The organism is Flavivirga amylovorans (assembly GCF_030540875.1).
Taxonomy (GTDB): domain Bacteria; phylum Bacteroidota; class Bacteroidia; order Flavobacteriales; family Flavobacteriaceae; genus Flavivirga; species Flavivirga amylovorans.
The window spans coordinates 749,081-864,423 of the sequence record NZ_JAUOEM010000001.1; the positions used below are offsets into that span (position 1 = coordinate 749,081).

Here is a 115,343-nt window from a genome sequence, read left to right on the forward strand (position 1 = left end):
ATTAGTTTAAACAATTCAAACGACTCAAACTTATAGATAAGTAAGGGGTCTTTTTGTTCGTGTACTGCTAATTGCACAGATTGTTTTAACTCATCCATTTTACGTAAATGCGTTTTCCAGGCGTCATCTATAATGGCAAGTGTGATATTTTTCTCAAAATCAGTTATTAATTGCTTACCGTTGGTTTCGTAAGCTTTTTCAAGATCGGTAACAACGTTTAAACTTTTAATACCATCTGTAAATGGAACAACAATACGTTTAAATTTATCACGCTGTGTTTCATATACATTTTTTATTACAGGGAATGCAATGTCTGCATTGCGAGCCATTTTTTCTTTGTAATGCTTGAAAGCAGCTTTGTATATTTTAGATGTTATTTCTTGAGTGGAAAGGCTGCCAAACTCTCCTTCGGAAACTGGAGAATTCATTGAGAAATAACGAATTAATTCAAACTCGAAATTTTTAAAATCGTTAGCTCCTTTGTTTGTTTCTGCAATGCCTTCAGAAGTATCAAAAATCATATTTGCTAAGTCTACACGAAGACGTTCTCCAAATAATGCATGGTAACGACGTTTATAAACTACTTCACGCTGAGCGTTCATGACATCATCATACTCTAATAAGCGTTTACGAACACCAAATTGATTTTCTTCAACTTTTTTCTGAGCACGTTCAATGGATTTCGAGATCATAGAATGTTGAATCACTTCCCCTTCTTTCAGTCCCATTTTATCCATCATTTTCGCAATACGTTCGCTACCAAATAAGCGCATTAGGTTATCTTCTAGCGATACGTAAAATTGCGAACTTCCTGGATCTCCCTGACGACCTGCACGACCACGTAACTGTCTGTCTACACGACGTGAATCATGACGTTCGGTTCCAACTATGGCTAAACCACCTGCAGCTTTAACTTCGTCTGATAATTTAATATCTGTACCACGACCCGCCATATTGGTGGCGATAGTTACCTGTCCAGATTTACCAGCTTGATCAACAATATCCGCCTCTTTTTTATGTTGTTTAGCATTTAATACATTGTGCGATATTTTACGAATGCTTAACATTTTGCCAAGTAGCTCACTAATTTCCACAGAGGTTGTACCAATTAAAACTGGACGACCTGCCTGAGATAGTTTGGTAACATCATCAATAACCGCATTATATTTTTCACGTTTTGTTTTGTAAACTAAATCTTCTTTATCGTCTCTGGCTATTGGTCTGTTAGTAGGAATTTCAACAACATCTAATTTATAGATTTCCCAGAATTCACCAGCTTCTGTAACAGCAGTACCCGTCATACCAGATAATTTTCGGTACATTCTAAAATAATTCTGAAGTGTTACAGTAGCGAAGGTTTGAGTGGCATCTTCAATTTTTACATTTTCTTTGGCTTCAATTGCTTGGTGTAACCCGTCACTATAACGGCGACCATCCATAATACGACCCGTTTGTTCATCAACAATCATAACCTTATTCTCCATGACCACATATTGGGTGTCTTTTTCAAACAAAGCGTATGCTTTTAAAAGCTGATTAAGTGTATGAATACGTTCTGATTTTACACCAAAATCTTTAAACAAGTCTTCTTTTAAATTTGCTTCTTCTTCAGCAGAAAGGTTTTGTTTTTCAATTTTAGCAATTTCAAGGCCTATTTCAGGTAAGATAAAAAAGTCTGGATTATCTTTTCCGGAGATATATTCGATCCCTTTATCGGTCAATTCAATTTGATTGTTTTTTTCTTCAATAACATAGTACAATTCGGCATCAACCTTTGGCATTTCTCGGTTGTTGTCTTGCATGTAAAAGTTCTCAGTTTTTTGAAGTAGTTGTTTTACACCTTCTTCACTTAAAAACTTAATAAGTGCTTTGTTTTTTGGAATACCACGGTATGCTCTAAGCAGTTGAAAACCACCTTCTTTTGTGTCGCCGGCTTTGATTAATTTCTTTGCTTCTGCTAAAACACCTGTTAAATATTTACGTTGTACGCTTACAATATCGTCTACTTTAGGTTTTAACTCTGTAAATTCATGACGTTCACCCTGAGGTATTGGTCCAGAAATAATCAATGGTGTACGGGCATCATCTACTAAAACGGAATCTACCTCATCTACAATGGCATAGTTATGTGGACGTTGTACTAAATCATCTGGTGAATGTGCCATATTATCACGTAAATAATCGAACCCAAATTCGTTATTGGTTCCATACGTAATATCTGCGTTGTAGGCTTTTCTACGCTCGTCAGAATTTGGTTGGTGATAATCAATACAATCAACGCTTAAACCATGAAACTCAAAAATTGGTGCCATCCATGCACTATCACGTTTTGCTAAATAATCGTTTACCGTAACTAAGTGAACGCCATTTCCAGCAAGCGCATTTAAATATACAGGAAGTGTTGCTACTAATGTTTTACCTTCACCGGTTTGCATTTCTGCAATTTTACCTTGGTGCATGGCGATACCACCAATAAGTTGTACATCATAATGAATCATGTCCCAAGTGATGGGCTTTCCAGCAGCATCCCAAGAATTCGCCCAAATGGCTTTATCATTATCTAAAGTGATATACTCTTTTGTTCCAGATAATTCTCTATCGAACGTATTTGCAGTAACAGTAATATTTGTATTGTTTGCAAAACGTTTGGCTGTTTCTTTTACGACAGCAAAAGCTTCGGGCAAAATATCATTTAAAACTGCTTCAGATGCATTGTAAGCATCATCTTTTAGCTTATCAATATCTTGATAAATATCTTCTCGTCTGTCTATGTCTTCGGTATTTTCTGCTTCTTCAAGAAGGTTTGCCATTTGCTCATTGATACTTTTAGTAGCTTCGGCAATTTTTTCTTTAAATTCAACTGTTTTGTCACGTAATTCATCATGAGACAAGGCTTCTAAGGCTGCTTCAAAGGTTTTAACTTGATTTACAATAGGGTAGATGGCTTTTACGTCTTGTTTGGACTTGTCGCCAACAAATACTTTTAGTACAGAATTTAAAAAACTCATGTTTTTATATTTTAATTTTTACTCAGATATTATTCTATGAGTAGTAATTTTTGTTATGTTTGACTTAATTGCTTTTGTAAAGCATTCAAAGATACATTTTGTTATGTTGTTTTATAAATATTAAGACAAAAAAAAAGCCTCAAATCGAGACTTTTTAACTATATCTTTATGCTTATTTATTAATATTCATCCTCGTTCCAGAGGTAATCTTCATCAGTTGGGTAATCAGACCAGATTTCTTCAATTGAATCGTATGAATCTCCTTCATCTTCTATTGATTGTAAATTTTCAACAACTTCTAACGGTGCACCCGTTCGAATAGCGTAATCTATCAATTCGTCTTTTGTTGCTGGCCAAGGCGCATCACTTAAATAAGATGCTAATTCTAATGTCCAATACATTCTCTATTGTGTTTAATTTTTTGCAAAAATAATTTTTTAGTTTAAACAGACAAGAAAAAAATGAATTATTTAATCATTAATTTTTAAGAACGTATCTTTTTTTAATCTAAACAGGTGAAATTATTGTTGCTTTGTTAATATTATGCAAGCTATTTTTATTTAAGATTCTTTTTCAGGAATCCATTTAATTTCATTTGCTTGTAAATCGTAAGACAACTTTCGTGCCAATACAAAAAGATAGTCAGAAAGGCGGTTTAAGTACATTAATGCACTAGGTTCAATGTCCTCAATATCATTAAGAGCCGTTGCCAAACGTTCGGCTCTACGGCATACACAGCGTGCTATGTGACAGAATGACACCGTTTGATGCCCACCAGGAAGTACAAAATGTGTCATTGGGGGAAGCTCAGTATTCATTATATCCATTTCTTTTTCCAGGCGTTCAATGTTTTCAGTAGAAATTTTAGGAATATTTAAGCGCTCTTTTCCATTTTTTAAAATGGCTTTTTCAGGATCGGTTGCTAAAATAGCTCCAACTGTAAAAAGTCTATCTTGAATATGAATTAATAAATCTTTGTATTGTTGATTAATTTCTTGATCACGAATTAAGCCTAAGTGTGAGTTTAGCTCGTCAATTGTTCCATAACTTTCAATACGAATATGGTGTTTTGGTACACGAGTACCACCAAATAATGCTGTCGTGCCTTTATCTCCTGTTTTGGTATAGATTTTCATATTTTCAAAGTTAGAAGTTAAAAATTAAAAGTTAAAAGTTTTTTTCTACGAATTCATTTGTACTGAGAAAGTCTATTCTGTAACCCTGATTAAATAATCAACAGTCTTTTGTTTAAAAAAATCTCAGGGTTTAAAAAATCTGAGATTTTTTTTAGCTTAAATTCTAATATTAAAATGTTCCTTAACCTGTTCTTTTCTGAAAAATACAAATCCCCAGAAAAATGTATCGATTGTTACCGTGACTTTAGGATGTTGTTTTATGCTTTCCCATGCTTCGGTCATTCCTTTAGACCAATAAATATCATCAAAAATAAATATAGAGTCATTATTTATAGTCTGTAAAAGCATTTCGAAATATTCTAAAGTGGCTTCTTTTTGGTGATTACCATCAAAAAAGATAAGATCATAGTTGTTGGATGGTAATTGATTTATGACATCACTAAAATCTCCAATTTTTGAATCAATGTTATTTAAACGATGTTTTTGAAACATTGCTTTTGAGAATTCCGAAATATTTGGACAACCTTCAACAGTCGTAATTTTAACTTCTTGATTAGCTAAACTAATTGCATGCGTTGAAATTCCAAGAGATGTGCCTAATTCTAATATAGTTTTAGGGTTAGAATAATTTACTAATCGGTATAAGAGCTTTGCTCTTTTATTTGTTGATCCCGCATTTTTGGCTATTGATGAAATATTACGTTTTCGTTGTTCCATCACTTGTGAACCAGCTCCTAAATCGGTGACTTCAATACTTTCTCTATTTTTTAGAAGGTCTTTTTTGTAGTTTATAATGTGTTTGTAAGCATCATAACTAGTTTTATCATAAAAGCACTTAGTAACCAAATTATAAACAAAAGGGGAATGCACACCATGTTGATTGGTAGACCTTATTAAGAATTTTATGTATTGAATGATTTGATACATTTCAGTATTCAGTATTCAGTGTTTGGTTGTCTTGTAAATTATAAACACATAGTTTCTTTACATCTCATCTTTGTGAAAAATTAAATTAACCTTCTAGTTTAGACGACAATTCAAACCAGCGTTCTTCTTTTGTTTCAATAGTATCTATGATTTTTTGTAATTCATCAGATAGCTTGTTAATATCGTCTTGTGTAAGTTCTGGATTGTTAAATTTGTTTTCTAACTCTTTCTTATCAAATGCTAAAGAATTTAATTTGCTTTCAATATTTTTAAGTTCTTTTTCTTCATTGTAAGATAATTTATTAGAATCATTTTTTTTCCAAGCATTTTTGTCTTTTTTATCTTCTTGTACATTTGAAATTGCAGGTTGGCTATCTTCATAAACTCTATAGTCGGTGTAATTTCCAGGGAAATCTTCTATAATACCTTCACCTCTAAATACGAATAGATGATCAATAACCTTATCCATAAAATAACGGTCGTGAGATACTACAATAACACATCCAGGGAAATCCAATAAGAAACTTTCAAGAACATTAAGTGTTACAATATCTAAATCGTTTGTAGGTTCATCAAGAATTAAGAAGTTAGGGTTTTGGATTAAAACAGTACATAGATATAGACGTTTACGTTCGCCACCGCTTAATTTTTCAACAAAATCATATTGTTTTTTTCTGCTGAATAAAAAACGTTCCAGAAGTTGTTGTGCACTAATTTGTCGACCTTTTTTTAATGGGATATAGTCTCCAAATTCTCGAATCACATCAATAACTTTTTGTTCGGGTTTTATAGTGATACCGCTTTGAGTGTAATATCCAAATTTAACCGTATCGCCTTTAACGACTTTACCAGAGTCTGGTTGTGTAGTCTGAGTTAATATATTTAAAAATGTGGTTTTGCCAGTACCATTTTTTCCAATGATGCCAGCACGTTCACCTTTTTGAAAGGTATACTCAAACTTATCAAGTATGGTTTTGTCTTTAAATGCCTTTGAAACTTTATGAAACTCTAAAATTTTGCTACCAAGACGTTCCATGTTTAATTCGAGCTGAACTTCGTGGTCATTTCTTCGTTGATGGGCACGATGTTTTATATCTTGAAAATCGTCTATTCGCGACTTCGATTTCGTGGTTCTGGCTTTAGGCTGGCGTCGCATCCAAGCAAGTTCTTTCTTGAATAGCTGTTTTGCTTTACCGACTTCAACAGACTCTTGCTCGATTCTTGCTTCTCGTTTTTCTAAATAATACGAGTAGTTACCTTTGTAACTATATAGCTTTCCTTCGTCTAATTCAATGATCTCATTACAAACACGTTCTAAAAAATAACGGTCGTGCGTTACCATAAACAGGGTAATGTTTTCTTTGGCAAAAAACGCTTCCAACCACTCAATCATTTCTAAATCTAAATGATTGGTAGGCTCATCAAGAATTAATAAATCAGGTTTGTTTATTAAGGCGTTGGCCAAAGCGAGTCTTTTCTTTTGTCCACCAGAAAGTACACTCACTTTTTGATTTAAATCGTTTAGTTTTAATTTGAAAAGTATCTGTTTGTAAAGTGTTTCAAAATCCCAGGCTTGGTGTTGCTCCATTTGCTCAAAAGCAGCTTGATATGCTTCTGTATCTTCAGGGTTTAAAAGGGTTTTTTCATAATTAGAAATGACTTTTAAAATGGCGTTGTCACTTGCGAAAATGGTTTCTTCAATAGTTAAATTATTGTCAAATTTTGGGTCTTGTGATAAAAATGAAACTGCAATGCCTTTTCTGTAGATTACAGAACCAGAGTCGGCTTCATCATCACCCGAAATTATATTTAAAATTGACGTTTTGCCAGTTCCATTTTTTGCTACAAAAGCAATTTTTTGATCTTTGTGTACACTAAAAGAAATGTCTTCAAAAAGCGTTAACTCTCCGTAGGATTTTGATATGTTATCTACTGTTAAATAATTCAAAGGATATTTTTTTACAAATAACGTATAAAAAACTAAAAAATAAGACATAAGTTTTGTTGTTCAAGACGAAAACTTATATTTGTGATAAATCAATTTACCTTTATGAAGAAATGCTTTTTTGTTGCTATAATGATTGTAAATATGGTATTTGTATCTTGTATACCCTATAAAGATACTATTTATCTTCAGAATAAAAGTAAAGCAACAGATTCTACTCAAATTATTGTTGAAAAACAAAAACCTTATCGTGTTCAGATTAATGATATATTGAATATTAGAATAAAGGCTGCTAAACAGGAAACAGTAACTATTTTTAACCCTATTGGTCAAGGAGGAGATTTGAACGCAAGTAGTTTAGAACGTGCTTATTTTGATGGTTTCACAGTAGATTTGCATGGGAATATATTGATGCCGAAATTAGGTGAGATTAATGTTTTAGGTTTTACTACAAATGAAATTAAAGGGATCATTGAAAAAAAATTATTAGAAAAAGAATATAAAGCAGCAAACGATATTTTTGTAACAGTAAAGCTTACAGGTTTGCAATACACAACAACTGGTGAAATAGGAAATACGGGTACTAAAACCATTTTTAAAGACCGTGTAAATATTTTTGAAGCTATTGCTAATTCTGGAGATATCCCTGATACTGGAGATAAGAAGGATGTTCTAATTATCAGGCAATTTCCTCAGGGACAAAAAATATTTCATTTAGATTTAACAGATATTAGTGTTATGAATTCTCCCTATTATTACATTCAACCTAATGATATGATTTATGTAAAACCATTAAAGCAAAAATCTTGGGGAACAGGTACGACAGTTTTACAAAATTTGGGAGCTATAGCTACCGTTTTATCGTTTATTACAACTACAATTTTATTGGTAGATAGAATATAACTTATGCCTTACGACGAGATAGAAGATATTAATAGTACAGAAACAACGGCTCCAGGCGTTAGTTTTGATATTAAAGGGTTTTTATTTAAAGTTCTTAAGTTCTGGAAATTGTTTGTATTATGTATTGGCGTAGGCTTAATAGTAGCATATTCAATAAATGTTAGAAAGCAAAATGTTTACAGATTAAGTTCTCTTATGTCTGTTGAGAATGATCAGAATCCTTTTTTTGCTGCAAATACTAGTATCTCTTTTAACTGGGGAGGTGTTTCTGGTAAAGTAGGTAAAATTATGATTGCTATAGGAACTAGAAGCCATAATGAAAAAGTGGTAGACTCTTTGGGATTTTATGTACAGTATTTAAAACAAGGAGAATACAGAAAGGTTGATATTTATAAAAAAGCGCCTTTTTATATAAAAATAGATAAGGCTAAACCTCATGTTATAGCTAGACCTATTAGTATTAAGTTTTTAAGTGATTCACAATTTGAATTAAATATTGATTTTCCATCGGATAAAGTAAAAGGACAAAATTATAGTGATAAATCGATGTCGAACATTTCGGTACCTGTAGGCTCATATAGTAAAGTTTTTAACATAGGAGAATATGTAGAACTTCCTTTTACATCATTTACTTTATATACTAGACCAGATGCTAATATTGTTGAAGATTCACAATATTTTGCTCAGTTTTTAAATTTTGATAGTGTTGTAAATAGGTATAAAGGGGCTGTTTCTGTAAGACCTTATTCAAAAACATCGTCATCTATATTAACTCTATCTCTTAAGGGCTATAATAAAGGCAAAATTGTCGATTATTTAAATGCTACTACTGCAATTTTAGGTCAAACAGATTTGGAACGTAAAAATTTGTATGCTACTAATACCATAAAGTTTATAGACAGTAGTTTAAGTATTGTAGGAGATACTTTGAAAGCTGCAAATTATACTATGAATGCTTTCAGAAAGAAAAATAAGGTTTTTGATGTTAGTGAAGAGTTGGAAGAAGTGTCAGGAAAACTTAGTGAATTAGATTTAAATAAAGAAGCTAATGAGTCCAAATTACAATATTTAGACATTCTTGAGAATTACTTACGAACAAAAACAGATTATACAAAAATAGCTGCGCCAACATCAGTAGGTATTGAAGAAAATAATATTTCTGCAAGCGTGTCTAAAATAACGGCTCTATCTATTGAACGTCAAGAGTTAGAGCAACTTGTTCAGGAAGGATCATCTTCTCTTAAAGAATTAGACGGCAGTATTGATGCAGAAAAGAATGTGTTATTGGAAACTATCGCCTCTACAAAACGAACCATAAATATACAGCAACAAATTATTCAAACTAATAAGTTAAACTTAGAAAAGCGTTTAAGCAAATTACCGGAGGATCAACAAGAATTTCTTAAAATACAGAGAAAGTTAACCTTAAGTCAAGAGTCTTACGATGTGTTTATGGCCAAAAGAAGTGAAGCTGCTATAATTAAGGCTGCCAATGTATCTGATGTATTAGTAATTGAAAAAGCTAAGGATATAGGAAATGGACCTATTGGTCCTAACAGGAACCTTAATTATATGATGGCTTTTATGATTGGTTTTTTTTGTCCCTTAGTTTTAGTCTTTGTTTTGTTTTTATTAGATAATACGATACATGGTACAGATGAGGTTGAAAGACTATCTAAAATTCCTATTCTGGGCCTTATTGGTAAATATGAACACGATAATAATTTAGTTGTTTTTGACAAACCAAAGTCGGCAGTAGCTGAAGCTTTCAGGTCTGTCAGATCAAGCTTACAGTTTTTTTATAAAAAGTTGGATAAAAAAGGCGGACGTACCATCATGCTAACCTCTTCGGTTAGTGGAGAAGGTAAAACGTTTTGCTCTATTAATATAGCAAGTGCTTATGCTTTGTCTGGTAAAAAAACCATATTATTAGGGTTAGATTTACGTAAACCAAAGATTTTTGGTGATTTTGATATAGATAATAACATTGGTGTTGTTAATTATTTAATAGGAGATAAAACGCTTGAAGAAGTAACTTTTAAAAGTCATATTGATAATTTAAATGTTATTACTTCAGGACCAATTCCGCCTAACCCGTCAGAATTGTTAATGAGTGATGCAATGCATGATCTTATTGCGGATTTAAGAAATGAATATGATATGATTGTACTTGATTCTCCCCCGCTAGGTTTAGTAACCGATGCTTTGATATTATCACAGTATGCAGATGCTACATTATTTATAATAAGGCTTAATTATACTAAAAAAGGTATGCTGGAACTGGTTAATGCAAAGCATAAATCTGGAGAATTAAGGAATATTAGTTATATACTAAACTTCTATAAAGCTAGTCATAACTATGGTTACGGATATGGATATGGTTACGGATATGGATATGGTACTTATGGTAATGCTTACCATGAATCGTATAAGGATAAAAGCTTTACAGATAAAATAAAAGAAAGACTAAAGAATATAAAGCTCTTTAAAAAGTAATGTATTATTAAAGCGCGTTAAATAAATTAACTTCAATAAAAAATAAGCTGTGAAACAAGAACAGTGGCTGTATACAATCTCACCCAAAAAAAGTTTAATACATTTAAATTTTAGAGAAATATGGAGATATAGAGACTTACTATTTTTATTTGTAAAAAGGGATGTTATTACACTTTACAAGCAAACTGTATTAGGTCCTTTATGGTATTTTATTCAACCTTTATTTACCTCAATTATATTTACCTTAATATTTAATGATATTGCGGATATTAAAGTGGGAAACGGAATGCCTGCTTTTCTTTTTAATTTAGCAGGTATAACCTCTTGGAACTATTTTAGTGAATGCATTAAAGGAACGAGTGATACTTTTAAAAAAAACCAAAATATATTTGGTAAAGTGTACTTTCCAAGAGTGATTATGCCTATGTCTACGATTGTGTCAAACTTGATTAAGCTCGGCATTCAGTTATTGGTTTTTATTGCTTTTTATATTTATTTTGTCTTTTTTACAGATAAAGGATCGGCTTGCTCTCCTCAAATCTCTTTGCTTTTTTTACCTGTTTTAATTGTTCTGATGGGCTTTTTAGGTTTGGGGCTGGGGATGATTATATCTTCTATGACGACAAAATACAGAGACCTGACTTTTTTAGTAGGTTTTGGAGTTCAATTACTTATGTATGCTTCGGCAGTTATGTATCCAATGGAGCTTATTGAGCAGAAAGTAGCAAATGGTAGCATTCCTAAATTTGCAGGTATATTTATTGAATATAACCCTATGGCTACGATTATTGAGTTATTCAGGTATATGACTTTAGGAACTGGAACATTTAATATAAGCGAATTTATTTATACAGGAGTCATATGTATAGTCGTTTTCTTTATAGGTTTAATCGTTTTTAATAAAACAGAAAAAACATTTATTGATACTATTTAGTAGCTTATGAAAATTAGACTTTTTTGGTGGCAGGAAAAACGTGAAAACGGAAAAGAAAATTATGGTGATTTAATGTCTAAATACCTTGTTGAGAAAATTTCTAACAAAAAAGTCATCACAGTTACACACCCATCTAAGCGATTGTATAGACGTATATTTAAGCACTATTTGGCTATAGGTAGTATTATTTCTTCTGCCAATAAAAATTCTGTAGTGTGGGGGAGCGGTATTATAAAAAAAGAAGACAATATAAGAGATGCAAAGTTTTTAGCTGTCAGAGGCCCAAAAACCAGAGCTAGAATTTTAGAGAAAGGGTTTAATTGCCCAGAATGCTACGGAGATCCTGCTTTATTATTACCAGACTATTTTAACCCTAGTATAGAGAAAAAATATAAAATTGGTATCATACCGCATTATGTCGATTATAAAGATGTAAAAGCTGCGTTTTCAAATAATTCGTCTGTAAAGGTTATTGATTTATTAACTTATAGTGTAGAGGAAACGACTATCGAAATTTTAGAGTGTGAAAATATAATTTCGTCTTCATTACATGGAGTAATAGTTGCACAAGCATATAAAATTCCAGTTTTGTGGTTAAGGTTTTCAGATAAATTATCTGGAGATAATGTCAAATTTTATGATTATTATGAATCTGTTGGTGTACCATTTGAGGATACTATTTTAATAGAACCTAATAATCTTAATGAATCCTTAATTGAAACATTATTAAAAGAGCATAAAGATGTTTTATTAGCTGATGGTTTTCGTTTAGATCAACGTAAAAAAGATTTAATGGAATCCTGCCCTTTTTAAATTATAACTATGGGGAATGATATTATTTTAAAAGCCGAAAATGTTTCTAAACAATACCGTTTAGGATTGATAGGTACAGGAACAATCAGTCACGATTTAAACCGTTGGTGGAGTAGATTAAGGGGGAAGGAAGACCCTTATTTAAAAGTAGGAGATGTTAATGACAGAAGTACAAAAGGTAGTTCTGATTATGTTTGGGCTTTGCAGGATATCAATTTTGAAGTAAAAAGAGGAGAGGTTTTAGGCATTATTGGGAAAAATGGAGCAGGAAAGTCTACACTTTTAAAAATTTTGTCAAAAGTTACCGGACCAACAACCGGAGAAATTAAAACCAAAGGGCGTATTGCTTCTTTACTAGAGGTGGGTACAGGTTTTCATCCGGAAATGACAGGAAGAGAAAATATCTATTTGAATGGTGCTATTTTAGGAATGACAAAAGCTGAGATAAGCTCTAAAATTGATGAGATTATTGATTTTTCTGGGTGTCAACGCTATATAGATACTCCTGTAAAACGTTATTCTTCTGGGATGACAGTACGTTTAGCTTTTGCTGTAGCCGCTTTTTTAGAACCTGAAATTTTGGTCATTGATGAAGTGTTAGCTGTTGGAGATGCTGAATTTCAAAAAAAAGCTATAGGAAAGATGCAGGACATTAGTAAAGGAGAGGGAAGGACTGTTTTATTTGTGAGTCATAATATGGCAGCTATTGAAACTTTATGCACCAGAGTCATTGTTTTAAAAGATGGTTGTGTTTTTACTGAAGGGAACCCAACTCAAGCCATTAATGAATATTTAAATAGTAGTGTTTATTCTATGCGTTCAGTGGATTTTAAAGATGCTGAAGCAGGAGAAAAAGGGAATGAATTTATAGAGCTGATAGAAGCAAGTGTTGATAATGCTTCATTGGATAACAAAGAAGCCGTTTTAGATGTTACTTCTGCAATCAATGTTCGTTTTAAGTTTAAAAATTTAACAAAAAGCGAAACCATTTCTATTGGATATGATTTAAAAACCATAAAAGGTGATATTGTTTTTGGAAGTGGGAATAAATTTCCTTGTAATATTAATAAGGAGACCGAATTGATATGTCATATACCTGCGAATTTTTTAAATGATGATATCTATCAAATACATGTATATTTTCATTCAAACGACATGCAGGCTTTGTATTCAAATTCAGAGCTACTTACATTTGAAGTTAAAGACGTTAAAAGAGAATCAAACTATTTAGGTAAGGTTAACGGTATTATAAGACCAAAATTAGAGTGGACTATTAATCATTAAGTGATAATTAAAAATAGTATAATTACTTTTTATGAAAACTAAAGTATTGTTTTTAGTATCAGATTTCTATCATGGTGGAGCACAGCGTGAAATGTTTGAATTGGATAGTGTTATTGATAAGAGTTCTATTGATGTCAACATATTGTGTTTATCTCAGTTAAATAGTTCGGAGTACTTTACAGATTTTTTTTATGAAAAACACTTGGGTATAAAAACGACTGTTTTTTTTTTAGAAGATATTATACCAAATAGTAAGAGCGGGTTATTAAAAAAAATAGCAAATAGAATACAAGGGAATAAAAATAATTTGAAAAAGAGAAAAGCTTTAGAAACTTTTCTTAATGGATTTACTCGTGTGTTTTTTATGGGAGAATATGTTTTTCAAAGTATAGCGTCTATTTTATCACAAAACTATTTTGAAAAAGTAATTATATTTATAATGTCTGCCAGGTTTCAAGGAGAACATTATAGAAACCTTCCTAAAGATGTTAAGTATTTGTTTATTTCTGGATTTGATAAACAAGAAGAAGTTGATTATGAGTTTGAAGGTTTTACTAATTACAATCATATCCCATTACTACTAAGTTTAAGAGTAAGTGAAGCGTTTAACAATTGGAAATTTGAGTCGCATAATAAAGTTAAAAAGATTGGGATTTTTACCAGATTAAATAAATCAAAGCCTCTGGATCCTTTTTTTTATGCATTACATATTTTGTTAAATGAACTGCCCAATGTTGAATTACATATTTTTGGAGCTGGCGACTATAAAAAAGCAGGTTACGATAGGTATATAAGTCACTTACAATTATCTAAAAAGATATTTTTCAAAGGCCACCAGAAAGATATAAAAGCATCAATTAATAAGGAAAGATTAGATTTAGTTTGGTTTCAAGGATATAACAATAAACCAGCTGGCTATGCTGCATTAGATATTTGTTTAACTGGTATTCCTCTATTATTATGGGATTTTTATGCAGGAATAAATATAAAGATTAACCAAACAGAAGAAGTGTTTCCTCATTTTAAAGATTTATCGTTGTTTGTTGAAGCCAGTAAAAAAGTTTTACAAAATGAAGAGTTTGCAAATGCTGTTTCAGAAAAACAATTCAAATACGTTATTGATAAGAGGGATATAGAACAAAATATAAACGCAATAAAACACTTATTTAATTAAAAATGATTAACGATTTTATAAATACCACATTTGCTAGTTCGAATTTAGATGATTATATTATTCGTACTGCCATTTTTAAAGCAATAGTGGAAAATATTCACTTATTTGAAGGCGATTTATTAGATATTGGATGTGGTAAAATGCCTTATAAAGAATATATTTTAAAGCACTCGCAAACTAAAAGCTATGCAGGACTTGATATCGAGACGGCATTGCAGTATGATAGTATTGTGAAACCAGATTACACTTGGGATGCTATTAAAATGCCTTTTGAAGATAATTCGTTTCATTCCGCCTTTGGAACAGAAGTTTTAGAGCATTGCCATGAACCAGAAGTGATTTTAAAAGAGACCTATCGTGTTTTAAAAACAGGTGGATCTTTCTTTTTTACAGTACCATTTTTATGGCCTTTACATGAAGTTCCAAACGATGCGTGTAGATATACACCGTTTTCTTTAGAACGACACTTAAAAAATAGTGGATTTAAAGATATTCAAATTAAAGCCACTGGTGGCTGGCATGCGGCTATGGCACAAATGCTTGCATTATGGATTAAAAGAGGCCCTATTTCACGCAAAAAAAGGAAATGGCTTATTTTTATTTTTAAACCTATAATTAAGGTTTTAATTAAAAAAAGTAAAGCCGAAAAAGTAGTTTTTAAAGAAGGACAAATGATAACTGGCTTATATGGATTTGCAAAAAAATAGAATAGCAATAATTTCACCTTTAAAGAATTCGTATTCTGAGACCTTTATCCAAGAGCAAAAAAATGGATTAAAAGGTGAGGTGTTTTATTATTACGACGGTACATTACCCAAATATTTAGAAAACTACGGATTATTATTAACGCCTTATATTTCAATAGTTAATAAGCTAAAACGATTATTAGGTTTCAATAAATTTACAGCAAAAGAGACAGCTTTTTTAAAATCGTTAAAAAGGAATAAAATACAAGCCGTTTTAGCACAATATGGTCCAACAGGACATAAAATTCTTAATATCTGCAAGTCTTTAAAATTACCATTAATAGTTCATTTTCATGGCTATGATGCTAGCGTTAAAAGTATTATTGAAGAACATAATAATTATAAAGAGCTGTTTAAGTATGCTTCCAAAGTTATAGTAGTTTCTCAACAAATGCATAGAAACCTCATTACTTTGGGGTGTGATGTAGAAAAAGTTGTCTATAACCCTTGTACGCCGCATGACATTTTTTTTGAAATAGAACCAAAATTCACAAAAAAACAATTTATTTCTGTAGGAAGGTTTACTAATAAAAAAGCACCATATTATACTATTTTAGCTTTTAAAAAAGTAGTGGAGTTACATTCTGATGCTCAGTTGATTATGGCAGGGGATGGTGGTTTGCTTAATACTTGTAAAAACTTAGTTTTATTGTATGGCTTGCAGAATAATGTGCAATTTGTAGGCATAATTAATAGAGACGAATATATTGATTTATTAAAAGAATCTTTAGCGTTTGTTCAACATTCTATTATTGCTGCTGATGGCGATAGTGAAGGTACACCAGTTGCAATTTTAGAAGCTAGTGCAGCAGGGTTGCCTGTTGTTTCAACAATTCACGCGGGCATTCCAGATGTTATTGAACATGGGGAAACAGGATTATTATCTAATGAACACGATGTAAATACGATGTATGAAAACATGTTAAAACTAATAACTAATTTAATTTTAGTAAAACAACTGGGAGCATCTGGAAAAGCTAAAATTAAAGCACAATTTAATTTAGATAAACATTTGGAGGTTTTGCAAAAAACTATTGAATCGGCTTAATTAAGTGTAGGCTATTGACTATCATTTGTTATATTAGCTAAATACCCTAAACTTGTTTGAATTAATGGATTCATTGGTGTCTATAATCATTCCCGCTTACAATCGATCGCAATTAATTAGCGAAACTTTAGATAGTATTTTGGCACAAACCTATACCAATTGGGAATGCATCATCGTTGATGATGGTTCTACTGATAATACTACAAACATAGTTAAAGAATACTCAATTAAAGATTCTAGATTTTCAATTAAAAACAGACCTTCAGGAAAACAAAAAGGTGCCAATGCTTGCAGAAATTATGGACACAAACTAAGTAAAGGTGATTATGTTTTATTTTTAGATTCGGATGATATTTTAAAAAACACCTGTTTAGAAAATCGATTACATGTTTTCAAAACATCAAAAAGTATAGATTTTGTTATAGCTAATTCGTCTTATATTAAAGATAATGTTTTTTATAACAAGCCAATTTGTGAGTTTCCAAGTGATTTTAGTTCAGAAAAATATTTAAATCTTTTTTTAAGTTATAAATTTCCTTGGACTATAATGAGTGTGCTTTGGAAAAAAGAAACCATTCAAGATTTTGAGTTTGATGAAAATTTAATGAGATTACAAGATATAGATTATCACATAAAAATATTATTGGCAAAACCTTATAATTGTTATAGAATAAATAAAATTGATAATTATTATCGTTTAAATGATAAAAAATCTTTCAGTGAAAAAACCGTGAACTTAAATTTGATATCATTAATTGAGTTTAACCAAACTCAATTAAATCAACTAGATTTAGAAAAACATAAAAAATATTTGACACAATTTAACTGTAAAATAGTCTTGCAGTTTCTTACTCCTAATTTTAATAAAAATAGAATAATTTCTAATCGTGTTTTGTTTTGTTTGTTTAATTCTAAAATTTATAATTTTAAACAAAAAACATATATATTACTGTTAATGTTTTTTTTGAATACCAATTTATTTAATTTAAGGAGAATTGGGATGAATAAGTTTAGAAGTCATTTTAGAGTAGTTATGAATTTAGTATATTAATAAATGAATAATAAACCGTTAATTTCTGTAGTAATACCTTGTTATAATCAAGCTCATTTTTTAACAGAAACTTTAGAGTCTGTTCTGAATCAAACTCTTAATAATTGGGAGTGTATTATTGTAAATGATGGTAGTCCAGATAATACTGATGAGGTTTCGGAAAAATGGGTAAAAAAAGATAAACGATTCAAGTATATATATAAAGACAATGGAGGTTTGCCTAGTGCTAGAAACGCAGGGATTGCAATAAGTGATAGTGAATATATACTACCATTGGATTCAGATGATAAAATTCATCCTTCATTTTTAGAAAAAATAATTCAAGCATTTAATAATAACCCAAGTTTAGAATTAGTTTGTTCAAGAATTCAGTTGTTTGGTGTGAAAAATGAAGAATTGATTTTGCCAAATTATAATTATAATCAACTATTGCTGCAAAATTGTTTTGGACATTGTTCGGCTTTTAAAAAACGCACATGGAAAGCAATAAATGGCTATGATGAAAACTTGAAGTCTTTTGAAGATTGGGAATTTTGGATTAGATTATTAAAAAATAATGGTAAGGTTTATAAAATACCTGAGCTTTTGTTTATATATAGAAAGCATGAATCTAACTCACTTTCCAATAGATTTTATACAGATGGTGAATTTTATTTTTCACTTTATAACTATGTTTATAAGAAGCATATAGATTTGTATATAAATACATTTCCAAACTTTATATTTGTTTATAAAGATTATTTAAAGTTTAAAGCCTTTAACGAAAAAGTGAAAAGAAATATACTTTTTAAAATTTATAATCAATTTAAAAAAATGCTAAAGAAATAGCTTATAAGGTTATATATGCGAGTAGGAGAAAATGTATCAAGAGATAAGTTAATTGAAAAAAGATCTGGTAATCATAGAGTTATTATGCCTTTGTATATTCCTCATGAAACAGATTATTATAAAGATTCATTTTCGATTTTTAAAATGTGCTTGTTGTCTGTAAATAAAACAGCAAGTTCTAATGTGGTTATTTCTGTTGTGAGTAATGGCAGTAGTGAATCAGTTAATAAAAAACTGTTAGCGCTTTATGAGCAGGGCTTAATAAATGAACTTATTATTGAAACAGATGAAATAGGCAAAATAAACTGTATTTTGAAAGTTTTAAGAACTTCAGACGAGCGCTTTTTAACAATTACTGATGCTGATGTTTTATTTTTAAATAATTGGGAAAATGAAGTCATGAAAATATTTGAAGCATTTCCTAAGGCTTCGGCAGTAAGCCCTATGCCAGTTTTTAGAACGCAAAACCATTATACATCTAATATTATTTTTGATTATTTCTTTTCAAAAAAGATAAGGTTTTCTGAAGTGAAAAATGCGGAAGCATTAACTAGGTTTGCTAAAAGTATTGGGTGGGAGTGGTTAGATGAAAAATGGAAAGATGTTATTATGACTGTTGATGCTTCAAATAGTGATTTAAAAGCAGTTGTAGGTTGTAACCATTGTACTGTTACTTATAAGAGAGAAATTTTTAAAAGCATTCCAGATAAAAATTCAAAATATAAATTAGGTGGAGACAGTGAAGGCTTGTATTTAGACCAACCTTCAATGTATTATGACGGATACAGATTGGCAACTTATAATAATTATGCCTACCATTTAGGAAATAAAATAGAGCCATGGATGTTAGAATTATTTGATGGTTTAAAGGAAAATAATAAAAAAGAATTCTTATTTAAGGCTCCAATTTTAAAAAAGTCTAAATTCAAGCATGCTTTGAAAAATGTATTTTTTAAAAAAATAATTGCTCGAAAAAAAATAAGAAAGGCCTATTATTTAAGAAAAGGTTTAAGTTCTGATAAAGTAAATAACTTTGTTTAATACTAGTTTTAATGAAACTCTATAAATACTATTATAATAAAATTGCCGATTTAAAACGTAGGGTGGTTACAAATAAAAACACCAAACAAAATAAATCAGACGTAGATAGATGGAAGCAAAAAAAATGGCTTTTTGAAGATTGGAATGAACGTACAGAAATCATGTCGCGGTGGATTCAACCACATGATAATGTTTTGGAGTTTGGAGCAGCAAAATTAGCTTTAAAACAATTTTTACCTAAGGGGGTAGTTTATACACCATCAGATATTGTAGATAGAGGAGAAGGTACTATTGTTTGTGATTTAAATCAGACGATTCCAGACTTTAAGCTTCAAGATGTGATCTTTTTTAGCGGTGTTTTAGAGTATATTTATGACTTACCAGGTTTAATATCTAAGTTATCGTCGAAAACGAACAGATTTATAATATCATACGGTACATTTGATAAATTCAATAGTTTAAAGAATCGAAAAATTAACGGTTGGGTTAATGCTTACACAAATGATGAGATTTTGGATATCTTTCAAAAAAATAATTTCAAATTGATTGAAATAGATGAATGGAGAAATCAAACAATTTATGTTTTTGATAAGATAAAAAGTTAATGTTTTCAATAATATATCCATATCGCAATAGAGATATTCAAAGAGTAAAAAACTCTTTGGAGTCTCTGGAAAAGCAAACCAGTAAAAATTTCGAGGTTTATTTTGTGAACTATGGTTCTGATAAAATATACACTAAACAGGTTGAAGATTTACTTGTTAAGTACAGCTCTGTAAAATATAGTTACTTATATACTGAGCAACAACCCTGGAATAAATCTAAAGCTATTAATAGCGTATTGAAAAGTTTAGAATCTGGATATTTTTTTGTTGCAGATATTGATATGATTTTTCATTTAAACTTTATTAAAAAGGCTTTAAAATTATTAAGGAATAATGAGGCCTATTATTTTCAAGTAGGTTTTTTAAGTGAAGAAGAATCAAGAACAACTAAAAACTTTAAAGATTATACAATAAAGTTTAAAAGTAATGAGAAAGCAACAGGCTTAACTTTGTGTTCTGTAGAATCAGCTAAAGCAATTGGAGGTTTTGATGAGTTTTATCATTTTTGGGGTTCAGAAGATACAGATTTTCATATAAGACTGAAAAATGCAGGAGGACATGTTAATTTCTATAATAAAGAAGTCTTGATGTTGCATCAATGGCATGAAACTTACAGAAATAAGGAAGTTAAAACGTTGAGTAAATCGTTGCAGGTATCTGGAATAGTACAGTTTAATCATTTTTATTTAAAAAAGGCTGCTCAAGAAAAAAGAACAGTTATCAATAATGAAAATTTCGGAAAAACACAATCCAAAAAAGATTACGAAAAATTAGTTGAGCATAAAAAAAATAATATCAAACTAATAAGCAATAAGCAGGTTGAAATTGATTATTTTCTTTTTAAGGAATTACCATGTTTAGAACCAGGATTACATACTTTTAAAATATATGAAGCTGTTGAGAAGTCTTTAAAATCGGTGATTAAAAGGAAATTAAAAAAGAGCAATACTAAGTATTATTCACTAAAAACCATTAACGATAAATTGTTATTTCATATCATAAATTTTTATAGTAATTATCATTACAATTATAGTATTTCAGAAGATTTGAAAAGCATTAGATTAGTCATCAATAAATTATAAGAACTAAGGATGGTATCAGTTGTAATTAGAAATAAAAATCAGGATAACGCACTTACGTTTTTATTAAAAAACCTCACGGAAAGATATCAAAACGATATTTCAGAAATTATTGTTATTGATAATTTGTCAACAGATAGAAGCGAAGAAGTAAGCAAATCATTTGGAGCCAGGTTTGTCACCATAAGGGATTTTAGTTATGGTGGTAGTGCTAATTTAGCGGCACACGAAGCTTCTAATGATATTGTTGTAATTTTTAGTGCGCACTCATATCCGGTAAGCCACGATTTTTTTAAACTTATTGTAGAAAAATTTAAAGGGAGAGAGGACTTGGCAGGACTCAGATGTTTGCATAGTCCAAACGATTATAGAAATTTTATAGGTAAAGTGTCATCGCAAACAGATCCAAATAGGTCAGGTTTGATTTTTTCTGGTTCTGCATTTAATAAAAAAGTTTGGAAACAGCATCCTTTTAGGGCTGATGTTGCAACTTTTGAAGACAAAGAATGGTCTAAAAGAGTGATTGAAAACGGTTTCAAAATAGAGTTTGTAGAGTCTATTTTTAGTTACGAAATAAAAAGAACCAGGAAACAAAAATTCTTTAGGTTTAAAAGTGATGTTATTGGTAATTATCAGTTATGGCATCAAGATGTAAATATTGCAAGTGCATTTAAAGGCTTTCTAATGTCTTCATATAAATTAATAACGCATTTTTTTATTGATCTGTGGTACATTATAAAGAGGTTTTTATTTACCATTAAGTTTATTTCTAATAAGCCTGAAAAGTTTTAAAAAATATGGTTTTTATTGATAAGGTTAAGACGTTAAAACATCTTGAGATTAAAAATCGAAAAATGGCTGTTTTGGGAACAATCGGTCTCCTCTTTATAATAATAGTATATCAGTTTTATTTCATTTTTTTTGGTTTAGATACTCAAGATTCATTTTTCCATATAACAAGAATGGTTTATAATGATCCGTATGCTTTAGCTTTTCTTTCGTATAAATTTGGTTATTTATGGAGTTTGATATTTGGAAAGCATATTCTAAGCTTTAGAATTCTTAATATGCTATTGTATATTTTTATGCTTTTATCTCCTATTTATTTAATAAAAGAAGCATGGAAGAAGTTATACCTTTACGTTTTATTGATTGTCGTTAACGTTTTTTTTACATTAATGAATTGGAACATATTAGGATATGACTCTTTTTCTTTTTTATCAATAATAATAGTAACGATATTAACTATAAACTATTTAAAGAAGTGTAATTATAAAAATCTATTATTATTAGGTATATCTATAGCTTTCAGTATAGCTTTTAGATTTCCGAATATTGTACTATTACCTATCATTTTTCTAATCATAGCTTACCAGAGTTTTTATTTTAAAAACACAAATTTTATAAAGCATATCTCAGTTTTCCTGTTAAGTACTGCAATAGTTTACGGTTTGTTAGTCTTGTTATCTTATAACTCTTTTATATTATTTAAAGAGGCATTTATTAAAGCTTTATCGGATACGGGTGAGCAACATGGGGTCTCTAAATTGATTAATACATATGTATACCATCTGGGAAAAATTTTAAGAAATACTTTTGTAATAATAGCCTTTTATGCTTTGTGTATTTATTTGAAACCAAAAAAGTATAATGTATGGTTTTATGCTTTATCTATGTTATCTGGACTTTACCTTTTTTACGAATATATTTATGGTTCGAGCTATAATGATAGAGTATCTCTTTTTATGGGAGCATTAATATTTTCTATTAGTATAATACATTTATTTTATTCTTATAAGAGAGAAAAAAAAATACCACTAAATACTATTGTAATCTTAACATTAATCTCGTTATTGTTTGTTCCTTCGATGGGATCTAAGTCAGGGTTGAAGTATAGCGGTATATTTGTAGTTTTCCTTCCATTCCTATATAATATTGTTGAATTTAAAGCTAAGTCATTTTTTATAATAATATTATGTTTTTTGGCCCCATTAGCAGTTAAAGAACGGTTTAGTATCAAGTTTATGGATAAGAATCATAGTCAACTTACTACATGTTATAAATTACCATACATCAATGGTATATTATCAACAAAAACTAGAGTAGATTTGTCTGAATCAATAGCATCAGATTATAAGAAATACAAGAAGCTTGAAAGCGAAGTTGTGTTTTATGGGTTGAATAGTTATATGTATAATTATATTTTTAAAGAACAAAAAATACCTTTTAAAACTTATAGAATGGATTTAGACCACGAAGAGGAAATTAGTTTAGCTCTATCTATGTTGAAAGATGAAACTAAACCAATCTTTTTTATTATTTCACCTCAAGTAAGCTTAGATAAAGTGTCTACTTTCGAAAAAGAGATTATTGAAAGGAATTATAAAAGAGAAGGGAAATCTGGATATTCCATTTTATTTCCTAATTAGATAATTATATGGTGGCTTTTACTTTTCATCCTGTTTTAAAGTATTTCATCCGAAAAAAAGTGTATTTTAGCGATAACTAAGAACAAGTTATGTTATAATGAAAATGAAGAAAATTGGTTTTATTCCATTAAGAAAAGGCTCTAAAGGTATTTCTAATAAAAATAAGAGAAAGATGGTAGGGAGGCCTTTATTTACCTGGGTTTTAGGAGAAGCTGTTTTTTCTGATTTGGACGAAGTATATGTTTATACCGATGATCAAGATATTATTGATTTTATAAAAAAAGAGTATCACTGGACCCCAAAAGTAAAAGCACTTTTAAGAAGTGAAGAAAGTGCTGGAGATAAAGTATCTACTGAATTTGCTATGTTGGAATTTTGTGAATCTATAAATTATGGTTTTGATGTATTTTGTTTATTACAAGCAACATCACCATTTACAAAAAGAGAAGATATTAATTCATGTTTAAATAAACTTAATAGTAACTATGACTCTGTATTAACGGTAGTAAATACACATCGGTTTTTATGGAATGAAGATGGAACTCCTATAAATTATAATCCTTTAGATAGACCGCGTCGTCAAGACTTTGAAGGATTATTGGTTGAGAATGGAGCTGTTTATACTACAACTAAACCTGCATTAAAAAAGAATAAAAATAGATTAGGAGATAACATTGCTATTGTAAAAATGGCAGATGAATCTTTAATGGAAATTGATACCGAGTCTGATTGGGTAGCGGTTGAAAGTTTGTTGATAGAAAGACAAAAACGAGCGAAGGAATCACAAAAAATAACGCATGTAGTGTTAGATGTCGATGGGGTTTTTACAGATGGAACAATCACCTATACTAAAGATGGAGAACATACTAAAAGCTTTGATATGCGTGATGGTATGGGACTTGAGATTTTAAGACAATTTAATGTTGAAGTCATGATAATGACATCAGAAGATTCACAACTTGTAACTAAAAGGATGCAAAAACTAAAAATTGAGAATGTATTTTTAGGAGTTAAAGACAAGTATACATTACTTAATAATATTATATTAAAAGAAGGTATTACGCTAAGCAATGTTGCTTATGTAGGTGACGATGTTAACGATTTAACTAATATATGTAGTGTTGGTTGGTCTTTAGCCCCTAACAATGCTACAGATGTAGTAAAGCAACATGCGGATATCGTATTATCTAAAAATTCCGGAGCAGGTGCTATACGGGAAGCGTGTCAGTTTATAATGAATTATAATAAAAGATTTTAACCGAGCCTCAAGTTTTATGAATGTATACAAAAAGCCCTATATAATAGCTGAAATAGGTTGTAATCACAAAGGTGATATCGAAATTGCTAAAGAACTTATTAAAGTAGCTAAAATATTTTGCAACGTTGATGCTATTAAATTTCAAAAGCGAAATAATAAAGAACTATTAACTAAAGAGCAGTATAGTCAACCACATCCAAACCCTGTAAACTCTTATGGAGATACTTATGGGGCTCATAGGGAATACTTAGAGTTTAATAAGAATCAACATCAGGAATTAAAATCTTATTGTGAGGATATTGGAATAACGTATTCAACTTCTGTTTGGGATTTAACTTCTGCGAAAGAAATAACATCTTTGAATCCAGATTTTATTAAAATTCCATCAGCATGTAATAATAACATTACCATGCTGGAATGGTTATGTGAAAACTATCATGGGGAATTGCATATCTCTACAGGTATGACTACTAAAGATGAGATAGATGGTTTAGTAAGTTTTTTTAAAAAAAATAATAGAAGTAAAGATTTGGTACTTTATAATTGCACTTCTGGTTACCCAGTCCCTTTTGAAGATGTCTGTTTATTAGACATTAACTTATTGATAGATAAATATAAAGATGATGTTAAATCTATTGGTTTTTCTGGTCACCATTTAGGTATTGCTGTAGATGTTGCTGCTTATACTTTGGGTGCAAATATTATAGAAAGGCATTATACCATAGATCGTACCTGGAAAGGAACAGACCATGCTGCTTCTTTAGAGCCTATGGGATTACGTAAATTATCCAGAGATGTTAATGCTGTATTTAAAGCATTACAGTTTAAACAGCAAGATATACTACCCATTGAGCAAGTACAACGAGACAAATTAAAGAACCAAAAAGTTTAATTTTAAGATTAAAAATGAATAAAAAAGTTTTCGTTTTTTTTCCTGATGGTGTCGGTTTGAGAAACTTTGCCTTCACAGATTTTAAAACTATAGGAGAAAAAATGGGTTTCGATATTACGTATTGGAACAATACCGTTTTTTCATTGAAAGAGAATTTAGGTTTTAATGAAGTTAAGATAGAAGATCAGACAAGCCACCCATTACTCCCTATTTATTCAAGAGCAAGAAAACGCGCAGAGTTAAATGTATCAAGAGATAAATTTAAAGATGATGTATATCCAACTTATAAATTTCCATTTAATAACAGAGGTTTAAAAAATAAAATTAAAAGCCTTTATATAAAATACTTAATAGGTATATATTCTTCTGAAAAAGGAATTGTTAAACTTAGAAAGAAAATTAATAAGTTAGAACGTTCAACATCAAAATACAATTATTGTAAAGCTCAGTTAGAAGCGCATAAGCCAGATTTAGTATTCTGTACTACACAACGAGCAACACAGTCTATTAGCGCATTATTAGCAGCTAAAGATTTAGGCATTCCAACCGTAGCTTTTGTTTATTCATGGGATAATGTACCAAAAGCCATGCAAGTTGTAGAAACCGATTACTATTTTGTATGGAGTAACCTTATGAAAGGAGAGGTATTAAAATATTATCCATTTGTTAAAGAAGAGCAAGTTATTGTTACTGGTACGCCTCAATTTGAACCTCATTATAATGATACATTATTACAAACGAGAGAAGCCTTTTTTAAAGAGTATAACTTGGATATTAATAAAAAGTATATTTGTTATTCTGGTGATGACGAAACTACGTCTCCTTTAGATCAGCATTATTTAGAAGATTTAGCAAACACTGTTAGAAGTTTAAATGCAGAAGGTGAGAATTTAGGGATTATTTACAGGAAATGCCCTGTAGATTTTACTAATAGATATAATGCTATTATTGATGCGAATAAAGACATTATTGAGGTTTTAGATCCTATTTGGAGTCAGGTAGGTAAGCAGTGGAATCAGGTTTTGCCTACCAAAGAAGATTTTAAAATGCTATATAATGTTTGTGAACATAGCGAGTTTGTGACTAATGTATGCTCGTCCACCGTGTTTGATTTTGTTGCACACAATAAGGCCTGTATTTACTATAATTATGAGCAACCACAATTAAAAAAAGGTATTCGAGATATAGGGCAAAACTATAAATATGTTCATTTTAGAAGTATGCCAAGTAAAGAAGCAGCAGTATTCTGTGAAGATAAAAACCATTTGAAAGATTTGGTAAAGCAAATTTTAGATGGAGAATTGTCAAATGTAGAAGTATGTAAAAAATGGTATAAAATTGTAGCTGGTAAAGTACCAACAAAAGCGTCTCAGCATATATGGGAAGCGATAGAGCTTATTTTAAAAAATAAAATTTAATGAGACTTTTAGGATTTGTAGATAGACTTTATAATAAGAAGATATCTTCTAAAGGTTTAGCCATCTTTAGGATTTGTTTTGCATTAAACCTTTTTTTTGAAGTCAATAGAATATTTAGATACAGACATCTGTATTTTGACCCTATTCCATATTTAAATGAATCCTATATAGATTATACTGTCCCATTTCTTATCTGGATGGGAGTCTTATTGTTTTTAGTGTTTGGCCTTTTTACAAGGCTAATGACCGTTTTTAATTATCTATTTGTTTTCTGGATTTTTAATACGGTAGGTGTTTATGAATATCATATGGATTATACCTATTTGGGTGCCTCCTTTGTCATGATTTTCACTCCACTATCCAGATCAATATCTATAGACAATTTGAGGAGAAAATTAAAGTATTCAAGTCTAACAAAATTATATAAACCAGTAGAGACTACATCGGTCTTGAATTATTTTATACTGATTTTTGTTGGTGTTGCTTTAGTGTATTTTGGATCGGTTTTTTATAAATTTAAATCATTAGCATGGATGAGCGGTCTGGGAATTTGGTTACCCGCATCAATACCCCAAGTCACAATTTTTAATGATCAATGGATATTAAATCAAGAGTATTTTATAAAATTTATAGGATACTTTGTGTTGATTTTTGAAATTATTTTTCCGTTTGTGTTTTTCATAAAAAAACTAAGACCATATTTTTTATTTATAGGAGTAGCACTGCATATAGGTATTTTCTTTGAGTTCCCGATACCTTATTTTGCTTTAGGGTATATAGCTATTTACTTGTTAATGATTTCTGTTGGTTTGTGGCAAATTATCATGAAAAAAGTACAATATAAAAAACCAAGGCTACAACTTTTTTATAATTCAGAATGTCAGTTTTGCCTACGTGTAAAAATTTGCATATCACATTTCGATGTTTTCAAGGCTATAGAGTTTATACCTATACAGGAGCATACTTCAAAAGAAATTTTATCTAATACCTTTTATGTTGTAAATAATAAAGGAGAACAGTTTGTGGGAAATGCTGCGTATAAAAAAGTAATTGTTTTAATCCCATTTTTCTACCCCATAGCTTTATTAGCTTATTTGCCAGGTACTTTTAAATTAATAAAGTTTTTATTCGGATTAGTATTTGGTATCACTAAAAGTAAAAAATCTGTTAAACTTTCAAATAATTTAGAAAACAATAAAAAGAAGATTTCGGATAATGATATTCTATTTAAAAAAATCAGTTATAAAAGTTTTAAGATAAAAACAGCCAAGATACTTTTTATAGCACTGCTTTTCTTTCAATTTAATGTAGTCTTTAATTTTCCTTTTAGCGAAAATATAGTTAAAAGTGCAGTTAAAATTAATCCTTCTTTAGAAAAACCAATTAAGAAATTAAAAAATTACAAGAACATATTAAATAAAAATGTTAAAAGATTTTTTGGTATTACTGGACATGGTGTTTTTGTTGATTCACATTATATAGGTTTTGATAAAATTTTTAATATTTCATATAAAGGAGAATTTTTGCCATTATATGATGAGCAAGGTATGCCGGGATATTATTTAAAAGGTGGAATATGGGCTAATTATAATTTTAGGGTAAATAAACCTTATGTTTTAGATAACCCTGAAAAATTAAAAGAAGGCTTGATTAGATATGCGTCCTTTTGGGCACATAAAAATGAAGTTAATTTAAATACAGCAGAATTCAGTATTCACATGAAGAAGATAAATTTAACCTTTGAATGGGAAGAGAATTTTTTAAAAGAAAATTTAAGCAACCCTTGGGAAGAAGTTGGTACAATGACATGGAAAGATAAAAAAGCAATTGTTACATTAAAGCATATAGATTAATGACTAAAAAGCCACATATTATAATTGGCTCAAATAGTTTTTTAGGTAGAGCGCTATCTGAAAAGCTTGCCATGAGTGGTATGGAAGTGCTTGGTGTTTACCATAAGAATACAAATAATTTATACGAGGGAATAAAACATATATGGATTGATGATTTAAAAAACCTAAAGGATAATTTTGATGTAGTTTATATTATAAGTGCATTTATTCCCAATACTACATCTTTTAGTGTTGATGATAAATTGGAAGCTGTTAATGTCAATCTCGTAGATGATTTATGCAAACAATTCAAAAAGGCTAAAATAGTACTTTGTTCCAGTGTTTCAGTATACAAGCATACTTCTGAATTAATCACAGAGAAAAGTGTTTTAGAACCTCAATCTAAGTATGCTGAATCCAAGCTTAAAGGAGAAACGATTGTAAGGATGCATAATAAGTACGCTATTGTTAGGATTTCCTCTATTTATGGAGTTAATATGAAAATAAAAACGTTCGTACCATTGGTTATAAAAAATGCGATTATAAAAAAAGCGATCACATTGTTTGGGGATGGTAAGAGAAAGCAAAATTATATTCACGTAAATGATGTTGCTAATTACTTATATTCGGCAGCAAAATATAAAGAGAACGATGTTTTTTTAGCAACATCTCAAGGTGAATTATCTAATTTAGAAGTGGTTAATTTTATAAAAATGTACTTACCAAATATTAAAATTAGTTTTGAAGGAATAGATAAGTCAAAATCATATCTTTATGACAATAGTTTTACTAATGAAACTTTAAAAATGACGCCTGAAAAGATATTTAAAACTGAAGTGTTAAATTGTATTGAATGGATAAAAAGAATGTATTAGTTACAGGTATTGGAGGTAATGTAGGGCAAGGCATTATAAGAAATATCAGAGCGTCACAATTTGATATAAAGGTAGTTGGTACGAATATCGAAACTTTTTCTGCGGGTAATCATTTATGTGATGTTTTTTATGAGGTTCCTTATGCTTATGACGAAAATTATATAAGTACTATTAAATTAATTGTAAAGAAAGAAGCTATAGATTTAATTCTACCAGCTACAGATTTTGAGGTTTATTACCTTGCAAAATATAAAAATGATATTACTTGCGATATAGCTGTATCAGAGGAAGAAACAGCGTCATATTATTTAGATAAATATAATACTTATTTACATTTAAATACATATAAAATTCCTTTTGCTAGTTCATTTTTACCCAGTGAATACGATAAGAGGTTTCAAAATATTATATTAAAACCAAGGAAAGGAAGAGGCTCTCGTGGCATTCAAATAAATCCAAAAGACTGTAAGGATTGTTCAGATGAAGATTATATGATACAAGAACTTCACAAAGGTGTTGAAATTACTACGGCTTTTTATGTAACCAAATTACAGGAGTTGCATGGGTTTATAACTTTTGAACGCATTTTAGAAAATGGAACAACAACACATTGTAAGGTTATTACAGCTTATGATGAAAAAATAAAAAAACTACTTGAGGGAATCATTTCTGTGTCAGAAATAAAAGGTTCTGCAAATGTTCAATCCATTGTCACAAAAGAAGGAAAGATTATTCCATTTGAAATAAATTGTCGTATTTCAGGAACCAATTCAATACGTTCCAATTTTGGTTTTAAAGATATTGAATATACACTTGAAGAATGGTTATATCAAAAGCCTCCTTCAAAACCAGAGATAAAGAAGGGGGTAGCTACCAGAGTTTTAATGGATGTTATTTATACTGATGCAACCGACTTTAACAATGTACAAGATAACTCGGCAAAACACCATATATTTTGATGAGTACGATTAAATACATATTATTTGATGCAGCAAATACTTTAATTCATAAACCAAGTTTATGGCTAAATTATATTCAAGCTCTAAAAGATTTTGGTTATAATGTCTCAGAAAAGGAATTAAAAAAAAGGCACAAATTATTATCAGAATATATTAAATTTCCAGACATTACATCACAGGATTTCTATAATACATTTAATAAAGAACTCATTAATGCTTTTGGAATAATCGATACTCCAGAATTATTAAATAATATATTTAATACTTGTAAATATTTACCATGGGAAGCTTTTAACGATGTAAAGTATATCTCTAATTTTAGTTCCTGTAAATATGGTGTATTGTCAAACTTTAATTCAGGCTTAAGAAGTATACTAAAAGAAAAAATAGAAGATATAAATTTTGAACATGTTATTATTTCCGAAGAAGAAAAAGTAGCGAAACCGAATATTGAATTTTATAAGATAGCTTTGAAAAAAATAGGGTTAAAAGCTAGTGAAATATTATTTATAGGAGATTCGTTAAAACTGGATATTAAGCCGGCATTAGAGGTAGGGTTTAAGGTGCATTTAATTGATAGAGATTGCATTTATACTAGTTCTAAATATAGAATAGAATCATTTAAAGATATACGTATTTAATAATAAAGCTATGGTGAATAAAAAACTGTCATTTGTAGTTCCGGTTTATTTTGAAGAAGAAGTTATTTCCAGATTTATTATGGAAATGACAGAAGAACTGAAAAACCTTTCGATTAGCTATGAAATAGTTTTTATAGATGATGGGAGTACAGATAATACCGTTTCAATTATTAAACAAGAAGCTTTAAATAACTCTAACATAAAACTTGTTGAATTATCATATAATCATGGTAAGCAGGCAGCTTTAACGGCGGGGATAACACATGCTACGGGAGATTATTTATTATACATGGATCCTGATTTACAAGATCCACCTACAGAGATAGGACGTTTTATCACTGAAATAGAGAAAGGGTACGATTTGGTTTTTGGAATTAGAAAAGAAAAAAAAGATTCCTTTATAAATAAAATGTTTTCAAAAATATTTTGGGGAACATTAAGAAAGTTCACAGGATTGAAATTACCCGAAGGCCTAGCCGTTATGCGTATTTTTAATCGTAGGTTTGCAGATAAATTTTTAGAATATAAAGAACAGAATAGATTTATTGAAGGTATTTTTATGCATATAGGGATGAAACAATCTGCTATAGAAATTGATCAACGGGAACGTTATGCAGGAACCAGTAAGTTTAACTTTAGAAAAAAAATGGAATTGGCTTTTAATGCCATTTTTGATTTCTCTGAATTACCTTTAAGATTGGCAGTAAAACTAGGAGTGACTTTTATACTAATAGGCATTGTAATGCTTACGATTATTGTATTTCTAAAATTATATTTAATCGATTTTCAATCGGGTTGGCCATCTATAATTAGTGCATTAATTATAGCGACAGGAGTGCAGTTGTTCTTTATCGGTATTGCAGCATTATATATTGGAAAAATATATAAAGAATCTAAAGGCAGACCCTTATTTTCAATTAAAGAACTTACAAACCTAAATGATAGATAAGGTATGAAAAAACTAGCGATTATAGGTGCGGGAGATTTAGGGCAACAAATAGCTTATCACGTTGCTCAGGACAATCAATTTGAAGTTGTAGGTTTTTTTGATGATTTTGCTGCGCAAGGTACTATAGTAAAACAGATTAAAGTTTTAGGTAAACTTAAAGATGTTGGAAATTATTTTGCGAATAAAGTATTTGATGAAGTAATTATTGGAATTGGATATAAACACTTGGCTTTTAGAGAAGATTTATACAATTCTTTAAAAAACACTATTCCTTTTGCCACATTTATACATTCATCTTGTTATGTAGATGCTTCATGCTCTATAGGAAAAGGGGTTTGTATATTTCCAGGAACCGTTATTGATCAACAAGTAACTATAAAAGACGATGTTTTTATTAATGTAAGTTGTACCATTGCACATGATTCTACAATAGATAGGCATACATTTTTGTCACCTAGGGTTGCAATTGCAGGGTTTGTAAATATTGGTAAACGTTGTAGCATAGGTGTGAATTCAACTGTGATAGATAATATTAATATAGCTGATGATGTGCAGATAGGTGGTGGTACAGTGGTCATTAAGCAAATAGAAAAATCAGGATTATATGTAGGTAATCCATCAAGATTTATAAGATGATACCATTTAATAAACCATATCTAACAGGTAAAGAAACCCAATATATCGAAGAGGCAGTGAAGCTTGGTAAAATATCTGGTAACGGTGATTTTACTAAGAGATGCCAAAGTTATTTTGAGAGCACTTTTGGTTTTAAAAAAGCATTACTCACTACTTCTTGTACAGATGCTTTGGAAATGTGTGCTATGTTAGCCAATATAGAACAAGGCGACGAAGTTATTATACCCAGTTTTACATTTGTTTCTACAGCACTGGCTTTTATCCGTCAAGGAGCAATTGTAACTTTTGCTGATTCTTATTCTGACAATCCAAACATTGATGCGACTAAAATAGAAGCCTTAATTACCTCAAAAACAAAGGCTATTGTTGTTGTACATTATGCTGGCGTTTCATGTGATATGGATACAATTATGGATATTGCTATGCGACATAATCTACTAGTAATTGAAGATGCAGCGCAAGCTATTTGTTCTAAATATAAAGGAAAAGCTTTAGGATCAATTGGTCATATGGCAGCTTTTTCATTTCATGAAACAAAAAATATTATTTCTGGAGAAGGAGGTTTGTTGGCAATTAATGATGAACATTTTGTTAACAGAGCAGAAATTATCTGGGAAAAAGGGACTAATAGAGCAGAGTTTTTTAGAGGAGAAGTAAATAAATATGGATGGGTAGATACTGGGTCTTCATTTTTACCTTCAGAAATTATTTCAGCGTTTCTATGGGCACAAATAGAAAATATAAATGATATCCAGAATAAAAGGTTGGCTCATTGGGAGTATTATCACAAAGGCTTAAATGATTGGGCAAAAAACAATCAAATTAAAATAATGCCAATTCCTGAAACAGAAACAAATAATGCACATATGTTTTATTTGATTTGTAAATCTGAAGAGCAGCGTAAAGCATTAATAACTCATTTGAAGGATAGAGAAATATACGCTGTTTTTCATTATTTGAGTCTACATGCAAGTGATTATTATAAAGAAAAACATGACGGAAGAGTATTGCCAAACAGTGATAAGTTTACAAATCAATTATTAAGATTACCCATGTTTTATGAATTAAATCCAGAACATATTGTAAAAAACGTAATTACATTTAATGGATAGATTGGAATATGCTTTTAAGCGAATTTTTATAGTAGGCATTCTTTTTTATGTTGTCTGTACTGCAATATATATAATTAATATTCCGGTAGGGAGAGGAGATGAACAACTTTTTATCAATGATTTAAGTTTAATTGATACCGATGGATGGTTAGTTGCTATAAAGAAAAGTATCTCCATACCTTATATGCTTTTAGCATATCCGTTAACCTTAGTTTTTAAAAAACATATAGCTCTAAGACTCGTTAGTTTACTAGTAACTATAATGGTTGGTATTTATTTTTGGAAGCGTAATAAGCCATCTTTCTTTTTCTTTGCAGCCATTTTATTTTACTTATGCACCACGATTTTCTTTTTTTATGGTACTAACGATGCGTTATATTCCATGTCATTGATAATTTTTTTTAATGAGGTTTTTCAGCTATATAAAAATAACACTTTTAATAGCAATGTAGCATTTGTAGCCTTGGCTACTGCTTTTTTTACAAGGGCATTGACTATCATATATTTTCCTATAATACTACTAGCCTTTTTTATAATATTTAAGCATAAGAATAAAATAAAATTAAAGTTTTTATACCCTTTATTATTTGTTTTTGCTTTATTGTGTTTTAACCTTCCTTCTCTAAAGGAAAAAGGAACACTATCCTACGATTTAAAAGCTCCACCAGAGTCTGTTAATGTTAATTGGGCACAAAGGCAGTACCTAGCTCAGTTACTTGTTAATAAAGGTGATTTAAAAAAAGGAAAGCATCCAACATGGCTGGATACGCAAACTTATGTAGATATCAATGGAGAAGAGTCTTTACCTAAGAGTATTTTAGAAAGCCTTGTATTTGATTTAAGTCTTACTATAAATGAGTTTTTTAAAGATGTTTCATTTGCTACACTATCTTCATTTAGGCAGTTAGGATTTATACTTGTCCTTATTATTTTTCTGCCTTTAGTAAGATTAATTAAAAAAAGAAGCATAGATTATAATATGTTTATTCCGGTATCAGTGATAATTATGCTATTTGTTTTTTCTTTAATTATTATTTCTAATGTAGAATTAAGATGGCTAGCACCAGTTTTTATGATGGCATTCGTTTGGTATTTTGATTTAGAAGAAAGTAGAGCTATATCAAGGAAATTTATTACTATTAACTATTTAGTTTTTATAGCACTTACTTTTTATGGAGGTCTAAAAATGTTTAATAAAATTTTATAAATGAAAGTAGGTTATATTACATCAGAATACCCTCATACTAAAATAAAACATGCAGCCGGCATAGGTACAAGTATTAAAAACCTCGCAATTGCCTTGGTTGATAAAGGTATTGATGTTACAGTTTTTGTTTATCACCAGAATAAAAATGACATATTTGTAGATGAAGGTGTAGAAATTCACTTAATTAAAACAGAACGGTTTAAAATAGCAACCTGGTTTTTTTATAGAAAGCGTATTCAGAAATATATAAACAACATTGTAAAAAAGAAGCACATACAAATTTTAGAAGCTCCGGATTGGACAGGAATAACAGCTTTTATGAAATTTAAGATTCCTTTGGTTATAAGGTTTCATGGTAGTGATGCTTACTTCTGTAAGATAGAAGGAAGAAAGCAAAAATTCAAAAATTTTATTTTTGAAAAATCAGGCTTAAAAAAAGCAAAGGCGTATGTTGCTCCAACTGCCTATGCTGGAAGAGAAACACAGAAAATATTTGGACTGAATAATAACAAAATAAAAACGATACATTACGGGTTACAGTTAAAACATTTTGTTAATAAAAACCCTGATATTTATAATGAAAATACCGTGTTATATATCGGGACGATAATAAGAAAGAAAGGAGTTTTAGAATTAGCAGAAGTATTTAATAAAGTAGTAGAATTCAATCCAAATGCTAAGCTTATTTTAATAGGTAGTGATGCTCCCGATATTAAGACAGATAGTACTTCAACATACAACCTTATGGAAAATCTTTTTTCTGAGAAAGCAAAGAAACAGAGTAGTTATTTAGGGAAAATACCATATGCTGAAGTTCAAGAACATATAAAAAATACCCATGTATGTACATTTCCATCTTTTGCTGAAACCTTAGGTATGGTAACAATAGAATCAATGGCTATGCAAAAACCTGTAGTAAATACAAGTATAGGTTGGGCTCAAGAATTAATAGATGATGAGATAAATGGGTTTTTAGTACATCCATCAAAGATTGATGATTATGCTACTCGTATTATTGAATTGTTTAATGATAAGAGTAAATGTATTGAAATAGGGAGAGCTGCAAGAAAAAAGGTAGAACAACTTTTTGATATTGAAAAAAACGCTGATATAAATATAGAATATTATAAAAGTATTATAGAAAAATGATCCTGCTAGTACATAAGGATAATCGGGTTATAGAAATTATTGATTTAAAAACTGATAAATCAATAGATTTTACAAACTCAAACCCTGTAGAAGCATTATTTCATGTTGCGAAAAACAACATTGAAAGCATACTTATTTGGTGTCATAAATCATTAAAAGAAAACTTAAATATTAATGGGATAGAAACATCATTTCATCTCAAAAATATGATGCTATCTTATTCTACAGAACAGTATGTACCAGAGCAAATAGGGTATATAGAAGATTCCCCGTTTTTAAAAGTAAATAAAAGAGTAAAATACCCGACATGGCTTATGAGTAATCAAGTAGGGGTAATTCACGCATCTCAATTACTAAAATTTGAAAATAAAATAAATTATAATAATTCGTTCGATTTTTTTCTGAATTCGATAGCAAAAACAGGAATGCCACAAGGTTTGTTTTGTTATTCCGAACCCAAACTCCTAAATGATTTAAATCTTTTAACGGAATCTGGAAAAGCTTCAAAGTTTGAATTATTTAAGTTTGCAAGATTGCATTATAAAGGTGTATGGAGTTTTTTGTTATTTCTAAACCTTATCGTCTACGAACGAAAGTTTCCGCTTTTTTCTTTTTTTAAAAATGTTTTCAGTAATCAAAAAAAAATAAAATTAGAATTTGAGCAAGAACCTCTATCTTTAAATAAAACCAACCTAGGTATTTCCATAGATGTTATTATACCTACCGTAGGAAGAAAAGAATATTTGCATGATGTGTTAATAGACTTATCGAATCAAACAAAACTACCGGAAAAAGTAATTATTGTAGAACAGAATGAAGATATTAATAGCAAAACAGAATTAGATTTTATAGCCAATAATATATGGCCTTTTATGATTATACATAAGTTTATTCATAAAATGGGAGCATGTAATGCACGTAATCTGGCATTAAAAGAAGTGACCGCTGATTATTTGTATTTAGCAGACGATGATAATAAGTTTAAAAATAATTTACTTGAAGATGTAATAACCAAAATGACGTATTATGACTTAGATGTTATAACTATGAGCTATCTTCAGGAAAATGAAGTTGAAATTCATAACAAGCCTTTACAGTGGAGTACTTTTGGAGCAGGAAGTAGTGTTATGGCTTCAAAATTTTTAGAACAGATTAAATTTAATTTAGCTTTAGAATTTGGCTATGGAGAAGATGCAGATTTTGGAATGCAATTGAGAAACTCTGGTGCAGACGTAATCTATTTTCCTGATATTAAGATTAAACATTTAAAAGCACCCATAGGAGGATTTAGAACACCATTTAAGCACCCTTGGTTTAAAGAAGAAGTACAACCAAAACCATCACCCACCGTGATGTTGAATAGAATGAACAATTCTACAAAGCATCAGTTATTAGGTTATAAAACAAAACTTTTTCTTAAATATTATAAATCTCAGAATATTAAAAACCCTATAAGGTATTTTAAGCTTTTTAAGAAACAATGGCAGTTTAGTCAGTTTTGGGCAAATACTTTAAAAGAACAACATAAATGATACGTTTTTCATTAATAGTTTGTACATATATGCGACCAAGACCATTATTGGATTTATTAAATTCAGTAAAAATACAATCTGTTTACCCTACAGAAGTATTAATAGTTGATGGGTCTGTAAACGATGAAACCGATAAACTTTTGCATGAAAACAAGTTTGAGAATTTAAAATATTTTAAAGTTGAAGAAAAAAATCGAGGTTTAACAAAACAACGTAATTATGGAATTAACTTAGCCTCAGAGACTTCAGAAATTATTTGTTTTTTGGATGATGATATTGTACTGAAAGATAATTACTTTGAAAACCTATTAAAAACTTATGAAATACAGAAAGATGCTTTAGCTGTTGGAGGGTACATTGATAACAATAATACTTGGAAAAAAGAATCTGTTGAAAAAAGTAAAAATAATTTTTATTTCGATGGGTGGATGCGCAGTGAGCCATCTAGGTTTAAATTGAGACGATTATTTGGTTTACAGCCAGATAAGATTCCAGGTTTTTTACCAACATTTGCTCATGGAAGATCTGTCGGTTTTCTTCCACCATCTGGAAAGATTTATGAAGTTGAACAAATTATGGGAGGAGTTTCATCTTATAAAAAGGAAGTCTTTGATTCTTTGAAATTTTCAACTTACTTTGATGGTTATGGTTTGTATGAAGATGCCGATTTTAGTTTGCGTCTTTCAGAAATCGGGAAGTTGTATGTTAATACATCGGCTCAATTATATCATTATCATGATGATTCAGGCAGACCGAATAAGTATAAATATGGAAAAATGGTTGTTAGAAATGGTTGGTATGTATGGCGAGTTAAATATCCTAAACCAACCTTTAAAATGCGTTTTAAATGGAACGCTACAGTTTTTTTACTTATAGCTATTAGATTTGCAAATGTTTTTACAAGCAATAAGAACAAGCGTAAAGAAGCCTTTACAGAAAGTTTGGGCAGAGTGGTCGGTTGGTATTCTTTAATCTTTAACAAGCCTAGGGTAAAGAAATGAGGTTTTTAATCATATCGCATTCTAAACATAAACAGAGAAGGGATACTTTTTATGGGTATACACCTTATGTTCGTGAAATGAATTTATGGTTAAAACACGTTGATGAAGTTGAGATTGTTGCTCCGAAAATTAATGATACAATTTCTAATATAGATACAGCTTATCAACATAATAACTTAACTTTTAATCAAGTTTCTTTTATTGAATTTACATCATTTAAAAAAACGATTATTTCTTTATTAAGTCTGCCGAGAATAATCTTTACACTATTTAGAGCTATTAAAAACGCCGATCATATTCATTTACGTTGTCCTGGTAATATTGGATTGCTAGGTTGTTTAGTCCAAGTTTTTTTTCCTCAGAAAATAAAAACAGCGAAATATGCTGGTAACTGGGATCCAAAAAGTAAACAACCTATAAGTTACCGTATTCAAAAATGGATTTTAAGTAGCAGATTGCTTACCAGAAACATTCAGGTACTTGTATATGGAGATTGGAAAAACCAAACAAAAAACATAAAACCGTTTTTTACAGCGAGCTTTTATAATTCTGAAATAGAGCTTCCGACAGAACGACATTATGATGATAAACTAAATTTTGTTTTCATAGGGAGCTTAGTTAAAGGAAAAAGACCTTTATTGGCTATTAAAATTATTGAAAAACTAAGTAAAGAATCAAAACAAGTTTCTTTGGAGCTTTATGGTGATGGTATTTTAAAAGCAGAATTAGAACATTACATTGCAAGAAAAAAGTTAGAGCGTATAATAACTATAAAAGGAAATAAGAAAAAGGATGAGATAAAAAACGCTTTAAAAAGCGCTCATTTTTTATTACTTCCATCAAAATCTGAAGGATGGCCAAAGGCCGTTGCAGAAGCTATGTTTTTTGGAGTGATACCAATAACAACAAAAATCTCTTGTTTACCTTTTATGTTAGATACAGAGAAACGTGGTATTTTAATAGAACCTGTTATAAATAATGCAGTTGATAATATTAATACGTATTTAGAAGATAAAAACAGATTAAAACTAATATCTGAATCTGCAAGTAATTGGTCTCACAATTATACTTTAGATACTTTTGAAGCCGAGATTGTTAAATTATTAAAACACTCATGAGGATATTACAGTTAATAGATTCTTTAGATTCGGGAGGAGCAGAGCGTATGGCTATAAACTATGCTAATATGTTATCAAAAGATATGACTGCTTTTATATGTGTAACTAGGTTTGAAGGTTTATTAAAAGATGCAATTAATAATGATGTCAACTATATGTTTTTGAATAAAAAACATACTTTAGATTTTAAGGCGATTAAACGATTGCATAATTATATTAAGCAAAACAAAATTGATGTTGTTCATGCGCATTCCACATCCTTTTTTTTAGCAACAATAATAAAAATATTGAATCCTAAAACAAAATTGGTATGGCATGATCATTATGGTAGTAGCGAGTTTTTGAAAATTAGAAAGTTTAGAATCTTAAAATTTTGTTCTTATAAATTCAATGCTATTATAAGCGTAAATCAAATACTGAAAGCTTGGGCAGAACAACATTTAAAATGCAAAAACGTGTCATTTTTAAATAATTTTATATCTGAGAATACTAAAGAAAAAAAGGAGACAACTTTAAAAGGAGAAGAAGGAAAACGAATAGTATGTTTGGCAAATCTTAGAAGTCAGAAGAATCATTTAATGTTATTGGATGCTTTTAAGGAAGTCAATAAAATTAATGAAAAATGGACTTTACATTTAATAGGCAAAGATCAAGGAGATGATTATTCTGTGAAATTAAACGAAAGAATAAATAATTTAAAACTAAGAGAGAATGTTTTTATTTATGGAAGTAAAAGCGATATTTATAATATATTAAACCATTGTGATATCGGTGTTTTGTCCTCACAATCTGAAGGTTTACCTCTAGCACTATTGGAATACGGTTTGGCCAAATTACCTGTTGTTGCTACTAATGTAGGAGATTGTGGTAAAGTTATAACACAGTCATCGGAAGGATTTTTAGTAAATTCGGGAGACTCTAAAGCTTTTTCTAAAGCATTATTAAACTATATTGATAACAAGCCATTAAGAATTGAAAATGGAGAAGGACTATATAAAAATGTTATTTCAAATTTTAGTGAGAATAAAATCAAAAATCAATTAATAGCAATTTATACGGCTTAGAATGTTGAAAGGATACTATTATATAAATCAAATTATACTACATGTTGGTATAGGTTTAGGTGTGTATTTTTTTAAACCAGCTTCAAAAGTACTTTTTTTAATTGTTTTAGGAATATGTGCTTTTAGTATTATTAAAGCCCCTCCAAGAAAAAGATATGTTTATGTTTTAAGTGCATGTGCTTATATTGTTGGTTCTGAAGTTTTTTTCAGAATGACGAGCGGTAATTTTTTACATGAGGCATCTAAATATTTAGTTGTTGTTTTTTTACTTATAGGTATGTTAATTGGTGATGGAGTTAATAAAAAAGGATACGCATATATAATTTATTTGATTTTTTTAATTCCGGGAATTATTGTCGCATCTTCAAGTTTAAATTACGATACAAATTTGCGTACAGCCATAGCTTTTAATCTAAGTGGACCTGTATGTTTAGGAATAACTGCGTTGTATTGTTATGGAAGGAAAATTTCAATAAAATCTCTTCAAGAAGTATTGATGTATGCATTGTTGCCAATTATTAGTACTACTACATATTTGTTTTTATACTCACCAACCATTAAAGATACGTTATCTGGTACACAATCAAACTTTGAAGCTTCTGGTGGCTATGGCCCCAATCAAGTATCTACGATTTTAGGATTAGGTGTGTTTTTATTAGCAGGGAGGTTGTTTTTACAGTCTAAGGCATTATTTATTAAAGTTATAAACATTGGAGTTTTGGCTTTTATGACTTATAGGGCCATAGTAACTTTTAGCCGAGGAGGTGTATTTGTTGCTTTTTTAATAATATTGGCATTTATTATTACATTTTATTTTAAAGCTTCATCAAGAAGTAGAAGAAGAATTTTTGGTTCAACATTTGTTTTAGGTATAGGTGTTATTTTAACATGGTTTGTAAGCTCAGCCAGTACATATGGTTTAATAGATAAACGCTATAATAATGAAGATGCATTAGGAAGAACAAAAGACGATATTACTACAGGAAGAGCAGGTTTGTTAACTAATGAATTGAATGAGTTTTTTGAAAACCCTTTTTTTGGTGTTGGTGTTGGAAAACTTAAAGAATTAAGGCTTGAAAAAGAAGGAATTAATGCTGCTTCACATAACGAAATGAGCAGAATTATAGCAGAGCATGGAATATTTGGTTTTGTTGCTTTTTTAATATTATTATTAACGCCATTACTATTAAGGTTTCGAAACAAAAAAAACATATATTTCTATTCATTTTATCTATTTTGGTTTTTAACAATAAACCATTCGTCTATGCGTATTGCTGCTCCAGCTTTCATTTATGGGCTTTGTTTATTAAATGTATATTATGACAAACCTTCTTTACATAGGAAACAAGTTATCAAACAAAGGAAAGAATAAAACTTCAATTGAAACTTTAGGAAAGTTATTGGAAATTGAAGGGTTTTCCGTTAAAACATCATCGAATAAATCAAACAAATTACTTAGAATGTTTGATATGATATATTATGTCATAAAACTCAGGAATCAAACGGATTTTGTGCTAATTGATGTCTATAGTACATTTAATTTTTATTATGCGCTGGTAGTGAGTCAATTATGTCGCTTTTTTAAGTTAAACTACATACCCATTTTACGTGGTGGAAATTTGCCTGAACGGTTAAAAAAATCTCCTAAATTATCAAAAGCTATATTTAATCATGCTTATAAAAATGTAGCACCATCAAAATATATTAAGTCAAACTTTGAAGGTTTAGGATATCATAATATAGTTTGCATTCCAAACACAATAGAGCTTAATAATTACATTTTTAAAGAAAGATCTTTTGACAAAATTAAGCTGTTATGGGTACGCTCATTTTCAAAAATATATAATCCTTTGTTAGCAATTAAGGTTTTAAAAGGCTTAAAGGATATTAATATAGATGCAGAACTGTGTATGGTTGGTCCAGATAGTGATGGAAGTATGCAAGAAGCCATAGATTATGCAAATGAGTTAAAAGTAGAAGTGACTTTTACTGGAAAACTATCAAAAAAAGAATGGATAGAACGATCTAAGTATTATAATATTTTTATTAATACTACTAACTTTGATAATATGCCTGTTAGTGTTATTGAGGCTATGGCATTAGGTTTACCTGTTGTCTCAACTAATGTAGGAGGGATGCCTTTTCTTATAGAAGATGAAATAACGGGTATTTTAGTAGAGCCGAATTCAGAAAAAGTGTTTGTTGAAGCAATTCAAAGGTTGACAAAAAATTCATCAAAAAAATCAAATTTAATAGCTCTAAATGCCAGAAAAAAAGCAGAGCAATTAGATTGGAATATTGTTAAAAACCAATGGAATAAAGTATTGAAATAAATTTTTGCTTGCTATGAATATTATTATCTTTATCGTTTGTCATTTTATTTGAAAAGATGTCTAACCGGAGTATTCATTTTAATATTTCAGAACGTAAAATTTTGCTACGTATCTTCGATATTGTTTCAATATTGGTTGTGCTGTATTTTGTTAGTAATACATTTGATTTTGATTATTTTACTATAACAAAAGAAAACTGGACATGGACTCTTATACTTGTTTTATATATATCCATATTTGGAACTATTTTTGAGCTTTATGATCTACAGAAATCTAGTAAAATTGAAAAAACTTTTGCTAGTATAGTTGCCACGGTCTCAATTACTGCACTATTTTATTTTTTGACACCATTTTTCACGCCTTTATTACCAGATAACCGTTTGCAAATTTTATATTTTTATTGCGCAATATTCGTAGCATTATTTTTGTGGAGGCTAGCGTATGTGTCTTTTATTGTTTCTCCTAGGTTTTATAAGAAGGTATTGATTATTGGAGAAACCTCAAATATTGAAACTATTGTAGAGGCTTTTAATAATTCGGATCCTAGTTATAAAATTAAGGGCTTTATTAATTGTGATATAAATAGTTTTGAATCTATTAAGTTTAATGCCGTTGCTGAGTATAAACCAAGTCAAATACGTGAAGTAATTAAGGACGAAAATATATCGGAAATTGTTGTAGCAAGTTATAATTCAGAATCCATTACTCCAGAAATTTATTACTCGCTTATTTCGCTTTTAGAAGAAGGGTTTTCAATAAAAGAATATACACAGGTATATGAAGATTTAGCACAGCGTATACCAGTACAATTTGTAGGAAAAGACTTTTATAAATATTTTCCATTTAGTAGAAGTAATCAAAACAAACTATACCTGTTCTTTCGTCGATTTTTTGATATTATTATTTCTATAATTGGAATTTTAATAGGAGCCATGTTTTTACCACTTATTTTATTTGGGAATATTATAGCTAATCGAGGACCACTTTTTTATACTCAAGATAGGATAGGAAAAAACGGTAAACCTTTTAAGATTTTGAAGTATAGAACGATGATTAAAAATGCTGAAAAAACTGGAGCAGTTTGGGCTCAAAAAGGAGATGCAAGAATTACATTCTTTGGTAAGTTTTTAAGGCACTCTAGATTAGACGAGATGCCTCAATTTTTTAACATATTAAAGGGCGATATGAGTATAATTGGTCCCAGACCAGAACGTCCATTTTTCGTTAAAGAACTATCGCAATTATTGCCTTTTTACGAAACGCGACATATTATTAAACCAGGTCTTACAGGTTGGGCGCAGGTTAAAACCAGATACGGATCTTCGGTTGACGATAGTTTACTGAAACTACAATACGATTTGTATTATATTAAACACAAAAGTTTTTTCCTGGATATAAATATTTTGGTAAAAACTATAAGTACTATGATTTTCTTTAGAGGGCAGTAGTCATTCAGTCATCAGTTTACAGTAGCAGTATTCAGTCTTTTACTTATCTTAATATAGATATAAAAATAAATTTTGAGATAAATAACTATCCGTTATTGTAGTAAGAAATTAAATAAATATATCTAATAAATAGTGCTATTAATAAGGGAATTAATCCAATAGCAAATACCTGTATACCAATTACCCAATGCAGTGTTAATAGGCATAATAGAATTATTAAAAATTTCAAATATTTAATAAACCAACCACTTACTTTTTTTCTAAATAATTGTCGAATAACAAAAATATTAAGAGCACAGGCCCAAAGCAAATTATAATTTTGGTGAGTCCCTTTATGATCGGTTGCAAACCAAAGCAACAACAATAATATTCCTATGATTCCTGTAATGCTAAAAAGGGTAGCGTCTAACCAGATACTCTGTTTATTTTTTTTGTAATCCTTATAAGTTATCAAAAGAATGAATCCCCCTATAATACCTAAAATAAATAGGGGACTTGTAAAAAAGGTATTTGGTTTTGGTGTTTCTTTTTTAGAATATAAAACACGACTTTCTTTTACTAATGGGGTATCATTATTTTTTATCAATGCAGAACCAAAAAACTTATAGATGTTCTCAGGTAAGAACATATGTTCTTCTGCTGTAGCTTTTTTATCTATTACTGAACCTAGACAGATATCTATACCCAAACTTCCCCAAGAATTTCTATTGAGATTATTTTGAATTAAGGTTCTAAAAGTAGCTTCTTCATGTCCTTCAGGAGTATTAAAAACGATACTATTATTAAGACTTGCGTTGGCAACGTCTTTAATCTTTGTAGCACAATTGTCAAAAAAGAAATCGTATAAATAACCTCTGTTCTCTGGTTTATAATTATTTACTAAAAAGTCGTAAAGTCTTTGCTTTTCCTCTTGTGAAAGATTTAGGACTTGTTCTTTAACATTTCTATTTTGTTTGACATAAAAGCTTAAAAAATCATAGTAATTGCTGGTACCTAATGAATAGTTTAATTTACCTCTGGCAAAATTTAAATAAAAATTTGGCGCTTCGAAATCAAAGCGACCATAATCAAACGTTTTATCCAGATTATTTAAAGGGTCTTTTATTCTGAAAGCATTATGCCCAAAAGAATCATTTAAAGAGGCGCCAGGTCCAATGGTTAAAACACTAATACTAGCTTCTGGTGATAATGTATTTTTCTGGGCTAAGCTTGTATTAATTGCAGTAAATAAAAAAAGTAATAAAAAAAGTAATGTTTTATGCATCTAAACAAATATTGAAGTGGTTTGACCTTTTTGATTGAAGCGAAAAATAGTGATTTTATTACCAAATGAAGACTTTTTTGAACTGTATAGATTCGCTACGGAGTAATAAAAAGACAAAATGTGAGGATAAAAGAACATTTTGTAGCCAATTATAAAAAGTTTAAACCACTTCATTATCTAAAAATACTAAAATCCAGTTTTAAAGAAAATACATTTGAATATAAAGCAACACTTTGGTCTCCAATATCGGTAAAGGCATAGTCTATTTGAACACCATTATATTTAAAACCAACACCAAAACTAGGCTGAAAGCTTAATTGTTCAGTATTATCAATTTGTAATTCATTTTGAAAATTTCCCATACCAGCACGTAAATACACCATATTTATATAGCTAAATTCGAAACCTAAAGCTGGATTTACACTAGCAAAAGACGATGAAATAATATCATTGTTTTCTTCAAAGCGAACATTTAAATTCACTGCTGTCAGCAATGTGTAATCATAGTGAAAATCGATTAACTTTGAAATACCAATCTGTAATTTCGGAATGGTAATCTCTGTAGTTTCTGGTAGTTCCTGATTTTGACCTGCTACTGCGTTTTGAATCTTAGCAAATTCATCTTCATCAATAGCCCAAGCGTTAAAAGTAGTCGTAATATCACGAGCCATAACACCAAACTTCCAGTTATTATTGGTCTCAAACTGTACACCTAAATCTAAACCAAACCCCCAAGAGGAAGCAAAATCACCAATAACACGTCGTATCACTTTGGCATTCACTCCATATTTTAAACCTTGTACAGGAAGGTGCCTAGCATACGAAAATGTTAGCCCATAATCTGCAGTAGAAAATAAACTAATTCTATCGTAATTTATATTGCCCTGTTCATCGATAAGCTGAGTGGTGTTTAAAATATCATCAACAGCAAAGCGAATCAATGATATCCCTACTGCACTTTCTTTATCTATAGGCATAGCATAAGCGACATAATCATAATTGGCAATATTAGCAAAGTAACTAGAGTGCATTAAAGCGAGTTGGTTATCTTCAATTTGTAATAACCCAGCAGGATTCCAATAGCCTGAATTAACATCGGCAGAATGAGACGTTACAGCACTACTCATACCTAATGCAGCGGCATCCACACCAATATTCATAAACTCGTTAGAGTACTTTCTAACAGTTTGACTAAATATTGATACGGACATTGTACAAAACAATGCAGTTATGTAAGTCTTCAATCTCAATTTTTTTACAAAGATGCACATAATACCAATTTAATCATAAAATATCAGATTTAAACTTCCTCATTTTTCATTTTATTTATTTACTCATTATTCTCATTACATGAGCAATGCGAATTAATTATGGAATAGAGTAATGGAAAGTGGTAATATATACTTCATTTCATAGTTAAATTATTATAATTTGCTATTCTATTAAACTTGAAATTATAATAGATATTGTTTAATACTTGCTTTACACAAAAATTGTTTGCTATTTTTACCAAAACAATTTTTGTAGCATGAAATTGTTATGATAGCTATTTCTATTAATATTTTACGATTACATATTTTTATTAAATAGCAATAAGAATTTATATATGAAGAGACATATTCCTAATGCACTAACACTTTTAAACTTATTTTGTGGAAGTATTGCTGTTATTTTTGTGATTAATAATAATTTTATTGCTGCCTCATTGTTTGTTTTTTTAGGCATATTTTTTGATTTTTTTGATGGTTTTGCAGCTAGAAAACTAAACGTTCAAAGTGAATTAGGTTTACAGTTAGATTCTCTTGCAGATATGGTAACTAGTGGGCTAGTGCCAGGAATTATCATGTATAAGTTATTATCGTTAACTGTAAAAACTTCGGATAGTTTAAATAATAATTGGCCTTCTAATAGAGATTGGTTAGATTTTAATTTACCAGTATTTCCTCTTTTGGGATTATTTATAACATTAGCTTCTGCTTATCGTTTAGCAAATTTTAATTTAGATATTGAACAACAAACCTATTTTAAAGGGTTGCCAACACCAGCAAACACCTTGTTGATAGTTTCACTACCATTAATAATGGAATTTCAAAATAGTGATTTTATAAATGCTATTATTCTTAATAAATGGTTTCTGGTTGGATTGACACTTTTAAGTTGTTACATATTAAATGCCAATATTAAACTATTTGCTTTAAAGTTTAAAGACTGGAGCTTTAAGACAAATGCAACGCGATATATTTTTATTATACTTTGTATTGTGTTATTAATTGTATTGCAATTTGCTGCGATACCTGTTATTATTTTACTTTATATATTTATGTCACTCATAGACAATTTAACTTCCAAATAATTAAGAATGGCATCAGGATTTTTTGCATTATTAGATGATATAGCAGCTTTAATGGACGATGTTGTTGTGATGAGTAAGATTTCTACAAAAAAAACCGCTGGTATTTTAGGGGATGATTTAGCAGTAAATGCTGAAAAAGCTACGGGTTTTGTCTCTTCTAGGGAGTTACCAGTTCTGTGGGCAATTACTAAAGGCTCAGCACTTAACAAATTAATTATTTTACCAATTGCCTTTTTATTAAGTGCTTTTGCGCCTTGGGCTGTTACTTTGGCATTAGTATTAGGAGGTGTTTATCTAGCTTTTGAAGGAGCAGAAAAAATATATGAATTTTTTGTACCTCATAAGCATACTAAAGAGACTGTTGATAATTCAAACATATCAAAGGAAGACCAATTAGCTCTCGAAAAGAAGAAAATAAAATCAGCCGTTTTTACTGATTTTATTTTATCAGTTGAGATCGTAATCATCGCTTTAGGAACTGTTTTAGGAAGGCCAATTTTATTTCAGGTATTGGTTGTGTCAATTGTAGCTTTAATTGCAACGATTGGTGTTTACGGGATTGTGGCTCTTATTGTTAGAATGGATGATTTGGGATACAAGCTCGTTAGTTTTAGCAGTAAAGAAAAAAGTATTTCAAAATTTATAGGAAACTTTTTAATTAGAGCACTTCCAATAGTTATTAAAAGCTTATCCGTAATTGGTACTATCGCCTTAATTTTGGTTGCTGGAGGCATATTTGTCCATAATATCGAGTTTTTCCATCACTTTTTAGAGGTGCTACCATCTTTTGTGAAAGATTTTATAGTTGGTTTATTGGTTGGCTTTGCCGCTCTTTTGTTTGTTAAGTTATTTAAAGTAGTTAAGAGGAAATTGTTCAAGGATAAAGAAGTAGAAATATAATAGTAAATGAAGAAAGTTAAAGCGTTTAATTATTTTCTTCCGATTTTTTATTTTTAGGAGTGCGTTTAGCTTTTTTTAAACTTTCGTTAAGCATCCACTCAATTTGGCCATTTGTGCTGCGGAATTCATCCGCAGCCCATTTTTCAATAGCTTTAAGCATATCTTCATTTATTCGTAATGCAAAAGCCTTTTTCTTAGCCATTTTAGTAATTAATTATTTTGATAAATTTAAAATACGAAGATGCAAATGTATTGTTTATTGATTTAAAGTACCAGTATTTAAAACGGGAGAGGCATCTTTATCGCCGCAAAGTATAACCATAAGGTTACTTACCATAGCGGCTTTTCGCTCTTCGTCTAAATCTACAATGTTCTTCTTTCCTAATTCTTCAAGTGCCATTTCAACCATACTCACAGCGCCTTCTACAATTTTATGTCTTGCAGCCACTATGGCTGTTGCTTGCTGACGTTTTAACATCGCATTTGCAATTTCTTGAGCATAAGCTAAGTAACCAATTCTAGCTTCTAATACTTCAATACCAGCAATAGACAAGCGTTCATCAATTTCTTTTTCTAACGTTTCGCTTACTTCATTAACGCTGGAACGTAATGTAATATCTTCAGTATGCCCTTCATCTGCAAAATTATCGTAAGGATACATACTAGCCAGTTTACGAACTGCCGCATCTGTTTGTACACGAACAAAGTTTTCATAGTTATCTACATCAAAAGCTGCTTTATAAGTGTCTTGAACACGCCAAACTAAAATAGTACTAATCATAATAGGGTTACCAAGTTTGTCATTTACCTTTAAACGCTCACTATCAAAGTTACTTGCTCGTAATGATATCTTCTTTTTTGTATAAAAAGGATTTACCCAATAGAAACCATTTTTATTAATAGTACCTACATATTTTCCGAAAAGCAATAATACCCTCGAGTTATTTGGCTGTACCATTATAAAACCAGGCGCAATAAAAATTGCAATGATTATTGATATAATAAAAATGAAGTTTTCGGTTATAACAAGAGTAAAAATACCTCCTATAAGCATTATTAAAAAAGTAAGTAGCATAAGATAACCGTTAGCGGGTGTAATGATTTTTTCTTCTTTCATGATTTATATTTTAATTTAAAATGATACTATTTTGATATCATAAAGATATGATTAAATTTTTAATATTTCAAAATGTGTAGTGTTATTTTTTATAAGATTGTTTATTAAATTATGTTGTTATAAGTTAAAAGGTTTATAAATAGGTGAGGGAAAGCAAAAATAAAGACAAAGTTGAACTTAGAAAGAAATCAGTTTCTTTGAATGGAAGATAAACTTAATAATAAAAGATCAGTCTAAAGATTGGATCTATCTACTTGAATAAAAACACAGAAGTGGTTTAATGTTTATGCTATTTATATGGATTCCTGCTTTCGCAGAAATGACAAGTGGTGGTGTCTTCATTTGAAAAACAAAACAAGGAGTGAGAAGCAAGTAAGTTAATACTTGTAGTACCATTCATTTTGTAATGTTTGTCATTCCTGCGAAAGCAGGAATCCACTAGTCAAATAAAAAGTGTGATATTTATTTATATATAAATGGCTTAGTGCCTAATCTCTGATCTTCTTCTTACGAAGCTCAAAATTTTGACCTAAATAGACCTTACGAACCATTTCATCGTTAGCAAGCTCTTCTGGTTTTCCAGCTTTAAGAATACTACCTTCAAACATTAAATACGTTCTATCGGTAATAGCAAGCGTTTCTTGTACGTTATGGTCGGTAATCAAAATCCCAATATTCTTTTTGGTAAGTTGTGCTACAATACGTTGTATGTCTTCAACAGCCACAGGATCTACACCTGCAAATGGTTCATCTAATAAAATAAAACTAGGGTCGGTAGCCAAGGCACGTGCAATTTCTGTACGACGGCGCTCTCCTCCAGATAATAAATCACCTCTACTTTTCCGAATATGGCCTAAACCAAACTCTTCAATAAGGGATTCCATTTTATGCTGTTGTTCCTTCTTACTAAGTTTCGTAAGCTGTAAAACACTTAAAATATTATCTTCAATACTTAATTTTCTAAAAACTGAAGCTTCTTGTGCCAAGTAACCAATACCATTTTGTGCACGTTTGTACATCGGGTATTTTGTGATTTCAGTATTATCCAAAAATATATGACCGCCATTAGGTTTTATTAAGCCAACAATCATATAAAAAGAGGTTGTTTTTCCTGCTCCATTAGGCCCTAAAAGACCAACAATTTCACCTTGATTAACCTCAAGAGAAACATCTTTAACCACTTTCCGTCCACTGTAGGACTTCATCAAATTTTCGGCTTTTAAAATCATAAGTTATATACTGAACGCTAAAAATAGTAAAATCATATACACTATTATAGCAGATGTTCTAATTTTATCTTGTTTGTTATTTTGCTAGGAGTCCGACGGGAGTAAAATTTATTTAGCTTTGACCTTCTAAGGCGTCCCAAAATTCATAGGCACGACGTAAATGAGGAATAACAATAGTGCCACCAACTAAGGTTGCTATGCTTAAAGCTTCAACAACCTCTTCCTTTTTTAAACCAATTTTATGACTAGTTTCCATGTGATATTTTACACAATCGTCACAACGTAAAACAGCCGAAGCAACTAAACCTAAAAGCTCTTTAGTCTTAACATCCAAAGCTCCTTCTGTAAAAGCATTAGTATCTAAATTAAAGATGCGTTTTATTACTTTGTTATTATCTGCTAAAATCTTATCGTTCATTTTAGAACGATATTCATTAAATTCATTAACTATGTCGGACATGTCTTTTTTCTTTTCTTTTTTGATTTCTAATAACAACTTTAGAAATATAAATACTCACTTGGTATAAAATTATAATTGGAATAGCGACAATTACTTGACTGGCAATATCTGGAGGCGTAATAATTGCTGATAAGATTAATACAATTACTAGCGCATACTTCCTGTATTTTTTTAAGAATTCTGGTGTTACCAACCCTATTTTGGTTAAGAAATAAATAATAATCGGCAATTCGAAAATTAAGCCAGAAGCTAGTGCAGAAGATCTAACTAATGCAATATATGAGCTAATATCAATTTGATTGTCAACCATTGTAGAGATACTATAGTTTGCTAAAAAATTAATAGACAAAGGCGTTACAATATAGTAACCGAATAATACTCCTAAAAAGAATAAAAATGATGAAATTACAATAAACCCTCTGGAATGTTTACGTTCATTAGAATGCAATCCAGGGCTAATAAATTTCCATAATTGATAAATAACGTAAGGAAAGGAGATGATAAACCCTCCTAAAATAGCTGTCCATATATCGGCCGAAAATTGTCCAGCCATCGTTCTATTTTGTATAATTAAAGGTATTTTTTCATTACAGAAAGTAGTATCTACATTTATAAAATTAGCTGTTCTGCATAAAAAATCATAAGTCGGAAAACTCATGTTTAATGGCGCAAAAATAATAGCGTCAAACACAAATCTGCTGAAAATAAAAGCTAAAGTAGCAACTATTACAACTGCTAAGCAAATTCTAATTAAATGCCACCTTAAATCTTCAAGATGATCTAAAAAAGACATCTCATTTATATCCTTTTTTGCCATTATATAATACCTTCTTTTATTAAATCATGTAAATGAATGACTCCGGCATAGTTACCATTTTCTTCGACAAGCAATTGTGAAATACCATTAGTCTCCATAACTTCTAAAGCTTCAATAGCCATTGCTTCAGCATTAATACGTTTTGGGTTAGCACTCATGATATCATTTGCAGTTAATGATGAAAAATCATCAACTTTACTCAACATTCTACGTAAATCACCATCAGTAATAATACCAGCAATTTTATCGTTTTCTACAACAGCAGTAACACCCAGCATTTTTTCGGTAATCTCTATAATAATCTCTTTTATGTTTGTAGATGGAATTACTTTAGGCTTTTCGTTTACCGATGATATATCATGAACACGTAAATATAATTTTTTCCCTAAGGCGCCGCCTGGATGATATTTTGCAAAATCATTACTGGAAAAACCACGTAATTCTAATAAGCAAACTGCAAGTGCATCACCAATAACTAACTGTGCCGTAGTGCTTGTAGTTGGTGCTAAATTATTTGGACAAGCTTCTTTTTCAACATATGCATTTAGAATATAGTCTGCTTGTTGCCCTAAAAAGGAATCTTTATTTCCCGTTATAGCAATCATTTTATTCTTTGCACTTTTTATTAAGGGGACTAAAACTTTAATTTCGGGAGTATTTCCACTTTTAGAAATACAAATAACGACATCATCTTTAAGAATAAGCCCCAAATCTCCATGAATAGCATCGGCTGCATGCATAAAAACGGACGGTGTTCCGGTAGAGTTTAATGTGGCAACAATTTTATTAGCAATAATGGCGCTTTTTCCAATTCCCGTAATAATTACTCGACCTTTGGAATTATAAATAAGTTGTACTGCATCAGAAAAATCGTCAGTTATTAAATTAGCTAGGTTGGAAATAGCTTGACTTTCTGTTTTTATTGTTAATTTTGCGGTTTGTGTAATAGAATCTTTACTATTCAAAATTTATATTTTTTTTAGTTGATGCTTTTAAAGATTTTATTATCTTTAATGATAATCAAATTAAATTTTGTTGTACTTTGGATTTTCGTTACAAAACTAACGAAAAAAAATATGAGGGGATCTCTAATATGCTATTAAATTAATCATTCAAATTTTAATGTTATAGTGTGTGATAATAAGTAAATAAATTTTTATACAGTTCATGTTATTAACCAAAAGTGATCTGCATTCTGCTCTTAAAAAATATTTTGGATTTAATCAATTCAAGGGCTTGCAGGAAGATGTAGTCGAAAGTATTTTATCAAAAAATCATACGTTTGTAATCATGCCAACTGGTGGTGGAAAGTCACTATGTTACCAGTTGCCTGCATTAATGCAAGAAGGAACTGCTATTGTGGTATCGCCATTAATAGCATTAATGAAAAATCAAGTAGATGCCATTCGTGGAATTTCTAATGAAGAGGGCGTAGCTCATGTGTTAAATTCTTCATTGAATAAAACTGAAGTTAGGCGTGTTAAAGAAGATATAGTTAATGGTGTTACTAAATTATTATATGTCGCACCAGAATCTTTAACCAAAGAGGAAAACGTTGAGTTTTTGCGGTCTGTAAAAATATCTTTTATGGCTATTGATGAGGCGCACTGTATTAGTGAATGGGGACACGATTTTAGACCAGAATATAGGAATTTACGACATATTATTGGTAGGATAGGAGATGGTATTCCCATTATTGGCTTGACGGCAACTGCCACCCCTAAAGTTCAAGAAGATATTATAAAGAATTTAGGTATTAATAATGCAAAAACATTTAAAGCTTCTTTTAACAGACCTAATTTATATTATGAGGTTAGACCAAAAACAAAGAATGTTGATGCAGATATTATTAGATTCGTAAAACAAAATGAGGGTAAATCCGGTATTGTATACTGTTTAAGTAGAAAACGAGTAGAAGAACTAGCTCAAGTACTTCAAGTAAATGGTATAAAAGCAGTACCGTACCATGCCGGATTAGATGCGAAATCAAGATCTAGTTATCAAGATAAATTCTTAATGGAAGATGTCGATGTGGTTGTTGCTACTATTGCTTTTGGTATGGGAATAGATAAACCAGATGTACGTTTTGTAATTCATCATGACATTCCTAAAAGTATAGAAAGTTATTATCAGGAAACCGGTAGAGCAGGACGTGATGGAGGTGAAGGACATTGTTTAGCCTATTATGCATATAAAGACATTGAAAAATTAGAAAAATTCATGTCTGGTAAGCCTGTTGCAGAACAAGAAATTGGACATGCATTATTGCAAGAGGTGGTTGCTTTTGCAGAAACATCAATCTCTAGGAGAAAATTTATTTTACATTATTTTGGAGAAGAGTTTGATAATGAGACTGGTGAAGGTGGCGATATGGATGATAATGTTAGGCACCCCAAAAAGAAACATGAAGCAAAAGAAGATGCTATAATATTATTAGAAACGATAGAGAAAACGAACGAAAAATATAAATCTAAAGATTTAGTAAACGTTATTGTTGGTAAAGAGAATGCTTTAATTAATTCTCATAAAACCAATGAGCAACCATTTTTTGGACAAGGTAAAGCTAAAGATAACAAATATTGGATGGCACTGTTAAGACAAGTGTTGGTAGCAGGATATCTTAAAAAAGATATTGAAACTTATGGGGTTATTAAATTAAGCGAAGTTGGTAGATCTTTTATAAAGAAACCAGTGTCGTTTATGATGACTGAAGATCACATCTTTGAAGGAGAACAAGAAGATGGAACTATTATTACAGCGACAAAAAGTGGTGGAGCGGTAGCAGATGAATTATTAATGGGAATGCTTAAAGATTTGCGTAAAAAGAATGCAAAAAAGTTAGGAGTACCACCATTTGTTATTTTTCAAGATCCTTCGCTTGAGGATATGGCTTTAAAATACCCAATAAACTTAGCAGAACTTGCAAATGTACATGGTGTTGGTGAAGGAAAAGCTAAAAAATATGGTAAAGATTTTGTAGAATTGATTTCAAAATATGTTGAGGAAAATGATATAGTACGTCCAGATGATTTAGTTGTAAAGTCTACAGGAACTAACTCTGCAAATAAGCTATACATCATTCAAAATATAGATAGAAAATTACCTTTGGATGATATCGCATCGTCAAAAGGGATGTCTATGGAAGATTTTATTAAAGAAATGGAAGTTATTGTTTATTCTGGTACTAAATTAAATATCAGTTATTGGATTGATGATATTTTAGATGAAGATCAGCAAGAAGAAATCCATGACTACTTTATGGAATCAGAATCTGATAATATTGATGGAGCTGTCGAGGAGTTTGATGGTGACTATGAAGATGAAGAGTTACGTTTATATCGTATTAAATTTATTAGCGAAGTAGCTAATTAAAAGACTTACCCATAACAGAAGATTCGAAGTATTGTTTGTTCCAATCTTTTTCACTTCGTTAAAAACCATATTTTGTAATGGATGTCCGATTTTATAATTTAAAAAATCATGTAACGCATAAATACGTTTCAACTCAGAAATGTTAGAGTTTTTTATGTATTTAGAAGGCGAATGTTTTTAGCAATTTTGCATATCCAACAGGAAGATCATCAGAAAGTGCAATAAAAACACATTATTTTTATCATTTAATTTTGCTGTCATAACTTTAATAGAAAATGACGTATCAAAATAATCAATCAAGGTTTGATTATCTTTAAAAAACGTACCAAAAGCCTCTCTAAAGGTAACTCTAGCCAATAAAGTTAAGGACGTAACATCTTGAATAGTAGCCCTTCTTACAACAATATGCTTCATGGAAATTATTTGAATATTCTCTGAATATATTGTTTTTTTGAGAAATACTTTATATGACAATCATCGTACTTCTCACTTTGTTTTCTATCTTTGCACTTTCTTAAAAATTAGAACAATGCAAGACGGTTTATACGCAAAATTTAATACAACAAAAGGAGAGATCCTTGTTGCTTTAGAATATCAAAAAACACCAGGAACAGTAGGTAATTTTGTTGCTTTGGCAGAAGGTAATCTTGAAAACAAAGTAAAACCTCAGGGGACACCTTATTATGATGGTTTAAAATTCCATAGAGTAATTCCAGATTTTATGATTCAAGGTGGGTGTCCACAAGGTTCAGGTTCTGGAAATCCAGGGTATCAATTTGATGATGAGTTTCATCCAGATTTAAAACATGACACACCTGGAGTTTTGTCTATGGCGAATGCTGGACCGGGTACTAACGGAAGTCAGTTTTTTATCACCCATGTTGAAACACCATGGTTAGATAATAATCATACCGTTTTTGGTAAAGTAACAGAAGGTCAAAATGTTGTTGACGCTATAGCTCAAGGGGATTCTATTGATAGCCTAGAAATAATTCGTGTAGGTAATGATGCTGAAGCTTATAATGCTATTGAGGCTTTTAGAACCTTTGAAGGCTCTAGAGAAAAAAGATTGGCAGAAGCAAAACAAGCAGCAGAAGCAGAATTAGATAAAATTGCAACGGGTTTTAAAAAAACAGAGAGTGGTTTACGATATCAAATAATTCAAGAAGGAAGCGGAGTAAATGCTGAGACAGGTAAAACAGTATCTGTTCATTATAAAGGACAATTGTCTGATGGCACTGTTTTCGATTCTTCATACAAACGTAACCAACCCATTGATTTTCCTTTAGGAGTAGGTCAAGTTATTCCAGGTTGGGATGAAGGTGTTAGCTTATTAAAAGTAGGAGATAAGGCACGTTTTGTAATACCTAGTCATTTAGGATATGGAAGTAGAGGTGCAGGAGGTGTGATACCACCAGACGCTACTCTTATTTTTGATGTTGAGTTGATGGATGTGAAATAATCTATATATAAGATATAGACTTTGAAAAAACACCTGCTTTGTAGGTGTTTTTTTATACAATAATTAGACTTTAATCTATGTAATTATTGATTTCAACTTATGGAGTATGTATTTATTTTGTTCATCGATTATTTTCATTTTTAAAGATTTATAAAGATATTTTTGCGCTATGGTTAGCGTTAAGGATACAAGTTTATATTCAGAAGTCATTAAGGAATTTAATTATTCCTTTGGTACTATGTTTGTCTTTAAAGAATACGTAGTTTCTGAAATTAATGAGGGTGTTGTCCTTAATTGGGAAGATCATGCAAAAATTTTCACTAATGATATAGCAAATTTTTTAGGAACTAAAGGCGTAAATACGATTCTTATTTCTAATAGAATTAACTCTTATTCTACTATTGCATCCGACTGGTTGAAATTTTTTAAAAATAGCTATAGCTTAAAAGCTTATCTAATTGTTTCAGATGAAAAAACGGCAAGGTTGGGTATCATGACTGAAAATTTATTTTTTAATAAAAAAATAAAAAAATTCAATTCGTTGTATGAAGCTGTCAATTATGTAAAGAGTGGTTTAATAGAAATTAAATAACAATTTATACATTTGTTCTTATGACAGAACAACAATTAGAAAAATTTAAATACCCGATAGGAAAGTTTGAATGCCCGACAAATGTTACTAAACAAGATATTGAAAGTTGGATTTCCATATTAGAACATTTTCCAAATCGCTTAGAAAACCTTGTTAAAGACTTAACAGATGATCAATTAGACACAGTCTATAGACCTGGTGGGTGGACTGTAAGACAGGTAATACATCATGTGTCTGATAGCCATCACCATGCTTATACCAGATTTAAATGGGCATTAACAGAAGATAAACCACTTATAAAAGCTTATTTCGAAGAACGCTGGGCAGAACTCATAGATTCTAAAACAGCTCCAATAGATATGTCTATACATCACATAAAAGCAGTTCATTTTAAACTTGTTTATTTATTGAAGACACTATCTCAAGAAGATTTAAATGCCAGTTTTTTGCATCCGGAAACAAACTCTGAAGTGTTATTAAGCTATAACATCGGGAATTATGCCTGGCATAGTAGTCATCATTATGCACATATAGAGCATGTGTTGAAACGTAACAATTGGATTTGAAATAAGCAATGATTAGGTCTTTTAATGTAAGTGATACGAAGGAACTTTTAGATATTTACAATTATTATGTGTTAAATTCTATAGTTACTTTTGATGACGAAGCTTTGTCTTTAGAGGCTTTTGAAGATAAAATTACGCGTATTAATGCTGATTATCCATTCATTGTTTTTGAAGATGAAGAGAATAATGAGATTTTAGGATATGCATATGGAAGCAAATGGCGCCCTAAGCCTGCTTATAAACATACAGTAGAATCTACAGTATATGTAAAGCACGGTGTGTTAGGAAAACAAATAGGAACTAAATTATATAGAGAGCTATTATCTCAATTAAAAGAACAAAACTATCATATTGTCCTTGGAGGTTTAACATTACCAAATGATGCAAGTGTTAAGTTGCATGAGAAATTTGGCTTTAATCAAGTGGCGCATTTTAAAGAGGTGGGGTTAAAATTTGGAAAGTGGCTTGATGTTGGCTTTTGGCAGTTACGCTTTTAATTACTTTTCCATTTAATATTGCAGCCAATACTTGGTTTTTGTAGGGTCGTATTATCTTTATTTTCGATTAGGCAATTTAAAGCATGCCTTAAATCTTTACCAGTAACGGGTATCCCATTTCCTGGGCGAGAGTCATCCAATTGTCCTCTGTACGTTAATTTAAGATCAGCGTTGAAAATATAAAAATCGGGAGTACATGCTGCGTCATAGGCCTTTGCGATATCTTGTGTTTCATCATATAAATATGAAAACGGATAGTTTTCATTTTTTGCATGAATAGCCATATTTTTTGGACTGTCTTGAGGGTAGTTAATAACATCGTTACTGGAAATAGCAATAAAGCTAATACCCTTTTTGGAGTATGAATTTGCAATGGAAACCATTTCTTGGTTTACATGAATAACAAAAGGGCAATGATTGCAAATAAACATAATTACAGTAGCTTGACTTCCTTTTAATTGATTAAGTGATACATTATTTCCAGATACAGTATCAAATAGATTAAAATCTGGAGCTTGAGTTCCTAAAGGAAGCATGTTAGAAGGAGTTCTGGCCATGATAATTTATGTTTTCTCAAAGTTCGTTATTTTTTTCTATTTGATACATCTAAAGAAAAATATTATTCCAATTTGTTAGTAACCATTTTAAAGTTCATTTGGTAATTTGTATTTTTAAAAAATGAATGATACCATAACTTTTGAAGATTTTACTAAAGTAGACTTACGAGTAGGAACCATTATTGAAGTTAATGATTTTCCTGAAGCAAGAAACCCTGCATACCAACTTACTATAGATTTTGGAGATTTAGGAATTAAAAAATCGTCTGCACAAATCACGACGCTTTATAAAAAAGAAGATTTACAACAAAGGCAGATAGTGGCCGTTGTAAATTTCCCTAAAAAACAAATCGCTAAATTTATGAGTGAATGTTTAGTATTAGGTGCCGTTAATGGTAAAGACGTGATGCTCTTGCACCCAGAAAATAAAGTGAAAAATGGAACGCAGGTTGCTTAATTAGCTTATTATGTTATTCAAAAGGAGGAAAAACAGCAGAATCATTTAAAAATCAAACATAAAAAAACCGCTTCAAGTTGAAACGGTTTTTATAATAAAACAGTTGTTTAATTATATATCATCAAAATCTACATCAGTAAAACTTTCAGCAGGTTTGTGTGTATCGCCATCATCTGTAGAAGTTTCTTCTGTTTTTTCAACTTCATAACTCTTTTTAAAGTCTTTTTGATGACGTTCGCTAATCACTTCATCACCTTTCTTTTCTATAATATAATCAGTCATTTCAGCTAATATATCTTTGAATTCAGAAAAGTCTTCTTTGTAAATATATATTTTGTGTTTTTTGTAATGAAACGAACCATCATCGTTTGTGAATTTCTTACTTTCAGTAATAGTCAAGTAATAATCGTCCGCTTTAGTAGCTCTTACGTCAAAGAAGTAGGTACGTCTTCCTGCTCTTAATACTTTCGAAAAAATCTCTTCTCTCTCCATCATATCATTATTATTCATAGTGTATAGAAATTTATTTTAATTATCGTTAAATTGGTTATCAAAAATCTAAAAAAAAGAGATACTAACCAACAAATAATGAAGTTTCTTTTTTAAATATTGTCTTTTATTGCATTAAATTAAAAAATAATAACGCCTTATTTTGATTGGATATTAGTAAGTTTAATGTTAGTTTGAAGTCGTTTCGCTCAATTGTTTTAAGTAGAGATGTTTATAGTAACCATCTATATTTATAAGCGTTTCATGCGTGCCTTCTTGCACAATTTTACCATCATCTAGTACAATGATTTTATCTGCATTTTTAGCAGATGAAACTCTATGACTTACAATGATTGTTGTTTTTCCTTTCGAAATTTTATTAAGATTCTTTAGTATTTTTTCTTCAGTCTCTGTATCAACAGCAGACAGACAGTCATCGAAAAGTAATATTTTTGGTGATTTTATAATAGCTCTCGCAATAGATACACGCTGCTTTTGTCCGCCAGAAAGTGTAATGCCTCGTTCGCCCAATACAGTATCATAACCATTATTAAATTTGATAATATTTTTATGTACCTGCGCATTTTTTGCAGCTTCAATAACATCATCTTCGGTAGCATCTTCTTTTCCGAACTTAATATTATTCCTTATAGAATCGGAGAATAAGAAGGCGTCCTGTGGTACATAACCAATATGATCTCTTAAATTATTTAAATTAAGGTCTTTAATTTTTGTGTCATTTATAATAATATCCCCGTCATTTATATCATAAAGCCTACCTATTAAATCTAAAATTGTAGATTTTCCAGCCCCTGTTTTACCTATAATAGCTAGTGTCTCTCCTGATTTAATATCAAAGCTAATGTCTTTTAATGCTTGAATATTAGTATCATCATAAGTAAAAGAAACATTATTAAAACGAATATCACCAGTAATCTCTGTATTTGTGTTTACGGTGTTTTTAATTTCTGGCTCGATTTTTAAAAACTCATTAATTCGTTTTTGTGATGCAGCAGCTTGTTGTACTATAGAAGTAACCCAACCTACAGTTGCCACTGGCCATGTAAGCATATTTACATAAATAATAAATTCTGCAATAATTCCTATACTTTCAATTTCACCATTAATATATTGCATGCCTCCAATATAAATTACAAGTAAGTTACTTGTACCAATAAGTAAAATCATCATTGGAAAAAACCAAGCTTGTACTTTTGCTAAACTGATTTGTTTTTCTCTACTTTCAAAAGTAAGCGACTTAAAATTTGTCGATGTTTGTGGCTCTATACCATAGGCTTTAATCACAGAAATACCACTAAAAGACTCTTGAGTGAACGTTGAAAGTTTAGATAAATACTCTTGAACTATGGTGCTACGCTTGTGTATTTCTTTACTTAACTTATATATTATAACAGAAAGAATTGGTAATGGTAAAACGGTATATAGCGTTAATTTAGGAGACGCATTAATCATATAGATAATAACAACAACAAACAAAGCAAACGTATTGATACTATACATGATGGCAGGTCCTGCATACATACGTACCCTACCTACATCTTCGGTAATACGGTTCATTAAATCTCCCGTTCTATTGTTTTTATAAAAATTTAAAGAGAGTTTTTGATATTGATCATAAATCTCATTCTTTAAATCGAATTCAATATAACGTGATACATTAATAATGGTTTGGCGCATGAAAAAAGTAAGGATACCGCCTATTATAGCTGCTCCAATAATATAAAGAATGGCTTCTAATAGCTCTGCTTTAAAAACGTCTTCGGTAATCACTCCTTTTAAAGCTTTTTCAACCACAACAAAAATCTGTTTTACATAGCGTGGCGTGAAGAGTAGAAAAATTCTAGCTACAACAGTAATTACCATACCTATTAAAAGGTGGGCTTTATATTTTAAGAAGTATTTATTTAAATGTTGTAATTCTTTCATTTACCTTGTAGTAATCGGACAGCAAATATAATGTATTAATGATAATAAAATGGATGTATTAGCAATGGGTAATTGTTAAATATAGTTTAAAATATTATTCGAATAATTAAAAGAAAATATGAAGTTACTTCTCAAAATAGTATTATTTTTGCAGCGGAAAAACAGTGAAACACTGCTATATTTTTTAATTTAAGTTCTTTGTAATTATGCTAAATAGAAGACATATTCGGGTAAAAGTAATGCAAACTCTTTATGCCTTTAAGGGAGGAGAAAGTGACGATTTTACTAAAGATCAAAAATTCTTACTGTTTAGTATAGATAATATGTACAACTTGTACCTCTTATTGATCTCGTTATTGCTTGAAGTCCAAAAAAGAGCAGAAGACGATTTACAAAAAAAGCGAAAAAAGCATTTAGCTACTAAGGAAGACAAAGATCCTAATAAGAAATTTGTTAATAATCAATTGCTTAAACTTTTAGGTGATAGCTTAAGATTAAAAGACCAGTTAGATGCTCATAAAATAACCAATTGGGAATTAGATGGAGAGTATGTAGATGTTATTTTTAAAGCAATTACTAAAAGTGATCTGTATAAAGATTATATGGAAACTAGAGTGTCTGACTTTAAAGAGGATAAAGGTTTTATTGTTGATGTGTTTAAAGATATTATTGCTCCTAACGATAAACTTTATGAGTATTTAGAAGATAAAAACTTAACTTGGTTAGATGATTTGCCAACGGTAAATACGACCATTTTAAAGCTATTAAGAAAAGTTAAAGTAACTTCTACAGAAAATCATTTTACGCCTAAATTATATAAGGATTCTGAAGATCAGAAATTTGCAGTTGATTTATTCAAAAAAACACTTTTAAATAAATCTGTAATTAATAAAGAAATAGAAGCTAAAACCAAAAATTGGGACTCAGACCGTATTGCTAATGTAGATTACGTATTACTACAAATGGCTATTAGTGAGTTACATCATTTTCCATCTATACCAGTTAAAGTAACTATTAACGAATATTTAGAAATTGCTAAGGAATATTCTACACCAAAAAGTAGCATATTTATAAATGGTATTTTAGATAAATTGGTTAAAGAATACGATGCAGATGGTAAACTAAACAAGATAGGTAGAGGGTTACTATAATTCTGTTAAGAAGTTAATAAAAGTTTTTAATAGATTAAATAATTACTATTTTTACGTCGCAAATGACAAAAAATTTAACAATGAAAAAAATAATATTAGGATTAAGCGCATTGTGCTTAATTGCATTTACTTCTTGTAAAGAAAATGCTGCTAAGAAAATTGATGAAAAAAATGTAGCGGAAGCTGCGGTAAGAGATGCAAGTGCATCTAAATTTCCTATAATTGAGTTTGAAGAAAAAGAACATGATTTTGGGGAAATTGAAGCTAAAACTAAAGTATCAACAGTTTTTAAGTACAAAAATGCAGGAGATGCTCCTTTGGTTATTACTGATATTAAGAGTACCTGCGGATGTACAGTACCTCAAGATTGGAGTAGAGAACCTTTGCAACCAGGAGAGTCAGGTCAATTTTCTGTTCAATTTAATGGAAGCGGATCTAACAAGGTTTCTAAAACAATAACAGTTACAGCAAATACAGAAAAAGGATCGGAAACAGTAAAAATTACTGCTTTTGTAAAACCAGATCCGAATGCAGCAGCTAAAAAGCCTGTAACACCAACAATTCAAGCGAAATAAAATGGGAGAAGGAATAGGGCAATTTATGCCATTTATATTAATGTTTGTAGTCGTATATTTCTTTATGATTGCACCACAAATGAAACGTGCAAAAAAAGAAAAGAAATTTGCAGCCGAATTAAAAAAAGGAGATAAAATAATTACAAAAAGTGGTTTACACGGTAAAGTCTTAGAGCTAAACGATAAAGATGGTAGCTGCGTTATAGAAACCATGTCTGGTAAAGTTAAGTATGAGCGTTCTGCTATTTCTATGGAAATGAGTATGAAACTAAATGCACCAGTACAAGCAAAAAAATAAAATACTTTACTTTATAGTAGTATTGAGTATATAAAAAGAAAGAGCTTCCAAATTTGGAAGCTCTTTTTAGTTTATCTAAAAACTGTTAATCTATTTCGTACTAATCCATTATTTAGGTAAAGGACTAATAATTTTTACATTTTGAAAAGCAATAGCTCCTCTAATAACTCCAGATATAACGTCTTGTAAAGCTTCAATAATCTGCATTTTCAATTCACTTTTATGATAAATAAGGCTCACTTCTCTGGCAGGAGAGGGTTCATTAAAATGATGTAGATTTTCTTTTTCTTTTTCGTTAATATCTATAGTATGTAAATAAGGTAAGAGTGTCATTCCTAATCCTTCATTTGAAAGCTTTATAAGTGTTTCTATACTACCACTTTCTAGTTGAAATTGATCATCCGTTTGATTTTTAAATGCTTTACAAAGGTTAATAACTCCATCCCTAAAGCAATGCCCATCTTCAAGTAAGAGCATATCATCAATATCCAATTCAGAGACATCTATTTTTTTGTGATTATAGAGTCTATGATTTTTAGGAATATAACCTACAAATGGCTCAAAATAAAGAACACGTTCTTTTATGTTTTCATCTTCTAAGGGTGTGGCAGCTATAGCAGCATCTAAATGGCCGTCGTTAATTCTCGAAATGATTTCTTCTGTTGTTAACTCTTCAATTTTTAGTTTAACTTTTGGATGTTTTTTTATGAAATTATTTAAGAACATAGGAAGTAATGTTGGCATGATGGTTGGGATAATACCAAGTTTAAACTCGCCTCCAATAAAACCTTTCTGTTGATCTACAATATCTTGAATTCTATAAGATTCATTTACAATATTTCTTGCCTGAGTTACAATTTTTTTACCAACATCGGTTAGCTCAATTGGTTTTTTAGTACGATCGAAAATCAACACATCTAATTGGTCTTCAAGCTTTTGAATTTGCATGCTTAATGTAGGTTGCGTAACAAAGCATTTTTCTGCTGCTTTAGTAAAATTTTGATTTTCGGCAACAGCTAAAACATAATATAATTGGGTAATAGTCATAGATAATCAATTTAGGCTATAAAAATATAAAAACTATCAATAAAATTTATAGAAACAACTGTTAATTATAAATTAAATTTGTCGCGGATATAAAAAATAGGTGTAAATATGACACTAAATATCTAGGATTAGACTCCAAAAAAACAAAGATTTAGCAAGTGATTTGAATCATTCACTACAGCAGTAGAATATAAAAGCGACTTTTAAGTCACTTTTTTAGTTTTATTTAGTATTCAGAGGTAAATTAACATGATGGAGAACGATATCAAGATCTGTTATGCAACTAAAAAAAATCTTTAACATAGGCAAAAACTTCTAATTTTCGCTTAAATCCAAAAAATCTAAATGAGTTCTGTATTCTAAAGTAATCCTCTTGCTTTAATTTCTAAGTATTTATTAATAGTATCTATGGTAAGATTTTCTGGTGTTGTTAAAATGGAATGGATGCCATATTTTTTTAATTCGTTTACAATAAGACGTTTTTCAAATGCGAATTTTTCGGCAATGACCTTATCGTAAACTTGTTGTACTGTTTCAGCCTTTTCGTTAATTAAAGTACTAAGTTCTGTGTTCTTAAAGAAAACAACTACCAATAGATGACTTTTAGAAATGGCTTTTAAATACGGTAATTGCCTGTTTAAACCATCTAGAGTCTCAAAGTTAGTATACATTAAAATAAGGCTTCTATGAGTAATGTGGCGCTTTATACTACCGTATAATCTGCTAAAATCACTTTCAAAAAAATCAGTTTTAACATTGTAAAGGGATTCTAAAATAAGTTGCATCTGTGAACTTCTTCTTTCTGCAACAACAACGTTGTCTATGTTTTTAGAAAATGAAAACATACCAGCTTTGTCATGCTTTTTTAAAACAACATTACTAATAACAAGAGCAGCATTAATGGCATAATCTAAAAGACTTAAACCGTTAAAAGGCATTTTCATTATACGCCCTTTATCTATAATAGAATATACAGGTTGCGATTTTTCATCTTGAAACTGATTGACCATCAGTTGGTTTTTCTTAGCTGTTGCTTTCCAGTTTATAGTACGTAAATCGTCTCCTAAAACATAATCTTTAATTTGCTCAAACTCCATAGAATGTCCAAGGCGCCTTACTTTTTTAAGTCCATATTCTAGTGAGTTTTTATTAATATTTAAAAGCTCAAACTTTTTTAATTGTTTGAAACTAGGGTAGGTAGGTACCATAGCACCTTCGTTGAAAGTATAACGCTTTGCAACTAAATTTATAACAGAGGAAGCATATATGTTTAGAAATCCAAAATGATACTCCCCACGTTCAATGGGTTTTAAATCATATTGAATGCCCCTTGTTTTACGTGAAGGAATGCTTTCCTTGATTTTAAAATCTCTAACCTGAAATTGTTCAGGAATTTCATCAATGACTTCTAAATAAACAGAAATAGAATAGTTATTTGTTATATTTAATTTTATCTGATTTTTATCACCGTTTGAAAACTTATCTGGTAGTATTCTAGTCGCTTCAATTTTGTTTTTTCCAATAAAGACAATTAGAAAATCTAAAAAGAATAAGAGCGCAAGCACTAATATAAAAAGCTGCGCTATGTTGAATAATAAAGGAATGAAATAACTTAAAGCAAACAATACCACAATGCCAATGCCTGCGTAAAAAAAGCGTGGTTGTATATAGAATGGTTTAAAAAATTTCAAGATTTGTTAAAAGTTAAAAGTTAAAAGTTAAAAGTTAAAAGTTAAAAGTGAGATTCTTCGCTTTGCTCAGAATGACATTGTTTTCTTATTTTGATTACTGATTACTGATTACTGAGACTGAATACTGTTTAATGAGAACTAACGTGGTATTTCTACGGTTTCAATAATTTGTTTTATAATTTGTTTGCTTGAAACACCTTCCATTTCTCGTTCTGGTGTAACAATAACTCTATGGTGTAATACAGGGATAGCAGCACGTTTTATATCTTCAGGAGTTACAAAATCACGTCCAGCCATAGCGGCAAATGCTTTACTGGACTTTAATATGGCAATGGATGCTCTAGGCGATGCTCCTAAATATAAAAATTGATTGCTACGAGTTGCTACAATAAGCTCTGCAATGTATTTAAGTAAATGTTTTTCTACTACAATCTGACTGACCAAGTTCTGGTATTTTACTATTTGATCGCCAGTTAAAAAAGGGGTAATAGCATCTGTTTTTAACTTATCTTTTAATTCATGTTCTCTAGAGAGTATTTCTATTTCTTCATCTAAATTAGGATAGTTAACATCAATTTTAAATAAAAATCGATCTAATTGCGCTTCAGGTAATCTATATGTTCCTTCTTGTTCTACTGGGTTTTGAGTTGCAAGAACAATAAATGGGGCATCTAGTTTAAATTTATTGCCATCAATTGTAATTTGTTGTTCTTCCATAACTTCAAATAATGCTGCTTGTGTTTTGGCAGGCGCTCTATTGATTTCATCAATAAGAATCATATTCGAAAAAATAGGCCCCTTTTTAAATTCAAATTCTGTTGTTTTTAAATTAAAAACCGAAGTTCCTAAAATATCACTAGGCATTAAATCTGGCGTGAATTGAATACGACTAAAACCAACACTTAAAGATTTTGCTAAGAGCTTAGCTGTAACCGTTTTTGCAACGCCGGGAACACCTTCTATAAGTGAGTGTCCTTTAGCTAAAAGCGATGCAATTAACATATCTACCATGTCTTTTTGGCCAACAATTATTTTACCAACTTCTTGTTTTATTTTGTTGACACTTTGTTGAAGTTCAGTTAAATCTAAACGATTTTGAAATTGCAAATTATTGGTATCATCCAAGGCACTACTATCAATCGATGATATGGTGTCTGATTTTGGTAAAAAATCCTGATGGTCTTGAGATTCTCTATTTTCGTCCATAATTATGTAGTATAAAAAGCTTCAATATGCTTATTTAATTTGATTAGGTTTTCTTCAAAAAATTCATTTTTTGATTTAAGCCAATTAATATAGTTGATTAATTTTTTAACATCATCTTTTTTCTTACCAGTTTTAGCTGCCAGTTTTATTATAAATTCATCATTTAGTGTAGATGTATCTAAATTATAATCAGTTCTTATTTTTTCTAAAAAATACGTTATTTTTTTATCAATTAAGTTTTTATGATCTTGAATATCATAATATAAATTAGATACCGTTTTTACAAAAGCTATGGTGGTATTTTGTAGTGGTTTTATAATTTTTATAATACGTTGTCTGCGTTTTGCATTAAATATCATAAATAAAAGACCAAAAATTAAAGCCGTATACCATGCCCATCTAAATGATAACTGTTCCAAAAACCAGCTTAAATTAGATTCTTTTTCAACCTCACCATCATACCCTGTTTGTATTTTTGTATAGGAATCAAAATACACATTGTTTTCTGGTAAATAGGATATTAAGCCTTCTACATATTTGTACCTGTCTTCCTTTAAAATGTTATAATTTGTAAAAGCTTTTGGTTCTAGGTGTAAGTATATATTTCCATCTCCAAAAGGAACCTGAATAAAGTTTACATGCTTGTAATCGATTTTAGAGTGCCCAAGTACCTTAAAATTTATACTATCGAAGCGAGAAAAATAACTATCACCTCTATTTTTATCTATAATTGTACTTTCTATATTTACATATTCAAGCGATTCGTATGATATACTGTCCTTTTTTTCATTTTCAATATAATCGATATCAATGTTTAAAGTGTCATGGATCTTTTGAGAAAAATAATAATCGGAGATAAATAATGTGTTACCAGCATCAACAAAGTTTAATAATTCATCTACCGAATCATCTTCTAAATAATCAGAATTCCCAATAATTATATAGTTCCCTTCTGCGACATGCTCTCCATAACCATCTTCAGAATTAACACTTAAATAACTACCTGGTTGATGGAAAACTGTCCGGATTTTAGAATCTTTAAAAAGATTTGACAATTCTTTATAGAATACACTAAGTCCGTAAGGCTCATTACTTTTTTCGTTAAAAGATTCCTCCCAATTTACAGTTTTAGTTCTCTTAACACCAATGACTACAGCAGCTGTTACCACCAGAGCAACAATTATGACGAGTATAGGTAAAATTTTCTTCATTATTTTACCAGGTTTAAAAGTGTTAAAAAATTATTTTTCGCCTTGTTATATTGCTCTATATTTAGTGTGAATTTACCATACCAGATATAATTGTATAAATATAAGATGTATGCGAATTTCTCATTAAAAGGCTTCTCACTTATTTCGTTTAAATATTCGCTATTAGTTTTATCGTCTTCAAATTTTATATGATTTTTTAAACTGAGTGTTTTTAAAACCAATAGGTAGTAATATCTAATGGCTAACCTGTAATTATTATCGTTTTCAGCATTTTTTATTAGCGTATGTATATCTGCATGCTCAATGTTTTCTGCTGTTATTTCGTTATAATTGTTAAGGGGTTTGTTTTTTCTTGAAGAAAATAAACCCGAACCACCTTCATTTAGTAAAATGTATACCAAATAAACAACCGCTATGCCTATAGCTAGATAAAATAACCAGCCAAGAGGGCCAAGGTTTATACTAATGTCTTCTGTGTTGTTTTTTTCTCGTTGCCTTACCTTTCCACTTTTGTAGTCTTCATATTTACCAGAACCAACTTCGGTTTCACGTACTACCTTTCTACCGTCATAATTGTATTTATCACTAGAATATCGGTCTTTAAAATCGTCATCAAATTGTCTTATTTGTTCAGGTCTTTGTAGTGTGTTAGAACTAAAAGCATTTTGGTAGCAACAAACTATCGCAAACAAAAAGAAGATTATATGTAATCTATTGAATTTCAATTAAGAGTTGGGCTTGTAATTTGGGGTTGGGTAATTTGTTTCTGGACTTTAAAAGGGTAAACTAAATAGTAATAACTAATAATGCTTAGTGTTATTAATATGATCCCTGTTGATAACCAATTAGGCATAATGTTGGAATACCGTGTAATAAAACCTTCCAAAAACCCAGCGAAAAAGGTAAAAGGAAAGGTGCTTATTAAAATTTTAATACCCGTTTTTGCGCCTTGTTTAAATGACGTGTATCTGGAATGCGTTGCAGGAAATAAAATACTGGCTCCTAGAATAAGACCAGCAGCAGCTTCAATAACTATAGCAAAAATTTCCATAGCGCCATGTATCCAAATACCACGAACACTTTCCCATAAAACATCTTTTTCGTAAAAGAAGTATTGAAACGATCCTAACATGATGCAGTTTTTAAACATAATGTAGAGTGTACCAATTCCTAAAAAAACGCCTAAAACAAATGCAATAATACCAACACGTAGGTTGTTTATAGTAATACCAATAAAACTCCCCCAATTACTACCACTTTTATAAACGGCTACGGGATCTCCGGCTTCAATATTTTCTATAGACATGTCTACGTAGTTATCTCCTAATACCGAACGTACAAATTCTCCATCATTAGCGGCAGAAATAACCCCAATAAAGGTAAAAGCAAAAAAGATGATAAACGCGATGTAAATAAATTTTCGGTATTGATAGCAAATTAGTGGCACTTCGGTTTTCCAAAATCCAACAATTCTATTGGTATCTTCCCGTTTAGTTTTATAAATTTTTTGAAATGCTTTGGCGGCTAACTGATTAAGGTATATAATAACCTTACTTTTAGGGTAGTAGGTTTGCGCATAGGCTAGGTCATTTATTAAATGAATGTACTGTGAGGCAAGTTCGTCGGGGTCTTCAAAATCATTATTAAAGACAGCCCTTTCAAAACTTAACCATTTTTCCTTATTTTGCTTAATAAATGAAACTTCCCTCATATATTTGATAAATTAAAATATAAAATGTCAGAGTTACAAATTAACACGACCCAAAATGTGAAAATAACGTTCAATGCTGCAGGTGGTGGAGAAAGATTGCTAGCATTTATACTGGATATGATTATTAAAATTGGATATTTATTAATTTTAAATAAAATATTTGGTGTTTTTGAAGGGATGGACGAATGGTCACAAATCGGTATTAATACGATTTTGAGTTTCCCTGTTATGTTTTATACTTTGACTTTAGAGGCTTTTTTTCAGGGACAAACTATTGGTAAACGGGCTCTTAAAATTAGAGTCGTTAAAATTGATGGATACCAAGCATCATTGTCTGATTATGTGGTACGTTGGTTTTTTAGAATTGTAGACGTTTATATATTTGGATTGGGTTTCTTCGTGATGCTGTCTAATAAAAAAACGCAAAGAATAGGGGATATGGCAGCAGGTACTGCAGTGATAATGTTAAAAGATAGTGTGAATATCAGTCATACTATTTTAGAGAATTTAAAACAAGATTACAAACCAACATATCCTGATGTTATTAAATTATCTGATAATGATGCTCGTATTATAAAAGATACATTTATTACAGCAAGAGCTGCAAATGATTATAAAACATTAATAAAGTTGAGAACAAAAATAGTTGAAGTCGTTGGGATAAAGGATGTGAAACAAAAAACGAATACTCAATTTATTGATGTTATTTTAAAAGATTACAATTTTTACACTCAAGACATGTAAGCAGAGAACCACTTTTTCTTTTTAGAAAACGTGTGTGAATCGCTTATCCCGAGCGTAGTCGAGGGATCTAAAGTGTAATTTGTGATAACAATAAGAGAACCACTTTTTCTTTTTAGAAAACGTGTGTGAATCGCTTATCCCGAGTAGAGCCGAGGGATCTAAAGCGTAATTTGTGATAATAATTAAGAGAACCACTTTTTTTAGAAAAAGAGATTACATCGCTTATACTGAGCATATAAATAAAATTAAAAATATGTTTTACACCATAGATATTTTAGGAACCATTGCTTTTGCTATTTCTGGTGTATTGGTGGCAATCAATAAAAAAATGGATTTATTCGGAATTCTTATTATTGGATTTGTTACAGCGGTTGGCGGTGGTACACTTAGAGATTTACTTATAGGTAACACGCCAGTAGGTTGGATGAAAGATATTACGTTTACTTATGTTATTATAGCGTCTGCTGTTTTTGCAATACTTTTTAGAAGTAAAATCAACTATTTACGGACCTCTTTATTTTTATTTGATACTATTGGTATAGGTTTATATACTTTAGTTGGTATAGAAAAAGGATTGAATGCTGAATTGCACCCTATTATTTGCATAGCTTTAGGGACTATGACCGCTAGTTTTGGTGGTGTTTTACGTGATATTTTGTGTAATGAAATCCCTGTTATTTTTAGAAAAGAAATTTATGCTACCGCTTGTATACTTGGAGGCATTACCTATTTTTTATTAAGTGAATTACCTATAGAAAATAATCTTGTTTTTATAATATCTGGCGTGGTAGTTATAGTAACCAGGTTATTAGCAGTCAAGTTTAAAATAGCGTTACCAATTGCTTATAAAGATTAATATACTGAATTCTGGTATTTAATCGAAAAGAATTCCTCGAGGCTTTGCCGAGGATAGTCCGTTTCAAGAAATTCTTTATTTGAAAGTAATCAATGGAGGTAAATTATCAAGTAAAAAGTTAAATTAAAATAAAGCACCTTCACAAAAAACATGACCTATAAATCCTTAAATTGTATCAGAGTAGCAGATTTATGTATCTACCTTTTTCTTCTTTTTGAAACTTTTATAATCTCTTATGTAGCAAAATGTAAAGTGAATAACAAAGGCAAAAGTTATAAATGCTATGTAGATAATGAACATCATGACAAGCAAAGTAGATAGTTTTTGAAAAGATGTAGGTATAATTTCCATTGACCAGTTTTTAATTAATAAAAGTTTGATAAAACTATTTTTTAAAAATGAATGGATCTATTTCAATTATACGAACGGCCTGTATAATTTTGCAAGTGGGCTATTAAATCAATGAGCGTTAATAATTATTATAAAAACAAGTAAAACCTTTATTGAAAATGTATTTATGGTATAAGGTTAGAAGTATATAGTTTGTATCTACGACGATTCTATTAAATTTATCAAATAATTGGTTAACACTATATTTTGAAGATATTTGGTCTATTTATTTAATTTTTTGAATGCATCATAATATTTATAAACAAGCTAAAAGTTTATCTTAGCAATAAGCAATACTGTTTCTAATTAGAAACGGTATAAATCTATACACTCACTTTTTAAATGGGCTGCCTTGAATAATGAAACTTCCTCTTTTTATATATTTTCTAATTTTCAGCACTTTATTTTATGGACAGGAATATACTATAAGAAATATTGGTGTTAACACGAATGGAGAAACACCAAAAATTAGAAATAAAATAGGGGTAGATCATCATGGGTTTTTATGGTATTCTACCAATAATGGTTTGATAAAGGATTTTGAAACCCACGCCATCCTTTCTTCTTTTTTAGAGAAACATAAAAAAAATCCACCCAAAATAATACATGTAATTTTTTTTGATAGCTGGCACAGGATATGGGTATGTGCCGATACTGGGGTTTTTGTATCGAATGAAAGTTTAGATAAAAGTTTTGATAAGATAAACTTCAAACAGCTTTTAAAAGGGGAGGAATTTGCGGTAACCAACTTTATCGAAGGTTGCAATGGAAATGTATGGATGGCTACTGTTAATAACCAGATTTTAAAAGCAGATCGTTTTTTCTCAATTGAAAAATATGAAATCCCTGAAATAGCCCCTGAGTATTTGGATACTACCTATTTTATGAGGAATTTTTTGATTTTTGAAAGGGTGATCGACTGCAGTAAAATCTTGTGCAGGCAAGGACGCAAACTATTTATCCTTGAAAATGGAAAAGTAAATTTAATTGCAGATTTTACTGCTACAATAAATTATAAGAAGCATGAGTACATGAATCCCGAATGGGAATTTAATGGTGGTGATGGTTTGCTCATTACAAATGATGGTGACATTTTTCCTAAATCTAAAGAAACACATTATACATATAAAGGAGACGTTTATGGAGTTAATTTTATAAAAGATTTACATATACAGATAGTCAATCTGCCTTTGCAAGAGATGATTGTCATTACCAAAGACCAAAACCCCCTATTAAAGAGCTATGCCGATTTAATAGGTGTTGATGACTTTGGGAAAAAATTATGCTTCTATAAAATGGAAGAAATAAACAAGAGTTTTCATCTAAAAAAAACATATGAAATCCCATTTTCTTATGCGATCGACGATGTTGTAATTGATAAGAACGACATTATCTATGTAAGTAGTTATAATCGAATTAGTAAAATAAGATTTAGGAAGAGTGGGTTCCATAAAATTCTTTATGATTTTAAGAAACGAAATGTAAGTACAAGAGGGTTTTTGGAATTACCAAATGAAGATATCCTCATAGCTAGTTATTCAGGAATATTTAAACTTAAACATTCTAATAATAATGATGGTGGCGCTGATGTACCAAAGAATGTTTTTCCGTCGTTAAATTACATCAGATCGTTTTTAAAAACCAGCGATTCTACAGCATGGTGTATAGGCGAGAATAAAAAGCTTACAAAAATAAATTTTCTTGAAGATAAGATTCTTGAACATCATGCTTTTGATACACATTGGAAATTAGGTAATTTACAATACTATGATATCCTAAAACATACAGACTCTACCTTTTTAATTGCCAGTAATTTTGGTCTTCAAGAGTTTAATACTAAGCAAAAAGAATTCAGAGAATTATCGATACTTCCAGTTAATAATAATCAGGAGGTTTTTGTAAGAGACCTTCATAAAACAGAAGATAAATTATATATTACTACAGATAGGAACGGACTATTTATAAAGGATTTAAAAACGGGAACGTTTTTAACTCTTAAAAAAGATGATGATAACAGTACATTAGATTTTCCTACCAATAAAATTTATATGATTCTTCTGGATCAACAAAAAAACTTATGGTTGGCTACAGACGTGGGAGCAATTTGTGTAGACAAAGATTTAAAAAAAATACTGACTATAGACAGAACATTTGGACTTACCAATTCTAATGTGATTGGGATCATAGAGGATGCTAATGGAAATATGTGGTTTAGTACCTATGGAGGGCTTTTCAAATATGATAAAAAGACTAACAAAGTAGCTTCGTTTTTTATAGAAGACGGACTAACTTTTAATGATTTTAACCAAAATTCATACTTCAAATCATCAAAAAATAAAATATACTTTGGAGGAGTTAATGGCATCATAGCATTCGATAGTATTAATGGTGGCACAGTACCCGAAAAAATCAAAATATTCCCTACCAAGTTTGAATATTACGATAATGATAAAGAAAAAGAGATAAGAATAGATGTCTTAAATGAAGCCGGGTATCGTTTCAATTTACCTTACAATAGAAATTCGCTTTCAATTTCATATACTATTAACGATTGTTTTAATACGGAAAACAATCGGTATTTATATAAGTTGGATGGATTTACGAACGATTGGATAAACTTGGGCAATCAAACTACGCTAAAATTGTTATCAATACCCCCGGGACATTATGCTTTGAGGATTAAAGGGTTAAATTCGGCAGGGTTAGAATCATCCAATGAGTTGCTTTACAACGTTCATGTATCAGAGGTTTTTTATAAACAGCTTTGGGTTCAGGTTATTGTAGCGCTATTATTTCTGGGATTATTTAGTTATGGTATATTAAACCGTACGCTTAAGCAACGAAAAAAATATCGATTATACCTAGCCATGGTTGAGTTGGAGCGAAAATCATTAAGAACTCAAATGCATCCACATTTTATGTTTAACATGTTAAATATGGTAAGGAAAAAGATAAGAGAAGGGAAATTGTCCGAATTGGAAAATTATGTATCTGCTTTTTCCAGCCTTATGCGGTTTACTTTAGATATAACCAGAAATGATAATATTCTTCTCTCAAAAGAAATACAATATATTAAGAATTATATAATACTAATTAATGCTGAAGGGGGAAATAAAATTGTTTTTGCCATTCAATGTGAACCAAAAATTAATATCAATAACACTTTTATTCCCTCCATGATTTTGCAGCCTATAATAGAGAATTGCATTTTACATGCTTTTCCTATAGAACAAAAAGACAAACTCATCATTTTGAAAATTGAAAAGGTTATTCGGACAAAGCAGTTAATATTGACCATAAAGGATAATGGTTTAGGGATTTACAATATTGAAAACAGAGGAGAAACGAATCAAGAACATCAACCCTACGCAACACAAATATTGTATGAAAGGTTAAAACTGATGAACCAAACAACTAAAAGAAAATTTGGCTATGAAATTATAACCGAAGATTTAAAGAATGAAGGACAAAGGGGCACACGAGTTACTATTAAAATTCCTTATTAGTTGCTTTTTAATCTGATTTAACGTAGGGGTTTTGACTTTGTTTATCAAAAATTTCCAATAAAACTTTTCTCCTTCTCCTTGCTACAGGAATATGTTCATCGTTATCTAGTACTAATGTGCCGTCGGGAAAGAACTTTTTAATTTTTTTGAGATTCACCAAGTGAGATTTATGCGTTCTAAAAAACAAAGGCATCGTTAAAAAGTTTTCAAAATGCTTAATACCATAAGAACTTAAATAAATAGTGCCATCTACTAGATATATTTTCGCATAGCCATCTAGGCTTTCTAGCCGAACAATATCTATTGTTTTTGAAAAATAGATACATCCCAATGTAGGAATAGCAATTTTTTTATTCTCTAAAGCAAGACTATCAATAAGTAGTTTGTTATTTATGCTATCTATTTTATTGTTGGGCAATCGTTGTAAAGCTTTAGTTATTGTGCTAATAAACTTAGCTTCATTAAAAGGTTTTAATAAAAATCCGATGGCAAAATGACGATAAGCTTCAATAGCAAACTTATCGTGTGCAGTACAAAAGACAACCTCAGTATTTGGAGACTTCAAGTGTGTAAGTAAATCGAGACCATTTAAATCGGGCATTTCAACATCTACAATTAACAAATCTGGTTTATGCTTGTTGAGGTATTGTAACCCTTCAATAGGGTTTGTGAAGCATATAACGGTCTCAAAATAGGTAAAGTTTTTCGCTAATAATTCCTTACAATATTCTATGTCGTGTATGTCGTCGTCTATTATTACAATAGTCATTTTAAAGTGCCTGTAAAGTTGATGTAAGTAAAAGTAAACAAATTATAAAACTTCTTTATATCTAAGAAAAGAAATAGACTATTTATGTTGCTATAAGTAATATAATAGTATTATCTAATGCATTTTGTTTACTTTCTAAAGCTTACTAATATGTCTTGTATTATTAAACTACCAGAAGTTTGCGTATAAGTACCTATTAGCAAATGAAACCTGCCGTTCCCTTAATCGCCACTATTTAAGTAAGCTTCACTTGCTAATTTTACATGAAATTATAATGCTTGAATAAGGTAATACTTGTATAAAAAGTTGCTCTAAAAAGCTTACTCCCTCACATTTTTCAATTTTTAAAGTCTAGTTGTAAAGTATATAATAAAACTTTATAAAATGAGCCATAATAAATAAGGTGATACCAACCGAGATGATTATTGGCGAATTACATCTGACTTATAAAAATAATAGAAATTTAAACAGATGAAAAGCTGTTAATACTGTTTTGATAGCTGTTCAAAAAATAAAAAGCACCAATAAAACCTACAAACAATGAATCAAATTACGCTCCATTTCTTTTTAAATGCTACCATGAAGTATTCAATAACACATCTTTATCGATCAATCCAAAAGAGAACGAAGGTCTAACGACGAAATAATTCAGTTTTAGAGAGGTTTATTTTAAACTTAGATAGTTCAAGCTCAGATGTTACATTCATTTTTAATGCATATAACACGGTGCAATTCATAATAAGTACTCTAAAAAAGCGATCAGATATTCATGTTGACTCTCTTCTAAACGGGGGTTGAATTATTATTAAAAAAAACAAACAAATCCAATTCAGTATGACTCAATTATTATCAACACACCAGCATATAGTTTTAATTTTTTTGGGATTAACAGCTATTATATTAGCAATAGTATTTTTACTATGTGTTAATGAATTCAGAAAAAACAAGACGACACTTAGTAAGCGTCTAAGACAACAAAACCTACAGATAAGTTCTCAGGAAAAAGCACTAAACTTTGTTAAGGAAATTTTCATTCCAATAATATCTCATGACTATAGATTGCCTTTGGTAAATATTAAAAATACTTTATCGCGGGTTCAATTGGATGAAAACTATAAGGAACAAGATTTTAAAAAAGCTTTAAAGGAGTTAGATCTGCAAATAACCAATACTCTCAGTTTTATAGACAATATTTTGCTTTGTGCAAAAAACAAGCTGATTCATGGAGATGATGATTTACATCTAATATCAATAGAATGTTTTATTAATAGAAATATAGATTTAATGAAACAACCTATTTCTGAAAAGCATTTAAAAGTTTTTGTGAGTTTATCCGATGCATTGTGCAAAAAACAAGTTTTACCAGTTTCTATTGTAGATACAGCAATTCGTAATTTATTATCTAATGCTATAAAAGCAGCTCCCAAATTTAGTGTCATAGATATAAACGGTTCTAAGCAGGCTAATAATTTAATAATATCTGTAACAGATAAAGGGAAGGGGCTAACCGAATATGAAATAAAAAACCTGTTTGAAATCCCATTGAGAACAAAAGCGTCATTAAATAATAAACTTCAATTAATATCCAGTTGGGGTATTGGTTTACAGTTGGTTAAAAATCTTTTGGAAAGCTGTCAAGGCAAGATATGGGTAAAACCTCATAAAGGGATGGCTCAAGGGACTACATTCGGATTTACAGTTCCAATACATGAATGATAAACCTTATTGTACTTATCGCATTGAAGCCTTTAAAAGCGTATTAAGTAATTTTTGTTTTCCGTTTGTTTCTTATTTCGGTTGCTCGTTGCATGAAAACGCCTACTTGTAGGTTTATTCTTTGCATAGAATGTTATTAGGATAACCTTTGACAAATGTATTAAGAGGTGTGAGTACATCTAAATATAAATTCAAGGACTAAGTAAAATAATACTTGGTTCAACAAAAAATAAATAACCATAAAATATTAAAGTAAATTTTTCTGCTTATGAAAACAATTAAACTTTTAGGATTATTAGTATGCCTATCTTTTTCTGCATTAACCAATGCGCAGGTTGGTATTGGGAACACACTTCCAGATAACTCTGCTCAATTAGATATTACGGCATCAGATAAGGGGTTGCTTATCCCAAGAGTTGCATTACAAAGTACAACAGATGTTACAACAATAACTAACGGCAATGTAAACAGTCTTATTGTGTATGCAACAGAAACAATTGGGGACGTAACCCCTGGATATTATTATTGGGTAGAGTCTAGTGCTGCTTGGAAAAGAATTGTTAATGATGAAGATGTATCAACATTCGAAACACTTACAACTTTTAGGCTTCGAGCAGATGGTATTACGTTAGAGTATATGGATGAAAATGGTGACCAAAGTACGGTAGACCTTTCTACGGTAATAAACAATGCAGAGACATTGACCTCATTGGTAGATAATGGAGATGGTACCGTAACTTATACCGATGAGGATAGTGTTGCCAATATAGTTGCTATTTCTGTTAATTCAGATAATATCAACATTACCGATAATACTATTGATATAGATAACGATGGTAATACCGATGTTAATGTCACGTTACAGGATGTAATAAATAACATAACTACCATTATAAATGCCAATGAAACTTTAACAACATTAGGTTTAAATGCAGACGGTATTAATTTGGATTACATGGATGAGGATGGTGTTGTTACTCAAATAGACTTGTCAGCAATTATTGCTAATCTGGAAACGCTAACGTCCTTAACGAGTGACCAAGCAACAGGCACATTAACCTATACAGATGAAGATGGCGTAACAAATTCCATAACGATTTATGCAAATTCAGATAATATCAACATTACCGATAATACTATAGATATAGATAACGATGGTAATACAGATGTTAATGTGACCCTTCAAGATGTAATAAACAACATTACCAATATTGTAAATGCCAACGAAACCTTGACTACTATAGGTTTAAATGTAGATGGAAGGAATTTGGATTATATGGATGAGGATGGCGTAGTTACACAAATAGATTTAGCTCCGATTATTGATAATTTAGAAACTGTAACATCAATCAGTATAAATCAAGTATTGGGAACTATAACTTATAATGATGAGGATGGAGGGGCTACGGTGCTTAATGTAGGGGCGTTAGTTACAGCTAATGAAACGGCTACTAATTTATCACAAAACAATACCAATGGTCTTATTACTTATGTTAATGAGTTAGGGGTCAATCAAACTGCAGATGTTACAAGTATTGATGTAGGTAACCTTATTACTACAGGAACCGATGGCGGTTCATATATTGACAATGCTTTAATAACTGCGGGTACAGCAGATGGAACATTAACATCTACAGGCAATACAGTAACTATTTCTGGAACACCAACCAATTCTATGTTCGAAGATGTTAATGTTGAGGTAAATGTGGCAGGCTTAACAGGGGATGGAAATATTACTTCACCTGGTAACTCAATTATAGTGAGTGGGGACTCTAATGCTTTATTAGGAGATGTTACTCTTGAAGCCCGAGATAATCAAAATATTATAGATTTTACTGTAGTTGGAAATAATTTAGAGCTTGAACTAGAAAGAGGTAATAGAAGAATAGTTCCCTTGGCAAATATAGATACGGACGACCAGACGGTTACAGATTTCAGTATAGTAGGGAATGATTTAAGCATTACGCTAGAAGATGGTAATATCGCAACAGTAGCCTTAGCAGATATCGCAGCAGGAGTAGACACTAACACAACTAATACAGCTTTTGCCATAGTAGGCAGTGATTTGGTCATTACAGATTCCGACGGCAATACGGTAAGTGCAGCTTTGGCAGACATAGCGGCAGGCGTAGATACGGATGACCAGACGGTTACAGACTTCAGTATAGTAGGGAATGATTTAAGTATCACCTTAGAGGATGGTAATACCGCCACAATAGCCTTAGCAGATATCGCAGCTGGTGTAGATACCAATACAACAAACACTGCTTTTGCTATAGTAGGTAGTGATTTGGTCATTACAGATTCAGACGGCAATACGGTAAGTGCAACTTTGGCAGATATCGCCGCAGGTGTAGATACGGATGACCAGACGGTTACAGACTTCAGTATAGTGGGGAATGATTTAAGTATCACCTTGGAAGATGGTAATACCGCAACAGTAGCCTTAGCAGATATCGCAGTAGGCGTAGATACGGATGACCAGACGGTTACAGATTTCAGTATAGTGGGGAATGATTTAAGTATCACCTTGGAAGATGGTAATACTGCCACAGTAGCCTTGGCAGATATCGCATCAGGAGTAGACACTAACACAACTAATACAGCTTTTGCCATAGTAGGCAGTGATTTGGTCATTACAGATTCCGACGGCAACACGGTAAGTGCAGCTTTGGCAGACATAGCGGCAGGAGTAGATACGGATGACCAGACGGTTACAGACTTCAGTATAGTGGGGAATGATTTAAGTATCACCTTGGAAGATGGTAATACCGCCACAGTAGCCTTAGCAGATATCGCAGCTGGTGTAGATACCAATACAACGAACACTGCTTTTGCCATAGTAGGCAGTGATTTGGTCATTACAGATTCAGATGGCAATACGGTAAGTACAACTTTGGCAGACATAGCCGCAGGCGTAGATACGGACGACCAGACGGTTACAGATTTCAGTATAGTAGGGAATGATTTAAGTATCACCTTGGAAGATGGTAATACAGCCACAGTGGCCTTGGCAGATATCGCAGTAGGCGTAGATACGAATACAACGAACACTGCTTTTGCTATAGTAGGCAGTGATTTGGTCATTACAGATTCAGATGGCAATACGGTAAGTGCAGCTTTGGCGGACATAGCCGCAGGCGTAGATACGGATGACCAGACGGTTACAGATTTTAGTATAGTGGGGAATGATTTAAGCATTACGCTAGAAGATGGCAATACCGCAACAGTGGCCTTGTCAGATATCGCAGTAGGCGTAGATACCAATACAACGAACACTGCTTTTGCCATAGTAGGCAGTGATTTGGTCATTACAGATTCCGACGGCAACACGGTAAGTGCAGCTTTGGCAGATATAGCGGCAGGCGTAGATACGGATGACCAGACGGTTACAGACTTCAGTATAGTTGGGAATGATTTAAGTATCACCTTGGAAGATGGTAATACCGCCACAGTGGCCTTGGCAGATATTGCAGCAGGCGTAGATACCAATACAACGAATACAGCTTTTGCTATAATAGGAACAGATTTAGTACTTACAGATTCAGATGGGAATAACGTAAGTGCCCCATTATCAAGTTTAGCAACAGGTATTGATACCAATACCACCAATATAGCTTTTGCCATCGTCGGCAGTGATTTGGTCATTACAGATTCAGACGGCAATACGGTAAGTGCAGCTCTGGCAGACATAGCCGCAGGTGTAGATACGGATGACCAGACGGTTACGGACTTCAGTATAGTTGGGAATGATTTAAGTATCACCTTGGAAGATGGTAATACCGCCACAGTGGCCTTGGCAGATATCGCGGCAGGCGTAGATACGGATGACCAGACGGTTACAGACTTCAGTATAGTTGGGAATGATTTAAGTATCACCTTAGAAGATGGTAATACCGCCACAGTAGCCTTGACAGATATAGCAGCAGGTGTAGATACCAATACAACGAACACTGCTTTTGCCATAGTAGGAACAGATTTGGTAATTACAGATTCAGATGGTAACACAGTAAGTACAACTTTGGCAGACATAGCCGCAGGCGTAGATACGGATGACCAGACGGTTACAGACTTCAGTATAGTGGGGAATGATTTAAGTATCACCTTGGAAGATGGTAATACCGCAACAGTAGCCTTAGCAGATATCGCAGCAGGTGTAGACACTAATACAACGAACACAGCTTTTGCCATAGTAGGCAGTGATTTAGTCATTACAGATTCCGACGGCAATACGGTAAGTGCAACCTTGGCGGATATCGCAGCAGGTGTAGATACGGATGACCAGACGGTTACCGACTTCAGTATAGTTGGGAATGATTTAAGCATCACCTTGGAAGATGGTAATACAAGCACAGTAGCCTTGGCAGACATAGCAGCAGGTGTAGACACTAATACGACGAACACAGCTTTTGCCATAGTAGGCAGTGATTTGGTCATTACAGATTCCGACGGCAATACGGTAAGTGTAACTTTGGCAGACATAGCGGCAGGCATAGATACGGATGATCAAACCGTTACAGATTTCAGTATAGTGGGGAATGATTTAAGCATCACCTTGGAAGATGGTAATACAGCCACAGTGGCCTTGGCAGATATCGCAGCAGGCGTAGATACGAATACAACGAATACAGCTTTTGCCATCGTAGGAACAGATTTAGTACTTACAGATTCAGATGGAAATAATGTAAGTGCCCCATTATCAAGTTTAGCAACAGGTATTGATACCAATACCACCAATATAGCTTTTGCCATCGTCGGCAGTGATTTGGTCATTACAGATTCAGACGGCAATACGGTAAGTGTAACTTTGGCAGACATAGCGGCAGGCGTAGATACCGATGATCAAACGGTTACGGACTTCAGTATAGTGGGGAATGATTTAAGTATCACCTTAGAAGATGGTAATACAGCCACAGTAGCCTTGGCAGATATCGCAGCAGGCGTAGATACCAATACCACCAATGCAAGTCTAGCAGTAGTAGGCAGTGATTTAGTGATTACAGATTCAGATGCTAACACGGTAAGTGTAGCCTTAGCAGATATAACTACAGCTGCAGAAACACCATTAGCTGTAACTACAGATGGTACAGCTACAGGAGTAGCATTATCAGGGACAAGTGATCATACAGCAGATATTACCTTGTTAAGTACAGATGCCAATAATGTTTTGTCTACAGGTACAGACGGTGGGGTATTTATAGACGCCAATGCAACAGTAACAGATAAAATGGTATTTAGTGCAGAATATGCCGGAGCAACACTTAGTGCAGACGGATCAAGTAATGTCATTACCATTACTAGTGACAATTCGGGAGCACCCACATTTATGAATTATTACGAAGCTAGCAATTTTGAAACAGATGGAGGTACTAATGATTATGATGTGGTATTACGCCTAACAGTCCCTAATGATTTTAATAGTTGGTCTAGCACAACACCAGCAATGGTTATTGATTTTCAAGGAACGGCAAATGCCTCTTTTGAAGCAGATGTCTTTGAAGAAGGAAGTGGCGTAGCGTTACAAAATAATGGACCAGTAGCTGGCTCAGGAGCTTTTACAGAAAGTACGATAGCGCTTAATGCAGCTTTAGCGTCAGCAGTAGCTGGAGATACACTTATTATAGTTGTTAAACTAACAGTATCAGATGTTGCGATTCAAGGAGCAAGTTTTATACGTATAGGGGACATTACATTAAACTATAATAAAAACAGGTATTAGGTTGGATTAATAGCAAGCCTTGTTAGCTCTATTTATTTAGAGTTACAAGGCTTATCCCTACTTATTTTAACAATAGTTATTATTATAAGTGTATAAATGTGTAAAAAATAAATGAATAAAATTATGATGCACCTATTACAAAAAAAGTTACAGATGCTAACCATAGTGTTCTTGTCTTCTATGGGGGCTATGGCACAAGCAGAGTACATCACCACTTGGAATACAACCAATGCAGGAGTTTCTAATAGCAACTCCATAATTATACCTGCAATAGGGGGGCGCTATGATGTAGATATAGGTAACGATGGCAGTTATGAGCTTTTAAACCAAACAGGTAGAATTACTATAGATGTAACCGCTCATGGTTACGCTGCAGGTGTTATACAAATAGCTTTACGTAATGCCATTTCTGGAGCAGGAAATTTAGAACAAATTCAGTTTGAACCTAGTGGTACTAACACAGATAACGGTAAAATAGTGTCTATAGATCAATGGGGAAATAGCATTGTATGGCTGTCTATGCATAGTGCTTATCACAGTTGTATCAACCTAGACGTTGTAGCTTTTGATGCTCCAAATTTAAGTCAAGTATTCAATATGATACTCATGTTTGCGAATTGTACTTCTATGGTAGGTACACCGGCATTTAATACTTGGGATGTCTCTAATGTTACTACTACGGGAGGAATGTTTGGAGATACACCTTTTAACCAGCCCCTAAATAATTGGGATGTCTCTAATGTAACTAACATGGGTTTTATGTTTAGTAATTGCCCGTTTAACCAGCCTATAGGCAATTGGGTAACGTCTTCTGTAACCAATTTAACAGGCATGTTTTTCAATAATACAGTATTTAATCAACCCATAGGCAACTGGGATGTGTCTTTGGTTACCAATATGCAAGGAGTTTTTAATGGAGCTACAAGTTTTAACCAGCCTTTAAACAATTGGAATGTGTCTTCAGTTATTGTCATGGATGATATGTTTCGTAGAGCTACAAGTTTTAATCAGCCTTTAAATAATTGGGATGTGTCTAATGTAGTAGATATGAATTTAATGTTTCTTTCTTCAGCATTTAATCAACCTATAGGTAATTGGGATGTGTCTAGTGTTACTAATATGGGGGGGATGTTTTTCAATAATACAGTATTTAATCAGCCTATCGGTAGTTGGGATGTATCTAGTGTTATTGATATGAATTCTATGTTTAATAATGCAACTACCTTTAATCAATCTTTAGGAGCGTGGAATATAGGTAATCTTACTAGTGGTGTTGGTTTTTTAGATAATAGTGGTCTTTCACTAGCTAATTGGGATGCCACATTAACAGGCTGGGATGCACAAGGGTTTGGTAATCCTAATGTTACCATAGGCGCTAATGGTTTGCAGTATTGTAGTGCGCAAACCCAGCGTGATGCTATGCAAACAGCAGGTATATTTACGTTTGTAGGAGACGTTTTAGGGTGTACACCAATTATAACGTGTGGAGATGCCTTTAATGCATCATCTATTTCTAAATTCTCAAACAGATTTGAAGTAACGCTACATCTTGACTCTCCAACAGGTTTAGCATTTAACACAGATGGTACCAAAATGTTTGCTATAGCAGAAGGTCTTGGTGGTAATGATGATATTATAGCGGAATATAATTTAAGTATTGGTTTTGATACCACTACAGCAGTTTATGCAGGAGCGGCAGAACAATTCTTTGTAGGAGGTCAGGAAAGTGATCCTCATGGGTTAACTTTTAATGCAGAAGGTACTAAAATGTTTGTTATAGGACTAAACGGAGATGCTGTAGTAGAATATAATTTAGGCGTTGCTTTTGATGTCTCTACTGCCATTCACGCAGGGGCAGCGGAAGAATTTTTTGTGGGAGGTCAAGAGACATCACCTACAGGTTTAACTTTTAATACAGACGGTACTAAAATGTTTGCTGTAGGAGTTGATGATGGTGCCGTAGTAGAATATAATTTAAGTACAGGTTTCGATGTCTCAACAGCGGTTTATGCTGGAGCTTCAGAAGAATTCTTTGTAGGAGGACAAGAAAGTAGTCCAACAGGTTTAACATTTAATACAGATGGAACCAAAATGTTTGTTATAGGGCTAAACGGAGATGCTGTAGTAGAATATAATTTAAGTGCAGGTTTTGATGTCTCTACAGCAGTTTACGCAGGAACTTCAGAAGAATTTTCTCTTTTAGGTTATTCAGCAACTCCTGTTGATTTGGTTTTTAATACAAATGGAACAAAATTATATGTTTTGGATGGATTATTTGGAGGTAATTATGTATTAGAATTTGTACAAGATGTAGATAATTATCATGAAGCTACAGCTACTAATGGAAATATAATGGCTAATACCAAGCCATTAGTATATACAATAATTAATGATACCTTCTCAGACACTAATAATGATGATGTATTAGATGGCGGTTTTACCATAAGTAATTTACCATCAGGTCTTACAGCAGAATTTGTTTTAAGTCATGGAGATACTAGAGCGACCTTAGTATTAAGTGGTAATGCCGCTAATAATAATAGTAGCAATAGTATAGCCACTTTAAATATTGTATTTAATGCAACAGCTGTAACAAGTAATACAGCACCCACTCTAAATTGTAGCAGTACAACGGGTATAGATTTTATAGATTCAGCTATCGTATGTGCCAACATTTTTGATGTGTCTACTTCTGAATTCTCAAACCAATTTTCTGTAAATGCACAAGAAAATCAGCTAAGAGGCGTCGAATTTAATACAGATGGCACCAAAATGTTTGTTATAGGCGATAGCGGTGATGCCGTAGTAGAATATAATTTAAGTACAGGTTTTGATGTCTCAACAGCGGTTTACGGCGGTGCTTCACAGGAATTCTTTTTTGGAGGGCAGGTTCCAAATCCTCTCAATTTTGCTTTTAGTACAGACGGCACTAAACTATTTATTATTAATGGAATAGGTCCTGGCGGTTCTTCTGGATTATATCAATACAATCTAGGTACAGGTTTTGATGTCTCTACGGCAGTTTTTGCTGGTGGTTTTCATCGACGTTTTATCTCTCAAGAGAGCTTTCCAACAGATTTGGCCTTTAATACAGATGGTAGTAAAATGTTTATTATAGGAGTATCTGATGATGCTGTAATAGAGTATATTTTACGAGCTAATTTTGATATTTCTACAATGGTTTACGCTGGAGCGGCTGAAGAATTTTCTGTAGTAGCTCAAGAGAGTGAACCAACAGGGTTAGCTTTTAATACAGACGGCACTAAAATGTTTGTTATAGGAAACAGTGGAGATGCCGTAGTAGAATATAATTTAAATACAGGTTTTGATGTCTCCACGGCGGTTTACTCTGGAGCCTCAGAAGAATTTTCGGTAACAACTTTTGAAGCCATACCTCGTGGTTTAGCCTTTAATGCTAATGGATCAAAACTATATGTAAGTGGATTGGTTAGCGATAGTATCATAGAATTTGCAGTAGGTGAAGCAGATAATTACGAAGAAGCACCAATTAATAATGGTAGTATAGCTACTAACACCAGCCCATTCATATATAATGTCTCCAATGATACGTTCGCAGATGTTAATAATGATGATATTTTAGATGGCGGTTTTACCATCGGGAATTTATCACCAGGTCTTACACCACAGTTTGTTTTAAGTAACGGAGATACTACGGCAACACTCGTACTAAGTGGTAATGCTACAAATAACAGCAGTAGTGATAATATAGCCGATTTAAACATCTCTTTTAATACAACAGCAATAACAAGTACTACTGTACCTATTTTGAATTGTAATACCATAGTAGGTATAGATTTTCTGGATAATATCAATTTAAACGGGCGTTTACGCCATGGTAAGTTTTTCTTAAATGGTAGCGAACAACCTATGATTACTGGTAGAAATGCTAATTAAAGCAAGTGAATAAATTTAATAAAGGGTGGTATAATTAGTTAGGGATTAGAAGGTTGCCTCACTGTCTTACTTATAAAAGAGAGTAGGTTGAATAAGTAAGATCAGTCTATGGTTAAGGTAGGGGTTTTCATAGTGAGCAATCCAATGCCACCCTTATATTATGACAATGAATAATTAAGTAGTACAACATACTAATACGTAAAATATTATGAATATAAAAGTGCAAATAAAGCCATTACCAATATTAGTAATGCTATTGCTAATATTACAAACACAGGCACAAACTATCAATACCGGAGAGGTGGTCATATTGCCAAATACTCAAGTGAGTATTGTTAATGATTTTAATAATACTACAAGTGGGAATATGCTTAATGATGGTGAGCTATTTATTTATGCAAATTTTAATAACGATGGCACGATAGATTTTATTAACGAAGGCCTTACAAGTTTTCAGGGTAATGAGGTACAACAAATTACAGGTATTCAAGACAGTTTTTTTTATAATGTTATATTCTCTAATACAAGTACAGCAGTACCATTTCAACTATCTGGTAGCATTAATATAGATAACGAAAGTGAGTTTGATGAAGGTATTGTCGATACTAGTAATTTTGGCGGAACCTTCACTTTTCTTAGAGATGCAGATCATGTCGCTACTAGTGATAATAGCTATATAGATGGCGAAGTCGTAAAAGTAGGAGATACCAGTTTTGAATTTCCTGTAGGCAATGGCGGGTTTTACAACCCAGTGGCTATGAATGCACCTAACTTACCAACAGATACCTATACTGCGCAATATTTTTTAGAGAATAGTAATGCAACCAATCCACATAATTTGGCGGCTGGTATTATAGAGCAAATTGATGATACGGAATACTGGGTCATAGACAGAACCAGTGGAAGCTCTGATGCCATAATAACACTAAGATGGGATGCTGATACATCACCCGCATTTATTAATAATGCAGATCCAGATGCTATACATATAGTACGATGGGACGATACTTTAGGCTTTTGGGTAGACGAAGGCGGTATTCCAGATGCCGCTAACCAAACCATTACAACCATAGCACCAGTAACTGGCTATGGTGTGTTTACATTGGCGACAGTAAAAACAGATTTAGTCTTACCAGACGATTTGGTTATTTACACAGCTGTATCTCCTAATAGTAATAGTAAAAATGACTTTTTCTTTATAGATGGAATTGACCGTTATCCTAATAATACGGTTAAAATTTTTAATCGATGGGGTGTGGAAGTATATAAAACAACAGGATACAATGAAACAGATAATGTATTTAGAGGGTATTCTGATGGTCGTTTAACCGTTAGCAATTCAGAATTACTTCCAACAGGTACTTACTATTATGTTTTAGAATATGACTTTCCAGGTAATACATCCATACCTGCACAGCGTGTAAAAAAAGCAGGATTTCTATATATAGCATCAAATTAGACTTAAAAAATATAAAATATAATCAATGTTAAATAGAGAATTTATGATCATCTATAAAAATAAAAATATAAAATGGCTGGTATTTATGGTGCTGCTTTCGCTGCCAGTACTGGCGCAACAAAATCCGCAGTTTACGCAGTATATGTATAATACAGCTACTATAAACCCAGCCTATGCGGGTAGTAGGGGTTTGCTTAGTATGACTGGTATTTACAGAAGTCAGTGGGTAGGGCTAGAAGGTGCACCAAAAGTGGCACAGTTTTCTTTAAATACTCCTATTGGAGTAAATGGAGTTGGTCTGGGGTTTTCAGTTTATAATGAAGAGATAGGTCCTTCTATTGAAAATAATATAGCTATAGACTATTCATATACCATACCCTTTTCTGATAGAGACACTAAATTTAGTTTTGGTTTAAAAACAGGCTTTCAGCTATTAGATGTAGATTATAATAAATTATTAATTTATAATCCTACCGAGCCCATTTTTCAAACGAATATAGAAGATAGGTTTCAACCTATCATTGGGGTTGGTGCCATGCTACATACAGATACATGGTATGTAGGTTTATCAGTTCCTAATGTTTTAAATACAGAGCATTATGATAATAGCACTATATCTACAGCTTCAGAGCGTATGCATGTATTTGTAACAGGAGGGTATGTTTTCGATTTAAACGATATGTGGAAGTTTAAACCAGCATTCTTAACAAGTATCGTGTCTGGTTCACCTCTTGGTGTTGATGTGTCAGCAAATTTTTGGTATAACCAAAAACTCACACTGGGAGCAGCTTATAGGGTAGATGCTGCAATTAGTGCTTTGGCCGGTTTTCAAGTAACAGATCAGTTAATGGTGGGATATGCGTACGATACAGATACTACAGATTTAGGACGGTATAATAACGGATCTCATGAAATTTTTCTAAGATGGGAGCTGTTTACCAGAACTCGTAATAAAATATCGCCAAGATTCTTTTAGTGATTCTACGTTCTAAACTAATTATTAATAAGTAGTAATAAAAAAGTATAAAAATATGAAAATTAATACGTTAAAATTTAAACAAGTTTTAGTATTAGTGCTGTTTATGGTATTTCAATATAGTTTTGCTCAGCCTAAAAATGCTAAATTGGTTCGTGCAGATAAAAAGTATAATGAGCATGAATATATAAATGCAACCAATATATATTTAAGCGTAGTAAAATCTGGCTATGAATCAGAAGAAGTATTCCAAAAGCTTGGAAATACTTATTATTTTAATGCAAACTATGAAGAAGCACAAAAGTGGTATGAAGTATTGATGCAGTTAAATGCCACACCAGAAGATCCCATTTATTTATTACGTTATTCGCAAACACTTAAATCATTAGGTAAGAATAAAGAATCTGAAGCCATATATAATACATTTTTAAAACGATTAGAAGATGAAGATTTAAAATTTTCTACAGCAAAGAGCTATTTGGAGATTATTCAAAAAAATTCTAACCGTTACAAAATAGCACCAGCAAGTATAAATACAGAAGCAAGCGAATACGGAGGAACTGTTATAAATAACAAATTTGTATATGCTACAGCGCAACGTTCTGGAGGATTTTCAAAAACCATAGATACTTGGACAGGAAAGCATTTTTTAGACTTTTGGGAGGCCAATTTTAATGAAGATGGTACCTTGGGAAAAGGTCGTAAGATGAAAAATGGATTAAACTCAAGATTTCATGAATCATCAGTAGTGTATACTAAAGATGGCAACACGGTGTATTTCACTAGAAGTAGCCATACTTCTAAAACAGAAAAGGGGAAAAGTCAAAATAAAAACCTAAAGATTTACAGAGCTACAAAACAAGATGATGGCGATTGGGGGAATATAGAAGACTTATCTATAAACGGGGATACATACTCTACGGCTCACCCTGCGTTAAGCCCAGATGAAAACATACTGTATTACACATCAAATCAACCAGGAGGTTTAGGAGAAACAGATATTTATATGGTAACAATAAATAGCAACGGCTCATTTAATAAGCCAAGAAATATGGGATCGGCTGTAAATACTAAAGGCAGAGAGTCTTTTCCATTTATTAGTAAAGACTATGAATTGTATTTTTCTTCGGATGGGCATTATGGATTAGGAGGTTATGATGTTTTCTATATAGATCTTAAACAAAAAGTACCACAAATGATAAATGTTGGAGCACCTATTAATAGTGCTGTAGACGATTTTGCTTTTTTTATCAATAATGAAACAAAAAAAGGAGGATTTAGCTCCAATCGATTAAGTGGTCAAGGCTCAGACGATATTTATATGTTTAATGAACTTAAAAGTATTAAAGAAGCCACCAGAGCTATTTTAACAGGAACTGTTGAAGATGAAGATACCCAAGAATTAATTGCTAACGCAACTGTAGTTCTTAAAGATGATCAAGGTAATATTATAGATGAAGTTCTTACCAATACCCAAGGAGATTATAGTTTGGAGTATAACCGTTATTATAACCATATTGTTGAAGCTAATAAAGAGAGTTATATAGGCGATAACGAATTTATAAAAGCTAATATCGAAGCAAAAAAAGTAGTTAGAAATTTAAAGTTAAAACGAAATATAACCCCAATTAAAAATAATACAGACGTTACTGATGCTATTGATTTACAGCCTATATATTTCGATTTCAACAAGGCGACAATAAAAGAAGTATCAAAAATAGAATTAATGAAGATTGTAGCCTTTATGAAGCAAAATCCAAATGTGAAAATTAAAGTGGGTTCTCATACCGATAGTCGTGGCAATGATGCATATAATTTAGCATTATCTGAGCGTAGAGCCATGGTAACAATAACGTTTATTATAAAACAAGGTATTGCAAAAAATAGGTTGTTAGCAAAGGGGTATGGAGAAAAGCAATTAAAAAATAATTGTGGGAATGGCGTAAAATGTAGCAAAGAAAAGCACCTTTTAAATAGAAGAAGCGAGTTTATAATTATAAAGAAATAATAATATAATAAGCACATAATTGATTTAAATATGTATTAAGCTAAAAAGTGGTTTATATTTTATGAAAATGAATAAAGCTTTTAAACATTTCTGTATTATGTGTTAGCCGATCTCACTTTTATATTTTCGATTTTCTAAAAAAGAAATCAAATGGCCATGGATGATAAATCAAGAGAACCTATAATTAAAAATAAAAAATCTCATTTGTCTAATACTTCTAATGAATCCGAATCGAAAGAGCATTACAACCTAGTTCTGGTAGATGATATGTATATTTTAAATGTCCCAAAAGAATGGGAAGAATATGAAAGTGATAGGTTTAGAATGAGAAATTCAGAAGAAACACTCTTGTTTTCTGCAATCCATTACAAAAAAAGAATACTAAAAGGTCATGATTTTATGGTTGATGATTTGAAAGCTGAAGTACAAACAGTTTTTAAGAAGTTTAAAGAAGAAGGTTGTTATATACCAGTACCAGATCAAATTATGGAAAATAATTATGTATATCAGGCATTTAAAATTGGAGAAGAGACACAATATTTTTTCTACACGTTCTGCAAATCGTCGGAAGAGCTTATTCAGATAAGATTGAACATAAGAGAAATAGGAGCTTATAAGACGGTAATTAGAGATACTTTGCTTGAGATAGGGAGTAGTATAAGAATGGTTGGATAAAAAATATTTATGCTATTATTTTAAGCCGAAGTTTGGTTCGCCGTATCAATCGTATACTTAAAATTAGAGTTTTAAAGATAACTACATGACAAATGAATTTTATTAATTTTTTAAAAAGTATAAGTATGAAAATATTAATAGTCGTAAAAACACAAAAAGTAAATTTTTAAAAATTTAGCTTAAAGCTACTTGCTTATTTTAACGTTCTTTTTTAAACACAATGTATTATTAGACTTCCTAATATAAACCTAAATTTCACAAATGAGTCTACATACTGCAATAGTTATTGATGATCATAAGAATACAGTTGAGCTTTTAAAACTTTGTTTGAAAAAATATTGTCATAGCATAAAAGAGGTCTATGGGTCTACAGATGTACAAGATGGTTTTCATAAAATACAGGAGTACGAGCCAGATATTATTTTTTTAGATGTTATGATAGGGGAAGACACAGCTTTTAATCTTTTAGATAATTTAGGAAATATTGATAGCGAAATTATTTTTATAAGCTCGTTTAAAGAATTTGCTCTAAAAGCTATGGATTACGAAGTATCCAATTATTTATTAAAACCAATTGATATTAAAAAATTGGTAATAGCAGTGAGAAAGGTTTCTGAAAAACTTAAAACTAAAGTTTATATGAAAGAGTTGTTACAGAATGAAATTGAATTAAAAGATTTCAACAATTTAAAAGATTATAGTAATAAAAGTGTTATTGCCATAGCATCTACAGCCAAGATAGAGCTAATAAAAGTTGAAGAGATTATTTTTTGTGAGGCAGAACGTAGTTATACAATTTTGTATCTCAAAGACGGTACATCCAAAGTTTCCAGTAAAAACCTATTAGAGTACGAAAATTTGCTCGTACCAAAAGGAGCTTTTTTTAGGATTCACAGAAAATACCTGGTTAACTTACATATGATAGAAAATATTAACAAATCAGCAGGGAACTATTGCGAAATGATCAATAAAAAATCATTGCCTATTTCAAAACGAAAACGAGAAAAATTATTCAAATTTTTAGGAATATCGTAATGGTAATAATAAAGAAAAACTAATAGCCTTTCAATACGGCTTAAAGGAGGTGTCTTATTGAACTCATCTTGACTTTTTGTTTTTAACCGAAAATGAGATAAAATTTGTTCAGATGCGGCATTTTTTGCAAGGCATAGCAGTGCTAAGCATAAGAAAAGTAACAAAATATGGGCGAATTTTAGCCATTTTTTAGGAAATAGAAAAAGTCAAGATGAGTTCATTGTTAAATTAGAGTTAAAATGGATTTTTGCAGAGGGAAATTTTTTCGGAGAACGATTAATTAAATTCATGCATATAGTTATTATAATTAAAAAAGCATATGGAAAAAATAAAACTAACAAGTAATGAAGCATATTATCTGAGATTATTGGTGCATAATTTTAACGATGATCATATTTCAGATTTTCTTAAAATAAATGAAGAAGACTTAACTTATATTAAAAGAAGGTTAAAGTTTAAATTCAAAACAAAAAATTGGGTGACTATAATTGAAAAAGCCTTTGAGCTTAAAATTTTGGATAAACAGGATTTTGTCGAACCAGTAATAAAGGAAATAGCATTACGCTATACATCAAAAATTGTAAATGATTTTAAAAATAGCTCTAATAAGTATAACATAGATAAAAGACTCCTATTGGATTTTGATGAATCTTGCAATGCTCTTTTATCTGAAGCAACTAAAATTAATTTAAAATAATGGAATATTATATACTAAAATTGTTCAGCAATAAAGAACTAGAATATTTGCGTTTGAAATATCAAGGTGTAAATGAAGAAGAAATAGCTAGAGAGCTAAAGTTTAAATACAAAAGAGAGCATTCAAATATGGAGACCCTGATTTTGAATAAACTTTCTGTTAATAGTTGGTACAATGCCTTTAGAAAGGCTTTTAACTTACAATTGCTTAATAGAAAAGAGTTTCTCTCTATAGATATAAAAGAGGAGGTTTCTGTTTTTTCTAAAAAAATCAAAGATGCTTTATTGTCTAAAGAACTAAATGAAAAAGAAAAAGAGCTTAAAGTGTATTTAATGCTACTGTCTTTTTACAGTAAAATGGAGTATAACTGTTTGTTAAAAAAATAGAATAAATGGGTTCGGTGTATTTTTGAAGGAGGCTTTTAAATTAAGTCTTTTGGCTTCGCTCAAGATAAGCTAAATCTAGAAAATCTCATGATGTTAATAAACAGATGTTTTACTTTCATTCAGGATGATACTTTTTAGACTCAAAAAAACTAGTTAATAATTTCAACATTTCTTATATAAATATTTTTGGCTGGCCAGTCCCCATCATCAGTTTCAACAGCAGCTATTTTGTCTACAACATGCATCCCTTTTATAACTCTTCCAAAAATAGTGTAGTCACCATCTAAAAAATGGGCACCGCCTTTTTGTTGTACAATAAAAAACTCAAAAGGAGATGCTAACTTATGTGGGTTATTAATTTCACTACTAGGCATCGATATAACGCCTCTATCATGCTTAAAACCTCGTTTTGTGTCAGGAGGCAATAAGTACCTTCCAATGTAAGAACGTTTTTTAGCTGTTTTTTTATCGTCGCTATTTCCGCCTTGGATCATAAAATTGTTAATGACTCTATAAAACTGCGTGTCATTAAAATATTTTTGTTTTGTTAAGAAAATGAAGTTTGAACGATGAAATTTTGTTTCATTATATAGTAAAATATCAATAGCTCCAAAATCTGTAGTAAGGCGTACTTTATTTTCTTTATGATGTTTGTCGTATTCCAGAAAAAAGGCCATGGCACTTTTAGAGTTCAACTTAGGAAACTCTCTTTCAGATTCTATAATAGTATCTTTTTTAATGTCTGTTTTCTCTTTTTTTGTTACCGTAGTTTTGGGAATCGTTTTCCTTTTAGTTTGTTTATCTTCACAATTCAGAAATAAAAAAAATAAACACAAAAGAAATACGGGTCTCATAAATATGAATTTTGATGAATTTTTAAAATTAACTTCAAAAGTAAAGAATATACCGCTTCCAGCCGAATCGTCTCACTTTAAAATGGTTCCTGCTTTCCGTAGAAGCCTTATGGAGAAACAAAAAGAAGCTATAAAAAAAGCAAAAAAAGCAGGTGTCCTAGCATTGTTTTATCCAGGGATAAATAATGATACAAAACTTGTTCTTATTTTAAGAAAAACATACAAAGGCGTACATTCTGCACAAGTAGCATTTCCTGGCGGAAAGTTAGAAGATCAAGACAGCTCGTTAGCAGCAGCAGCATTACGAGAGACTTTTGAAGAGGTGGGGGTATCTATAAATACTATAGAAATTATTCGAAAATTATCGCAAGTTTATATTCCGCCTAGTAACTTTTATGTTCAGCCTTTTTTGGGGATTACTAGACAAACACCTAACTTTATGAAGCAAGAAGATGAAGTTGAAGCTATTATCGAAATAGATTTACAACATTTTTTAGACGATAGAGCATTGATAACTCAAGAAGTAAAAACCTCTTATAGTGTTGAGGCTAAGGTTCCTGCATTCAAATTGAATGAACATATTGTTTGGGGAGCCACCGCAATGATGCTAAGTGAAATTAAAGACTTGTTAAAACAATACATGTAATTTAATAGTTTTGTTACTTTTGCAGACATCAACCAATTTTGACGCGTGATTTATGGGATTGTTTAAAAGAAATCCATTCGGACATATACTAATTGTAAAAAAATGGCTCATAAGAATTCTAGGTGCTATAACCCATAGACGCTTTAGAGGGTTCAATGAATTACAAATAGAAGGTTCTGAGCTTATTAAAAATTTACCAGATACGAATGTGTTATTTATTTCGAATCATCAAACATACTTTGCTGATGTAGTTTCTATGTTTCATGTCTTCAATGCTAGTTTAAGTGGGAGAGAAGACTCTATTAAAAATGTTGGATACTTATGGAATCCTAAGCTTAATATTTATTATGTAGCAGCCAAAGAAACGATGAAAGCTGGATTGTTACCAAAAATATTAGCTTATGTAGGCTCTATTAGTATTGAACGTACTTGGAGGTCTGAAGGACAAGATGTGAATAGACAAGTTAAGATGAGTGATATTTCCAGCATTGGTAGGGCTTTAGAAGACGGTTGGGTGATCACATTTCCACAAGGTACAACAACTCCGTTTAAGCCTATTAGAAAGGGAACAGCTCATATTATTAAACGTTATAAACCTATTGTAGTACCTATCGTTATTGATGGGTTTAGACGTTCTTTCGATAAAAAAGGATTGCGTATTAAAAAGAAAAATATTTTGCAGTCTTTTGAAATTAAAGCGCCTTTAGAAATTGATTACGATAATGATACTACAGACGATATTGTAAAAAAAATTGAGTATGCTATCGAACAACACCCGTCTTTTTTAAAAGTGATACCTCAAAAAGAATTGGAAGCTCTCGAAGAACTTAATAAAAAAAGGGAGTGGTAGTTTACATTTAGTTCTACAGACAAGATCAGAGAATTGTTTTAATAAACAGAAAAGATATTATTACCTAACAAATAATTGTACACGATCTGTTACTGAATTGTCAGTACGTATTCCGCCAATCCAATTAACTTTAACTCCTATGGCATAATACGGATGATACCGACCAATACTGCCACCTAAATAAGCCGAGGTTCCTGTAAATTCAAGACCACCCCATGAGTTATCTGTCATATCAATATTAACTGGACCATATCCAGAAACTGGATTTGTTCCAGACCTTCCGCTTCTAGGATCAAATGTTTGTGACCAATGGTTAGTCTGTCCTAAACTAGGATAATGCAATCGAAATTCATAACTCGCTGTACTTTTAATGTCATCTAATTTACTTAGTATAGAGTATTTATTTGTTGTTAAACCAGGTGAACCAACATGATGTTCATTAGCTTCAGCATCATTAGCCCAAATTCCACCTGTATAATTATGGTTGAAAACCAATGTCCATCCACCGCCGTCATTAGTCATATCACAATAGCAATCATAAGAAGGGTTACCTCCAGTACCATCTGGATCAATAGTATATATCCCATCTGTTCTGGATCCAGCGTTATAATACTCTAAACAGTTTGCTGCAAATCCGTTCATTACAGTAACATCAACGTTACAAGTCAGATTTGTACCTATAAAATCTATTGTAAATGTATCGGTTTGAGCAGCTATGGGAGTACCAGATCCTGTTAGCGTTACAGTATTAACACCTAATGATGAAAATATTCCAGAACCAGAAAAACTATAACCATTAACAGTATTTGTAGTGATGTTGTATGTGTCGTAAGAGTTAACTAAAACATCTATAGTTAATGTATTTAAGTTAGTAAACGGTAATCCAGTGGAAAAAACACCATTGGTATTAACCGAATTGCAATCTAATTTGTTTGTTTGAACTGAGCCTTTACCTAAACAATCAGACCAGGAAGTTTCGGTATAAAATTGCAAACACTTACTATCTGTATTGTATATAAACAAGCCTTCGGCAGGAGATGTAATAGCATCTCTTTGATTTTGTGTCATATAAGAAAATAAACTAAGTTTTATGGTTTGTTTTTTATGTGAATACCCCTTAACTAAAGGCTCAACCTGACATTTAGACTTAACTTTTTGAAATTCAGCTTAATAATTTTGTTCTTATGTCGAGTTAAATTAATTATTTATTATCTAATAAATAATTGTACACGATCTACTGCAGTACTTGGTCCAGGTATACCACTAGACCAAGGGACATTACTACCTATAGAGTAATACCAATTACCGGTATTAACACTGCCATCTAAATAAGTGTTTCCTCCGGATAATTCAATACCACCCCAATTACGTGCAGTTGTATCAACACTAATCGCCGTATATCCAGTTACTGGAGAAGTTCCTGCTGTTCCACTTCTGGGATCAAATGTTTGTGACCAATGATTTGTTATCCCTAAAGAAGGGTAATGCAGTCTGAATTCATAATCTGCTGCACTTTTTATATTATCTAATTGACTTAATATAGAGTATTTATTTGTTGTTAAGCCAGGAGAGCCAATGTTGTATTCATTTGCTTCAGTGTCGTTCGTCCAATATCCGCCAGCAGTATTATGATTGAAGACCAATGTCCATCCACCGCCATTATTGGTCATGTCGCAATAGCAATCGAAAGCGGCGCCACCTCCATGACCATCAGGGTCAATAGTATAAATACCATCTGTTGTGTGTCCAGCATTTAAATAGTCTAGACAATTGGCTAAAGGTGTGCTTAATACAGTAATATCTGTAGTGCAGGTCGTACCATCTCCAGAAAACGTTATAGTGAATGTATCTGTTTGGGCTGCTAATGGCGTACCAGACCCTGTTAATGTTATGGTGTTAATTCCTATAGACGAAAATGTTCCAGAAGCAGAAAAGCTATAACCGTTAACAGTATTTGTTGTTATATTATATGTGTCGAAAAAATTCACAGCAACATCTACAGTTATTGTATTTATACCAGTAAGTGGGCTACCAATAAAATAACTTCCACTAGAGCTAATAGAGCTACAGTCTATTTTATTTGAGTTGGATTCCCCTAAGCAACTAGACCAGGATGCTCCTTTGTAATACTGGAAACATTTACTATCTAAATTGTATATAAACAAACCTTCAGCTGGAGAAACTATAGCGTCTCTTTGAATTTCTGTCATTCTAGGTGGTAGTAGGCCTTGTGTTGTAGAGGTAATGTCTAAAATCGATGAAGTATCAGGTGTAGTAGTTCCAATTCCTACTTGGGCATAACTGTAATACATACTAAAACATAGCAATATTACAAAGTGAGAGGCTTTTAACATTGGTGAATAGGGGCTATTATTAATTCACATCAAAAGTAAGTAAATTAATTTTCTTTAAACTATTTTTTGAATGTCATAAAATATATAATATTGATTATGTGTATGTTATGTGTTAATTAATTTTTGATATAAGAAATAACTTTATATGTAATGTTGAAAAAAATCTTATAACAATATGTTTTTTCTTGTTAAATAAATACGTTAATTACTACTTATTGAATGTTGCTAAAATATGTATCATTATTAATATTTGCGTATAAACAATTTGCTGCGATATTGAATGATTAAATATCTACTTTATAAGTAATACCATTTCTACATCCAAATGACCGTAATAAAACGCTCTTTTCTCCTTTCTACTTCAACATAAAAAGAAACCGTAACTAAGGCTATGCTTTATCTTTCTATTTTGTATAAAGAAAAAAAATCTCATTTTCTTTTACAGTAATTTAAATGCAGAAATGGTATAAAGCCTGTTTCTGTAAAACTAAATGATACTAACTTTATTCGTTAATAACTCCTGATAACTCCACTTCAAAAATCAGGGCAAAATTCATATTTTGCACATTATAATTTAAAACCAAAAATAAAAATAGGTGAAAGTCTGTATTGCTGAAAAACCAAGTGTAGCACGCGAAATAGCTTCTGTTTTAGGAGCGAATACGAAGCGTGATGGTTATTATGAAGGTAATGGATATGCTATTACTTATACTTTTGGGCATTTATGTACTTTAAAAGAACCTAACGATTATAAGCCGTATTGGAAAAGCTGGGATTTAAATAACCTGCCCATGTTACCCGAAAAATTTGAAACTAAAGTAGTTTCTAATTCAGGAATACAAAAGCAATTTAAGATCGTAAAAAGTTTATTTGATAAAGCAGATGTTGTTATAAACTGTGGGGATGCTGGCCAAGAAGGAGAATTGATTCAGCGTTGGGTAATGAATGAAGCAAATTATAAAGGAGAAGTAAAACGCTTATGGATTTCTTCATTAACTACGGAAGCGATTAAAGAAGGATTTGAAAACTTAAAACCTTCTGAAGATTACGATAATTTATATTACGCAGGGTTTTCCAGGGCTATTGGTGATTGGTTACTTGGGATGAACGCCACCAGATTGTACACCGTAAAACATGGTGGTTATAAGCAAGTACTATCTGTTGGTCGTGTACAAACACCAACGTTGGCAATGGTTGTTAATCGTTTTAAAGACATTGAAAACTTTAAACCCCAGCCATATTGGGAATTACAAACACTATATAGAGAAACACTTTTTAGCTACGAAGAAGGACGTTTTTTGAAAAAAGAAGATGGAGAAGCGTTAGCGAATAAAGTAAAAGAAAGTGATTTTGAAATTGAATCTATTACAAAGAAAAAGGGGAAGGAATATGCGCCAAAACTTTTTGATTTAACGGGTTTGCAAGTGTATTGTAATACAAAATTTGGGTTTTCGGCAGATGAAACACTTAAAATTGTTCAGAAACTATACGAGCAAAAGGTCGTTACTTATCCTAGAGTAGATACCACTTTTTTACCAAATGATGTATATCCTAAAGTACCTGGTATTTTTCAAAAGCTGACAAACTATTCAAAATTAACAGAACCACTTTTAGGAAAAAAAATAAAGAAATCGACCAAAGTTTTTAACGATAAAAAAGTAACAGACCACCACGCTATTATTCCAACAGGAATTCAGATTAATTTACAATATAATCAACAACAGGTTTACGATATCATCGTAAAGCGTTTTATTGCTGTTTTTTATGATGATTGTTTGGTGTCTAATACCACTGTTATTGGTAAAGCTGCTGAGGTGTCTTTTAAAACGACAGGAAAAGAGATTTTAGACAAAGGGTGGCGTATCGTTTTCGATACTTCGAATGCAAAAGAAAAAGAGTCAGGGATCTTGCCAACTTTTGAAAAAGGAGAAAAAGGCCCACACGAACCTTCGTTTTTAGAAAAAGAAACCAAACCCCCTAATCAGTTTACAGAGGCTTCTTTACTACGAGCTATGGAAACAGCAGGTAAGCAAGTAGATGATGAAGACTTACGTGAATTGATGAAAGAAAATGGTATTGGAAGACCGTCAACACGAGCCAATATTATTGAAACACTTTTTAAAAGAAAGTACATAAAGCGTAATAAAAAGCAAGTGTTACCTACGGTTACAGGAATTCAACTTATTGATACGATCCAAAATAATTTGTTAAAATCTGCAGAGCTTACTGGCTCTTGGGAAAAACAACTAAAAGATATTGAAAAAGGAGCGTTTAGTGCTGGGGCATTTATTAAAAATATGAAGCGTATGGTGGATGCTTTAGTATATGAAGTAAGAAGCGAAACGAAACGTGCTAATATATCTCATGCAGTAACAGTGAAAAATCGCGAGGCTAAAGCAGTAAAAAAAGCAACAGCAGGTATTAGATCAGAGGCTTGTCCAAAATGTAAAAAAGGTCTTATTATAAAAGGAAAAACAGCTTATGGTTGTAGCGAATATAAATCAGGGTGCCATTTTGTGATGCCTTTTAGCTATGCTAATAAAAAGATTTCTGAAAAACAATATATTAGGTTACTTCAAAAAGGATCTACCGTTAATTTAAAAGGCTTTAAAACGGATTCTGGTACTGTGGAAGGTTTGCTTCGTTTTGATGAAAGTTTTAATCTAAAATTAGAGCCAAAAAAGACTTCCGCGCCTGCTTTGTCGGCAGACAGGAAAACGAAACCAGACGAATTAGTATGTCCAAAATGTAAAAAAGGATCTGTTATTAAAGGCAGTACAGCTTATGGGTGCAGCGATTATAAATCTGGATGCGATTTTAAAATGACCTTTGATACCGTGAGAACTAAAATAAACGGACAGAAACCAACCAAAGAACTCGTACATAGTATTTTAAATGGAAATATCTAAAAGCGATCACCGACATTTTATAATTTATAAGCCCTACGGGTATTTAAGTCAGTTTAAAAGTCTCGATTCAAAGCAACAATCGAAAAAGTTTTTAGGGCTACTTCATGATTTTCCTGAAGGGATTATGGCTATTGGTCGATTAGACGAGAAATCGGAAGGTTTGTTATTGCTTACTACAGATGGTAAAATGAGTGATTTTGTAAATAGCCAAAAAGTGGAAAAGGAATATTATGCACAAGTAGATGGTGATATTTCTGATGAAGCGATCAATCTATTAAAAGCAGGTGTAGAAATTGGTTTTGACGGCAAAAAATATCAAACCAGACCTTGCAAAGCTTTCAGGTTAAATAAAATTCCAGATTTACCAAAACGTTCCCAAAAAATTAGAGACGATAGGCATGGACCAACATCTTGGGTATCGATTACTCTAAATGAAGGTAAATTTAGGCAGGTACGAAAAATGACTTCTGCTGTTGGTTTTCCTACATTACGTTTAGTAAGGGTGAGAGTAGGAACTATTATTATTAACTCAATGAAGACAGGAGAGGTTATTGAAGTCGATCAATTACTTTAAAATACTTTAACAATGAGTATCATTGTAAATTTTCATTAAAAATTCATTTATTGCTCAACATCCAATTTTTTTAATTCTTTATAATTTAGATTGAGGCGCTTTAACAAAATACCATAAACAAGCCAATAGAATAATAATAAAATACCAATGGCAACTGCTAAAAATAAAACGACTAATATTATAAAGATGGCGTAAAACTTAAAAACTTCTCCATTAGCTGAAGCTTGTTGTATTTGATCTATAAGAAGTTGATCTTGGTTTAGTTCAACATACATGGTAACAAAAGTTGCTATCACCATATAAATTAAATTGAAAGCAACATATTGTTTAACAGTTTTTCTGGTTTTTAGGATATTCTCCATAAGAACCTTTGCATTATCTGTAGTAGAGATTTTTCTATAGTTTCTGAAAAATAAATAAAAGAAAAGAGCTAGAACAACATATCCTATTACAATTAAAGGGGTAAAAATAACATCGGCATTAAACTGTTCATAACGTTTCATGCTCTCGGTATCTTTTAGTAATAAAGATATAAGTGTCCAAAAAGCAAACTCTAACAAACTAATTATAAAAATCCATTTAACAATGGAAGACGATTTTTTTAAAATCATCTTATATATTTCGTTATATGTTAGCTTAGGATATTTATTATCATCCTTATTCCAATCTTTCTTTAATAAATCTAATTCATCCATATTTTTACGGATTTAATATGGTTTTAAGCTTCGTTTTTATTCTATTCATCTTCACACGTGCATTTACTTGGCTAATTCCCAAAGTTTCACTAATTTCTCTATAATCTTTATCTTCTAAGTATAAGAAAACAAGTGCTTTTTCAATATCGTTTAATTGATATACAGCTTTGTAAAGTATTTTTAGTTGTTGTTCTTCTGTATCATCATAATTTTCAGCTTTAATTTTAAATTCCACGCCGTTAAAATCTTGCGTATTAATAGTTCGTTTAGATTTCCTGTAAAGTGTAATCGCTGTATTTAAACCGACTCTGTACATCCATGTACTAAATTTTGCATCTCCTCTAAATTTAGGATATGCTTTCCAAAGTTGAATCGTTATTTCTTGAAATAAATCATTATGAGCATCATAATTATTAGTATACAAACGGCATACTTTATGTATAATATTTTGATGCTTCTCTAGCAATTCTACAAAACTATGTTCTAGTTCTTTTTTCAATGTGATGGTTTAGTTACAATATAGGTAGCTAAAAATTTTAAAATGTTACATGTGTGTAAAAATAATGTTTTAAATCATTAATGTCCGACTAAATAGATAAGACTGCTCTGCTGTTAGATCCTTGAACAAATATTTTGTTTTAACCATTTGACATACAGTGATTAATAGGGGGGGTGTTTTCAGTGAATCAACGTTGTTTTAATCGCATTGCTTACCATTATAGATAAGGTAATTAATTGTGATTTTTTTTAATATAGCTATAATTTACCTTCAATTGTGTCTGATAATTTTAAGCAAATAACAATAGTTTTAAATAGCTAAAAATATGTTTGTGTAGTATCTTTGCATGATACTTTATTTTACTATGAATATTCCACAATCTGATTTCCCTAGAGTCGTCATTATAGGCGGTGGTTTTGCAGGAATTAATTTTGCCAGAAAAATTGCAAACAAAAAAGTACAAGTTGTTTTAATAGATAAAAGAAATTATCACACGTTTCAACCATTATTATATCAAGTTTCCTCAGCAGGTCTAGAGCCAGACTCTATTGCATATCCGCTTCGTAAGATATTAAAGAATCATAAAAACACGTTTTTTCGTTTAGCTGAAGTTGAGTCTATTGATTCAGAGAAGAGCGAACTAAAAACAAGCATTGGTAATATCGGTTATGATTATTTGGTAATAGCTACAGGGACTAAGACAAATTATTTTGGTAATAAATCTATTGAAGAATATGGCATGCCCATGAAAAAAGTGCCTCAGGCATTAAATATTCGTAGTTTAATATTGCAAAATTTTGAGCAAGCAGCTATCACGGATGATAAAGAAGTTCGTAAAGCTTTGTTGAATTTTGTTATTGTTGGAGGTGGGCCAACAGGTGTTGAGTTGGCAGGGGCTATAGCTGAACTTAAAAACCATATTTTACCCAGAGATTATCGTGATTTAATCCCTGAAGATATGCAGATATATCTACTGGAAGGAGCCGCTCGTGTTTTGCCAACTATGAGCGAACATGCCTCTAAAAAGGCAACCAAATTTCTTTCCAAGTTGGGTGTTTTAGTGCACTGCAATACATTTGTTAAAAATTACGATGGAAGAAAAGTACAAACCAATTTAAGTTTGGAATTACAATCTGAAACTTTAATTTGGGCAGCAGGCGTTACAGGGAATCCAGTAAACGGACTTCAGGCAGATGTACTTGTTGACCGTGCTAATAGATATAAAGTAAATGAGTATAATCAAGTTGAAGGTTATAACAATATTTTTGCATTAGGAGATATTAGTTTAATGCAAACCGATGGGTATCCAAAAGGACATCCGCAGGTAGCACAACCAGCTATTCAACAAGGCGAACTTTTAGGAAAAAACCTTATGAAATTGATAGGAGGTAAGCCTATGAAAAAATTTAAATATAAGGACAAAGGGTCGATGGCTACTGTGGGTAGGAATAAGGCTGTTGTTGATTTAAAGCACTTTAGGTTTGCAGGGTTTTTTGCATGGTTTGTGTGGATGTTTGTGCACCTTATGGCATTGGTTGGTTTTAGAAATAGAGTGATTGTTTTCTTTAATTGGGGGTATAATTATATTAATTTTGACAAAGCAGCACGCCTTATTATACGTCCGTTTAAGAAATTAAACCAATAATTTATATTTTTTATATCTAAAGTCTGATTAATAATAGGTTAGATAGCCATGATAGTTTTTGTCTATGATTGCTTTTTTAGCAAAATCTGATAAAAATCCACTTTTTTAGCCTGATACTTCATTGTAAAACCTTGAAAAAGAAAGTGTTTGGTTTTAAATTATTTCAGAACCAATTTGGTATATTCAAATTTATAAAAAAACAGCATAAAAAAAAATTAAAATATGATTCACTTTTTATAGCATTTTTTTGTTGTAAAAAAGAGACATATTTTTTGCGTAGTAAATCTATATTATTTAATTATTCTTCAAGAATTACTGTGCTCAGATATTTAGATAATTAACAAATATCTTTTATAGTTTCACCACTAAAATTCAATTCATCATTAAAAAATTACAGTTCAGTTATATTGAATTTATTTAGGAATAATTCTGTTGCAAATTTGCATCATCAATAAGCATTAAACACCAGAATTAATTATCATGAAACATTATCTAACCATCATTACTGTATTAATATCAATTCATATAAGCGCCCAAAAAACTATAAATGGAACGGTTTTTAATATGAAAAACAATCCTATAGTTGGAGCCAATATTTATTTAGAAGGCGCTTATGATGGAAGTACTACAGACGAAAATGGCACTTTCTCATTTACAACTTCCGAGACAGGAACCCAAACGTTAATAGTTTCGTATTTGTCTTATGAAACATTTACTATGGTTGGAGATGTATCGTATATGCATGACCTTGTTGTTAAACTTAGAGAAGACGTTAGTACTTTAGATGCCGTAGTATTATCTGCGGGTACTTTTTCAGCGGGTGATAATAGTAAGGTTAACGCTTTAAAACCTTTAGATGTAGTTACTACAGCAAGTGCATTAGGTGACTTTGTGGGTGCTTTACAAACGTTACCAGGTACAACAACCGTAGCTGAAGACGGACGCTTGTTTGTACGTGGTGGCGATGCCAATGAAACACAGATTTTTATAGACGGTATTCGTGTCTTCACACCATACACGCCAACAACTAATAATGCACCAACGCGTGGGCGTTACTCCCCATTTTTGTTTGATGGGATTACGTTTTCTACAGGAGGGTATTCGGCAGAATTTGGTCAGGCACTTTCTAGTGTATTATTATTAAATACGATTGATGAACCCGATCAAGAAAAAACTGATATTGGAATTATGAGTGTGGGAGCAACACTTGGAAATACACAAAAATGGGAAACAAGTTCATTGAGCGTAAATGCCTCTTATATAAATTTAGCACCTTACAATGCGGTATTTTCAAATAGAAATGATTGGATAAGTCCTTTTGAAACTGTTTCTGGTGAAGCTGTCTTTAGAAAAAAAACAGATAAGGGCTTGTTTAAACTCTATGGGGCGTTTGATGCCACTAACTTTGAATTGACCCAGGAAGATATTAATAATAGTGAAGGCGTACATTTTAAGCTAAATAACAATAATGTTTATATTAACGGATCGTATCAAGGAGTTTTAAGTGATACTTGGACACTATTTGGAGGTGCAAGTTATACGCATGCTAAAAACAACTTAAATATTATTGAAAGCGCTATTGAAGACACTGAAAATTCAATACATGCCAAGTTGAAATTCAAAAATAGAATTAGTAACCGATTAAAACTCTATTTTGGTGGCGAGTATTTTGCAACAGATTTTAAAGAAGACTATTCAGATAACACAATCAGTAATGAAAGATATGGTTATGATAATAATATTGCAGCAATATTTGCTGAAGCTGATATTTTTATTTCCAAAAGTTTAGCCTTTAAGTCTGGAGTTAGAGGAGAGTATAGTGAGATTTTTAAAGACTTTACTTTAGCACCAAGGTTATCTTTAGCTTATAAAACATCGCCTAAAAGTCAGGTGTCATTAGCCTATGGTAATTTTTATCAAAACCCATCAAGTAATATTTTAAAGTTTAATCAAACTCTTAAAGCTCAAAATACATCTCACTATATTTTTAATTATCAACACAATGGAGATAGAAGGTTGTTTAGGGCAGAGGCCTATTATAAAAAGTATGATAATTTAGTGAAGTATGATACCGATTTTGCCAATTTTGATAGTAATTTTAATAATGATGGCACTGGTTTTGCTAAGGGGATTGATTTCTTTTGGAGAGATAGTAAAAGCATTAAAAATTTTGATTATTGGGTAAGCTATTCATTCTTGGATACGAAACGAGATTATAATAATTATCTGGCTAAAGCCCAACCAAATTTTGCCAATACTCATAATGTATCTTTAGTTGGAAAGTATTGGATAAATGATTGGAGAAGCCAAGTAGGATTTAGTTATGCGTTAGCATCTGGTAGAACGTTTACAAACCCAAATGAGCCAGGATTTTTAAACAATAAAACGAAACCTTATAATAGTTTGAGTCTTAATTGGGCCTATTTAATTAGTCCGCAAAAAATACTTTATGCTTCAGTAAATAATGTTTTAGGGTTTAGAAATATTAATGGCTATCAATATGCTAACACGCCAGATATGAACGGTAATTTTAATAGGAGAGCTTTACAACCAGCAACAGATCAATTCTTCTTTGTAGGTTTCTTTTGGACTATTAGTGAGGATAAGAAAAGCAACCAGCTGGATAATTTATAAAGCGTTATTAATTTTTTGAAATTCAATACCTCGAGGAATAGCCTCGAGGTATTTTTTACTTATTTCGTTCTTTGATAGTAAGTAATTATACTGGCCTTTGCTAATGTATTATTCCATAGGTAGTAGCCAACAACAGCTGGGTTTGTGTTTTTATCTAACCCAAGTTTATCCGTTTTTAAGGCGTAAACCGTAATTATATATTGATGCAAACCATGCCCTTGGGGAGGACAAGGGCCTCCATATCCATTTGTACCATAATCTGTTATACTTTGAATGGCACCTTTAGGGGTTAAATTCAATTTAAAGTCTCCAGCATTTGATACCAATTCGTTAATGCTTGACGGAATATCAAATACGATCCAATGCCACCATCCACTACCTGTTGGAGCATCAGGATCATACATAGTTATTGCAAAACTTTTTGTTCCTTCTGGAGCGTTTTTCCAAGATAGTTGAGGTGATTGGTTTTTTCCTGTGCAACCAAAACCATTAAACTCTTCGTTAATAGTTGCTTCTCCTCCTAGGTCTTTACTGGATAATGTAAAGGTGTTTTGAGCAAATATTAAGTTAGATACAGACAATAATAACCCTAAAATAAAAATTGATTTTTTCATAATGTTTGTAATTAATTATAAGTACAAATTTATGAATAGATGGAAGGGAAGTTGTGTTTAATTCAGTTCAAAAAGTATTGAAAAAAGTTCAATCTAACTGATATTGTTTGGGTGTCACTCCAAATTTGGTTTTAAAAGCCTGTATGAAATTCGATAAGTTTTCATAACCAATTTCTTCAAATATATCTGATGGTCTTTTTGATTTGCTTTTTAACAGAAAAGATGCGTGCTCTAGTCTTTTATCTTGAAACCATTTACTAGGTGTACTTTGAAAATGCTTTTCGAATTCTCGTTTGAATGTTGAGATACTCATATTTGACAAAAATGCAAGTTCTTTTACAGTGAGTTTATTTAATTTATTAGTTTCTATAATATCAATAAAGTGTTGAAATTGACTGTCTATATTAGAAATTAGTGAAAAAATAAAATCAACACCTCTAGTCTCAATTAAATAAATCATTAATTCTTCAAATTTAATCTCTAATAATTTTGTTTGAATGTCTAGACTGAGTTTACTAATATCAATAAGCCCATTCACAAATGTTTTTAAGAAATCATCATATTGAAAAGAATAAATTGATTTTTGACTGTAATTCTCTGTATGATTTATTTTGTGTTTTTGTATAAACTCTAAAAGAGACTCATTAGAAAAGAAAAATAGAATACTTCTATAATTATCAATAGTGTTGGGAAGTGTTTCCGTCATTAAACAATGTCCCATTTTCATTAATAAGAAGTTTGAGTTTTCAATTGAAACAGATGTTTTGTCTGAGAAAACCTCTTTCCTTCCTTCCATAAGAAAGCTAAAAATATTTTGATGTAATGACACCATTTGCTTAAAACATGCTTTGGAAGTCTGATAATCGAATACTTTAAAAGAAGAAAAACTTTGAAGTTTTAAGTCATTTGGTAAATTAATTATTTCCATTTTAAAATTATCTCTAACGATCTACTAAGTGCAGGTTTATTTTATAACCCAAGATACAAATATAGGCTTACGTTTTAATACAAGTAAAGCAGTTATAGCGTTTTTTAGTGGACAGTTTCTAATTTATGGTAATTAACTGTCATTTCATTTTTTACTAGATTCAATGTTTTAATAAAAGCAGTTTCGTTTAAGTATTTATTGGCGTCTGGATTCATTTTCCTTAAATCATTTAAAGTAAGATAATCTGGTTGATATACCTCTGAGATTGTCGCATATAGATAACTATTAGTATCCTTTTTTATATTAAAACCATAGGTGTAAATAGCTAATTTACAAGGTGAAATATCCCCCATAAGGGCATACAGCTTTTCATAAGCAGCCGAAGGTGAAATTTCACCAAAATAGAAACTTTTCTTTTCAATGTTCCAATGGTTTTGTTTAAAAACCTTTCCTATAGAACCGCCTTTCAAAATTTCGGTATGTTCTTTTAAAAAAGCCTTGTTTATAGTATCTGGATATTGAACTACGGCAAAGGTTCTCGTTATATTCTTATTACCATGTATACTGTATAAATTAGATACTCTCAATTTAGAATTTTGCCTAAGAACATCGATACCGTAGCTTCCAAATTTTATTTTAGTTCTTTCACTATTAAGTAGTTTAGTGGATAAAATGGAGTCGTTAAGGGCTGGAAGTGAGGTAGTATGTTGTTTTTTATCAATACAACTATAAAAACTAAACAGAAAACTTGTTAATAGAAAAAGGGAAAGGAAGTAGTGTTTGTTTTTCATTTTTATGATTTGTGGTAACCTGAGTTGGTGTATTAACTCGTTTTTGTTTTTTGTATTATATAATTAAATTTAATACTTATCTCGTTTCCTTTGTTTTTTAATATTCTTAACCATTTTTCCAAAATCTTTATCCTTTTTTCTCTTTTCTTCGACACTAGATTCAAAGAAGACCCTTTCTTTTTCCATTTTTTGAAAATTAGCATAAGAATCAGAATCGATGTCTCCGTTTTCTAATGCATTTAGAATCGCACACCCTTTTTCATTAGTATGTGTGCAGTTTTTGAATTTGCAATTTTGAGATAATTCTATAATCCCATCGAACGTCATTTCTAAGCCTTCCGAAACTTTTGTAATACCAACTTCTCGCATCCCAGGATTGTCGATTAAAATACCGCCATTCTCAAGTACAATTAATTCTCTATGTGTGGTAACATGTTTCCCTCTGTCTATACGTTTACTAATAGCATCCGTATTCATTACTTCTTTACCTATTAGTAAATTTAAAAGCGTTGACTTTCCAGTCCCGGAAGATCCTAATAAGCAATAGGTTTTCCCTTTGTGTATTAAAGCTTTTATTTTATCTAAGCCTATTTTAGATTGATTGCTCATAGCAATTATTGGAACGTTTTTAATACGTTTTTTTATGGTATCTAGAAGCGTATTTAACGTTACCCCATCTACTAAATCTATTTTGCTTAAAATAACAATAGGTGCTACATTGGAAGCATTGCAAATGGTTAAATATCTTTCTAAACGGTTTGTATTAAAGTCTCTGTTAACAGATTGGACAATTAAGCCGTAATCTATATTTGTTGCGATAATTTGAACCTGTGCCTGTTTACCAACAGCTTGTCTTTCAATTATAGAATGTCTAGGGTATATGGCATGTATTAAAGCCTTGCCAGCATCATATTCAGAAATAGCAACCCAATCACCAACAGCAGGTAAATCATACCTGTTTTCGGCTGTAAATCTTAAATTACCAATAAGCTCTGCATCAAACTCGTTGTTATCTGTTTTTACAATATATCTGTCCTTATGTTCTAAGGTGACTCTACCCACAAGAAACGAATCTATATTTTGTTCTTTCCGGTAAGCTTCTAAGGTATCGTTATAGCCTAATTCCTCAAGTGTTAATGCAAATGTCATTTTATTATTTTTTTCATTCTTAGCACTTTTTGATTCGTGCCTTCTTGAATATATTCTTTAAAAGTTTTAAACCCATGTTTTTCATAAAAAGGCTTTCCTATTTTATTTTCGTTAAAAACTTCAACTTCTAAGCTTTGGTGAAATTGATTGATATGATTTACCAATGCTGTCCCAATACCTTTGGAATGATAATTTGGATTTACAAATAAGCCCCCAATTTCGTTTTCTATCATAGAAATAAACCCTACAACTTTTGTAGGTTCTTCATAAACCCAAGTATTAGAGTTTGGAAGATATGTTTCTGCCATGACTTTTTTTACCATTTGAGTAAATGCACTATCTAAAAAAGGGTGAGCTAAAGCAGAGGCTTGTTCCCATATTTTGATGAGGGTTGGGATTTCTTTTTCTTTATATTTTCTAATCATTATTAATTCTAAGATATTTGTATTTATTGATGAGTTCTTCTTTTACCATATCAAGTGGATACTCATTAAATATAGAAAGATAGTTTAATGAAATTCCATCAATTTCAGCAATGAACATATAACTAAGTAAATCACTTTTTTTTAATGAAATTTGATCAAAAATGTTTTTAACAGAGTTAAATAGAAGTGAGGCTCTTTGCTCTATTTGTTCTTTTAAGATTTGTCTGGTGGATGGTTGAAACATAATATTTAAATTGAGTTGAAAAAAGGCCTTGTCATGTTCCAATTGTGAAAAAATAGTTTCAATGAGCTGTACCAATTGAAGTTTTGGTTCTTGAGACGATTTAGATGCTGTTTTCATTTCAATCATTTGATTTGTAACACCCGTGAAAATTTCTATTAAAATAGACTCTTTTGATTTGAAATGATGGTATATCAATCCCTTTGATACATTGGCTTCATGACAAATATTTACCATAGATGTATTTTCAAAACCCTTTTCTGCGAATAATTTAGTAGCAATTTGGAGTACCTTATTTTTTTTATCACTCATAGATATTAATACAAAACCGACCATTCGGTCTGTAAATATATCAATTATTTTAGAATATGATATAATTGATCCGTGAGAGTCCTTTTTGGACATGATAATTGTCATAGTTATTTTATTGAAAATATGATAATTTCAAACTAGTAATTAATGATAGAAAACTATCAATAAATATTAGGGTCATGAAAGCTAAAAAGAATCCAAAATTAGAAATAAGTAGAAATAGTAGTATCTATTTTGCTATAGGTCTAAACATCATGTTACTTTTTTCCTGGCAAGCTTTAGAATATAAAACTTATGAAAAGGATGATGTTATTGTAGATCTTTTAGATGTGGAAACTCAATTTGAAGAGGAAATTCCTGTTGTAACTATAAATACACCGCCACCACCGCCACCGCCACCAGTGGTTACCCAAGAGTCTATTCAAATTGTAGAAGACACTGAAGAGATAGAAGAAACCGTTTTTGAAAGTACAGAATCATCGCAGGAAGATGCTATTCGAGATGTTGTAGAAGTTAGTGATATTAGTGTAGA

At 31.2% G+C, this 115,343-nt stretch carries 100 protein-coding genes (2 of these 100 running past the window's edge); 65 read left to right on the plus strand and 35 right to left on the minus strand.

The window, feature by feature from the left end; genetic code table 11:
- The 5 genes from secA to Q4Q39_RS03010 all read right to left on the minus strand — a co-directional run.
- Positions 1-3,008, minus strand: the 5' portion of a protein-coding gene (gene secA / locus Q4Q39_RS02990; protein ID WP_303280879.1) for a preprotein translocase subunit SecA. The gene continues 343 nt to the left of window position 1, outside the view; only the first 3,008 of its 3,351 coding nucleotides appear in the window; it begins with the start codon at positions 3,006-3,008; its stop codon lies off the left edge, out of view.
- Positions 3,009-3,187: 179 nt separating this feature from the next.
- Complete coding sequence (locus Q4Q39_RS02995; RefSeq protein WP_019387375.1) at positions 3,188-3,409, minus strand: DUF2795 domain-containing protein; 222 nt, start codon at positions 3,407-3,409, stop codon at positions 3,188-3,190.
- Between the two features lie 159 nt (positions 3,410-3,568).
- Positions 3,569-4,144 (minus strand): cob(I)yrinic acid a,c-diamide adenosyltransferase, encoded by a 576-nt coding sequence (locus Q4Q39_RS03000; RefSeq protein WP_303280880.1) that lies wholly within the window; start codon positions 4,142-4,144, stop codon positions 3,569-3,571.
- A gap of 156 nt (positions 4,145-4,300) precedes the next feature.
- Positions 4,301-5,071: an O-methyltransferase gene (locus tag Q4Q39_RS03005; RefSeq protein ID WP_303280881.1), complete on the minus strand. Its 771-nt coding sequence runs from the start codon at positions 5,069-5,071 to the stop codon at positions 4,301-4,303.
- 85 nt (positions 5,072-5,156) lie between these two features.
- Positions 5,157-7,019 carry an ABC-F family ATP-binding cassette domain-containing protein gene (locus Q4Q39_RS03010; protein ID WP_303280882.1) on the minus strand — a complete coding sequence of 621 codons (1,863 nt, stop codon included), beginning with the start codon at positions 7,017-7,019 and terminating at the stop codon, positions 5,157-5,159.
- A 102-nt stretch (positions 7,020-7,121) separates the two neighbouring features.
- Between Q4Q39_RS03010 and Q4Q39_RS03015 the strand changes: the two genes are divergently transcribed.
- The 34 genes from Q4Q39_RS03015 to Q4Q39_RS03180 all read left to right on the plus strand — a co-directional run bounded on the left by Q4Q39_RS03015 (position 7,122) and on the right by Q4Q39_RS03180 (position 44,871).
- Positions 7,122-7,919, plus strand: a complete 798-nt coding sequence (locus Q4Q39_RS03015; protein ID WP_303280883.1) for a polysaccharide biosynthesis/export family protein — start codon at positions 7,122-7,124, stop codon at positions 7,917-7,919.
- 3 nt (positions 7,920-7,922) lie between these two features.
- Positions 7,923-10,415 (plus strand): exopolysaccharide transport family protein, encoded by a 2,493-nt coding sequence (locus Q4Q39_RS03020; protein WP_303280884.1) that lies wholly within the window; start codon positions 7,923-7,925, stop codon positions 10,413-10,415.
- 49 nt (positions 10,416-10,464) lie between these two features.
- Positions 10,465-11,349, plus strand: coding sequence for an ABC transporter permease (locus Q4Q39_RS03025; protein WP_303280885.1), 885 nt, complete (start codon positions 10,465-10,467; stop codon positions 11,347-11,349).
- Between the two features lie 6 nt (positions 11,350-11,355).
- Complete coding sequence (locus Q4Q39_RS03030; RefSeq protein ID WP_303280886.1) at positions 11,356-12,162, plus strand: polysaccharide pyruvyl transferase family protein; 807 nt, start codon at positions 11,356-11,358, stop codon at positions 12,160-12,162.
- 9 nt (positions 12,163-12,171) lie between these two features.
- Positions 12,172-13,446 (plus strand): ABC transporter ATP-binding protein, encoded by a 1,275-nt coding sequence (locus Q4Q39_RS03035; RefSeq protein WP_303280887.1) that lies wholly within the window; start codon positions 12,172-12,174, stop codon positions 13,444-13,446.
- A 31-nt stretch (positions 13,447-13,477) separates the two neighbouring features.
- Entirely contained in the window at positions 13,478-14,620 is a 1,143-nt protein-coding gene (locus Q4Q39_RS03040; RefSeq protein WP_303280888.1) for a glycosyltransferase, read from the plus strand.
- Between the two features lie 2 nt (positions 14,621-14,622).
- A complete protein-coding gene (locus Q4Q39_RS03045) occupies positions 14,623-15,327 on the plus strand; it encodes a methyltransferase domain-containing protein (protein ID WP_303280889.1) in 705 nt (234 codons plus the stop codon).
- Positions 15,308-16,414 carry a glycosyltransferase gene (locus tag Q4Q39_RS03050; protein ID WP_303280890.1) on the plus strand — a complete coding sequence of 369 codons (1,107 nt, stop codon included), beginning with the start codon at positions 15,308-15,310 and terminating at the stop codon, positions 16,412-16,414. Before Q4Q39_RS03045 ends, Q4Q39_RS03050 begins: the two co-directional genes overlap by 20 nt.
- A gap of 64 nt (positions 16,415-16,478) precedes the next feature.
- Positions 16,479-17,465: a glycosyltransferase family 2 protein gene (locus Q4Q39_RS03055; protein WP_303280891.1), complete on the plus strand. Its 987-nt coding sequence runs from the start codon at positions 16,479-16,481 to the stop codon at positions 17,463-17,465.
- Between the two features lie 3 nt (positions 17,466-17,468).
- Positions 17,469-18,293, plus strand: a complete 825-nt coding sequence (locus Q4Q39_RS03060; protein WP_303280892.1) for a glycosyltransferase family 2 protein — start codon at positions 17,469-17,471, stop codon at positions 18,291-18,293.
- A gap of 15 nt (positions 18,294-18,308) precedes the next feature.
- A complete protein-coding gene (locus tag Q4Q39_RS03065) occupies positions 18,309-19,334 on the plus strand; it encodes a glycosyltransferase family 2 protein (protein WP_303280893.1) in 1,026 nt (341 codons plus the stop codon).
- Between the two features lie 11 nt (positions 19,335-19,345).
- Positions 19,346-19,939 (plus strand): class I SAM-dependent methyltransferase, encoded by a 594-nt coding sequence (locus Q4Q39_RS03070; protein WP_303280894.1) that lies wholly within the window; start codon positions 19,346-19,348, stop codon positions 19,937-19,939.
- Complete coding sequence (locus Q4Q39_RS03075) at positions 19,939-21,021, plus strand: glycosyltransferase family 2 protein (protein WP_303280895.1); 1,083 nt, start codon at positions 19,939-19,941, stop codon at positions 21,019-21,021. Before Q4Q39_RS03070 ends, Q4Q39_RS03075 begins: the two co-directional genes overlap by 1 nt.
- A gap of 9 nt (positions 21,022-21,030) precedes the next feature.
- Positions 21,031-21,810, plus strand: coding sequence for a glycosyltransferase family 2 protein (locus tag Q4Q39_RS03080; RefSeq protein WP_303280896.1), 780 nt, complete (start codon positions 21,031-21,033; stop codon positions 21,808-21,810).
- 1,232 nt (positions 21,811-23,042) lie between these two features.
- Entirely contained in the window at positions 23,043-23,447 is a 405-nt protein-coding gene (locus tag Q4Q39_RS03085; protein ID WP_303280897.1) for a hypothetical protein, read from the plus strand.
- Between the two features lie 103 nt (positions 23,448-23,550).
- The gene (locus Q4Q39_RS03090; RefSeq protein WP_303280898.1) at positions 23,551-24,705 is read left to right on the plus strand and encodes an acylneuraminate cytidylyltransferase; all 1,155 of its coding nucleotides are present in this window, start codon (positions 23,551-23,553) and stop codon (positions 24,703-24,705) included.
- 16 nt (positions 24,706-24,721) lie between these two features.
- A complete protein-coding gene (locus Q4Q39_RS03095) occupies positions 24,722-25,597 on the plus strand; it encodes an N-acetylneuraminate synthase family protein (RefSeq protein WP_303280899.1) in 876 nt (291 codons plus the stop codon).
- 14 nt (positions 25,598-25,611) lie between these two features.
- A complete protein-coding gene (locus Q4Q39_RS03100) occupies positions 25,612-27,015 on the plus strand; it encodes a glycosyltransferase family protein (protein ID WP_303280900.1) in 1,404 nt (467 codons plus the stop codon).
- Positions 27,015-28,868, plus strand: a complete 1,854-nt coding sequence (locus Q4Q39_RS03105) for a hypothetical protein (protein WP_303280901.1) — start codon at positions 27,015-27,017, stop codon at positions 28,866-28,868. The genes Q4Q39_RS03100 and Q4Q39_RS03105 overlap by 1 nt, the downstream gene beginning before the upstream one ends.
- Entirely contained in the window at positions 28,868-29,722 is an 855-nt protein-coding gene (locus Q4Q39_RS03110; protein WP_303280902.1) for an NAD-dependent epimerase/dehydratase family protein, read from the plus strand. The genes Q4Q39_RS03105 and Q4Q39_RS03110 overlap by 1 nt, the downstream gene beginning before the upstream one ends.
- Complete coding sequence (locus Q4Q39_RS03115) at positions 29,701-30,681, plus strand: ATP-grasp domain-containing protein (RefSeq protein ID WP_303280903.1); 981 nt, start codon at positions 29,701-29,703, stop codon at positions 30,679-30,681. The genes Q4Q39_RS03110 and Q4Q39_RS03115 overlap by 22 nt, the downstream gene beginning before the upstream one ends.
- On the plus strand, positions 30,681-31,322 hold the full coding sequence (locus Q4Q39_RS03120) for an HAD family hydrolase (RefSeq protein ID WP_303280904.1): 642 nt from the start codon (positions 30,681-30,683) through the stop codon (positions 31,320-31,322). Before Q4Q39_RS03115 ends, Q4Q39_RS03120 begins: the two co-directional genes overlap by 1 nt.
- A 10-nt stretch (positions 31,323-31,332) precedes the next feature.
- Positions 31,333-32,271, plus strand: coding sequence for a glycosyltransferase family 2 protein (locus tag Q4Q39_RS03125; RefSeq protein WP_303280905.1), 939 nt, complete (start codon positions 31,333-31,335; stop codon positions 32,269-32,271).
- A 3-nt stretch (positions 32,272-32,274) separates the two neighbouring features.
- Positions 32,275-32,907 (plus strand): acetyltransferase, encoded by a 633-nt coding sequence (locus Q4Q39_RS03130; RefSeq protein ID WP_303280906.1) that lies wholly within the window; start codon positions 32,275-32,277, stop codon positions 32,905-32,907.
- Positions 32,904-34,019: a dTDP-4-amino-4,6-dideoxygalactose transaminase gene (rffA, locus tag Q4Q39_RS03135; RefSeq protein WP_303280907.1), complete on the plus strand. Its 1,116-nt coding sequence runs from the start codon at positions 32,904-32,906 to the stop codon at positions 34,017-34,019. The genes Q4Q39_RS03130 and rffA overlap by 4 nt, the downstream gene beginning before the upstream one ends.
- Entirely contained in the window at positions 34,012-35,226 is a 1,215-nt protein-coding gene (locus Q4Q39_RS03140) for a hypothetical protein (protein ID WP_303280908.1), read from the plus strand. The genes rffA and Q4Q39_RS03140 overlap by 8 nt, the downstream gene beginning before the upstream one ends.
- A complete protein-coding gene (locus Q4Q39_RS03145; RefSeq protein ID WP_303280909.1) occupies positions 35,227-36,375 on the plus strand; it encodes a glycosyltransferase family 4 protein in 1,149 nt (382 codons plus the stop codon). It begins immediately after the preceding gene.
- A complete protein-coding gene (locus Q4Q39_RS03150; RefSeq protein WP_303280910.1) occupies positions 36,372-37,907 on the plus strand; it encodes a glycosyltransferase family 2 protein in 1,536 nt (511 codons plus the stop codon). The genes Q4Q39_RS03145 and Q4Q39_RS03150 overlap by 4 nt, the downstream gene beginning before the upstream one ends.
- Complete coding sequence (locus Q4Q39_RS03155; protein ID WP_303280911.1) at positions 37,904-38,908, plus strand: glycosyltransferase family 2 protein; 1,005 nt, start codon at positions 37,904-37,906, stop codon at positions 38,906-38,908. Before Q4Q39_RS03150 ends, Q4Q39_RS03155 begins: the two co-directional genes overlap by 4 nt.
- Entirely contained in the window at positions 38,905-40,026 is a 1,122-nt protein-coding gene (locus Q4Q39_RS03160) for a glycosyltransferase family 4 protein (RefSeq protein WP_303280912.1), read from the plus strand. The genes Q4Q39_RS03155 and Q4Q39_RS03160 overlap by 4 nt, the downstream gene beginning before the upstream one ends.
- Positions 40,023-41,090, plus strand: coding sequence for a glycosyltransferase (locus Q4Q39_RS03165; protein WP_303280913.1), 1,068 nt, complete (start codon positions 40,023-40,025; stop codon positions 41,088-41,090). The genes Q4Q39_RS03160 and Q4Q39_RS03165 overlap by 4 nt, the downstream gene beginning before the upstream one ends.
- A gap of 1 nt (position 41,091) precedes the next feature.
- Complete coding sequence (locus Q4Q39_RS03170; RefSeq protein ID WP_303280914.1) at positions 41,092-42,462, plus strand: O-antigen ligase family protein; 1,371 nt, start codon at positions 41,092-41,094, stop codon at positions 42,460-42,462.
- Entirely contained in the window at positions 42,410-43,423 is a 1,014-nt protein-coding gene (locus Q4Q39_RS03175) for a glycosyltransferase family 4 protein (RefSeq protein WP_303280915.1), read from the plus strand. The genes Q4Q39_RS03170 and Q4Q39_RS03175 overlap by 53 nt, the downstream gene beginning before the upstream one ends.
- 56 nt (positions 43,424-43,479) lie before the next feature.
- Positions 43,480-44,871 carry a sugar transferase gene (locus Q4Q39_RS03180; RefSeq protein ID WP_303280916.1) on the plus strand — a complete coding sequence of 464 codons (1,392 nt, stop codon included), beginning with the start codon at positions 43,480-43,482 and terminating at the stop codon, positions 44,869-44,871.
- Between the two features lie 85 nt (positions 44,872-44,956).
- On the opposite strand, the gene Q4Q39_RS03185 is transcribed toward Q4Q39_RS03180, so the two are convergent.
- Together Q4Q39_RS03185 and Q4Q39_RS03190 are read right to left on the minus strand one after the other, a co-directional pair.
- A complete protein-coding gene (locus Q4Q39_RS03185) occupies positions 44,957-46,135 on the minus strand; it encodes a lipoprotein N-acyltransferase Lnb domain-containing protein (RefSeq protein ID WP_303280917.1) in 1,179 nt (392 codons plus the stop codon).
- Positions 46,136-46,308: 173 nt separating this feature from the next.
- On the minus strand, positions 46,309-47,346 hold the full coding sequence (locus Q4Q39_RS03190) for a putative type IX sorting system protein PorV2 (RefSeq protein WP_303281301.1): 1,038 nt from the start codon (positions 47,344-47,346) through the stop codon (positions 46,309-46,311).
- A 395-nt stretch (positions 47,347-47,741) separates the two neighbouring features.
- Here Q4Q39_RS03190 and Q4Q39_RS03195 point away from each other — a divergent pair, with 395 nt between their 5' ends.
- Positions 47,742-48,488 (plus strand): CDP-alcohol phosphatidyltransferase family protein, encoded by a 747-nt coding sequence (locus Q4Q39_RS03195; RefSeq protein ID WP_303280918.1) that lies wholly within the window; start codon positions 47,742-47,744, stop codon positions 48,486-48,488.
- A 6-nt stretch (positions 48,489-48,494) separates the two neighbouring features.
- The gene (locus Q4Q39_RS03200; protein ID WP_303280919.1) at positions 48,495-49,388 is read left to right on the plus strand and encodes a DUF808 domain-containing protein; all 894 of its coding nucleotides are present in this window, start codon (positions 48,495-48,497) and stop codon (positions 49,386-49,388) included.
- 25 nt (positions 49,389-49,413) lie between these two features.
- Here Q4Q39_RS03200 and Q4Q39_RS03205 read toward each other — a convergent pair whose 3' ends face one another.
- The 6 genes from Q4Q39_RS03205 to Q4Q39_RS03230 all read right to left on the minus strand — a co-directional run bounded on the left by Q4Q39_RS03205 (position 49,414) and on the right by Q4Q39_RS03230 (position 53,976).
- Positions 49,414-49,590 carry a type II toxin-antitoxin system antitoxin gene (locus Q4Q39_RS03205; protein WP_303280920.1) on the minus strand — a complete coding sequence of 59 codons (177 nt, stop codon included), beginning with the start codon at positions 49,588-49,590 and terminating at the stop codon, positions 49,414-49,416.
- 54 nt (positions 49,591-49,644) lie between these two features.
- Positions 49,645-50,505, minus strand: coding sequence for an SPFH domain-containing protein (locus tag Q4Q39_RS03210; protein ID WP_303280921.1), 861 nt, complete (start codon positions 50,503-50,505; stop codon positions 49,645-49,647).
- Positions 50,506-50,993: 488 nt separating this feature from the next.
- The gene (lptB, locus tag Q4Q39_RS03215) at positions 50,994-51,734 is read right to left on the minus strand and encodes an LPS export ABC transporter ATP-binding protein (protein WP_303280922.1); all 741 of its coding nucleotides are present in this window, start codon (positions 51,732-51,734) and stop codon (positions 50,994-50,996) included.
- A gap of 112 nt (positions 51,735-51,846) precedes the next feature.
- A complete protein-coding gene (locus tag Q4Q39_RS03220) occupies positions 51,847-52,194 on the minus strand; it encodes a carboxymuconolactone decarboxylase family protein (RefSeq protein ID WP_303280923.1) in 348 nt (115 codons plus the stop codon).
- Complete coding sequence (tatC, locus tag Q4Q39_RS03225; protein WP_303280924.1) at positions 52,178-53,011, minus strand: twin-arginine translocase subunit TatC; 834 nt, start codon at positions 53,009-53,011, stop codon at positions 52,178-52,180. Before tatC ends, Q4Q39_RS03220 begins: the two co-directional genes overlap by 17 nt.
- Positions 53,011-53,976, minus strand: coding sequence for a KpsF/GutQ family sugar-phosphate isomerase (locus Q4Q39_RS03230; RefSeq protein ID WP_303280925.1), 966 nt, complete (start codon positions 53,974-53,976; stop codon positions 53,011-53,013). The genes tatC and Q4Q39_RS03230 overlap by 1 nt, the downstream gene beginning before the upstream one ends.
- A gap of 202 nt (positions 53,977-54,178) precedes the next feature.
- Between Q4Q39_RS03230 and Q4Q39_RS03235 the strand changes: the two genes are divergently transcribed.
- Positions 54,179-56,383, plus strand: coding sequence for a RecQ family ATP-dependent DNA helicase (locus Q4Q39_RS03235; protein WP_303280926.1), 2,205 nt, complete (start codon positions 54,179-54,181; stop codon positions 56,381-56,383).
- Positions 56,384-56,560: 177 nt separating this feature from the next.
- Here Q4Q39_RS03235 and Q4Q39_RS03240 read toward each other — a convergent pair whose 3' ends face one another.
- Positions 56,561-56,797, minus strand: a complete 237-nt coding sequence (locus tag Q4Q39_RS03240) for a hypothetical protein (protein WP_303280927.1) — start codon at positions 56,795-56,797, stop codon at positions 56,561-56,563.
- Between the two features lie 115 nt (positions 56,798-56,912).
- On the opposite strand from Q4Q39_RS03240, the gene Q4Q39_RS03245 reads away from it, so the two are divergent.
- The 4 genes from Q4Q39_RS03245 to Q4Q39_RS03260 all read left to right on the plus strand — a co-directional run bounded on the left by Q4Q39_RS03245 (position 56,913) and on the right by Q4Q39_RS03260 (position 59,500).
- Positions 56,913-57,845, plus strand: coding sequence for a peptidylprolyl isomerase (locus tag Q4Q39_RS03245; RefSeq protein ID WP_303280928.1), 933 nt, complete (start codon positions 56,913-56,915; stop codon positions 57,843-57,845).
- 169 nt (positions 57,846-58,014) lie between these two features.
- Positions 58,015-58,437 carry a hypothetical protein gene (locus tag Q4Q39_RS03250; protein WP_303280929.1) on the plus strand — a complete coding sequence of 141 codons (423 nt, stop codon included), beginning with the start codon at positions 58,015-58,017 and terminating at the stop codon, positions 58,435-58,437.
- A gap of 20 nt (positions 58,438-58,457) precedes the next feature.
- Positions 58,458-59,003, plus strand: coding sequence for a YfiT family bacillithiol transferase (locus tag Q4Q39_RS03255; RefSeq protein WP_303280930.1), 546 nt, complete (start codon positions 58,458-58,460; stop codon positions 59,001-59,003).
- An 8-nt stretch (positions 59,004-59,011) separates the two neighbouring features.
- Positions 59,012-59,500: a GNAT family N-acetyltransferase gene (locus Q4Q39_RS03260; protein WP_303280931.1), complete on the plus strand. Its 489-nt coding sequence runs from the start codon at positions 59,012-59,014 to the stop codon at positions 59,498-59,500.
- Here the strand turns inward: Q4Q39_RS03260 and Q4Q39_RS03265 are convergent.
- Positions 59,497-60,057: a thioredoxin family protein gene (locus Q4Q39_RS03265; protein ID WP_303280932.1), complete on the minus strand. Its 561-nt coding sequence runs from the start codon at positions 60,055-60,057 to the stop codon at positions 59,497-59,499. The genes Q4Q39_RS03260 and Q4Q39_RS03265 overlap by 4 nt on opposite strands.
- A 121-nt stretch (positions 60,058-60,178) precedes the next feature.
- Here Q4Q39_RS03265 and Q4Q39_RS03270 point away from each other — a divergent pair, with 121 nt between their 5' ends.
- Positions 60,179-60,514, plus strand: coding sequence for a tRNA-binding protein (locus Q4Q39_RS03270; RefSeq protein ID WP_303280933.1), 336 nt, complete (start codon positions 60,179-60,181; stop codon positions 60,512-60,514).
- Positions 60,515-60,625: 111 nt separating this feature from the next.
- On the opposite strand, the gene Q4Q39_RS03275 is transcribed toward Q4Q39_RS03270, so the two are convergent.
- Together Q4Q39_RS03275 and Q4Q39_RS03280 are read right to left on the minus strand one after the other, a co-directional pair.
- Entirely contained in the window at positions 60,626-61,024 is a 399-nt protein-coding gene (locus tag Q4Q39_RS03275; RefSeq protein ID WP_303280934.1) for a PUR family DNA/RNA-binding protein, read from the minus strand.
- A gap of 168 nt (positions 61,025-61,192) precedes the next feature.
- The gene (locus tag Q4Q39_RS03280) at positions 61,193-62,950 is read right to left on the minus strand and encodes an ABC transporter ATP-binding protein (protein ID WP_303280935.1); all 1,758 of its coding nucleotides are present in this window, start codon (positions 62,948-62,950) and stop codon (positions 61,193-61,195) included.
- Between the two features lie 239 nt (positions 62,951-63,189).
- On the opposite strand from Q4Q39_RS03280, the gene nusB reads away from it, so the two are divergent.
- From nusB to yajC, 3 genes are all read left to right on the plus strand, one after another.
- The gene (nusB, locus tag Q4Q39_RS03285; protein WP_303280936.1) at positions 63,190-64,101 is read left to right on the plus strand and encodes a transcription antitermination factor NusB; all 912 of its coding nucleotides are present in this window, start codon (positions 63,190-63,192) and stop codon (positions 64,099-64,101) included.
- Positions 64,102-64,181: 80 nt separating this feature from the next.
- Complete coding sequence (locus Q4Q39_RS03290) at positions 64,182-64,676, plus strand: DUF1573 domain-containing protein (protein WP_303280937.1); 495 nt, start codon at positions 64,182-64,184, stop codon at positions 64,674-64,676.
- A 1-nt stretch (position 64,677) separates the two neighbouring features.
- Complete coding sequence (gene yajC / locus Q4Q39_RS03295; protein ID WP_303280938.1) at positions 64,678-64,974, plus strand: preprotein translocase subunit YajC; 297 nt, start codon at positions 64,678-64,680, stop codon at positions 64,972-64,974.
- 108 nt (positions 64,975-65,082) lie between these two features.
- On the opposite strand, the gene Q4Q39_RS03300 is transcribed toward yajC, so the two are convergent.
- The 6 genes from Q4Q39_RS03300 to Q4Q39_RS03325 form a co-directional block, all read right to left on the minus strand.
- The gene (locus Q4Q39_RS03300; protein ID WP_303280939.1) at positions 65,083-66,021 is read right to left on the minus strand and encodes a hydrogen peroxide-inducible genes activator; all 939 of its coding nucleotides are present in this window, start codon (positions 66,019-66,021) and stop codon (positions 65,083-65,085) included.
- 359 nt (positions 66,022-66,380) lie between these two features.
- Positions 66,381-67,712 (minus strand): DUF58 domain-containing protein, encoded by a 1,332-nt coding sequence (locus tag Q4Q39_RS03305; protein ID WP_303280940.1) that lies wholly within the window; start codon positions 67,710-67,712, stop codon positions 66,381-66,383.
- Positions 67,713-67,850: 138 nt separating this feature from the next.
- The gene (locus tag Q4Q39_RS03310) at positions 67,851-68,918 is read right to left on the minus strand and encodes an AAA family ATPase (protein ID WP_303280941.1); all 1,068 of its coding nucleotides are present in this window, start codon (positions 68,916-68,918) and stop codon (positions 67,851-67,853) included.
- A gap of 2 nt (positions 68,919-68,920) precedes the next feature.
- Positions 68,921-70,129: a DUF4350 domain-containing protein gene (locus Q4Q39_RS03315; RefSeq protein WP_303280942.1), complete on the minus strand. Its 1,209-nt coding sequence runs from the start codon at positions 70,127-70,129 to the stop codon at positions 68,921-68,923.
- The gene (locus Q4Q39_RS03320; protein ID WP_303280943.1) at positions 70,129-70,821 is read right to left on the minus strand and encodes a hypothetical protein; all 693 of its coding nucleotides are present in this window, start codon (positions 70,819-70,821) and stop codon (positions 70,129-70,131) included. The genes Q4Q39_RS03315 and Q4Q39_RS03320 overlap by 1 nt, the downstream gene beginning before the upstream one ends.
- Before the next feature lie 29 nt (positions 70,822-70,850).
- Complete coding sequence (locus Q4Q39_RS03325) at positions 70,851-71,840, minus strand: stage II sporulation protein M (protein WP_303280944.1); 990 nt, start codon at positions 71,838-71,840, stop codon at positions 70,851-70,853.
- 24 nt (positions 71,841-71,864) lie between these two features.
- On the opposite strand from Q4Q39_RS03325, the gene Q4Q39_RS03330 reads away from it, so the two are divergent.
- From Q4Q39_RS03330 to Q4Q39_RS03340, 3 genes are all read left to right on the plus strand, one after another.
- Positions 71,865-72,584, plus strand: coding sequence for an RDD family protein (locus Q4Q39_RS03330; protein ID WP_303280945.1), 720 nt, complete (start codon positions 71,865-71,867; stop codon positions 72,582-72,584).
- 253 nt (positions 72,585-72,837) lie between these two features.
- Positions 72,838-73,440, plus strand: a complete 603-nt coding sequence (locus tag Q4Q39_RS03335) for a trimeric intracellular cation channel family protein (protein ID WP_303280946.1) — start codon at positions 72,838-72,840, stop codon at positions 73,438-73,440.
- 749 nt (positions 73,441-74,189) lie between these two features.
- Complete coding sequence (locus Q4Q39_RS03340; RefSeq protein ID WP_303280947.1) at positions 74,190-77,336, plus strand: sensor histidine kinase; 3,147 nt, start codon at positions 74,190-74,192, stop codon at positions 77,334-77,336.
- 7 nt (positions 77,337-77,343) lie between these two features.
- Here the strand turns inward: Q4Q39_RS03340 and Q4Q39_RS03345 are convergent, their stop codons facing one another.
- Positions 77,344-78,105, minus strand: coding sequence for a LytR/AlgR family response regulator transcription factor (locus Q4Q39_RS03345; protein WP_303280948.1), 762 nt, complete (start codon positions 78,103-78,105; stop codon positions 77,344-77,346).
- An 834-nt stretch (positions 78,106-78,939) separates the two neighbouring features.
- Here Q4Q39_RS03345 and Q4Q39_RS03350 point away from each other — a divergent pair.
- The 10 genes from Q4Q39_RS03350 (at position 78,940) to Q4Q39_RS03395 (ending at position 96,691) form a co-directional block, all read left to right on the plus strand.
- The gene (locus Q4Q39_RS03350; protein WP_303280949.1) at positions 78,940-79,821 is read left to right on the plus strand and encodes a sensor histidine kinase; all 882 of its coding nucleotides are present in this window, start codon (positions 78,940-78,942) and stop codon (positions 79,819-79,821) included.
- A gap of 268 nt (positions 79,822-80,089) precedes the next feature.
- A complete protein-coding gene (locus Q4Q39_RS03355; RefSeq protein ID WP_303280950.1) occupies positions 80,090-85,540 on the plus strand; it encodes a beta strand repeat-containing protein in 5,451 nt (1,816 codons plus the stop codon).
- A 123-nt stretch (positions 85,541-85,663) separates the two neighbouring features.
- Positions 85,664-89,455, plus strand: coding sequence for a BspA family leucine-rich repeat surface protein (locus Q4Q39_RS03360; protein WP_303280951.1), 3,792 nt, complete (start codon positions 85,664-85,666; stop codon positions 89,453-89,455).
- A 208-nt stretch (positions 89,456-89,663) separates the two neighbouring features.
- Positions 89,664-90,914, plus strand: a complete 1,251-nt coding sequence (locus Q4Q39_RS03365; protein WP_303280952.1) for a T9SS type B sorting domain-containing protein — start codon at positions 89,664-89,666, stop codon at positions 90,912-90,914.
- Positions 90,915-90,957: 43 nt separating this feature from the next.
- A complete protein-coding gene (locus Q4Q39_RS03370; protein WP_425555740.1) occupies positions 90,958-91,890 on the plus strand; it encodes a PorP/SprF family type IX secretion system membrane protein in 933 nt (310 codons plus the stop codon).
- A 55-nt stretch (positions 91,891-91,945) separates the two neighbouring features.
- Positions 91,946-93,898 carry an OmpA family protein gene (locus tag Q4Q39_RS03375; RefSeq protein ID WP_303280954.1) on the plus strand — a complete coding sequence of 651 codons (1,953 nt, stop codon included), beginning with the start codon at positions 91,946-91,948 and terminating at the stop codon, positions 93,896-93,898.
- 156 nt (positions 93,899-94,054) lie between these two features.
- Positions 94,055-94,573 (plus strand): hypothetical protein, encoded by a 519-nt coding sequence (locus Q4Q39_RS03380; protein ID WP_303280955.1) that lies wholly within the window; start codon positions 94,055-94,057, stop codon positions 94,571-94,573.
- A gap of 261 nt (positions 94,574-94,834) precedes the next feature.
- Positions 94,835-95,608 (plus strand): LytR/AlgR family response regulator transcription factor, encoded by a 774-nt coding sequence (locus tag Q4Q39_RS03385; protein ID WP_303280956.1) that lies wholly within the window; start codon positions 94,835-94,837, stop codon positions 95,606-95,608.
- A 319-nt stretch (positions 95,609-95,927) separates the two neighbouring features.
- Positions 95,928-96,305, plus strand: coding sequence for a hypothetical protein (locus tag Q4Q39_RS03390; protein ID WP_303280957.1), 378 nt, complete (start codon positions 95,928-95,930; stop codon positions 96,303-96,305).
- Positions 96,305-96,691: a hypothetical protein gene (locus Q4Q39_RS03395; protein ID WP_303280958.1), complete on the plus strand. Its 387-nt coding sequence runs from the start codon at positions 96,305-96,307 to the stop codon at positions 96,689-96,691. Before Q4Q39_RS03390 ends, Q4Q39_RS03395 begins: the two co-directional genes overlap by 1 nt.
- Before the next feature lie 149 nt (positions 96,692-96,840).
- Here the strand turns inward: Q4Q39_RS03395 and Q4Q39_RS03400 are convergent, their stop codons facing one another.
- A complete protein-coding gene (locus Q4Q39_RS03400; RefSeq protein ID WP_303280959.1) occupies positions 96,841-97,545 on the minus strand; it encodes a peptidylprolyl isomerase in 705 nt (234 codons plus the stop codon).
- A gap of 4 nt (positions 97,546-97,549) precedes the next feature.
- Between Q4Q39_RS03400 and Q4Q39_RS03405 the strand changes: the two genes are divergently transcribed.
- Both Q4Q39_RS03405 and Q4Q39_RS03410 read left to right on the plus strand, forming a co-directional pair.
- Positions 97,550-98,191 (plus strand): NUDIX hydrolase, encoded by a 642-nt coding sequence (locus Q4Q39_RS03405; protein WP_303280960.1) that lies wholly within the window; start codon positions 97,550-97,552, stop codon positions 98,189-98,191.
- Between the two features lie 52 nt (positions 98,192-98,243).
- Complete coding sequence (locus Q4Q39_RS03410; protein WP_303280961.1) at positions 98,244-99,041, plus strand: lysophospholipid acyltransferase family protein; 798 nt, start codon at positions 98,244-98,246, stop codon at positions 99,039-99,041.
- A 60-nt stretch (positions 99,042-99,101) separates the two neighbouring features.
- Here Q4Q39_RS03410 and Q4Q39_RS03415 read toward each other — a convergent pair whose 3' ends face one another.
- Both Q4Q39_RS03415 and Q4Q39_RS03420 read right to left on the minus strand, forming a co-directional pair.
- Positions 99,102-100,133, minus strand: coding sequence for a fibrinogen-like YCDxxxxGGGW domain-containing protein (locus tag Q4Q39_RS03415; RefSeq protein ID WP_496559732.1), 1,032 nt, complete (start codon positions 100,131-100,133; stop codon positions 99,102-99,104).
- A gap of 116 nt (positions 100,134-100,249) precedes the next feature.
- Positions 100,250-101,353 (minus strand): phage tail-like protein, encoded by a 1,104-nt coding sequence (locus Q4Q39_RS03420; protein WP_303280963.1) that lies wholly within the window; start codon positions 101,351-101,353, stop codon positions 100,250-100,252.
- A gap of 638 nt (positions 101,354-101,991) precedes the next feature.
- Between Q4Q39_RS03420 and Q4Q39_RS03425 the strand changes: the two genes are divergently transcribed.
- Entirely contained in the window at positions 101,992-104,304 is a 2,313-nt protein-coding gene (locus Q4Q39_RS03425; protein ID WP_303280964.1) for a type IA DNA topoisomerase, read from the plus strand.
- Positions 104,291-104,878 carry a pseudouridine synthase gene (locus tag Q4Q39_RS03430; protein WP_303280965.1) on the plus strand — a complete coding sequence of 196 codons (588 nt, stop codon included), beginning with the start codon at positions 104,291-104,293 and terminating at the stop codon, positions 104,876-104,878. The genes Q4Q39_RS03425 and Q4Q39_RS03430 overlap by 14 nt, the downstream gene beginning before the upstream one ends.
- Positions 104,879-104,925: 47 nt before the next feature.
- Here Q4Q39_RS03430 and Q4Q39_RS03435 read toward each other — a convergent pair whose 3' ends face one another.
- Together Q4Q39_RS03435 and Q4Q39_RS03440 are read right to left on the minus strand one after the other, a co-directional pair.
- Positions 104,926-105,573: a DUF8845 family protein gene (locus Q4Q39_RS03435; RefSeq protein WP_303280966.1), complete on the minus strand. Its 648-nt coding sequence runs from the start codon at positions 105,571-105,573 to the stop codon at positions 104,926-104,928.
- Between the two features lie 4 nt (positions 105,574-105,577).
- Entirely contained in the window at positions 105,578-106,072 is a 495-nt protein-coding gene (locus Q4Q39_RS03440) for an RNA polymerase sigma factor (protein ID WP_303280967.1), read from the minus strand.
- Between the two features lie 364 nt (positions 106,073-106,436).
- Between Q4Q39_RS03440 and Q4Q39_RS03445 the strand changes: the two genes are divergently transcribed.
- Positions 106,437-107,717 carry an NAD(P)/FAD-dependent oxidoreductase gene (locus tag Q4Q39_RS03445; RefSeq protein ID WP_303280968.1) on the plus strand — a complete coding sequence of 427 codons (1,281 nt, stop codon included), beginning with the start codon at positions 106,437-106,439 and terminating at the stop codon, positions 107,715-107,717.
- 480 nt (positions 107,718-108,197) lie between these two features.
- Complete coding sequence (locus Q4Q39_RS03450; protein WP_303280969.1) at positions 108,198-110,351, plus strand: TonB-dependent receptor; 2,154 nt, start codon at positions 108,198-108,200, stop codon at positions 110,349-110,351.
- A gap of 59 nt (positions 110,352-110,410) precedes the next feature.
- Here Q4Q39_RS03450 and Q4Q39_RS03455 read toward each other — a convergent pair whose 3' ends face one another.
- From Q4Q39_RS03455 to Q4Q39_RS03480, 6 genes are all read right to left on the minus strand, one after another.
- The gene (locus Q4Q39_RS03455) at positions 110,411-110,965 is read right to left on the minus strand and encodes a YbhB/YbcL family Raf kinase inhibitor-like protein (protein ID WP_303280970.1); all 555 of its coding nucleotides are present in this window, start codon (positions 110,963-110,965) and stop codon (positions 110,411-110,413) included.
- Between the two features lie 88 nt (positions 110,966-111,053).
- Complete coding sequence (locus tag Q4Q39_RS03460) at positions 111,054-111,893, minus strand: helix-turn-helix domain-containing protein (protein ID WP_303280971.1); 840 nt, start codon at positions 111,891-111,893, stop codon at positions 111,054-111,056.
- Between the two features lie 104 nt (positions 111,894-111,997).
- Positions 111,998-112,684 carry a hypothetical protein gene (locus Q4Q39_RS03465; RefSeq protein ID WP_303280972.1) on the minus strand — a complete coding sequence of 229 codons (687 nt, stop codon included), beginning with the start codon at positions 112,682-112,684 and terminating at the stop codon, positions 111,998-112,000.
- Between the two features lie 69 nt (positions 112,685-112,753).
- Positions 112,754-113,833, minus strand: a complete 1,080-nt coding sequence (gene rsgA, locus Q4Q39_RS03470) for a ribosome small subunit-dependent GTPase A (protein ID WP_303280973.1) — start codon at positions 113,831-113,833, stop codon at positions 112,754-112,756.
- Positions 113,830-114,258, minus strand: coding sequence for a GNAT family N-acetyltransferase (locus Q4Q39_RS03475; RefSeq protein ID WP_303280974.1), 429 nt, complete (start codon positions 114,256-114,258; stop codon positions 113,830-113,832). Before Q4Q39_RS03475 ends, rsgA begins: the two co-directional genes overlap by 4 nt.
- Positions 114,251-114,904 (minus strand): TetR/AcrR family transcriptional regulator, encoded by a 654-nt coding sequence (locus Q4Q39_RS03480; RefSeq protein WP_303280975.1) that lies wholly within the window; start codon positions 114,902-114,904, stop codon positions 114,251-114,253. Before Q4Q39_RS03480 ends, Q4Q39_RS03475 begins: the two co-directional genes overlap by 8 nt.
- Positions 114,905-114,990: 86 nt before the next feature.
- Between Q4Q39_RS03480 and Q4Q39_RS03485 the strand changes: the two genes are divergently transcribed.
- Positions 114,991-115,343, plus strand: partial view of an energy transducer TonB gene (locus tag Q4Q39_RS03485; RefSeq protein ID WP_303280976.1) — the beginning only. It continues 376 nt past the right edge of the window; the window shows 353 of its 729 coding nt (coding positions 1-353); its start codon is at positions 114,991-114,993; its stop codon lies off the right edge, out of view.

Coding starts and splice junctions, on each gene's coding strand:
- Q4Q39_RS03445 (WP_303280968.1), top strand. CDS start 106,437: ATGAATATTCCACAATCTGATTTCCCTAGAGTCGTCATTATAGGCGGT.
- Q4Q39_RS03400 (WP_303280959.1), bottom strand. CDS start 97,545: ATGAGACCCGTATTTCTTTTGTGTTTATTTTTTTTATTTCTGAATTGT.
- Q4Q39_RS03095 (WP_303280899.1), top strand. CDS start 24,722: ATGAATGTATACAAAAAGCCCTATATAATAGCTGAAATAGGTTGTAAT.
- Q4Q39_RS03290 (WP_303280937.1), top strand. CDS start 64,182: ATGAAAAAAATAATATTAGGATTAAGCGCATTGTGCTTAATTGCATTT.
- Q4Q39_RS03160 (WP_303280912.1), top strand. CDS start 38,905: ATGAGGTTTTTAATCATATCGCATTCTAAACATAAACAGAGAAGGGAT.
- Q4Q39_RS03460 (WP_303280971.1), bottom strand. CDS start 111,893: ATGGAAATAATTAATTTACCAAATGACTTAAAACTTCAAAGTTTTTCT.
- nusB (WP_303280936.1), top strand. CDS start 63,190: ATGCAAACTCTTTATGCCTTTAAGGGAGGAGAAAGTGACGATTTTACT.
- Q4Q39_RS03035 (WP_303280887.1), top strand. CDS start 12,172: ATGGGGAATGATATTATTTTAAAAGCCGAAAATGTTTCTAAACAATAC.
- rsgA (WP_303280973.1), bottom strand. CDS start 113,833: ATGACATTTGCATTAACACTTGAGGAATTAGGCTATAACGATACCTTA.
- Q4Q39_RS03145 (WP_303280909.1), top strand. CDS start 35,227: ATGAAAGTAGGTTATATTACATCAGAATACCCTCATACTAAAATAAAA.
- Q4Q39_RS03155 (WP_303280911.1), top strand. CDS start 37,904: ATGATACGTTTTTCATTAATAGTTTGTACATATATGCGACCAAGACCA.
- Q4Q39_RS03450 (WP_303280969.1), top strand. CDS start 108,198: ATGAAACATTATCTAACCATCATTACTGTATTAATATCAATTCATATA.
- Q4Q39_RS03030 (WP_303280886.1), top strand. CDS start 11,356: ATGAAAATTAGACTTTTTTGGTGGCAGGAAAAACGTGAAAACGGAAAA.
- Q4Q39_RS03370 (WP_425555740.1), top strand. CDS start 90,958: ATGATCATCTATAAAAATAAAAATATAAAATGGCTGGTATTTATGGTG.
- Q4Q39_RS02995 (WP_019387375.1), bottom strand. CDS start 3,409: ATGTATTGGACATTAGAATTAGCATCTTATTTAAGTGATGCGCCTTGG.
- Q4Q39_RS03280 (WP_303280935.1), bottom strand. CDS start 62,950: ATGAAAGAATTACAACATTTAAATAAATACTTCTTAAAATATAAAGCC.
- Q4Q39_RS03170 (WP_303280914.1), top strand. CDS start 41,092: ATGTTGAAAGGATACTATTATATAAATCAAATTATACTACATGTTGGT.
- Q4Q39_RS03210 (WP_303280921.1), bottom strand. CDS start 50,505: ATGAAAGAAGAAAAAATCATTACACCCGCTAACGGTTATCTTATGCTA.
- Q4Q39_RS03070 (WP_303280894.1), top strand. CDS start 19,346: ATGAAACTCTATAAATACTATTATAATAAAATTGCCGATTTAAAACGT.
- Q4Q39_RS03040 (WP_303280888.1), top strand. CDS start 13,478: ATGAAAACTAAAGTATTGTTTTTAGTATCAGATTTCTATCATGGTGGA.
- Q4Q39_RS03205 (WP_303280920.1), bottom strand. CDS start 49,590: ATGGCTAAGAAAAAGGCTTTTGCATTACGAATAAATGAAGATATGCTT.
- Q4Q39_RS03060 (WP_303280892.1), top strand. CDS start 17,469: ATGAATAATAAACCGTTAATTTCTGTAGTAATACCTTGTTATAATCAA.
- Q4Q39_RS03165 (WP_303280913.1), top strand. CDS start 40,023: ATGAGGATATTACAGTTAATAGATTCTTTAGATTCGGGAGGAGCAGAG.
- Q4Q39_RS03195 (WP_303280918.1), top strand. CDS start 47,742: ATGAAGAGACATATTCCTAATGCACTAACACTTTTAAACTTATTTTGT.
- Q4Q39_RS03050 (WP_303280890.1), top strand. CDS start 15,308: ATGGATTTGCAAAAAAATAGAATAGCAATAATTTCACCTTTAAAGAAT.
- Q4Q39_RS03235 (WP_303280926.1), top strand. CDS start 54,179: ATGTTATTAACCAAAAGTGATCTGCATTCTGCTCTTAAAAAATATTTT.
- Q4Q39_RS03245 (WP_303280928.1), top strand. CDS start 56,913: ATGCAAGACGGTTTATACGCAAAATTTAATACAACAAAAGGAGAGATC.
- Q4Q39_RS03045 (WP_303280889.1), top strand. CDS start 14,623: ATGATTAACGATTTTATAAATACCACATTTGCTAGTTCGAATTTAGAT.
- Q4Q39_RS03255 (WP_303280930.1), top strand. CDS start 58,458: ATGACAGAACAACAATTAGAAAAATTTAAATACCCGATAGGAAAGTTT.
- Q4Q39_RS03325 (WP_303280944.1), bottom strand. CDS start 71,840: ATGAGGGAAGTTTCATTTATTAAGCAAAATAAGGAAAAATGGTTAAGT.
- Q4Q39_RS03200 (WP_303280919.1), top strand. CDS start 48,495: ATGGCATCAGGATTTTTTGCATTATTAGATGATATAGCAGCTTTAATG.
- Q4Q39_RS03340 (WP_303280947.1), top strand. CDS start 74,190: ATGAAACTTCCTCTTTTTATATATTTTCTAATTTTCAGCACTTTATTT.
- Q4Q39_RS03390 (WP_303280957.1), top strand. CDS start 95,928: ATGGAAAAAATAAAACTAACAAGTAATGAAGCATATTATCTGAGATTA.
- Q4Q39_RS03420 (WP_303280963.1), bottom strand. CDS start 101,353: ATGTATTACAGTTATGCCCAAGTAGGAATTGGAACTACTACACCTGAT.
- Q4Q39_RS03385 (WP_303280956.1), top strand. CDS start 94,835: ATGAGTCTACATACTGCAATAGTTATTGATGATCATAAGAATACAGTT.
- Q4Q39_RS03240 (WP_303280927.1), bottom strand. CDS start 56,797: ATGAAGCATATTGTTGTAAGAAGGGCTACTATTCAAGATGTTACGTCC.
- Q4Q39_RS03365 (WP_303280952.1), top strand. CDS start 89,664: ATGAATATAAAAGTGCAAATAAAGCCATTACCAATATTAGTAATGCTA.
- Q4Q39_RS03175 (WP_303280915.1), top strand. CDS start 42,410: ATGACAAACCTTCTTTACATAGGAAACAAGTTATCAAACAAAGGAAAG.
- Q4Q39_RS03380 (WP_303280955.1), top strand. CDS start 94,055: ATGGATGATAAATCAAGAGAACCTATAATTAAAAATAAAAAATCTCAT.
- Q4Q39_RS03330 (WP_303280945.1), top strand. CDS start 71,865: ATGTCAGAGTTACAAATTAACACGACCCAAAATGTGAAAATAACGTTC.
- Q4Q39_RS03020 (WP_303280884.1), top strand. CDS start 7,923: ATGCCTTACGACGAGATAGAAGATATTAATAGTACAGAAACAACGGCT.
- Q4Q39_RS03430 (WP_303280965.1), top strand. CDS start 104,291: ATGGAAATATCTAAAAGCGATCACCGACATTTTATAATTTATAAGCCC.
- tatC (WP_303280924.1), bottom strand. CDS start 53,011: ATGGCAAAAAAGGATATAAATGAGATGTCTTTTTTAGATCATCTTGAA.
- Q4Q39_RS03260 (WP_303280931.1), top strand. CDS start 59,012: ATGATTAGGTCTTTTAATGTAAGTGATACGAAGGAACTTTTAGATATT.
- Q4Q39_RS03270 (WP_303280933.1), top strand. CDS start 60,179: ATGAATGATACCATAACTTTTGAAGATTTTACTAAAGTAGACTTACGA.
- Q4Q39_RS03185 (WP_303280917.1), bottom strand. CDS start 46,135: ATGCATAAAACATTACTTTTTTTATTACTTTTTTTATTTACTGCAATT.
- Q4Q39_RS03350 (WP_303280949.1), top strand. CDS start 78,940: ATGACTCAATTATTATCAACACACCAGCATATAGTTTTAATTTTTTTG.
- Q4Q39_RS03130 (WP_303280906.1), top strand. CDS start 32,275: ATGAAAAAACTAGCGATTATAGGTGCGGGAGATTTAGGGCAACAAATA.
- Q4Q39_RS03125 (WP_303280905.1), top strand. CDS start 31,333: ATGGTGAATAAAAAACTGTCATTTGTAGTTCCGGTTTATTTTGAAGAA.
- Q4Q39_RS03005 (WP_303280881.1), bottom strand. CDS start 5,071: ATGTATCAAATCATTCAATACATAAAATTCTTAATAAGGTCTACCAAT.
- Q4Q39_RS03120 (WP_303280904.1), top strand. CDS start 30,681: ATGAGTACGATTAAATACATATTATTTGATGCAGCAAATACTTTAATT.
- Q4Q39_RS03015 (WP_303280883.1), top strand. CDS start 7,122: ATGAAGAAATGCTTTTTTGTTGCTATAATGATTGTAAATATGGTATTT.
- Q4Q39_RS03475 (WP_303280974.1), bottom strand. CDS start 114,258: ATGATTAGAAAATATAAAGAAAAAGAAATCCCAACCCTCATCAAAATA.
- Q4Q39_RS03105 (WP_303280901.1), top strand. CDS start 27,015: ATGAGACTTTTAGGATTTGTAGATAGACTTTATAATAAGAAGATATCT.
- Q4Q39_RS03085 (WP_303280897.1), top strand. CDS start 23,043: ATGGATAAGAATCATAGTCAACTTACTACATGTTATAAATTACCATAC.
- yajC (WP_303280938.1), top strand. CDS start 64,678: ATGGGAGAAGGAATAGGGCAATTTATGCCATTTATATTAATGTTTGTA.
- Q4Q39_RS03410 (WP_303280961.1), top strand. CDS start 98,244: ATGGGATTGTTTAAAAGAAATCCATTCGGACATATACTAATTGTAAAA.
- Q4Q39_RS03355 (WP_303280950.1), top strand. CDS start 80,090: ATGAAAACAATTAAACTTTTAGGATTATTAGTATGCCTATCTTTTTCT.
- Q4Q39_RS03180 (WP_303280916.1), top strand. CDS start 43,480: ATGTCTAACCGGAGTATTCATTTTAATATTTCAGAACGTAAAATTTTG.
- lptB (WP_303280922.1), bottom strand. CDS start 51,734: ATGATTTTAAAAGCCGAAAATTTGATGAAGTCCTACAGTGGACGGAAA.
- Q4Q39_RS03220 (WP_303280923.1), bottom strand. CDS start 52,194: ATGTCCGACATAGTTAATGAATTTAATGAATATCGTTCTAAAATGAAC.
- Q4Q39_RS03115 (WP_303280903.1), top strand. CDS start 29,701: ATGGATAAAAAGAATGTATTAGTTACAGGTATTGGAGGTAATGTAGGG.
- rffA (WP_303280907.1), top strand. CDS start 32,904: ATGATACCATTTAATAAACCATATCTAACAGGTAAAGAAACCCAATAT.
- Q4Q39_RS03275 (WP_303280934.1), bottom strand. CDS start 61,024: ATGAATAATAATGATATGATGGAGAGAGAAGAGATTTTTTCGAAAGTA.
- Q4Q39_RS03465 (WP_303280972.1), bottom strand. CDS start 112,684: ATGAAAAACAAACACTACTTCCTTTCCCTTTTTCTATTAACAAGTTTT.
- Q4Q39_RS03375 (WP_303280954.1), top strand. CDS start 91,946: ATGAAAATTAATACGTTAAAATTTAAACAAGTTTTAGTATTAGTGCTG.
- Q4Q39_RS03055 (WP_303280891.1), top strand. CDS start 16,479: ATGGATTCATTGGTGTCTATAATCATTCCCGCTTACAATCGATCGCAA.
- Q4Q39_RS03265 (WP_303280932.1), bottom strand. CDS start 60,057: ATGGCCAGAACTCCTTCTAACATGCTTCCTTTAGGAACTCAAGCTCCA.
- Q4Q39_RS03150 (WP_303280910.1), top strand. CDS start 36,372: ATGATCCTGCTAGTACATAAGGATAATCGGGTTATAGAAATTATTGAT.
- Q4Q39_RS03065 (WP_303280893.1), top strand. CDS start 18,309: ATGCGAGTAGGAGAAAATGTATCAAGAGATAAGTTAATTGAAAAAAGA.
- Q4Q39_RS03190 (WP_303281301.1), bottom strand. CDS start 47,346: ATGTCCGTATCAATATTTAGTCAAACTGTTAGAAAGTACTCTAACGAG.
- Q4Q39_RS03360 (WP_303280951.1), top strand. CDS start 85,664: ATGATGCACCTATTACAAAAAAAGTTACAGATGCTAACCATAGTGTTC.
- Q4Q39_RS03090 (WP_303280898.1), top strand. CDS start 23,551: ATGAAGAAAATTGGTTTTATTCCATTAAGAAAAGGCTCTAAAGGTATT.
- Q4Q39_RS03000 (WP_303280880.1), bottom strand. CDS start 4,144: ATGAAAATCTATACCAAAACAGGAGATAAAGGCACGACAGCATTATTT.
- Q4Q39_RS03335 (WP_303280946.1), top strand. CDS start 72,838: ATGTTTTACACCATAGATATTTTAGGAACCATTGCTTTTGCTATTTCT.
- Q4Q39_RS03075 (WP_303280895.1), top strand. CDS start 19,939: ATGTTTTCAATAATATATCCATATCGCAATAGAGATATTCAAAGAGTA.
- Q4Q39_RS03405 (WP_303280960.1), top strand. CDS start 97,550: ATGAATTTTGATGAATTTTTAAAATTAACTTCAAAAGTAAAGAATATA.
- Q4Q39_RS03100 (WP_303280900.1), top strand. CDS start 25,612: ATGAATAAAAAAGTTTTCGTTTTTTTTCCTGATGGTGTCGGTTTGAGA.
- Q4Q39_RS03310 (WP_303280941.1), bottom strand. CDS start 68,918: ATGGACGAAAATAGAGAATCTCAAGACCATCAGGATTTTTTACCAAAA.
- Q4Q39_RS03455 (WP_303280970.1), bottom strand. CDS start 110,965: ATGAAAAAATCAATTTTTATTTTAGGGTTATTATTGTCTGTATCTAAC.
- Q4Q39_RS03140 (WP_303280908.1), top strand. CDS start 34,012: ATGGATAGATTGGAATATGCTTTTAAGCGAATTTTTATAGTAGGCATT.
- Q4Q39_RS03480 (WP_303280975.1), bottom strand. CDS start 114,904: ATGTCCAAAAAGGACTCTCACGGATCAATTATATCATATTCTAAAATA.
- Q4Q39_RS03345 (WP_303280948.1), bottom strand. CDS start 78,105: ATGACTATTGTAATAATAGACGACGACATACACGACATAGAATATTGT.
- Q4Q39_RS03315 (WP_303280942.1), bottom strand. CDS start 70,129: ATGAAGAAAATTTTACCTATACTCGTCATAATTGTTGCTCTGGTGGTA.
- Q4Q39_RS03300 (WP_303280939.1), bottom strand. CDS start 66,021: ATGACTATTACCCAATTATATTATGTTTTAGCTGTTGCCGAAAATCAA.
- Q4Q39_RS03110 (WP_303280902.1), top strand. CDS start 28,868: ATGACTAAAAAGCCACATATTATAATTGGCTCAAATAGTTTTTTAGGT.
- Q4Q39_RS03435 (WP_303280966.1), bottom strand. CDS start 105,573: ATGGATGAATTAGATTTATTAAAGAAAGATTGGAATAAGGATGATAAT.
- Q4Q39_RS03250 (WP_303280929.1), top strand. CDS start 58,015: ATGGTTAGCGTTAAGGATACAAGTTTATATTCAGAAGTCATTAAGGAA.
- Q4Q39_RS03395 (WP_303280958.1), top strand. CDS start 96,305: ATGGAATATTATATACTAAAATTGTTCAGCAATAAAGAACTAGAATAT.
- Q4Q39_RS03080 (WP_303280896.1), top strand. CDS start 21,031: ATGGTATCAGTTGTAATTAGAAATAAAAATCAGGATAACGCACTTACG.